Source organism: Paenibacillus sp. FSL H8-0261 (assembly GCF_045040645.1).
In the GTDB taxonomy this organism is placed as follows: Bacteria; Bacillota; Bacilli; order Paenibacillales; family Paenibacillaceae; genus Paenibacillus_AQ.
The window spans coordinates 2,306,854-2,422,196 of sequence record NZ_CP150297.1 but is presented as its reverse complement, the minus strand read 5'-3'; the positions used below and the strand labels follow the sequence as shown (position 1 = coordinate 2,422,196).

Sequence of the window (115,343 nt, the reverse complement as noted above, 5' to 3'; positions counted from 1 at the left end):
GCCGCATTCATCTCATCTTTTTTATTAAAATAAGTACCTAATACTTTAAGGCTAAGCTTTAAATCCTCGAAGGATTCTGTGCGTAGATACGCTTTTTGCAAATCCATGCCTTCCAGTGTCTTATCCAGTGTGCTTCGAAGTGATTCTGCTCCCAGCAGCAAGTCTGGCTCAAGCTTTGTTACTACTTCAAGATCCGGTGCCATTGGCGAACCAATTTTATCTATCGATTCAAAATCAGCAGGGATTGGATTGGTGGAGGTTGGCACCCCAACTGGTGTGATTCCAAGCAAGTAGAGCATTTCTGTTAATGGTACAGATGTAGTTACAATTCGCTGTGGAACTGTGGCTGGAAACTGGCTTAATGCTTCATTGAACAATGCTTCATCTACACCATCATTCTCCAGACTGTATTCCTTTCCAGCATCCGCTGTTTTCGCTGCTTCTGTTGTATTCGCTGCATTTGCTTCTTTCGTTTCATTAGCAGCTGTATTCGTTACGGCTTCATTCTTGGTTTGATTGTCCGCTGTATTGGTGGACGAACATGCAGTCATCGCAGTAAGCGCTGCAACAACCAGAAGTACTAATAATTTCTTCAAATTCTATCCCTCCGAGTATGTATAATTATACGTTCCAAGTAGTGATAATGATTTTCATTTTCATCTACCATTCCTATGATAATGGTTATCATTAGGAAGTGTCAAGAATTTTATTTTAATTTTAAACTAGCCAAAATGCCTTAAACATCACATTAAAAAGGACAACCTTTCTTGTAGAAAAATAGGAATCTGGTGTCGTATGAACCCTTCACTTTCTTAAATCCCAAAAAAACCACATCCAAAGGACGTGGTTAATATGCATAATAAACCTAAATATTTAATTATAGATTGGAATAAATCTATCTCGATTATTAATAATGGAATCTTCTTCTGATTTCGCTTATAAATTTCCGGTCAGAAAAAATTATCATTCCAATAATGGTTAGGAGTGAGTATACGATAGAGAAAACACTGGTCCAAATGACATGAGACAAATTAAATACAAACAGAAGCATAGGACATAAATTAATAAAGAACATCGCTAAAATATAGCCTATATCATGACGCCATAATGATTTTTGAACAATTGCGAGCACAGTCATAATAAATGTAGCTGCCACTCCAAACAGTGGGATTGCATAGTTGGTAGACCATCCCTTAAAACCAACAAATATATCGATCACCAAAAGGAAAATGGACAACATGACATAGTGATATAAAATTTTCCTGCCAATATGTTTATTAGATAAAATGGTATCTTTAACAACGATCCACGCATAGATAAGACCTGTACTTACGATAATTGACCATATTCTCGGATTGATATGATAGGTCAACGCATTAATTGTAATCGAAAGCACGATGGCAGATATAGTCAAAAAGAGGAACAATTTAGCTACCGTAAATGGTTTGGTTTCCTGATAGATCTCTTTATAGGACGGGTATTCTGTCGTGCTCTCTCCCCTGATCTTAAGTGGCTTGGAGCATAGTGGACAACGATAATGTTGATTATCAACCGTCACGTTGCAACGAATACATTTGGTCATTCGCTAATCCCCCAATCGTTTGAGTAGATTTTAACTTCAAGTCCAGCCTCACCCGCTAAGGTCGAAAAGAAATATTGCAATATATCGGATTCCACTATATTTCTGGTAAACGTGATCACCAGCTTATCATTGACTGAGCTGATCCCACAGTTCATAGGGCTTTTATTGGATGGATAGACTAATGCCTCGATTAGCTCTACGTGCTTGTACATTTGCTGTGGCAACATAATATTACCGATATTGGACAAGGTCAGTGTTCTTTTACTTTCCCCAAGCATATGAAACCCTAAATTCACGAACCAGTTCTTCAAAAATAACGGGACAAATAGCGTAGCTTTGTTCCGTTCAAGCGCCACATTATTGTAAATGATATTTTGCAAATTTTCTTTCCCCGTTTTATACTTCAGCATCTCATTCATTCTAAAAATTAATTCATCCAGTGTGGTATCTTCCGTAATTCGTGCGCCAAGATTAACTACGCCAAAGAAGTTACGAAGAGTACGTGAAGGGAATGCTTTGCGCAAATTGACAGGCACTGCGATAACCACGGGAGCGTTACTTTTGCTATATTTGATTCTTGTTTGATAAATAGAATAACTCAGTAATGCGGATAAATAAGCAGTGATCGTACTACCTTTTTGCTTAGCGAGGGCATTCAATTGGGAGGCACTTACGACCCCGTGTACCACGTTATTTCCGAACTGTTCGAAAGCTGTACCTTTAATGTGGTACGCTCGGCTGTTTCTAACCGATTCAACATAACAATCCTTGTAGTATCTGCGAAAAGCATCCTCCATATCATGGATATCCACTCCTGAATCAGCGAGTAAAATCCGGTCCTCAGTGTCAATTTCATGTCCCATATACATTAGATAATAGTACAGCAGTGATTTTAAAAACTCGACAGCCCCATTACCATCCGTAAGCGCATGGAACACTTCAACAGAGACTCTATTTTTGTAGTATAAAACCTTAAATAAATATCCATTGTTTGTAGTTGGATCAATGTTGCGACAAGGATACTGCTGATCCTCAGCGATCACAATTTTATCCGTGCTAGACTCTAAATAATTCCAAAACACACCCCTGCGAAGCTTCACAGTGAACATCGGAAATCTGTCGAATACCGTATCGGCGGCTTGCTGTAACGCATCCACATCTACAGGATTTGTCAGAACAGCTGAGATCCGATAAACGGAAGTGTTTTTTGTGTTTGTAACGGATGGAAATAGTTTTGCTGCGTTATCAAGTTTGTACCACTTTTTCACTTCAAAACTCCTCTATTATTCTGCTGTTGACTAGTTGATACTCCACTTTTGCATTGTCTTCCTCAAACAAACATAGCTTACCACGACACAGATTATCTCTGCCACTACAAAGGAAAGCCAAAGGCCGATGTTACCTAACATTAAAGGAAGGATAAAAAAATTCCCCATCAACAAGACATACCGTAAAATCGCCAAAATCGAATGCCAAAGCAGCACCGGTAATCCCCATATCGAAAACGCAGATAAAAATCAAATCCAAGATGATATTCAAGACTACACTCAGTAAATTACCAACCATATAAAGCTGAGGTTTCCCCATAGACTGCAATGAAATACCAAGTAAAATATTAAAAATTTCAGGCACGACAAATACACCAAAAGTCTGTATGTAATCAACAACCATAGGAAAAAGCACTGAAATTGCTCCAACTTTAGAGCCTAGTGAGAATCCATCTGTCTTTTTTGTAGTTTGTGAGAAGTACCCTGAACAGGCCGGCTGTATTTCAATATTACCTAAAGGAATTTATCTCTATGGTTATTGCTCGGAGGAGTAGAGAATGGAAACGATGCAGAATATCGCTGCATATGCTAAAGCCGAATATAATAAGGAGACTCCATTTGTCATCCAGACAGTCATTTTCACCGGAATGTTTCAGTGGGTTTATGAGATTCAAGTATGGTTAAAATCTGCATGATCTAAAATAAGACAAATAAAACAGCACGCGGCGAAATAGGATCGACACGTGCTGTTTACTACTGAATTAAAGCTGACTTGTCCAAACTAAAATCTAGCGACAAAAAATTCACGGTCTGCTGGGACGTTAAAACTCTTCAAAACTACTCCATTCTCGTCTCTTATTGTCAGCAGGTAAGGTACTGAAGTTAATGTGCTAATCGTAGGGAATCTGGCCACACCAAAATCATCGAAATCAGCGTTCACAGTTGTGGTACCATTTTTTAATGTAGCGGTCCAGCCCGAAGAATCTTTAGGTGTGCTATTCGTACCTAAACTTGTAGCGAGAACCACAAATCTGTCCAATGTCTGTCTGATTCTCCGTTTCTTTCGGGTTGCAGCTGCCTTCACTCTTTTAGCTGCGAGGGCTTTAGCCGCCATAACGGCTTGCTTATTGACTGGCTTCTTAATCATTGCCATTTACTTCACCACTTTCTTTTTAGGATACGATAGTAGATGCGAGATTGGCGCTTCCTGACCTCACTATTACCTACGATTCTAGAAATGTACTTTATTCCTAGATTCATAGATTCGTACCCACTGGATCGGTGGTGCATATAATGCACTTGTGAGGTGATCCATTAATAAATGAGCCGACAATTGTGGCTAGAGCAATATAGTTCAAGAATCCATAGCGCGCTAAGAAAAAGAATTCAACACTCCCAAGTCCGTCGCGATACGTCCGCTAAAATTCCTATCATTATCAAATTCAAACAAAAAATGACCCCAGCACAGCTGAAGTCATTAAAAAAACATTTAGAATCACACGACTTTCCTATCAAACATCATCTCCCCATACTAAATTCTGTATCATCACGAGTTTCGATGAACTGTCTGAAACAGATGTGCAGTTGGCATGGAATCGATAAAATCTATGTTGACGGAATTAAAAAAACATCACTTTATATAGCGACACCATCCATCGGTTCTACATCCGTCCAAAAGAAACAGGGACTTACCGGAAAAGGAATCAACATTGCCATTCTTGACACAGGAGTGTATAGGCACCCTGATCTGATTCAGCCCTGTAACCGTATCGTAGCTTTTAAAGATTTTATCAATCACAGAAAACTTCCCTACGACGATAACGGCCATGGGACTCATATCGCAGGGGACGCGGCAGGCAACGGATGGATGAGTAAAGGAAAGTACAAAAGCCCTGCTCCAAAGGCAGGGATCGTCGGTGTTAAAGTACTCGATAAAAATGGCGACGGATATGACTCCACGATTATTAAAGGAATTGAGTGGTGTATTGCGAATCGAAAGCGACTAAAACTACGTATCCTTTCGATGTCATTAGGGGGTACGGTAAATTCAACTTGTGCTGATGACCCGCTGTGCCAAGCCGTAGAAAAAGCAATAAAGGCTGGACTCACTGTTGTGATTGCAGCTGGAAATAGCGGCCCTGGACGCAGGACGATAGAATCTCCTGGTATTAGTCCTTCTGCAATTACCGTAGGTGCAGTGGATGACCGTCGCACGCTCACACAAAAGGACGACCGGATTACCTCGTATTCAAGCCGCGGACCTGCACCGGGAGGGCGAAAGAAACCAGACCTCGTAGCTCCTGGCGAAACCATTATCTCTCTTCGTGCGCCTCATTCCAAGCTAGATCGCGAGCTTCCTTACTTGCGGATCGCTAAAAATTACTTTGTGCTGTCCGGTACCAGTGTCTCAACACCTATAGTCTCTGGTGTCATTGCTCAATTGCTGCAGAGAAATCCCTCATTAACTCCTAAGCAAGTGAAATCCATACTAAAAAAGAACACATTCTCTCTGAAACTCCCCCCTAACACAGCGGGCTCTGGTGAGATCAATGCAAGATTCTTATTGTGATTTTGCTTCCTTCTTTAAAGCTGTGATAACAGAAACTGATAACACTTCAGTAAATTTACCCGTAGGCTCCATTTCTAATAAAGAAGATTTCAAATCCGCTTCGAATCGTTCTAAGTGATCTCCAAATAAGCGCTTTGAAGCATAGGATGTGGAATACAAATTGCCAAGAATCGAATCCACCGTCCATGTCACTGAATAACTCGGTAAAATCAATCTTTCCACATCCTTAAAACTAGATCGCGCAACAATATCCTCATGCCTTTCTTTAGGATGAGTATAGATGCTGTCTCCTGCTATTCTTTCGTTACCTAACCAGCGTTTCACTACTTCATTTACCTTAAGCTGCCAAGATAATGGCTCTTGCCCTACATTAAAAGTATCAATAATTGCTAGACCGCCATTATTGTCCGAACTGTGGTATAGGATTTCAAGAATAGACGATCTATCCATCCAGTGAAACGCTTTGACTAGAATGGTAAGTCGGAAGGAACCCCAGACGTTCTGCAACTCTTCTGCTCTACCAAGCATCCAACTAACGTTATCAACCCTATGGATTTTTGATAGACGATTAGCCTCTTCCAACATTCCACTTTCCGTATCTACACCTATCATTTCTTCAAACCAATCACTAAATCTTAGTCCCAGCTGACCCGTACCACACCCTAAATCAAGCAGACGGCCTTCTCCGTTAAGCGAAAACTTCTGAATTAAGAACCGAATAAGGGATGAAGGATACTGCGGTCGATATTTTGAATAGTACACTGCCGTGCCTTTAAATAAATCCGGACCATATTCATTCATAGTTTCACCCTTCTCTTGTTTTCTAATAGGACAAAATCATAGCAGACATCCAACTAAAATAAAAGGCAGTTCGGTGTGAATCCGAACTGCCTTTTTCTTTATGCTGATACGCCAATTCGCTGGATTTGGGCTCAAAGGATAAAAAATCCACATAGAAATGATTGACAAATAGGTCTGTTACATATACGGTTAATTACATAACTAACTAACCAATGAACATGGCGGTGAATACATGGGAAGCTTAATGGATGATACTCGACCGATATTTATGCAGATCGCCGAACGCATAGAAAATGACATCATCGAAGAAACACTCTTGGAGGAATCACAGGTTCCTTCAACAAATCAATTTGCTGTTTTTTACCAGATCAATCCGGCGACGGCTGCGAAAGGTGTGAATTTGCTTGTCGACCAAGGAATTTTATACAAAAAGCGAGGTATCGGCATGTTTGTAGCTTCTGGAGCGCGCACAGTATTGATGGAGAAGAGAAAAGAGCAATTTTATGAGCAATATGTTGTAACTATGATCCGTGAAGCAGAGAAATTAGGAATTACGTTGGATCAATTAACGAAGATGATTCAGAGGGGAGATAATCGGTCATGAATGAAGTCGTTGAGATCAAGGGACTGACCAAGTCGTATGGAAAGGTAACTGTCATCCAAGACATTAGTTTTTCTTTAGAAAAGAACAAAATCTATGGTCTGCTTGGCAGAAATGGTGCAGGAAAAACAACGATCATGCACATGATTACAGCACAGTTATTTGCTACAAGCGGTGATTTGAAGGTGTTCGGGGAACATCCCTACGAGAATAACCGCGTACTCAATCAGATTTGCTTTATTAAGGAAAGCCAAAAGTATCCGGATACGTACCGTATTATCGATGTTCTAGAGGTATCCGAGTTATTCTTCCCTAACTTTGATCGGGACTACGCCCACTCCTTAATCAAAGACTTTAATCTTCCCTTAAAAAGAAGAATAAAGAAGCTGTCCAGAGGAATGCTCTCGGCGGTGGGCATTGTAGTAGGTCTGGCGAGCCGCGCTCCGCTGACTATCTTTGACGAACCCTATTTAGGTCTCGATGCTGTGGCAAGAAGCCTGTTTTACGATCGATTAATTGAGGATTATTCAGAATATCCGCGAACAGTTGTCTTGTCTACACATTTAATTGACGAGGTAAGCCAGCTATTAGAGCATGTCATTGTTATCGACAACGGTAAGCTGATTATCAATGAGGATGCTGAAGCTCTTCGCGGGCGAGCTGCTAAAGTTATCGGTGCGGCTGCGAAGGTCGAAGATTTAATCACCGGTAAAGAGATCATCTCTCGTGAATCCTTTGGCGGATTACTTTCTGCCACTGTTATTGGCTTAAACTCAACAGATCTATCACGTGCTGAGATGCTTGGTCTGGAGATCTCCCCGATATCTTTACAACAGTTAGTTGTTCATCTTACAAACAGAAAATCCCAAGGGAAGGGAGTTGCAGTGCAATGAACCAAATGACAGGGATATTAAAAATGCACTACAAGGATAAATGGTTTTGGTTGTTTATGCCTTGGATTATATTATTGTCCAGCTTTTTGGTTAATCTTGTCATAGCTTTTTTCCTGCAAGAACCAATGTATACCGGCGGCCTAGTCTCAATCTTTATTTATATGTTTGTCATAGGTATCATCATTTTAGTACAGACTTTCCCCTTTGCCTTGGGCTTAAGCCTACGGAGGACAGATTATTTCTTCGGCACATCCTTGATGGCCGTTATAACAAGTGCCGGCTTCTCACTTCTTCTGTTCCTGCTATCTATTGTGGAAACCAAATTAACATCTGGATGGGGTGTGCAGCTACATTATTTTCACCTACCATACTTGAATGATGGTACCGTCCTAGAGCAGCTGTGGATCTATTTCATGATCTTGTTGCATATGTTTTATTGGGGATTTGTTATATCCAGCATCTTCCGTAGATTTGGTAGAAGCGGCCTATTCATTTTCGCGGCAGTCATGTTTATTCTGTACAGTGTCGCTGGATTGTTAATGACATATTATCAGTGGTGGGTAGATGTATTTAATTGGTTGGCTAGCCATACCGCATTTGAACTTGCCTTGTGGAGTATGCCCTTGACGGTCTTGTATGCACTCTTATCGTTCTGGATGCTTCGGAAGTCTACAGTATAAGACTCTGCCTGGAATATTGTTAATATTTATAGGGGGTACTGTATGGATTATGTGAGGGATTACGCCATGTATGCTTCTATATTCGGTATGTTTAGTTTTAGTTGGTTTGGTTGGGCACAAGAAAACCCCAGATCCAGCTGGCGAAAATATATTGGCATAGCTTCTGGTGTATCCCTTCTCGTCTGCTTGATTGGTGTCTATTTAAGTGTGACGAACTGGGATGCTCCCTCCGTATTAAATGACAAGACCTCTTTTGATAATTATCTAATTTCTGTCTATATTGAATTATTGTTGGCTGGTGCTGGAGCTTCTATATTGATGAAATGTAAGTATAATGATTATGTTGCTCCTTGGATTGCCTTTATAGTAGGGATTCATTTTATTGGCTTAAAAAGTGTGTTTAACGATTTCAGTTTATACCTTTTAGCAGCACTTCTGGTTGCAATCTCTATCGTATCACTGTTCATATCTAAAAAACTTAAGGTCGCAAACAGTGCAATTACAGGCATTGGTGCTGGAACAGTTTTGCTCGCCTTCGCTCTATTAGGGTTAATTCGATATTTATCGATCTAGATACGAGTATGCTAAAGTTACCTTCGATTAATTATATTCACAAAAAAAACTCCCTTGATTTCTCAAGGGAGTTTCTTGTGATGCGGTCGAGAGGACTCGAACCTCCACGATATTGCTACCACACGGACCTGAACCGTGCGCGTCTGCCAATTCCGCCACGACCGCACATCATAATGACTACATATCAAACTTGCGGTCACAAGATAGATCATACCATGCTGAGATTAAAGCGTCAATATATTTTCCAGCTTTTCTTATCGATCATTATTTTATGGATAATTATTGCTTTTAATTCCGAATATAAGGTATAATGAGAACAAAAGTTCGCATAATATAAATGAGGTGATTTATAATGGCGACTACGAAGTTGAAGACATCCATTGTTGATGAAGATGTTACTAAAGAAGAACTGTCCCTTGTCAGAAGCTATTTGCTGCTAACGTTTATTCATAAAGTTTTCGAGCGTGACTGCCGTGTAATCAGCAAAAGTGGTCTATTTAAGACCCCTCAGCTTTATATGGAGCTCTTGTCTGGTGCCACTAAGAAAACCTCACTAATGCTTCAAGAGGTTACGCGTGAATTGAGCTCACATGATCTGAAGATCACAACCGTTCGCCAAGATCAACGAGGAGTCGAGGCCTTGTACTCCTGTAGAGGATATCAAGGTGAGATGAATATATTATGGCCAGGATTCCGTAGAGAGATGATGCTGCGAATGCGTGCGTATCTCGGACTGTCCACAGAGCTCTCCATACTCTCCAGAGAAGAAAGTGACTCCCAGCTAGCTTTAAGTATTTAATTCGTCAGAGGCTTATATGTAAGCAGAACAGCTCCCCACCCAATTTGGGTAAGGAGCTATTTTTGCTGCGGAAACTATATATTATCAGGTTCTTTCCTTGGTTCACTGAAGGGTTGGAATAAATAATTCCGATCCAGCTTTACTACTCGTCTATTCTGACGACGTATCATCACCTGCGAATCATCCCAAGCCAGAACAATCCCTTTTACATCATTACTTTCTATGCCGTCCCGCACCACACGAATTTTCTCGCCGGAAATTCGGTATGCATCCAATTGTTCATCGCTAATCATCATGAATCCCTCCCTCTGTATAGCTTATCCTATTTTCATCCAGAAAAAAGACCCAAATGAAAAATCATCTGGGTCTCGTATAAGTAATTGACCAATTGTATGTCTACTAAAGCATTCTTATATCAGCGCTTCATTCTTCTCGAACCAGAAATCAAGAACTTTAGCGGACATCACACGTTGCTCCAGATACTCCACTTGGTTTGTTGTGAATTTCTCCCTCCAAGGGAAGGAAAGTTCCTCACATAAACCTTTGATTGTCAGAAGTTCTGACCAAGCTACATAGCGTTTGTACCAAAAAAACTGAGGATGTTCAATCATATAGGGATACAGATCGTCGAATTCCGTGTGTTTGCAATCCAGCGCACGCTCGAAGTGATCCTTGGCCTCGGTTAATTTATCAATAAAAAATTGCTCAGTCACCGGTTCTTTCCCCATTGTGACGCCTCCTCCCTATGTCTGATTTTATTATAAAGGAAAATCTATAGGGTGAAAAGCAGTTGTTTGAAAAATAGGCCTGTTCTTATCTCAAAAACGGGTTATTCCCCAAATTCAATGGTGCCTCCACTAAGAGAAGTAATTCTTACGAGTGACTCCAGTCGGATGCCTTGTTCTTTGATCGTCCGGGCTCCAGCCTGAAAGCTTTTTTCCACTACAACGCCAAGACCTACCAGCTCAGCGCCAGAGCGCTCGATGATCTTAATCAATCCACGTGCTGCATCACCATTAGCAATAATATCATCGATAAAGAGGATTTTATCTTCTGGAGAGATGAATTGGCGAGACAACATAATGTCGGTAACAATACCTTTCGTAAAAGAAGGAACTCTTTCGCAAAGTGCGTCCGGATCTGCTAACAGTGTTTTTTTGCGACGTGCAAAAACTAACGGCACCTTTAACTCATATGCGGTGGCAAATGCCACGGCAATGCCCGAGGATTCCACGGTCACAATACGTGTAATTCCGCAGTCCGCAAACCTCCCGGCAAACTCCCGTCCCATTTCCATCGTAAGCTGCGGATCTACCTGATGATTCAACAGTGCATCCAGCTTCAGCACTTCATCCGAAACGACGACACCTTCCTCCAAAATCCGCTGTTTCAACACTTCCATGACTTTGAACCTCCAATACCCTTTATAATCGCAGACGTTCCGTACAAATGAATCACGGAAGTCATGTCCTACTGATCCTCATCATAACCTGTACTATACAGAGTGCACAAGGCAATCCTGCATAGCACACATTATGATTTTTCTTTTGTTCTTAAAACTATTAGGAGGGGAGCCATGAAATCACATGTCCGAACATTACAGATCGCATTCACTTACATTGGCACCATTGTAGGAGCCGGATTCGCCACCGGACAAGAAATATTAAAATTCTTCACTCGTTACGGACACTGGGCAGTCCTGACCATCCTGCTCTCTACTATACTGTTTATATGGCTGGGTACGAAAATGATGGTCATCGCTCGGCGCATAGAAGCAGAGTCTTATGAAGACTTTAACCGACACCTCTTCGGCGACCAAGTCGGAAGCACCATCAGTTTGTTCACGATGGTCATCTTAATCGGTGTCAACAGTATTATGCTTGCAGGCGCGGGCGCTATTTTTCAAGAGCATCTTGGATTTCATTATCAAACAGGGCTAATACTCACGCTGGTTGGTTCTTATTTTCTGCTTAAACGGGGAATTTCCGGTATTCTGCAAATGAACAGTCTGATCGTCCCATTAATGCTTACGCTGTCACTCATCATTATTTTTAATACCTTTCAAATTCCAGGAGCTCAGCGGTTCTTATTCCTAGAAACGGATCGGACAATCTTTGGCGCTTGGATGTCGCCGCTGCTCTACACCGCCTTTAATCTAGGTATGGCTCAAGCCGTATTAGTTCCCATGGCTCGACATACGGATGAAGAAAAATCTCTTGTCTGGGGCGGTATTATTGGTGGTGCCGGAATTGGCTTTATGTTGATCGCCGCACATTTCGCGATGAGCTCCCAGATGCCTGATATTCTCCAATTTGAAATCCCTATGGGCAACATCGCCATCCGGTTGGGTACTGTAGTACAAACTATATATTTGTTGCTGATCTTCTTGGAGATCTTTAGCACTTTTGTCGCTGACATTTATGGTGTCACCATGCAGCTTAAACAACGAATTCCAGTTAAACCCGCATTGATTACACCGATTCTGATGTTGGTCTGTTATTTACTGAGCCAATTTGGCTTTAGCTCTCTACTCTCCGTGTTCTACCCGATCTTCGGAGCTTTGTCGATGGTCTGGGCTGTCATGCTACTACGTACGCCATGGTCTACTCCACCACGTAGCGATTCCTCATCGGGTTCGAGTGGAAAAGGGAACAGCCTTGTATCCATAAAACCAGTTACACGGAAATAACTGCTGCTGTTGGAATGATTCGTGCTGCCGCTTCCGCCACATGCTTGTGACAGGTCATCATCACAATCTGGCGGGAGACCGACAGTTCACCAAGCAGTGAAAGCGCAGCATGAAGACGAGCCTCGTCAAAATTGACGAATAGATCATCGAATAGTAGTGGTAACGATACTTGCCGAGACATCGTCTCTGCAAGTGCCAAGCGGATGGAAAGGTACAACTGTTCTGCCGTCCCACGGCTGAGCAGACCGCTGTCCAGCAGTCCAGCATCTTTGTGTTCCGCTTTTAGTTCTTTATGACCTAGAGTCATAACTACTCTTTTGTATTCCCCTTCGGTCAGCTTGGAGAAATAGTCAGATGCAAGCAAAAGTACCTGCGGTTGCTTCTCCTGTTCATAAATACGGCGGGTTCTTCCGATTAATTCAGCAGTTAATGCTGCTACCGCATACTTATCAGCCACGATTCGCAGAGCAGCTCTCTGCTCTTCCAATTGCTGAATGACAGAGTCCTCCATACAACGCTCTTTCAAATACTCCCTTTCCTGAAGCAGCTTTCCTCGTTGCTCCAGCAGGGTGTTCCACAGTTCTTCTTCCCGTTCAGCTAGCTCTTCAGCTGCCGTACGTTCCTTCTGGAGTGCTGAAGCATCATGATGATCTAATAATAATTGCAAGGCGTTAACTCGCTCATCCTCCCAGCCTCCAAACATGGCTAGCTCCCACTGGCGAATGGATTTATTCAGCTCACTACGCCGCTGTACAGCAGCCGATCTCCTTAAGAAATCCTCCCCGCCTGTTGCTCCGCCTTCGTCCAACAGGTGGTCACGCTGTTCTCTTAACTCACCTAATACCCTATGGCTCTCCTTAAGCTCTTCCAGAAGCTCTTGTAACCGTGACTGAATGCCTTCCCGGCGAACCAGGTCCTTTTTCAGTTCATCCCAAGCTCTTTTTCGAAGTTCCAGCCAGCTTAGTAAAGTTAGTGCAGATCGTCGCTGTCCATCGTGCGGATCCATATCAAAGCTAGTTGCCGCTACACCAGACTCGTCTAAAGGATCAGTACCTGATTCATGAATGAGAGCAAGCAGCTCCTCCTCGAACACGTTACACTCATCTTCCAGCTCTTTCAGACGTAAAGAGAGCTTATTCTCTTGGCGCAGCAGTTCGTTCCCCTGCTCTACCATAGCGAAGATATCCGGCAACCCTTCCGGAGACAACCCTTCGGGCAATCTGCGCTCACGCAGCCATTCTTCATAGTGCTCAGCAGTTTGCGTAAAAGCCGTCTCTGCCAGGCTCATTTCTTCCGCGAGCAGCTTCTCTTGGCCTGCCAGCGTCTCCAGCTCCGTGCGGCAGGCATCCCGCTCGGCGGCATAGCGTTCAATGCGCTGCCGCCAAGCGGACCAAGCCTCCATGAGCCTGCGAAGCTCCCTCATGGAGGCTTCCAGCCCGCCTGCGTCAGGGCTGGACCCCGGGGCGGCCGATCGCCGCCCCGGCATGGCGCTCTCCGGCTCCGCCCCGGAGAGCAGCTGCCCCCGCAGCCGCAGCATCTCGGCTGCGGCTGTGCCCACGTCCCCGCCATGCCCTGGCGGGGACGCTTCCGGCCGGCGCGCTCCGCTGAGGCCGGCCCAAAGGGCCAGATCGGCCGCGCCAAGCAGGCCGATCGCGAGCACTGCGCTGACCGGCGGAGCACCGGTCAGCCACAGCGCTGTGGGCAGCAGCACGGTTAGTGCTGCCCCAGCCCACAGCAGGCGCCGGTAGAGCGCGGCCATGCGCTGCGCGCTAGGACCGTCACTTCCGGCGCCAGGGCCGCGCTGCGGCCCTTCGCTGAGCTGTGCTTCGCGCCAGCGCTCGGCCGCCTGCTGCAGCTCGTCCCACAGCTGCAGCACTTCTCGGGCGCTGCGCGGAGCCAGCTGCGCAAAAGATTCGGCGCCGGTTGCGTGTTCACGCGCCAGCGCCCGTTCTGCTGCCTGCAGCGAAGCTGAGGCAGCGGCCAAGCGGGAACGCAGCGTCTGCCGTGCTGCGCCCTCCGCTTCCATGCGGCGATCATAACTCGCGAACGCCGCCGCAAACCTCCGTGCAGCTTCACGATCCGCCGCGGCACCCGAAAATGCAGTCAGCTCTGCCGCGCTCCAGCTGACATCAATGCCTCGCAGAATTCGCTGCAAATGCTCATTCAGCGCGGTCAATTCACCTTCTAGCCGCTGTCTTTCCGCTCGCAGGTTTTCATAGCTGCTCCGATGGCGATCCAGCCGCTCCAGGGCAGGCCCTTGCGCTGTTAACAACGCATTCGGCGGATTCTGCTCCAGCTCAGCCGTAAGCTCACTTTGCAGACGTTCATAACGAGTTACTGCTCCCTGAGCATTCCGAATTTCACCTTCAAGTGCCTGATAGCGAATCGCTCCATCTTCAGGAAAGGTTGTAATCCCTGGCAGGTCCTGCAGCTCGAGCTGCGCATCGCTCCATTTTAACCACAATTCACGAACATCCTGAGCTTTGCGAAGCATCACGAGCTTGTCTCCAGTAAGCTTACGTTGTTGTTCCAGTTGATCTAGCTCAGATTCCGTAACCTTTAATGCTGCTATATTACCGTTATAACGTGGAAGATAAGAGCGGCTCTCCGCCATCTGACGCTCTAGTTTCTCAATAGCCTGAACGATTTTAGCAGCTTCCTGTAGCTTGCCCCGAGGTTTATACAGCTTCTCAGCTTCCTGTACCAATCGGCGTTCCGCACGCATGATCGTTCCACCACCGCCCATACCCGCGTGAAAGAGAAAGCTGCCCATCTCTTCTGATTGAAGCGCAGCAAGCTCCTGCAGTTCATCGAGAGAGACCGCGAACAATTGATGGAACATGCTCCGAGAGATACCACCAAGCAAAAGACGCTCCATTTCAGCTTGCCCTAGCTCTTGCGTTGTTCCATTCGGATGGTTAACCGTGATGTTCAGTTTCTCATTTCTTCCTGAGCCCTCACCACCAGCTGTATGGCGACGAATGGTCCACAGGGCACCATTACTATCACGTGCCTTTAGTATTCCCCCATGTAATCCTCCTTGCATAGGTTCATACCTCTCCGTAGGGTTACCACGACTTGGAATTCCAAACAGCATGGAGCGAATAAACTGTAACGTCGTGCTTTTTCCTGCTTCATTACGTCCATAGAGTATAGTAACTCCTTCCGATAGTTCAATCTCTCGGTTATGCAAACGTCCGAAGCCATGGATCTGCAAATGTTCAATTCTCATCTTCTGGAGCACCCTCCATTCCACCGAGCATTGTGATTCCCTGTTCTGCTGCACTACGAAGCCAACTTAGCTTCTCCTCTTGACTTGTCACCGAGAGCAGCTGTCGCAGCTCCTGATTCTCCATGAGCGGCTTAAGCGCACTGTTTATTAATTCTTCAAGCGCTTCTGCTGAATGTTCCGTACGCTCTGTAATTCGCAGCATTTCTCCAAGAAAGCTATCCTCCTCTAATAACCGTTCACGGTCAATAGCTAACCCGGATTCTACAGCGAATCCTTCCACCCAGACAAGTCCCTTATAATCTTTACGCTCAGCCCGTACCGCCTCACGGCGCTGGAGTTCAGACAGCAGATCCTCTACCGCTCCTTTTTCAGCTAATACTTTATGTACGTCCCCGCGTCCAATCAGACGAAATCTGACCACTGACATCAGCTCCGGGAGTTCCTCCCTGATATCGTCAATCACCTGCTCCACCCTTTGTATCCATTCTGCTTCATTACTCAATCCCTCAATGGACAGATCCCGTACCTGCCAGCGAACATAATCAAGCTCATGAAAATGGGGCGTGGCTGTTCCAGCCTCATCAACATCCACAACATAACAACCTTTGGGTCCGGTTTCCTTAATGCTACGTCCTTGTATATTGCCCGGGTATATAATCGCCGGTTTTTCATGCAATACACTACGTTTATGGATATGTCCAAGTGCCCAATAATCAAAACCCCGCTCGATAAGATCCCTACGACTGCAAGGAGAATACGTCTCGTGCAGTAAATCACCGTCTACATTCCCATGCAGCATAGCAATATGAAACAGACGGCTGCCAGGCTTTCGAGAAAAGGTCACTGCAGTGTTGTCCGTAACTTTCGCAGTCGGATAGGAGATTCCACTAACAATAGCCACTTCTTGACCATCTTTGCGACGGTAAGCCGAAGCGAGATCTGGCTTCTCTCCTCCAAACACGGTTACATGGCTGGGCATTTCTGTAGTCAGACGCAATCCGTCAAGTGGATCATGGTTGCCATGGATCAGAAACACGTGTATTCCTTGCTGACCCAGTTCCTTGAGTGCTTCCTGAAATCGCAGTTGACCCTGTAAGGAAGCGTCAGAAACATCGTATACATCTCCACTGATGACGATAAAATCAACATTCTCTTGGATGGCAACGCGGACAAGCCGCCCAAGGGCGGCGAAGGTTGACTCACGTAAATAAGAACGAATGGCTGGCGAAATATGCGCCAGCCCAGCAAAACGGCTATCCAGATGTAAGTCAGCAGCATGTAGAAATCGAAATGGAATCATAGCTGCTCACCCCTTCGTTCCTGAGGGATACTGTAAGTATGTCTTTTTAAGTTCATTAGCGACACGAGTCAGCGAATACAAGCTTTTCGCTTTATCCCAAGCTGAACGAGAAAGCTCATAACGATAAGCCGGATCAGATATCACCTTCTCTAAAGCGTCAGCAAGAGCAATCTCATCATCAGGACTGACGAGCAGGCCATTCACACCATCTTCAATCTGCTCCGGTATCCCGCCTACATTCGTCCCAACTAAAGCCAAGCAGCTAAGCGCTGCTTCTGCAAATACCGATCCGAAGGCCTCCGCCCGAGAAGGCAGCACGAAAATATCAAAGAAAGGCATGAATTCTTCCGGATGGAGCGTATATCCATAAAAAATCGTTTCATTATAAATCCCTAATTGCTTAGCCATGTTTTCCAAATCCGCACGGGAAGGTCCATCTCCAATAATATGCAGTACATATTCATGGCCGCGATTTTTAAGCTCAGCACAGGCCTTGAGTAAAGTATCAATTCCTTTGGCTGGAACTAGACGTGTCACAGTCACTAACTGTGGTACAGCGTTGTCATGCGGGACTGGCTTAAACCTTTTCTCATCAAAACCATTCGGTATTACTCCTATATTAGAAGGATCTAGAATATAAGGCGCCACATACTCTGCAAAAGCTTGCGACACAGTCATTAACCGATCACTAACATGCTCAAGTTCGCGGTATAGCGAAACTAGAAACTGATGTTCCAGCCCACCTTCAGAAATAGCTCCATTCAGAATCAGCTCTCGCTCATAACTGGAATGTAAGGTTTGAATTAACGGAGTATTTGGAAATACTTTTTTCATTGCTAAACCAGCAATTGGATGATGGGAATGGATAAGGTCATATGTCTTGCTCATTCGTAGTTTAGTCCACCATAGATAATCACGGTAGGTCTGAATATATTTCTGAACGATCTGACTTTTGCCAAACCGGGTCCAATCAAAGGTCTCGAATATGACTTCTTCATGTCCCTTGTTACGAATCCGCTTAGGTAACCAAAACAAATCCATCTCCCAGCGGCTTGAACGGAACCTTTCCTGAAGATAAGGGATCATGGACGATACACCACCGGGTTGCTCCGGTGGGAAGAAGAGCGCTTGCAGCAAATTCATATGGTACATCCCCTTTACAATTGCCTTACGTACAGTAAGACTTGGCAATTATGATATAGTTGTGTATATGTAGAATTTCAGGTACGATTACGTTCCCCATACCTTGATTTTATCGATATAAACATGAAACAGCAACTAAGAAAAAGGAGAATGATCTATGAAGGAAGAACAGCTGCCTGCCTCTTACACCGCATATATACAAGAAATGCTGGGGCAAGAGGCAAATGCTTTTCTAGAAAGTTATTCAGCTCCACGAACGCAGGGACTTCGCTTTAATCCATTGAAAAGTATCTCAGATTCAGGTCAAGTCGCAGTAGAACGCACAGTCTCACAGTTTGATCTAAAACCTATCCCATGGTGCCCTGATGGTTATTATTATGAAGAGCCCGCTCGACCAGGCAGGCACCCTTACCATGCTGCTGGACTATATTATATTCAGGAGCCTTCCGCAATGTCCGCAGCTGAACTGCTGGCACCTAAACCCGGTGAAACCGTCCTCGACCTTGCAGCAGCTCCTGGGGGTAAAACTACACATATCGCTGGTTTAATGCAAGGACAAGGCCTCTTAATTTCTAATGAAATCCATCCAGAGCGCGCAAAAATCCTTGCAGAGAACGTAGAACGTTTAGGTATAAAGAATACCCTCGTAACCTGTGCAACGCCAGAGCAGCTGTCTTCGCGCTTTCCACTTGCTTTTGACCGAATTATGCTGGATGCTCCTTGCTCAGGAGAAGGCATGTTTCGAAAAGATCCAAATGCCGTTCACGAGTGGTCTCCTGACCATGTGGTTATGTGTACGGCGAGACAATGGGACATCCTGCAAGACGCCTACCTTATGCTTAAGCCTGGGGGGACTCTAGCCTACTCTACTTGCACCTTTAACCGTCAAGAGAATGAGGAGATCATTACCCGATTGACGGATCGTTACCCCGATATGGAATTAATCACCCACAAGCGCCTTTGGCCACATTTAGAAAAAGGCGAAGGCCACTTTGTTGCACTCCTACGTAAGCAAAGTGTCACCGAAAACGACGTTAACGATGACGCCAAACGCAGCACCAAAAAGCGTCGAAGCAAAAGCAACCCAAAAATTAATTCTTCCGTTCGCGATGCATACCAGTTATTCCAAGACTGGGCTTCGTTAGAGCTTCCTGGTTTCTCATATCAAGGCGTCCCTCTGCTGTTCGGAGAATCCCTTTATTTACTGCCTGAATCCTTTAATGGCAACCTCCATACTGGGCTGCTGGATGGTTTGCGTATTCCTCGTGCCGGGCTACATATTGCCCATTTGAAGAAAAATCGGATTGAACCCGCTCACGCCCTAGCGATGGCTATTCAGCACACACAAGTAACACGTAGTTTTGATCTCAGTAGTGGGGGGCTGGAAATACATGCTTGGCTCCGGGGAGAAAGCTTACCAGTACCGGTGGAATTACATGGATGGACACTAGTAACTTTAGATGGATTGCCGATAAGTTGGGGCAAAGCAAGTGCAGGCCAACTTAAGAATCATCTTCCTAAAGGACTTCGCATCTTAAAAGCCCATATTGACGAGCAATAGGCCATAGACCAGTACATCCAGTCCACTTTGGCATATGATGTCATTATCTCAGAAAGCTGCGACACCCGCCGCAGCACTTGAGAACAAAGACATATGGTAAGGAGGAATTAACATGGGTGAATTTCATGGAGGAGCCTTCACTTCGACTGGAGCGATCTTGGTACTTTTTATCTTGCTCGTAATCATTTCCCGTTCGTTGTTCGTTTAATACCAATCCGGCTAATCAGACGGTGAAATTAAAGCGGCTGTGTCGTCCTTTGTAGGGCGGTGCGGCCGCTTTATTTCTTTCCAGCATAACATCTCCATTTGTTGTTCTCGTGAATATTTACCGTTTGAAAGCCAACTTTCCGAAATAACTGATCTATCTCTTCGTTTTTTGTGTATTGTTTCATGTGATAATTGATTTTATAGACCTCAGAAATAATAACAAACGTTCCGCCTGTCTTCAGCACCCTAAACACTTCACTTATATTTTGTTCAAGATCTGGCCAGAAATAATGCGTCTGAATAGCCGTGATCGTCCCGAAAAATCCATCATTGAACGGTAAAGCCGATACGTCTCCCTGACTAATCTTCACCTTACCTGCGGCAACAGCCTTATTGTTTTTTTGATTGGATGTCTCCACAGCTTGCTGAGAATAATCTATGCCGTAGATTTCCTGATATTTATTATGTTTTGCAAGCATATGTATAGTTTGACCGCCACCACAGCCTATGTCCAAAATAGGTGCGTTGTTCATCATTTCTATTTTTTTAAGCCCCCACGTTGTTATGCTGGAATGTGCCTGGTTCATGATCTTGATCATGATATTCCCCACGAATCCTCTCGGGTTCTTGGCTTGATCGATCAGTGCATTCAATAATCCCATATTTGTACCTCCCAATCAATTGGACAAACCAGCAGCCTGATCACTTGATATATGTTCCGTAAGATTTTCAGCTGTAACTACCCACTTATCTACTTGATATTCTATTTTATGAATACTTGTATATGAAGTCGGGAAATGGGCATTCTTATTGGTCCACGTTAGCCCTTTTAAAATATGATAAATAATATTAATTACGCCACCATGCGTAACCACAATTACATTTTCTTTTGGATCAGTACTCTCCAGTTCATTACATAGTTTTGAGAAACTTGTATTAATTCGCGTAAAAAATCCTGTGGGCTCTCTCCTCCTGGAAATCTCTCATCCATTCTTAATTCTGAGAAATAGAGACCCGGGTATCGTTCATTTGCAATTTCATGGGGCATTCCAGCGATTACACCATTATTCGTTTCTCTCCAAGACTGACTGCTTTCAACAGGCAAGCTTAGCGCTCTGGCGATCTCATTTGCTGTATCTAACGCACGCTGCAAATCACTGCTAAGGATACGAGTGATGTTAAAGCTAGACTGATTTTCCTTAAGATAACAACCAAGTCGTTCGGCTTGTCTATAGCCCTCTACTACAAGTCCACGTTGACTCCAACCCCCACGATAGCCTTCATCATCTATTCCATGCCGTATAAAATATATAGTCATCGATTGTACACCTCCCAAAAAAGATTATTTTGCATTATACTTCGAGATCGCTTGTTTTTGAAGTTGATCCCAATGGGGCGTCGCAATGTTTGCTTGTTGTTTCAACTTATCAAACGAATTAAACAAAGCTGCAATTTCGCTGAAAGAACCATCTACAAATTTCATAAAGGGTAATTTATGAATTATTTTCAGACCATAGTATACACCCTGTTTATGTTTTCGAATAAAGTCAACTTGACCTGCTGGAGTGATCGTATAGTCTAGCTTCTCCATCATTTGAAACCCTTCGTCCATTACTGAAATGGCTTGTTTTAATAGCTTCTTATCTTTAGATACCTTTTTCAAATCCCCGTCATGAAGATAATTAAGGGAGTTCAAAGCCACTATAGGCACGATATGACTTTTGAGCCAAGCATCCATATCCTCATGACAAGTTAGCTTATACTTAGCGTTCTCAAACGCTTTTTCCAGTAAGTGTTTTATTGGGATCTCACCGTCAAGACTGCCAAGTACCATTTGCCCACCTGCATGTATTTTGATAACTCGACCGCTCGCTTCACGAATTCCTGCGCTAAGCTGAAATCCAAAGAGTATATTTTTTCTTACATCGCTCATTTCCTGAAGATCCTTTTGCATTTCGTGAGCATCGCCATTATTACCCACAAAAATTATATTCTGACTCTGATTTTTAGCTAAAATAGGTAATACGGCCGGAAAATCATTGTATTTCATAACAACAAAAATAAGATCATAGTGATCATCCGGTTGAAGCTCTGAGATGACTTTTACAGAATCCATAGTGTTTTTACATTGAAAATAATGGCGAAGTACAAGACCGTCTTTCTTCAATTGCTCTGCACGCTTCCCTCTGGCAAGCACTGTGACATCGTTTCCCCCACGCACCAGGACATGTGCAAGATAGCTGCCTAAAACTCCCGCTCCGAAAACTAATATTCTCATATTTAACTCCTCTATCCCTTTTTAGACATTTGTTGAATTTCGATCATCTGTTCGATAAAATCAGATTATCACATCTCCGGTAGGGTTCAATCGTTAGTTTGATCGGTTTTGTTGATTTTTCAACAAAATACAATACATTGTTTAATAAAAAGGGAGTATTACCATGGATAGAAGAATTAAAAAAAACCAAACAGCCATCATGAATGCATTAATTCAACTAATGGCTGAAAAAGATTTTGAAAAAATAACGATTAACGAAATCGCAGAGCGCGCTGATGTAAATCGCGGAACGATTTATTCCCATTATGCAGATAAATATGATCTGATGGATAAATGCCTGGCGGCTCAGCTCCAGCAACTAATCGAAAGCTGCTCCGCTGTGGAGGATGAAACCGAACCCAATCCCTCTAAGGCGTCATTACTCCGCACGCTGGAACAATTGGAGGAGAATGCTCTCTTTTATAAGACTTTATTAAGAAACAAAGCTTTGCTCTCCTTTAGAAACCAATTACAAGATATGATAAATAATCAAATCAAAACACAATTCTTAGAAAACAATTTAAACCTAGATAAGTTAAGTAAGGATATATCCGTACAATTTTTGAGTTCGGCAACTGTCGGAGTGATTGAATGGTGGTTTACCCATAGTAATCCTTGCTCTGCAAAAGAAATTACTGAAAAGTTATGGTCAATGCTAGATCTGAATCTGCAAATGATCCGTTCCCAAGCTTGACAATGTTATCCCATATCCATCTCATAAATGGAGCTGATGATCTTTTCAATTTGGATCTCCTTAATGGATATATCAAGAATCTCTACCTTTTCGCTAAGAATATGAAGAAACTCACCCATTTTACACTGCTCGGTATCGATCTCTAATTCCACTTCGTAATCCGATATTCTTTCCGATATCAGAGTCCCAGGCAGGTCAATAACTCCAATCGTTGTAGCTGCAGAAAGCCTGACCACTTTTTTAGCGCCTAGATGAAGTCGAAGTTCGGAGAACTTATCGTCATATACTTTTTTACCTTGATGAATAATTAGTACTCTTTGCACCAAACGCTCCACATCTTCCAAGTCATGTGTCGTTAGAATAAATGTGGTGCCTTCCTGATTCATTTGCTTAATGAATTCTCTGATTCTTTGTTTAGCTATAACATCCAGCCCGATCGTCGGCTCATCCAAAAAAACCACTGGCGGAGAATGAAGCATTGCCATAATAAACTCGCATTTCATTCGTTCTCCCAGTGAAAGGGTGCGCGTAGGCTTAGTGATAATATCACCAATCTCAAACATACTTACAAATCGATCTAGTCTTGTACGAAAGTCATTCGTAGGAATATCATAAATTTCCTTATTCATATAAAAGCTATCCAAAGGAGGAATGTCCCATATTAACTGCGATTTCTGTCCGAACAGTACTCCGATTTGTTTTACATATTGATTTTTCTGCTTATGAGGGTTGTATCCTAGAACATTTATTTCTCCTGATGTAGGATAGAGAACGCCTGTCAGCATTTTAATAGTCGTAGATTTACCTGCACCGTTTGGCCCCAGAATGCCAATGATCTCTCCTTTTCCAACACTGAACGAAAGATCTTCTACAGAGGTGATAATCGATTTTTCACGGTGAAACAGACTTTTAAATACGCTTTTTGCATCTTGTCCACGGTGATACGTTTCATATTGCTTAGTTAAATTCTTGACGGTAATAATGTCCAATGTAATTCTCCTTCATACAAATTCATCCTCCGGCACTTTTGTAACTACGAAGCATGTACGTATAGAGCCAAATTCCGAAGGCCGCAAATAACACACAAGGGATAATCGCTATAAAAAAATAAGCTTCCCATCGTCCAAGCAGTGTAGATGCAGGAAAGTAAGCAATCATGGAAACCGGAAAAAGAAAAGAACTCACGGCTACGACTGCTTTAGGGAAAATCGTCCCTGGATAGCGTCCAAAAGACTTAATGCTCTCAAACATCTCCGGCAAGCGGGAATTCGCCACCCATTTGAAGGAAATCGCTGCAACAATGAGCGCCACGCCAAACATGACAAGCAGCCCTGCTCCAAACAATAACAGGAACAATAACCAAGAGCTGAAGGTCATCCCATCGATTCCGCTAAGTGCGTAAACGAACATGACTACTCCTCCACCTAAAAGCCCGATACTTTCGAACTCAAAAGATCTGGCCAACAGCAGAAAAAGGCTCGAGGTTGGTTTAATTAATACCACTTCCAGCGTTCCTTCCACTACATGGGACATCGTATTCCACATGATTCCGTTAAAAAAAATCCCGGCACAAGCCGTAGACAAAATGAAAACGGATTGAATTAATAGTGCCTCTTTAAAGGTCCATCCTTCAAATGAAGCATTCGAATTATAGATGAACACCGTTACTAGGGGAAACAATACATTCCCTATGAGCATGATAAGGCTATTAAGAATAAAATTAACGCGATAGGTGATCGCAGAAGCAATATTCGCCTTCATACAAGTTTTGTATATTAGATACATACGTTTCATGCGCCCACCCCCGTAAAATGCTTAAGCGATACCGCATACAACACCCGGCAGACTATTCCGGCAATAATAACGGCTACAAGCTGTAACAACAAAACTTGGGGAATAGGTAAGGTTATATCAGCTAAAGTATAGCTACCTGTATAGACCATTGCAGGCAGAAAGGTCGTATATTGAAACGGTAAGAAAAAGGAAGCCATCTGTAAGGACTTTGGAAAAAAGACTAATGGAATCAGTGATCCTGAGAATATCCCCTCACAAAGACTAAAAAAGTTACGAATACTGGAGGATTGCACCATCCAAAAGGCCACCATTCCAATACTATAGTGGATGAAAAAATTCATCATGAACGCCATAGCTATCGATAGCATTGCGTATAGTAAATTTGCGGGTAAAACATCAATATGAAAAATAAAGAAGAAGATCATAAAGCAGGGTATAAATTCAAATAGAAGCCCAAGTACCCTATGCCCTGCCTTCTGAGACAATGCATAGAACATATGATTCATTGGTCTTAAAGAGAACGTAATGAATTTCCCGGTGCGAATGAGCATTTGCAAGTTCCAATCGGCAAAATCCATGGTCAAGTAGTTGATCAACATCGTAGCGCAAAAATAAGAGAGCATCTGAGAGAGCGACATCCCGTTAATAGAGGATTCTCCGCTATAAACAGCGCTCCATATATAATACTGCACTAAAAAATATACCGGGCCTACAAAAATAGAAACCATCGAATGCGTTCTGTACGCACTCCATTCCTTATAAGTAACAAAAGCAACCGCTCTCATAACGCGAAAGCGGTGCTTTATCTTCTCAAACATAAGTCACATCCTGCCTATCTTTGATATCTCACAACATATAATCTTATTCTTATTCGAGTCCGGACCAGATCACATTGTTTGTACCGAAAATCCCTCTACCGTCCCATATATTTTTATGAAAAGGGATATACCAAACGGCAATCAGCTTTTCTACCGGATCAACGACCAAAGAACAAGACCCCCATCCTTCGTGAAAAAAAGTGCCTTCAGAATAAGATGTACTTTCATTATATCGAAGGTCTGGCCCAAGACCGTATGGTCTATCCGCTCCTCCATCTCCCCATGCGTAGTTTGGAAGTTTTTCAGAATTGAACCGCTTGGTCATTCTCTGAACAGCCATCCGACTTAAGATATGACCACCTTCGTATTCCCCATGGTTAAGCAGCATGATTCCGAACTTTTGTAGATCATTAACGGTTGAATACAGTCCCCCACCCGTTCCGGGAGTCTTGATTTCTTCCTCAGACCTTTGTTCTTCATCCGTAATTTCCCCGTTTTGCAGCTTCTGAAGATATTCCTTGGCTTCTTCCGAACGAATAGCGATCCTACCAGCTTTCTCAGGCGGTATATCAAAGAAAGTATCTGTCATGCCTAACGGTTTTACAATGTTGTCCATTATGTAATCTTCTGCAAAAACACCTGTTATTTTCTCAATAATTGCACCAAGAACCACGTATCCGAACGATGAATACATCCATTGAGTCCCTACCGGAAAACGAATGCCATAGGAAAGTCCAGCTTTAATCCAGTTTTCTTTTCCAAGCTCTGATTCATAAATATACCACCATGCACTTTTATAGTAGGTATCACTTATAGTGCCATGATCAGGTGCGATGCCGGAGGTATGAGTCAGTAAATGAGCAATTGTAATCGGCTTAAAAGGATCGGCATCAAACTCCGGAAGAATAGAACTAACTGGTTGTCCCATAAAAATTTTGCCATCATCTGCCAGCTGCCAGATCGCTGTTGCCGTAAACAGCTTGGTAATAGAAGCGATTCGAAAAATTGTATCCGTTTTTAATTCTTGGTCGCTATCTTCTTCGTAACTGAAGCGTCCCCCCGCTCCATTAGCAAATATTTTTCCATAACGACTAAGAGAATAAATATAGCCATCTGCTACTTTCTTATTACAGAGATCCTCATAAAAATGATTAAGTGCCTCTAAACGGTCCTCCCTATAATTCGCTTCGTGCAGCTTGCTAAGCTCTGTAGTTGATAACATCATTCACACTCCTCTAGTATTCTATGAAAAGCCATGTCAATTCTCAAAAATGTAATATATTGCTTATTAATAATACCTTTTCAGTACTATTGTTACAACAAAATCTAACGAACTGGAAGGTCAACTTTATATTTAACTATTCTATACTGATCTCACTTCAATATGTATGGTTTGCGTCTTCTATAACCTTAAGAGGAGCCCGGTTTAACCGTCAGCTCCTCAGGAAGGTAAATTTATCTGCGTGGCATGGTAACGCCTACTTTGTTATTATACTTTTCTGTAGCTTCTTTGATGACATCGTTGCCGCCTTTGGAAAGCCACTCTTCTACAACCTTCGGCCAGTCGCTGATAGGCTCCTTCCCATATACCATCTTTACCATATGCGTCAGCAGCACCGGAGGAGCAGTGTCCGAGTTAGGTGCAATGTCTGGATTCTTCACCAAGGCATCAAGCCGCGGGTCGAATTGAATTCCATCACGGCCTTCATTAGCCAGAATAGTATCATATACATTGATCAAGCTTCTGCCTTCTTCTGTCGTATTAAGGGCACCCTTGTTATACGTAGTATCCTGCACCAACCAGAGGAAAGACTGACGGTAACGCTCCTCATCTACAGCAACGGAATCCGTAGGAGAAGTGTATACGATTTTGCCGTTCTCTTCCTTATAGGTTTCATCCTTGATCCCAAAGGTAAAGAAGGTTTCTGCCTCTTCACTCAGCATCCAGTCAAAAAATTTCACAATATCCGCAGCATTCTTCGTCCCCTCTTTGATAAAGTAGGTGCGCGTAGCGGAGCCGTACAAATAGGAACCCCCTTTTCCGTCAGGTCCAACTGGCGAAGCAATAATCTCCAGCTTGGCGGATGGCGTTGAAGCCTTCAATTGCTGCTCCCATTGTAGAAGTTCGTTTGCATTCATCGTCCACATACCGGCTTTGCCTGAGAGGATCGCATTCTTGTAGTTGGTCGGGTTGATAGTAGCGAATTCTTTGTTGATCAAACCCTCTGTATACATGGTGTTGTAGGTTTGTAACGCCTTCATCATATTTTCGCTATCCATAAACTTCGGCTGAATCTGGCCATTTACTTCCTCGAACATAGTCAGGTACGGAAAAACATCATAAGCGCCAAAGAACGCATCAGCATATTTGAAATCTTGACGGCCCATATAAGGGTTCTCTATCCCCAGCTTTTTGAAGGCACGTAACACATTCAAGTACTCATCAACCGTTTTTGGAATCTGCAAGCCGGTTTGATCCAGCAGATCCTTACGAATCCAAGTCGCACGGCGGGATGGATTGGACAGAAACTCCGGTATTGCGTAAATTTTCCCTTGATAGGTGACGTTCTCCCAAGCTTCCTTCGGGATTACTTTCAAAAGGTTCTGGCCGTTTTGCTGCAGCAGGTCATCCAAGGGCATGAACACACCAGCTTCAACGGAACCAGCCATTTCCTTACCATTTACGCCGCCCGAGCCTTGAACGACATCCGGAATATCATTAGTGGCGAACATCTGCACCATTTTCTGCTCGAACTCTTTATGAGGAACCAACACAATATCCAAGTCTGTGTTTGTCATCTCCTCCAGCTTTTTCACCCATTTATCCTTATTCAAGTCGGGTGATTTCTCAACGTAGTTAAAAGCCAGCGTCCGCATCGAGATCGAGAATTCAGTTTTCTGCGGCGTATTTGACGCGCCTCCGGCAGTCTCTTCTTTGTCCTTGTTCGAGCAACCTGCAATAACGGTAGCACCCATTACGGTAGCCAGACAGATGCCGATCCATTTTTTCATAATATAACCCTCTCCTTGTACAATGGGGTGTATACGTAAAATGAAGATATGTTAAGACTAATAAGCTTTTGGGATCTCAACCCGGTGGGTAATTCCCTGATTCGTAAAGTAGACATGAACCCCATGGTCCTGATCGTCCATAAAGTACGATACGTAATCCCGGCTTCCTGATTTTTGTGGAATCAGAAGAGTGATGATCCGATGACTCATAGCCTCTTGAGTAGATGCAGTCAAATGCCAATGCTCGGGCAGCCCTTCCCATTCTTTCGGATCTACATCGGTAAATTGATTGTTTTGACTAAGTGCCATTTCTCCCGAGGAACTATAGACAAATCTGCCTTCCATTTGAGCTTTTTTACCATTTACTTTAAAGGATTGATCCTTCAACTTCATGGGATACAGCGTATGAAATAGCCAATCCAATTTTCCCGGACGTTCCAGCTCGACACTATCTGTGATAACAAAGTAAGCGCTATCAAAGAAGAATATTTCCCGCACATACCGCTTGATATAGGGTACATTCTCGCGGTAGGCTTCGGTGGCATCCATTTGCGTGTAGTTGATTCCGGGCGTACTGTACGCCTTCAACACCTTGCCGTAGGCTGCCATGTTCTTCGACTTGTCCGTGCCAGCATATTGGCCTTTGCCGTCAATAAGAATTGCGTTCTTGGAGTGGGTCTGCCTGCGCCACTGCATATGCATCGTACTGTTGAATGCAACGTAATAACCGCTTTCAATAGCCAAGGGCTCGCCGAAGGCATGCAGCAGGAAGGCGTTTTGATCCCCATGGCTATGGCTCACAGAGCCGTAACGGCTGCTCTTGGTCAACAGCATGATATGTTCCTGCGGATCCTCCATCCGATGATGCATAGCCACCCATCCCACATCCTGAAACCACTTCAGAGGTTCTGCAGCCACCGGTGGCTCTGAAGAAATCTGCGGATAATCCGTGCGATAAACCATCTCATCGAACCGGAAATCCCACCAGCCGTAGTTATAGAAGATCATCTGGGTATCAGGGTTCAGTTCCTTAGTTTGCTCAAAATACCACTGGTACTGCCTATTTCCGGTTAAACCGGCAAATTGGCGGATATTGAAGCCCGTCTTGAGATTGACCGGATCTCCCAGCGACGATTGATCGCCGAAGCTGGCCCTCACGGTATCAGGACTGAAGCAATAGAGCGGAAAATCACCGGTTTTGCGAAAGAAAGGACGGTCATAGAAATTGATTGCCATGTATTTGCGAATTAAATTGAGCGCCTCCGTAACGAACGCCATCTGAGTGGTCCAATACATCGGACCTTCCGCCCACCCGCCGTCTTTGCCACCCCATGGGGTATACATGGCGGAGAAGTACTCCAGCGTATAATCAAGCCATTCCTGCGCCTTCTCCTCCTCACCCAACATGGAAATACAACAGGGGACGAGTACAGAGGATAAAGAGCGGATCGCATGGCTGTCATAAGGAACTTGATGGATTCGGGAACGTTCGATGACATGGAATGCGATCTGCCCGGTTCTTCGCAGTAGCGCCTGCCTTACCTTAAGGCGTTCTTCTTCCGTAAGAGAGCCGTGAAGCCAATCATAGCCCCATGCCAACGCTCCGGCTATGCGAAAGGAGCATTCATCATTGTAATCCCGGCTGGTGGTACCATCCGTGTTCCAGCTAGCAGCATGAAGCAGCCACTCTTTAGCTTTGGCGATAAGCGACTCGTCTTCCAACACAACTCCAGCTATAGCAAGATGCCGGACAGCATAGAAAACTTCCTGGCAGTCCATATACATCTGCCGCCATAGTTTGGCGACACGCTTATTATCTGGATACGGTGCAGGTTCTGGAATAAGATCGCGCTCTGTCCAGGGTAGAACGGAATGCTTCAGGAAGTCATCCCAGCCAGTTGAAATGGAGTCTTGGCGGACAACTTCCCGGTAAGACGGAAGTTGCTCCGCTTGAAGCCAAAGCCGCGGATGGTTGGCGGAAGCAGTTGAATATCGTTCTGTTCGGGAAGGCAGTGGCGTTAGCGGCAATTCATCCTCCACCACAAAAGCTCTTACTTTACTCCACTCGGATCTGATATCATTCTCCCCGATAAGACTGTATCGCCAATAATACGAGCCGGGCGCCAACGGCTTATCCGGGGTAAACAAATTATAGGGAATTCTACTGTAGGTCAACGTACCTTCAGACTCAAATCCAGTGTTTGAGGAGATCTGCAGCTCATACATACTCTCTTCCAGACATGCAGGCATCCAAGTAAACCGTGGAGGATTCTCTCCAACATCTGTATTTTCATCTGGCCCATATGACAGGTCGAGTACGCCGCTGGTAGGTTGAAATAAAGGTTCTAACATCTCTACTCCTCCGTATTCCGGGACTCTTCCAGAATCAGTCCCTCTTTAGGGTCAAGGCAATAGACCACTACTTGCCCAGTTGTTGCTATCTGGATTCGGGGCGGTTCGCCCACCTGACTCACTAGCTTCAGTACAGCAGGTTCGTGACCGTCCCGATAAACCGTAATAAATTCAACCGACGGACCTTTGTGCCGAAGCATAATGCCTCTTAGCAATCTACTCGGATCTTCGGCATTACCCGGTGTGCGGATTTCATACATAGTGGAGCTGGGCGCCAGTAGAGTACTCGTGGATAGTTCATACTCCCGGCCGGTGCTCACTCCATCATAACGGATATTCCACTCCGTATTTAACGTACATTCCGTCTCATTTTTCATTGCGGACAGTACTTCTACTGAGCCATAACCCGCTTCCAGTCCAAGGACTGTCGGAGAATCCTTCTGGACACGGTGAGGGTCGAACGGTAACAGCAAATGTCCCGTCGGATGAAACCATAAGTCTACTTCCTGACTCCGCTCCGTCACCTGCTCAACATGAAACCAATCCAGCAGCCAACCGTCGGCCAAAACAAGATGCCGGTCTAGAACAGCTCCTTCATAGGCGCCGTCTGAGCGAATCCATAAGTACGTAGCGTTGCCTTCCTGGCGGAATTGACAGCAGCTTCCGGTATGTGGAGCTTGGGAGCAGCCTCCGATGGTGACCGTGTTATGGCTCGCGGTTTCGGAATACCATTCCTTGCGCAAAACAGATCCATAAGGAACCATACCCAGCTCGGGAGCAACCTCCCCCCATCGGTGCATAATCGTAATATGAAGCTTGTCGAAATGCCCATGTGATCCGCCATGCTCTCCGAAATCCGCCAGAACGGACAACGGATTGCCCGGGTGGCGGAGCACGGCGAATCCGGAATCCGGCAGTAGGACAGAGTCTCTCACTCTGTAACTGGTCTGAAGTTCCTTACTCTCACCTGCTCCATACAACACTGCCTCCAGACCAGTCCTTAATTCCTGTCCATATAGATACCTATAAGCATTCGCCAGTATTGGCTGGAGACTCGGGTCTTTGTAAACCGCAATACCTATTTCAAATACTTCAGCAATTTCTCGGGCGAAAGGAACGCGCGCATAAGGACCATCATGCACGGCTGGAAGCTCCCCGTTATCGCCGCTAAGCTCTACCAGCAACTGAAACATGCCACGGATGGATTGTCCCTGATCTCCTTTGGCAGCATAGAGGTCAACCCCGAAGCGCCCGTACATCTCGGCTGCTATGAGATAAGCCCGCAATACAAAAATATGGTAGTACGTGCTGCCTTCAAATTCAAAACCATCTGGCTTCACGCCAATGGACAGATGATGATAAAATCCGCCTTCTCCCTCCAGCAAAGAAGCAAGCTTTTCTCTGGTACCTTTGGCGGCATATACACAAGCCAGGCTAGCGTTCAGCCATGCGGTATAATTGTTCTCTGCATTCTTCTTCTCGTAAATGAGGATGTGGCGGTATTGCTCCATACTCTCCTCCAGCATCGAGAAGAACACTTGCAGCTTTACCTCTTCCTCCCCAGTGAACGTTACTCCATGATCCACAAGCAGCAGATAGGCCCGAATAAGCGTGGTGGACCAGATAGCCTCTGTCAGCGCCTGATGAAAGGCACGGCCACTGAGCATCCAGGGTTGAGCATCGGGATGTACCGGATACAAGGGGAACTGCTCTGCATATCCGACAAGAATCTTCTGGGCTAAGCCGCTATAGAAGTCTTCCCCGTCTGCGGCGAATACCGCGGCAGCATGCAGTGCATATCGTGCCATCGCCTGATGCCGGTATACCAACCATGCTCCCCGGTAGGGTTCACCTTCCAGCTTGCAGCCCTTCGGACAAGCAAAGACAACCGCATTGCGCTCCATAGCATCGAAGATTAGCTCAGTATGATGCTGGGGACACACATATTGGTGCCACCAACCACCGGGTTCTGTCGGGAGCAGAATCTCTTCTTTCCAGAAGGGTTCCAGCTCCATTTTCAATTTATCCACCTCGAGACCAACCCAGGAAAAAGTATCTGCTTTCTCCTTAAGGTTCATCATCGCATGAACAAGCCTCCATTAATTTCAATAATTTCGCCTGTCAGATAATCCGACAGCTCTGAAGCGAGGAAGAGTGCCACATTGCCCACATCCTGTGGGACACCTTCCCGGCCCAGCGGAATCTTCGCAATCGTCGCCTGTCTTGCCGCATCCGCGGTAAAGGTGGCATGGAAAGCGGTCTGACCGATAAATCCGGGCGAGATAGCGTTTACATTAATTCCGTGAGGACTCAGCTCTTTGGCAAGGCCCTTGGTATAAGACCATACTGCAGCTTTACCTGCTGCATAAACGGAAGCCCCCGGTCCGCCGCCGTCATGAGCCGCGAGGGAAGATACATTGATGATTTTTCCGCTTTTCTTGGCAATCATTCCCGCTGCTACAGCTTTGCAGGCAAACACGCATGATTTAAAATTGACGTCCATTACCTTATTGTAATGTTCTTCGTTCATTTCAGTATTGGGGACCCGATTGATCATACCGCCCGCATTGTTGACGAGGATATCGATGGTTCCGCCAAAATGCTCCTCTATTTCCTTCACCATATTGTCCAGTTGGGCTGGACTTGTTGCGTCTGCCTGAAAAGCATAAGCTTCTCCTCCGGCCTGACGGATTCCTTCGACCGTCTCCTCCGCAGAACCAAGCAAATAGTTTACAACCACTTTTGCGCCGGAAGCAGCCAAGGTCTGCAAGATTTGCCGGCCTATCCCTGCATTGGACCCTGTAACAAGCGCAATTTTACCCGTTAAGTCAATTTTCATTGCTAATTTCCTCCTAGTAATAGTCTTGTCTGAACACATCTATTTTCTCACTCCGCAGGCATGGATAAGATCAACCGAGTACCTTCATTCTCCACGCTTTCGACGCTTAATCCGTATTGTTCACCGAACACCATTTGAATTCTCCGGTGCACATTCATGAGCCCGATCCCACCGGTATGATAGAGGGAGTCTCCTTCCGTATCCGCCAGCTGATTCAGATTCAGCTTCTCACGAAGTTTAACAAGCCGCTCATGGGACATCCCTGCTCCGTTATCCTCTATGAAAACTAGAAACCGATCTCCCTCAATTCTGGCGTCAATTCGAATATAATGCCTGTCTTCAATTCCCTCAGGAAACGCATGCTGAAAAATATTTTCGATCAAGGGCTGAAGTGTCAACCTGACCATCTTAGCCAGTAGCAGCGTCGGTGGAATCACAACGTCGATTTCGAACTCCCTGCCGATCCGGTGTTTGAGAATCGTCATGTAGCTCAGAACATGATTAAGCTCATTGGCAATCCTGATCTCCTCAAGGTTGGTTTGGATAGAGTAGCGCAGCATAAATGCCATAGCTTCCACTATTTCTGTAATTTCATCCGAATCCTGAACGACCGCGTAGCATTTAATAGTCTCTAAAGTGTTATATAGATAGTGTGGATTAATCTGCAGCTGGAGTGCTTGGAATTCAGCCTGATGACGCTCCAGAGCCTCCTTCTGGGTGGTAAGCTCCGCTTCGTATACCCGCTCAATCATTTCAGACAACCGGGTCACCATGAGATTGTAGCTGCGCATCAATCCCCCCAACTCATCCTGACGGCCGTTCATCTCAAGCCTGCGCCACCTGCCTTTTTCCGTCTCCCTCATCCCTTCCTTAAGAATCAGGATCGGCTTCGTGATGGATCGTCCGAACCAGATGGCAAGCAATAGTGTGCCAACAAGCGTAAGAGCTCCCACCACCAGTGTGGTCGTTCGAATGGTAGAAATAGGCTTGCGCAGCTCGCCAACCGGTATGGATACTACAAGCTGCCAATTGGAATAATCGGATTTTCTCGACACGAACAAATACTCTTTCCCGTCTACCTTTTCCACGATAGAATCATTTGGGTGTTGAAATACGTTCTGAATGTGCTCAGCAGATAACTCAGAATAGTTTTTGTTTCCTTCTGCCCGATATAGGAGCTTGCCGAATTCGTCCATGATAAAATAGGACCCGCCCTGTCCCAGATCAAGAGGCTCCCATATGCGGGCCAGATCCTCTGCCTTAAATTCAATGGCAACTATACCTTTCGGGCGATAGGAAGCGAGTCCTCTGATCCGGCGGACCATCGTAATAATGTTCTTATCCCCTTCATTCATCACATTCGTGTTGAGAATGGTGATGCGGCCGCTCTCCGGCGTATGCTCGCTTAAGAAGCGGTAACGTTCCTGCGGATGAAACTTCAGGCTATGCGCTTGATTTGAGTTATCATCGCTAATGGCCTTGCCATGTTCACCGATAACGTATATCAGATTAATCTGGGGATACAGAATAAACAAAGACCGAAACAAATACTTCTGAATATCATTCGTATATTGATAGTAGGAGTAGCTATTCTCCGGGTCCATATCCAGGAACTCTTTGACTTGATTGTAAGACAGGATGGAGTCGCTAGCCTTTTCATAATTTTGCAAATACAAATCCGTTTGATAGGACGCGCTTCGGATGACTTGGGCAATGGACTTCTCTGAAGATTTATCCAGCTCAGCCGAAGCCTGAAAATAGGAGATAAATCCAACCATGGACAAGGAAAGAAGAATAACGGTCAAAAAGGAGGCAAACAACTTGTTCGACAGACTTTTTCTCATCAATCTATCCCCAGCTGGTTGCGATACTCAGAAGGAGCCAGCCCGGTAAACTTCTTAAATGTCTTCGTAAAATGGGGATGGTCTGCATACCCGACCTCATAGGAAATATCGGTTATCCGAAAGCTTGCATCGGCAAGCAACCTTTTGGCCTTCTCCATCCTACGTTTGATGCGGTAATGTACAAAGGTCTCTCCCGTCGAGTGTTTAAACATCTGGCTGAAGTAAGAGGCATTTAGACCAAGTACTTCCGCCACCTCCTCGAGCGATACTTCCTGAGCGAGATGCTTTTCGATGAATGCTTTAGCTTCCTCTATCGGATCCTTCGCTTTGCCCTTGCGCTTTCTACGGAGTTCTTCCAATATAGTTGCTGACGCTTCTGCGAAGCAGTGGAATAACTGTTCAGGTCCAGCTGCTGCGGACAAGTCTAACACGCTTTTACCGGGTATGACCGAATTGACAAGGAGCTTCTTCACGAGCAAGGCGTAGCCCTCTTCCAAAAGCTCTTTTTGCTGACTTCGGCTCATCTTGCGCTGGAGGAAGTCAGTTTCCCATTCCTGAAGTACAAGGTACAACCTCTCTTTATCCAAGGTCCAGATGGCATCATCCATACGCATGACCCATTCATCAATCTTAGCGACAGAAACAAAACTCTCCAGCTTCTTTCTATACGCTTCCAGTTTGGCGATCACATTTTGAAGGTTCACTTTGCTCACGGGCTTCAGGAGATATTCTTTCACTCCATAAGACACACATTGGCGGGCGTATTCAAAATCACCGTAACCTGAGATAACAACGGTTTGAATATCCGTTTCCATCTCCGACAACCGCCGGCATAACTCCAGTCCGTCGACTTTGGGCATGCGGATATCTGTAAAAAGAAAATCCGGCTGTTCCTCCATAATGAGCTGAATTGCCTCTTCGCCATTCTGAGCAAGTTTGATATTATACGGATGCTCGCTGCATTGCTGGATCATGATAGACAGTCCCTTTCGAATCATGGGCTCGTCGTCTACGATTAATACACATCTCATCCATGGATACCACCTTCCGATTCGTCTCGCTTAACGCGTTCCTATTCTACCACACTATATTAGATCAGGATTTGACGGATCCGACCATCATTCCTTTAACAAAATGGCGTTGAAGAAACGGATAAATCATGATAATCGGAATAGTAGCGACAATGATAACAGCCATTTTAATGCCCTCAGGTGAGGTGTGGGCCAAAGAACTATAAACTGAGGAAGCCGGATCAATGCTGATATCGTCCGTCTCGAAGAGCTTCTTCAACATCACCTGCAGAGGCCATAAAGAAGGCTTGTTGATATAATACAGAGCGCTCATGTACGTATTCCAGTGCCCTACGGCGTAGAAAATCCCCAATGAGGCCATTACCGGTTTGGATAATGGCAGTACCATATTGACAATGATCCGCAGCTCACCACACCCATCGATTCTGGAGGAATCTATCAGCTCCTGAGGTAGCTGCATGAAGAAACTTCTCATCACGAAAAAGTTAAAAGCGCTGATGGCGCCCGGAATCATAAGTGCCCAAAGGGAGTTCATAAGACCCAAATTTTTGATCAGGATAAAGTTTGGAATAAGAGGGGCACTGAATACCATAGTGAACAATACCATCATGACAATATATTTGCGTCCTACGAATTCCGGCCGTGACACCGGATAAGCGAGAGACGCTGTCGCAATCAGATTGATAGCGGTGCCCAGCACCGTAATATAGACGGAGACACCGAACGCCCGCCAAATGGAATGATCGCTGAAAACGTACTGATAATTGATCGCCGTAAAGTCCTTTGGCAGCAAGCCTACCCTGCCATTAATAATTGCTTCAGAGCTGCTAAAGGACTGGGCAATCACATTCAGAAACGGCAGAAACATAGCCAAAGCGAGAGCGGTTAGAAACAATAGATTGAACACATTAAATAGATTCTGGCCGCGAGTATAGCGTACTCTCATCATCCCTACCTCCATAAAGAGCGATTAATACAGCGATTCACCGGTTGTTTTTTTGCTCAAAATGTTGCCGATGAGCACCAGAATGAGTCCAACTACCGACTTGAATAGCCCCACTGCTGTTGTATAACTGTATTGCTGAGACAGCAGCCCCGCCTTATAGATATAAGTGTCCAGAATCTCCCCGTTCCCAGTATTAAGCGCGTTCAGGAATACCCATACCCGCTCGAAGCCAAGATCAAGAAATCTCCCGATATGGAGAAGGAACAAAATCATAATTGTCGGTATCAGAGACGGCAGCGTAATGGCTAAGGTTTGTTTCCAGCGTCCGGCTCCGTCTACTTCAGCAGCCTCATAAAGATCTGGGTTTATTCCTGCCAACGCGGCCAGATAAATAATCGTACCGTACCCGGAATCTCGCCAAATACCGGAACTGATCAAAATCGTGCGGATGTATGAATTTTCACCAAGAAAATAAATCGGTTCAAAGCCGAAGGTTTGTAAAACTTGATTCACAATCCCCGTTCCAGGGGAGAGGATGCCCAAGGCGATGCCGCTCACAATTACCCAGGATAAGAAATGGGGCATATAAACCACTGTTTGCAAAAAACGTTTATAAAACACAAGCCGTAGTTCATTTAACAGGAGCGCAAGCAATATCGGAGCCGGAAAGGCAAATAAGAGATCATACAAGCCTAGCAGGATCGTATTGCTTAAGATTCTTCCAAAATCTTGGTATTGAAACATGGTCTTAAAGTGCTCAAGCCCCACCCATTCACTGCCTGTAAAGCCTTTAAAAATGTTGTAGTTCTGAAACGCAATCACTGACCCGGCCAACGGCAAGTACTTGAAAATGATAAAGTACAAAATCCCGGGGATCGCGATCACATAAAGCGCTCTGAATTTCCACATGTTTGATAGCAGGGACCTTCTAGTGTCGGCTTTGTAGTTAATAAGGTCAATCCCGGTTAACTTAGCCTTCATAACCGTTTCCTATAGGTCCTTTTTTCAGCAGGTTCGCTGGAGCATTCTCATCTAAGGGAATTTCTTGAAATTCGACGGTAATAAACTGTTCCTCCCGTTCAATAATTCGGGATAACTCCCGCGTGAATACAGTAACGATCTCCTCCTTCTGCTCACTCGTTCGGCCTTCGTACATCCTAATCTCAATATGTGGCATCAGCTTTCCTCCATTTCCTCGAATAGTGATTGAATCTAACCTCATTCTACCTGCAATAAAGCGCTTGCAATATGGATTTTCTATGAGTAAGCTTGTGTTTTCTTTAGGGTATATCCAGTAATAGTCGAGCTGGAATTCAAGCGAGCCCCTAAAAAAAGCAGCATCTCTACCGTAATCTATGGTAGAAATGCCGCTTTATCATTTTAGATTTTTAATTACTATTTTAATACCCCATATAACTTTCCAAACCCGCTGGATCTATAATGAGCATTTGCTTGTTTCCAATTAGTTCAATAAGGCCTGAATCTTCAAACCTTGAGAATTTTCTGCTGATGGTTTCGCGGGTGACCCCAACATAACTGGCCAGTTCTTCACGAGACAACGGAAGGTCAATATGAATATGAGCACCACGTTGTTTGCCATATTTGTCACCGAGTTCCATGATCATATAAGCAATTCGTATTTCTGGATCTTTGGTCGCCAAGCTCTGCGCCAAATTTTCTGTATGGGCTAGTCTTTTGGTCACACTCTTCAGTAGCCTGAGCGAAATATCCGGATTTTCCGTCATCAGCTGCTCCATATCTGTTCGAGTCAGCATGCAAATGTTAGTATCTTTTAGAGCATAAGCACTGAAGTTGCTCAGCTCATCGCTGTTAAAAATGCTCAGTTCCCCGAAAAAATCCCCGTTCGTCAAGATGTGCAAAATTTGTTCCTTGCCCTCGGGAGTAATTTTGGATAATTTAACATGGCCTCGCTGAATAATGTACAGCGTATCCGACGGTGCTCCTTCCAGAATTAACGCTTGACCTTTGGTGAACTTTCGATGTTTGATCATGGCACTGATCCGGGAGAGATCGTCATCGCTTAACGCAGCAAAAATCGGCACCTTGCGGGTACAAGGTTCAGCAGCGTATTGGCAAGAATACTCCTTCATAACTGTCCCCCCTGTTGTTCATTTTTTTTATAAACCTTACTTCCCTTTAAGATGCAGAAGTTTTTTTCTCTTCAACCGGCGCAAAATGGCTTGTATCTTCACCACATACAGGACAAACCCAATCTTCAGGCAAGTCTTCAAATGCAGTGCCTGCAACAACATCCTCATCAGGATCGCCTACTGCCGGATCATAGATATAGCCACATGGTAGACAGATATATTTTTTCATCATTGTCATCTCCTATAAAGTTAGTAGTTTAGTTCAATCTGGATTGTACTTCAGCCATAATTTCCACGATGCTACTCCCGTTAACATCAATCCCCGTAAGGGGGATGCCTTGCTCCACAGCGGTTTTATACGCCAGAGAAGCAGCTGCACCTTGCCAGGATATCGCACCGATTATTGTGTTATCTTTCACAAAGATACGCGTATACGCCCCATTTTCTTCTCCGTTCACCACCGTATAGCAATACCGCTCATCAACGTTGCCTATCGAAAATAAAGAGACTCCAAAAGCGTTAAACAATGTAACCGGAACAGCTCTACGATACGCAGTCAGATTGGCGACCATATTACTACCGGCAATCCGGCCCTGCTCCATCGCTCCGCCCCACAGTCCTTCCACATGCCCGTTAATTTCAGCAACATCTCCGGCAGCGTACACATGCGGATCATTTGTTTGCATTTGTTCATTTACGATAATGCCCTGCCGGACTTGAATACTCGAGCCATTTAGCAGTTCCGTATTTGGTACAATACCAATGGAGTAGACTACATGGTCACAGGAAAAATGAGATTGGTCATCCAGCGTAATTCCGGTAACAAACTCTGATCCTGTAATAGACGCCACATCTGCTTGAAGAATAACCTTCACACCTGCTTGTTCAAGGTTCTCTTTAAGGAGCTGTGAGGATTTCTCATCAAGCTGTCTGCCCATCAACCGGTGAGAAGCTTCGATCACTGTCACCTGATACCCGGCTTCATACAGCGCCCAAGCGGTTTCGATTCCCTGCACTCCCCCACCGATTACAGCTACATGACTGCCAGCCTGCAGGTTATCTTTCAATCGATCCGCGTCGTTCATATCCCGGAGGGTATGCACATTGTTCAGGCCGAAGCCCTCAAGGGAGAGTGTACGATTCTTCGCTCCCATGCACAATAGGAGCTTATGATAAGATACACGCTGCCCATCTTCTGTCACAACAATTTGCCGGTCCGGGTGGACAGAACTGATTCGGGTCGAGGTTTTTACGGATATACGATTATCGCGGTACCATTTTTCCTTTTTAATCAGCACCTTCTCACTGTGCAGGTCGGTAAACAGCCCTTTGGTCAGCTTAATCCGGTTATAGGGCAGTTGACTTTCCTCCCCGAGGATCGAAATTTCCGATTCTGCGTCTTGATCACGGATGGCTTTGGCGGCATGGACGGCGGCTACTCCGCCGCCAACTATAACGTAATGTTTTGTCATCCTATGTTCCTCCTCCCTAAAATGAACTCAGCAGCAAATCCGAAACAAATTCAGCCGCGTTTTTAATTTTTTGAACTTTCTCAGGCTCTTTCGGGGAAAATCTGATTCGTACAGGGAACTCTACATGTGTCATCCCCGTGGATTTAATAACCTCAGATGTGCTTTGCACCGTCATATTTGTTCCATTCAGATAATCCTGAATGACTTCAATGGCTTCACCACTCCAGCCGTAGGAGCCAAAGGCTGCAGCAAGTTTACCTTCCAGATTCATATTGTGCAATTCTTTCAGAATGTTCTCCAGGTTCCCAATCATGTCCGCGTATTTAGTGGAGCTGCCAATAAAGACCGCGTCAGCTGACGTTATACTGTTCAGAATATCGGTGGCACTACTTTTATCTGCATCCCAGACCTCTGTCTCTATATTATTTTCCTGCAAGCAATCCTGTAAGATTTTGGCCATCTTCTTAGTACTGTTCTTGATGGTGGTATATACGATCGTTGCCTTTTTTCCTTGCGTCGTTTCACGGCTCAACGTGGCGTACATCCCGATATATTTACGTATGTCCTTCCGAATCACAAACCCATGGGAAGGAGCGATCATCCGGATCTCAAGATCCTTAACAGCCTCTAACAGTGTTCTTACATATCTTCTGTGAGGATGAATAATTGCTGCGTAATAGCCCTGGAAATCTTCCGTAATATCAAACCCGGCTTCATCGCTGAATAGATTCTCCACCGCAACATGCGTGCTGAAAATATCACAAGGAAATAAGATTTGATCTTCGATACAATAGGTGATCATCGTTTCTGCGGTATGGAGATACGGTGTTTCTTTAAACAGCAGCGTTTTCCCACCAATATCCAGCTTGTCTCCATCTTTCACCACCAGGAAGTTCCGGCTATGAAGCTTGTACATTTCCTGCAATTCTGGAACAGCAATCTCGGTGCATACGATCGTGGCGTTTGCAGCCTTGGCAGCGAGAGCTGCCAGTCCACCAGAGTGATCAGGCTCTGTATGGTTAATGACAATGTAATGAATATCTAGAAGATCAATCATTTCACCCAGGCACTCGGCATATTCACGTCCGAATTCCATATCTACGGTATCAATGACAGTCGGCTTACCTGTTTTTAATAAGTAGGAATTATAGGTAGTTCCTTTTTCTAGAATCAGGCGATGAAAAGGAACATGACGGTTATCAATTTTGCCTATCCAGTAAATATCCTCGGCGATTTTCTTGAATTGTGTACTCATTTCTATAACCTCCAATGTTTGATTGATAATGTTTATCAACAACCATATTTTATTATGGCTGCCAAACAAAAAAGAGGATTTGAATCAAATTATGAAAGTTTGAAAAAAATGAATACCTTTAATTTAGACGATCTAAATAAAGTGATTATGCGTTGGGTCACATTTTAAATAAAAAGCCACACAAATGTTTGCACTTCGCCTTAAAGAAAGAATAACCCATAACAACTTTATGCCATATCCTAATGAAAATAATAAAAAGGTGGATATCCATGACTGAAATACAAATAGCTGCTGTGGGAGATCTAATGGTCAAACGTTATATTATTTCGGATGCTAAACAGCCTGATGGAACCTATTCGTTCAGCCCCCTGTTTGCAAAAGTAGCTCCTTATCTGAAACAGGCTGATTTGACGATTGGCAATCTCGAAACCACCTTTGCTGGAAGTGGCCCCGAATGCCGGAAAAGCCCACGATCAGGCGGTCCGATATTCAAATGTCCAGACGAACTGGCCCCTGCACTTAAGGAAGCCGGATTCGACGTATTAGTAACGGCCAACAATCATTGCATGGATTATGGTGCCCCGGGTCTGGTTCGGACGTTACGAGTTCTGGACCGTAATGGAATCGACCACACGGGAACAGCTAAATCATTAGAAGAATCCAAGAGAACGCTTATTAAAAACGTCAAAGGAATTACGATTGGCATCCTCTCCTACACAGCAGGAACTAACCGAATTCCTGTACCAGTGAGTAAGCCATGGCTGGTTAATCGGATATCTACGCCCAAGATCATTCGGGAGATTCGAGATTTAAAAAAGAAAGTCGATCTAGTCTTGCTTTATCTGCATTTCGGAAGCGAATATCGTTACACTCCAAACAAGAGGCAAAAAGAGCTGGTCAATCTCTTCTTTAAAAATGGCGCCGACATCATACTGGGGTCTCACCCACATGTTCTTCAACCGTTAGCGCTTCGGGGAAAAAAACAATTCGTTATTTACTCATTGGGGAATTTTGTTTCTACTAAATTAATGAATATTCCTTATACACAAAGCGGTATCATACTTACGCTTAAAATAAAGAAGGATGAAAAAGGAAACACGAGTATAACTAACGTAGGTTACATCCCGACTTGTGTAGATCGAAGAATAAAAAGCGGCAGGAAAATTACAGAGATCATCCCCATCCGCGACGCATTAAAGAGAAGCGCCACCGACATAAAAACAGAGCGGCGAAATCTCATGAATCGAATGTTGAAACATACGACAACAATCTTAAAGAAGGAATAGAAACGTTATTAAAATAGAGAATACAGCAAAAAGCGCTGTTCTGTAGAACAGCGCTTTTTGCTCAATATGAAATCGACCTTATTATTCTAGTTCGGCCGGTTTTACAATGGTTGTACCTTTGTTATTCTTGGAATATTTAGCTTCGATTTTCGTGTTGTATGTATCTTTTTCTCCGTCACTTGTCAGTACATAACTCAGATCGACTGTCAGCTTTTCCGTTTGCCAGGTCTTAGTATTGACGAATAATTTCCAAGTTACGCTTTTAGGTTGAACAGTCTCTCCATCCCAGAGGTTCTCCTGGTCATAGAGTTTGATTATTCCCTTAGCTGCTGTCGGATCAGTTACCGTGAACTGCAGGACAGTCTGTGCGCCAGCAGTGCTGACTTTCATAGATTTTTTATAATTTTTAACCGAATCAAGCATGGAAACAGGATCGTATTGACCTTTGGAGTAAAAAGAATCCCACTCCATCTTCTCCAGTGCAATCCAATACTGTGCATCGGGATCGATTGGCTCGCCGTCATCGTCGTAACCTTCATCTTCAGATTCATCGATCAGTTCACTTCCGTCTACAAGATAGTAAAACTCCTTGTCATTGGCATATAGACTGTACGATGTTTCTAAAAGACTACTATCAACGGTGCCAGCTGCAGCAAAATTCGGCAGTCGATTAATATCCAGCTTCAGTGTGTTAGTGTTGCTGATACGTACCCCACCGCTCTGAATATCCTGTTTTTTGATCACATCTAAGTGAAAATTCTTTATTGCTTTAGAGGCCGCCGTTACTTTGCTAATCATTTGATCCGCGGTTACTGCTGTTGTGGTAGCTGCAGACACGACTTCAGGATTAGACATCCATCCGATCGTTCCGGACAGCAATAAAGCACCTACTGCCAAACTAGTGCCTATTGTTTTGAAAAAACTTTTCATGTACTTCCCCTTTCAGCCCCTTGCGATAATGTAACGCCGTATAGATCGAAATAATAAAAGAGCTCAAAATAGACTACATATTCTTAGAGCTATCCTTTATGCTTCATAAGACATCCCTATGGCGGCCTGGCGATCATTTCCTTCTGTAGAAAGGCTTTAGACCCATGGCTTTGTGTCATCATCTTTCGATGATTTTACCTTTAACGCGGACATTCAATTAGTTTTAATTAGCTTACGGACGCATGTCCCACCGCTAATTTTATCATGGTTATAATTACCTGTAAACGACTTATCTTCCATTCAAATTCGCTATGATGCTCAGAAGAAATACTTCACTCAAAATGAAAAATGAACGATTACATACGCTTATAAGTCTTATTAATGAGAACAGCAAAGACAGGGGGTGCAGCAAAATGTGTGACCGAGAAATTTTCGAGCTCTATAAAGAACAAGTATATTATTTTTGTTACTACTTAATGAAAAATCAGGCAGATGCAGAGGATATTTGCCAAGAGGTATTTGTAAAGGTTATCTTAGCGGATAAGTCTAAGGTAAGAAACTTGAAATCTTGGATTTTACGAATTGCTTCGAATGAGTGCCACAGTGTGATTAAAAGGCGTAAGACGGGGTGGATGAAAGAAGTACGTAATTATTTACTATCCAGGTCTGAGGAATCAAACCCTGTAGAAAAACGGTTGGATCGACAGGAAACTAAAAAAGAATTACAAGGGTTATACAGTCAGCTTCCCGACAAAATCAGAATGGTAGTAGTCCTTCGTTTTATAAACGAATTGACTGTACCCGAGATCTCTAAAGTTATGAGCATACCCGAAGGAACTGTAAAATCCAGACTGAACAAGGGACTTAAAATACTAAATAGAATGGGTGGAACTCAACTAAAGGAGCTGAGTAGTAATGAATCTGTATATTGAAAAAGATAGACATATTCCCCGACCGGATTATGATTTGATGTGGACTACCATTGAACAAGAAGCATATAAACGTCAAAGAAATCTGAATGCCTCCCAGAATACTCCTAGGCCTAATAAAAAGGTTGTTCCTATCAGCATCGTCTTCTCTTGCCTCTTACTTGTCGCCATTCCTGTATTCGCTAGTATGACGATTAATTGGGATAAAATTGGTGGGCGAAGTGTGAGCAATGCATTAAATAACGGCATCGGTCAACAGTATAATCTTCAAGCTTCCAGTTCAGGAGTAACAATGAATTTGAACGGTGTTGTAACTGACGGAGAAAAAATGAAAATGCTGTTATCACTTGATACTAAATCTGATCTATCCCAATATACTGGATTTGCTACAGAGGAAAACACCATGACTAGTGAATCCGGTGCCAAGGCAAAGGTATACGGTTATTTAGAATACGATCCTGAAAGCCAGAAACTCATTGGAGTATATGAGACACCTGATACATTAAAGGATGATAAAAAGGACTACAAGTTTGAAGCACGGAATCTCATTTTTTACCGTAATCAGAATATTCCCTTACAATCTAATCATCAAGCAGGGGATACAATCGATACTGGAGTTAAGCAATATCCAAGCATTCAAATCGAATCCGTTCGACATGTTTCCAATCAAACCATTATCCGTTACAAAGTCGCTGCATCACCATCTGACTTAGGACGGGGTAATCCACATTTGGTAGTTAGTACTGCAGGTCAAGAGAATGAGGCAATTCCAACCATCATGCCTAACGAAGGATCGGATTTATTTATTGAACAGGTTTTCAATATAACTGAATCAGATTGGAAGGAAGCTAGTCTTCATTTTAGTTACATTGAAGAAGCGAAACGTATTTCAGGTACATGGAAGTTCGATTTTAAAGCAGATGGACAAAAAGCAAGTGAGGCGATTTACACTAAGAAACTGTATAACAGTCCTGAATTTCAAGAAAAGACCGGTATAACCTTAGATCAGCTAGTGGTTACCCCTTTGGATATCCAAATTCTAATAGATGAAAATGATTCGCTTAAAAAAGGAATTGTCCACTATAATACCGCTCAGTTGGTTATAGGTGATAAAACAATCACTGGGGGTTGGAATTTGAAAGGAGATCATTCCGAAAGCTACCAGCATTTATTTCAATTTGAATCTCCGGAATGGTATAACAACTGGTCCGATGTTCCAATGAAACTTATATTAAAGGATGCTGTCATTGAGAAACGTGATACCAGTAAGAATTGGATCACAATAAACAAACCTAAAGAAGAAAAACAGTTCACTTCACTTGATGTCGATGGATTAGACATTGAATTCACGTACTATACTGAAGGCGAAAATTTGATTGTTGAATCATCATCCAAATCTCCTCACTTCAAAAGCGTTAACCAAACTACGTTACGGATTAATGGCAAAGAAGTGGTGCCTGAAATTACACCTAAGGGCATGATATCTACAGGAACTAATATTGATAGCTACAAAGATATTCCTTTCGACGAAAAAATCGAACTGAACCCTGGTATCTATAAATATAGCGCTCCTAGCCGGAACGAGGAAATTAAACTTTAATACAGGAAGTTAATCTATTGTCCCGCCCTTTTTAGTTAATCCTAAGGGCGGGTTATTTTTTGGATAGAATCAATTCTGTTATGTATCTCTTTTATTTCCTTCATAACAAAAAAAGCATAGAACGGACTCAAGTCCGCCTTATGCTTTCCATTATTAGGATAAACAATATTTAACCAGCGCATCACGCACACCATGCTCATTGTTCGAACCCGTAACAGCATTCGCTGCCGCTTTTACCTCTACAGGAGAATTATCCATCGCCACGCCCATCCCCGCATAGGTAAGCATAGAAATATCATTAAAATAATTACCGATTGAGAGGACTTCTTCTTGCGGAATTCCCAACTTCACAGCGAGATTTCTTAATGCGTTTCCCTTAGAAGATTCGGGATGCATCAAATCAACGAAAAATTCACCACTCCGCAAAATATTGTACTCAGGAGCCCAAGTACGCCATTCACGTTCAGCTTCGTCAAGGATTTCTGGCTGTGTAAATACAGTAAACTTAACAACCGGTTCACGGAAATCTTCCCATGCGGGCAGCGTCGCTGGCACAATACGGAAGTGCTCATACATATAATTAGCTTCTTTAGTCAGATTCTCTACATTATCAACATACATATCAAAAGCAGTATTCACATCATAATGAATATTGTGCTTACGGCAATAGTCAATATAGGGGTCAAGACCACGTGCATCCATACCATATTGGTGCAGCACTTCTCGATCTTCCACTCGTACCGTCGCTGCTCCATTGTGACCAAGCACGTAACCAGTCAGCCCCATTTCCTCCATGAAAGGAATCGAGTTCTGTGGACTGCGTCCCGTACACAATACGATTTGACCGCCAAGACGTGTAACCTCAGCAATAGCTTCCTTATTCTCAGAGCTTAAGTGGTGATCATCATTTAATAGCGTACCGTCCACATCTAGTGCAATCAGTTTGTATCTCATACTCCACCATCCTTGTCTTTCTTTTTCTATATATAATTGAACTTGAGGCTTTTTGTGTTAAGTGTCAGTCGCAACTATGGTGAATGTTTGGACTTCCAGCCGCTGTTGTTTCCAGATTTCTTAATTTATACCGTTTAAAAGCGGATGAAATCCGGAAACAAAGGCGGTCGCTATCGCTCTTACAGTTCCAAAATTCCCCTCCGTCTCTCCCTTCTCTTATCCCAAGTTTCCAAATTCAATATATATATATCAATTTATATATCATTTTCTCTACTATCCTTCTGACCCATCTGCGCCTAAGAGTGCCAGTTCCTCTAACGTCAGTTCCCGACAAGCTCCAAGCGGCAGACTTTCATCCAGCTTCAATTCTCCCATAGATACACGTTTCAGAAAAGTGACTTTTTTGCCTACCGCCTGAAACATACGCTTCACCTGATGAAATTTCCCCTCAGTGATGATAAGTGAAATATGGGAAATCACTTTGCTGCCGCGCTCTCTTCCAAGAATGGTTAAGTGTGCAGGTAAAGTAACGTAGCCATCTTCCAGCTCCACCCCTGCTGCAAAAGCCGCGACATCATCCGCGTCTACATCGCCCTCGATGGTTGCCTCGTACGTTTTCGGGACATGCTTACGTGGCGACAGCAATTCATGGGCAAGCTTTCCATCATTAGTGATCAGCAGCAGTCCCACAGTATCCTTATCTAGCCTTCCTACAGGAAACGGTTCAAACTGTGCATATTCGTGCTTTAAAAGATCCAAAACCGTCCGATCCCACTTGTCCTCCGTAGCTGACAGGACACCCGGGGGTTTGTTCATCATAAGATATATGAATTCACGGTAGGTAACACCCTCTCCCCCTACCTCTATTTTATCGGCATAAGGATCCACATGGAACCCACTATCTTTTACCACGGTCCCGTTCACCAATATTAAGCCTTGTTTAGCTTGTTTACGGATATCACTGCGCGACCCCACTCCAATATGGGACAACACTTTATCTAATCGTTGTTTTTTGGCGGGCTTACCTGATTGGCTCATTGCTACATCCACCTCCAGCCTGCGGGATATTCGTTCTTGAGTATGCCATCCTGCCACTTACCCCAGCCTGCGCTGTAGCCATCAATGCAGACCAGAACGTATCCCTTTTGGGCACTTCCTATTCTAATAGAGAGACGTTCTTGAGAAATCGACAACGTCTCTCCTTTAAGATAGGAAATAGCTTCATTATTCGTACTGGAGAGTGAGACACTCCGGCAGCTTTCTTCCGGATGCAAAGCTGTAGCCATTGGATGCCCTGGAATAAATCTTCCGTTACGGATTTGTCCTACATACCATCCCGGGCGGATCGTCTTTAATCCATTTAGTCTTTCCTTAGGAAGTGGAGAAATGTACAGATGGTCACCGAACAGAACCGGATATCCTTGCGGTTCCCAACCAAGCTGATCTCGCACAAAATTTCCATACGCAGTCAAAGCTTGCTCGTCACCTGAAACTTGCCGACCACGGTCAGCGCCACCAGTAGGTTTGTGAGAGGGTTTCCCTTCTTTGCCCCGTCTTCCTTCTGATTTATTGGATGATTTAACGTGTGCTGCACTTTTTGGAGTAGTAGTTCTTGCTCTTGCAGATTCGTTTAACTTGACCTCTAAGTGATCACGTTCCTCCATTGAGCGCTTAGTTCCCCCATGTTGCAATACAGCCATGAAATGTCCTTCGCCTTTCACCTTATGCGGCCACAGTCTTGCTGTACCTGAGAGTTCTCCGAAGCCAGGAGCGAATGAGCCTGTACCTCCTACCGCTACCACTGAGAACTGTGGATGTTCAGAAATAAACTCCGCTATAATTTCCTCATTTTCTTCTGTAGCAAAGGTACAGGTGGAATAGACAAGTGTACCTCCCGGTGCCAATGCTGTTGCAGCAGAACGTAAAATATCCCGCTGCATGGAAGCATATTTGGCAGGTGTACCTGAATCCCACTGCTTCACCATGTCTTCATCTTTACGGAACATCCCTTCACCAGAGCAGGGAGCATCAATCAAGATCTTGTCAAAAAAAAGCGGGAATGCAGCCGCGATATGATCTGGACTTTCGTTCAAAACAATACCATTACGAACCCCATACAGCTCCAGATTTTTAGCTAGAGCTTTAGTCCGTTCTGGATGAAGATCATTACTAACCAGCAATCCTTCACCTAACAGCTTGGCTGAAATCTGCGTAGATTTCCCCCCAGGGGCGGCACATAAATCAAGTACACGATCACCTGGTTCAATATTAAGCAATTCCACAGGTGCCATCGCACTCGGCTCTTGAATGTAATACAAACCTGCGTGGTAGTGAGGATGTTTACCAGGTCTAGCCCCATTCTCTGTATAAAATCCTGTCGGACACCAAGGAATGGGTTCCAGTCCTAAAGTAGAAAGAGCCTTTAAGCTCTCCACGGAAATCTTCAAGGTGTTAACACGGACGCCTCCGTATGGGGTTTCCTTATAAGAATCCGCAAATTGATTATAATCTGTTCCCAGCATGTCCATCATACGCTCGCTGAAAGAACTGGGCAATTGTGCCGCCATGATGCCGTCCTCCTGATAGTATTGCAAAAATTTAGGTGTTTAAAGATTCAAGGAACACCCCTACGGGTGTCCCTTATACAATACTCATATATAGAGGATCTTTTACTTACGATGAAAGGATGTCGGTCTCTGAGGACCACGTCGTTGAGGGTTATTCGGTGTGATAGCTACAGCTGCATTCTCCACTTGGTCCGCTAGACTCGGATCAACAATCTCTATGGTCAGATCGTAATAAGAAAATGGCCGCTCATCATATGATGCTAAGCGCCGAACATAATCTTTCACTTCCTCCACGAGTTTCGCCAGATTAATGCCGAGTGTCGCTGCTGGATATTCCTCCAGTTTGGCAGAAGCACCACTCAGCATAATAGCTGCACCGCGCACATTCTGATTGCGAAAATGGTATAACCCTACCGCTACTTGGAGAAGTGCTTTGTACAAAGGATTTCGTTCCTGGGCAAGCCACAGTTCTTCGAGTACCTCGTGACATTCGAAATAATCCCTGTCACGATTAAAGTACACTAGGTATTCCAAGTACAATGGTTCATAAGCCATCCGGCAAACTATCCTTTTTAGCTGCGGAAAGAAGTCCCCGCACATGATCTAGAAGTTCCTTCATCGCTTCCATATCCTGAACCTGCCATATTTCGTTAAAGCGAGCCTGCGTATCTATAGCCTCATTCACCAAGTGATAGAAATACAATTGATGAATGGCCTTGAGAATCTGAGTGGTCATATTCGAGTTTTCCTCGAATGTCTTCTGTGCTTCCAGAATCTCTTCCCGAATACTGGACATTTCACTGTCGAGGATCGATGCTGCTTCAGCTGCCGTCTTTAGTCGAACACGCATTTCATCGGGTAGACTCTCCCGATATTTATAGTTCAGGGAATGCTCTATGGTAGCCCAGAAATTCATAGCTAGCGTACGAATTTGGATCTCCGCGAGCACAATTTTCTGGCCAAGCGCTGTTTGCACAGGATATTTAATAATCATATGGAAGCTGCGGTAGCCGCTCTCTTTATAATTAGTGATGTAATCCTTCTCATAGAGTACTTCAAGATCCTTACGGGCCCGGATATATTCGGCCACTCTGCGGATATCCTCCACGAATTGGCACATGATCCGAATTCCTGCAATGTCTTCAATCCCCGTCTCCAGATCTTCCATCTTCACATTCAGCCGTTTAGCCTTTTCCAGAATGCTTGACAGCCGCTTTACACGCCCCGTTACGAATTCTATCGGCGTGTATTCCTCTCTTTTCTTCAACTCCGAACGCATTGTTTTGAATTTAACTTTCAATTCTTCCACAGTCTGTTCATATGGAAGCAAAAAAGTTCCCCAGTCCCTGCCGTCCATCGCCTTCGTCCTCCTGTCCTTTCGTCTCCTTCAGTGATGATCAGCGCCCACTGCTTCAGAGATATGACTGAATCCATCCCGCCGTAATAGCTGCCGTAATCCGGCATGCAATTTGCGGTTAACCTCCGGTCCTTCGTAGATGAGAGCTGTATAAATTTCGACCAGACTTGCACCTGCTCTTATCTTGTCATACGCATCCTGACTGGTGAAAATGCCGCCTGATCCTATGATCGGCATCTTTCCTTCCGTCTGGCGATAAATACTGCGAATGATCTCCGTTGAGCGGTCCCGCAGCGGTTTGCCGCTTAAGCCCCCCGTCTCATTAGCCTTTTCATGACTAAGTCCATCACGGTTCAATGTAGTATTCGTAGCAATAATACCATCCATACCAGCTTCTGTCAGTGTCTGAACCATAAACTCCAGCTCTTCATCACTTACGTCTGGTGCTATCTTAACCAACAAGCTTTTGGTAATCCCGGTCGCTTTACGCTGAATCTCCATTTCTTCCTTCACTTGAGCCAGCAGGAACGATAATTCACTGCCATGCTGGAGATTGCGAAGACCAGGTGTATTCGGCGAGCTAATATTGACCACAAAAAAATCACCGTACGGATAAAGCGTACGGATGCACTGACGATAGTCTTCATGAGCCGCTTCATTACTAGTTATCTTATTCCGGCCAATATTAACTGCTATAGGAATTCTCCGATTCTTTATTTTCTTCAGACGCTGTGCCATAGCATCAGCCCCTTCATTATTGAAGCCCATTCGATTAATCAGCGCTTCATCCGAAGGAAGACGGAACAAACGAGGGCTATCATTACCTGGTTGACCCTTAGGGGTAACCGTGCCCACTTCCATAAATCCAAACCCGATCGAAGAGAATCCGACTACCGCATCGGCATTTTTATCTAAACCTGCAGCAAGTCCAACTGGCGTCGGGAAATGCGTGCCAAACAGATCAACCGCTAAATCCGCCGTTTCAGGAACTCCGTACATTAAACGTAGCGCCGCGCTTCCACCTGGCACTGATGACGATTTATCCAATCCACCTATGACGAGATGGTGAGCCTTCTCGGGATCAATCTTGAAAAAAATTGGTTTACCAAAATTACGATACAACACCGTTCTCGCTCCTTAAGGGGTACTTCACTAATCCACGTGTCTACCCGTTTCTGTAGGTTTCTTCTTAATTTTAGCCTTTTCTTGAACAAAAGAAAAGTATTTTACAGTGCGAGTATATTGAGTACATAACGCAGAGTATAGTAATTTTGTTGTAAACGCATTACAATATAGGTGTAATCAGCGATTAAGAGAGAAAGAAGGTATGCCCAGTATGTCTACTAAACGTAAACCACCAACTTTGCAGCAAAAGAAAGAAGAAGTTAACCGTAAAGCGCTAATGTGGATTGGCGTCAGTTTAACTTTACTAATTCTTCTAATCATCGTTCTGTTTATCGTTGCAGGAAACTAATTCAGCCAGTGGTATACTTTGTGGGGGTTGGTCTGATCATGCTTAGCAGTAGAGCTGAAGCGTTTAGCCGGCACAAGCTGCTTTTCAGGCAGAACCCCTTTACTAATCACTACTGTTGTACCTTTAGGAATCAGCGCGAAGAGCTCCTCCACATCTTCTCGGCCCATTCGAATACATCCAAGTGATTCATCCTTACCAACACTGTCAGGCTCATTCGTACCATGAATAGCATAATTACTGTCCGAAAGCTGAAGCCCTCTGCTGCCGAAATCCCCATCATCTCGACCATTTGGATTGACGACTTTATCTGTAATCACGAAATTCCCCTCTGGTGTCTTATCTCCGCCAAGTCCTACCGCATAATTTCGTAGAATAATAGAACCGCTGACTACCGCCAACCGGTGATTTTGTTTATCCACAACGACCCTCAGCGGCTGATCAAAAAAAGGAACGTCACTCGCAACACTTCCACTCACACTTAATGCTGTCGGTATAGTCCTCACACCATCGTTTGATGAGCTTGAAGGCTCCGCTATGTCTTCTGTTCCCGATGCCATCTTGTTCTTAGCCACCGCTTTAAGAGGGCTGAATTCCCGCTTCATGACGGTTGTCGTCCCACCTATCCAGTTCTCAGGAAAAGATCCCGTCAAATCCGCTAATGTATCTGGAAGCTTCCCTTTAGCATCTTGATAAGCCCGAATTGCACTCCATAGTGTGGCAAGCTCCTCTTGGTCACCCTGCCATTCTGCTCCATCCTTGGCGAGTTGCCCTTGCTCTGGCGGCTCACATGCACATTCCTTAGGATCGTAAGACTGATATACCAGCCGTCCCTTTCCATTCTTTTGCAATGTGAAATTTAGCGGAAGCTTTTCTTTCCAGAGCAGCCATTTCCCCTCTCGCTCCATCCCTAACGCAGCAGCTTCAAAAGGTTCTTTACGCATTAGCATTTTCGCCATTAGCTTTCCTTGCGAAGCCTCAGTTGCATTTTCTTGCGCTGTATACATCACTTTTTTCGCCTCAATAACCGGCTCTTGGACGGAGTCTTTTGGATCTGGCAGATCTTTGACTTCTGGAGCTGCCGTGTCTTGAAGGACTTCTTGTTCTTCAGTAACACCAATACCCGGAGCCACTGCTGAAGGTACCATTAACAGTATAAGAAGCATTAGCGCCAGTGATATGTATCTCAATCTTTGTTGGCCGCGCTCACGCTGGCGACTCGCTTGCAGCAATCCATCTTCGTATTCGCGCAGCATTTCAGCAGGTACCTTACTATGCTCGAAAGCCTCATACACTTCACCAGCCTGATTGAAGCAATAATTAGCTTTTCCATGTTGACCGTTCTTATAGTATTCCTTCCCCAGCAAGTACCATGCCATTTTGTTATCAGGGTGCATCTGTACATATGCTTTGAGGTGCTGTGAGTTCTTCATCGGAACCTCCGAGAGTTTATAATTCCTACTTTATTAATATCGGTCAGACACAGCAAAAAAGACATCCCTAGCCGAACAAAATGTTCGCAGAAGATGTCTTTATCTGGTGTCGCACGTTACTCTTTATCGAGTAATTAACCTTCTTTGTTAAAAGGTTCGTCCGCAATTTTAATGGAGTCGGTTGGGCAACCATCACAGGAATCTTGGAGATCATCAAACAAATCGTCCGGAATCGCTGTCACACCGCAGTTTCTGTCATTTTCGTAAATAACTTCTGCCAAACCTTCATCATCGTAATCAAAAATATCAGGAGCCGTTGCGCCACATGCACCACAAGCGATACAAGTGTCTTTTTCGACCCAAGTGTACTTAGCCATTTTTTTCTCTGCCTCCCGTTAAGCAATGCTGCGCTGTTGAACCAGCGTCTTATTTTTCTCATATTAATATAAAAAGAATACAATTTCAATTGATTTTCAATACGTTTGCATTTCTGACGCATTCTATAGTATCAATTTCGACACGTTTTTTCAATCTTTATCTGACTCAACAGACAACAGATTATCCTTTTGCAGTGAGGTACCTCGTTCCTTATGATTACGGAGCCTTGCAGAATGGGTGTCACTTAACATCCCAGCGGTCAAAACTGCATTTTCACCAAACTTATTGCGAAGCATATCCATAGCCTTGGTCAGTGACTCTTTCTTAGGCTGCTGTTCGTAATCGAACAAATCCAGCTGAATTGCAGAATCCTCTTTAGCGATCAATCCTTGCAAGGTCACACCAAGCAGTCGAACGGGCTTCTCACCATTCCAATGTCGAACATAAAGATCACAGACAGACTTGTAGATATCTTCTCCACTCTCTGAAGGCGCCTCAAGCTGCCGCGAACGTGTAATGGTCTTCATATCCGGTGTCCGAATGGTAAGCTGCACACCTGAAGCCACAAGCCCTTGCTTTCGCAAGCGCCGCGCTACCTGATCACTTAGATTCAGCAAAATGGGGCGTACCTCAGCAAGGCCAATAACATCCCGCGGCAGTGTAGTGGTGTGTCCGATCGACTTACTTTGCTCTCGCTCAGGATTTACTATCCCATGATCGATGCCGTTCCCTGCACGCTTTAGCCAGGAGCCCATAACTCCAAAATTCTCAACCAGCATTTTCTCATCAGACGCCGCTAATTGACCAATGCTGTAAATTCCCAGCTTACGGAGCTTCTCTGCCGTTTTTCCACCGATACCGAACATTTCATTACAGGGCTTATCCCATAAAATCTTAGGTACATCCCGCAGCCGCAGCACCGAAATACCATTTGGCTTTTTTAAATCCGAAGCCATCTTCGCCAGGAGCTTATTTGGAGCAATACCAATGGAGCATGGCAAGCCCAATTCTTCCATTATACGGCGCTGAATAGTTTCCGCAATTTCCATAGGCGTACCGAATTGCCTGGAGCCGGTTATATCTAAGTAACATTCATCTATCGACACTGCTTCCAGTAATGGTGTATAGCTATAAGCAATCTGCATAAACGCATTAGAATATTTGCGGTATAAATGGAAGTCCGGCTTAATAACGATAAGCGATGGACAAATACGAAGCGCCTTCTGAACCTGCATACCCGTCGAGATCCCCAATCTGCGGGCGACATACGAACAAGTAACAATAATCCCTTTCCGTAATTCAACGCTACCCGCAACCGCAGTAGCCTTACCTCTGAATTGGTCAGGATCCTCTGCCTCATGTACCGAGCAATAAAAAGCATTCATATCCACATGCAGGATAACCCTGCCACTCGTTGGATAATACTGATCAACATTCTGCACAATATCTACCTTCTTATCCTCAGGGTCTCTATTGTCCAATTTAGAATACCTCTCCGCTGCGGTTAGGTCAACTTAAGAAGCTGTAAAGTTCTTTGTTACATTCCCGCGTAAAAATGCTATAATGTATAAATTCATTTCCCTTGCCAATGCTTCCGATGTGAGTTTTGCACGAAGTGAATCCGGAAGACGAAGCTTACAAAACTTTTAGGAGGACACTCATGTCTAAGTCCATCTCCATCTTCGATACTACATTACGCGACGGCACCCAAGGTGAAGGCATCAGTCTGTCGGCTGACGACAAGCTGAAGATTGCCAAGAAGCTCGATGATCTGGGTGTGCACTATATTGAAGGTGGCATCCCGGGAAGCAACAATAAAGACATTGAATTTTTTAAAAGAGTCAAGGAGCTTCATCTGAACGCCAAAATCACAGCGTTCGGCAGCACACGGCGGAAGAATTCCTTGGCCGAAAACGATGACAATTTAAAACGTATGATTGATGCAGGAGTTCCTGCTGCTACACTCGTCGGAAAGTCTTGGGATTTTCATGTACACACTGCATTACAGACTACGCTTGAGGAGAATCTCGCCATGATTGGCGACTCCATATCCTACTTGAAACGCAAAGGCCTTGAAGTAATTTTTGACGCCGAGCATTTCTTTGATGGATACAAGAACAATCCTGAATATGCAGCAGCCGTTCTGTCCAAAGCCCGGGAAGCCGGAGCAGATTGGCTTGTAATGTGTGATACCAACGGTGGAACATTGCCTTTTGAAATTCATGAGATTGTTACCGCTCTGGCTGGGCAGCTACCTGGAGCAAATCTCGGAATTCACACTCACAATGACTGTGAGCTAGCGGTAGCTAATACACTTAGCGCCATCGGTGCTGGAGCACGGCAAGTTCAAGGTACCATTAATGGTTACGGCGAACGATGCGGCAATGCCAACTTATGTTCCATCATCCCTACCCTTCAGCTCAAAATGGGATACCACTGTATTCCTGGTGATTCTTTACCGCAGCTTACGAACACAGCACGCTATATTAGTGAAGTTGCCAATGTTAATCTGCCGGTAAATCAACCTTATGTCGGAAATGCAGCTTTCGCACACAAAGGTGGAATCCATGTCTCCGCCATCATGCGTGATTCACGGACCTATGAGCACATCGCTCCTGAGCTTGTCGGGAATAAACAACGTGTACTGGTCTCTGAACTGGCTGGACAGAGCAATGTGCTCTCCAAGGCGCAAGATATGGGTTTGAATTTGGATCCAAGCAGCGAGCAAGCTCGCCGGGTGATCGAGAAGATCAAAACGATGGAGCATCAGGGGTATCAATTCGAAGGTGCCGATGCCTCGCTGGAGCTATTACTTCGGGAAGCTACTGGCGAGATGAACGAAACCTTTACCTTTGAATCCTTCAAGATGTTAGTCGAAAAAACCGCAGAGCATCCAGTTGTATCTGAAGCCTTCGTTAAACTGAAGGTTGGCAATGAGAACCTTTATACCGCTGCTGAAGGTAACGGTCCGGTCAATGCACTCGACAACGCTCTTCGTAAAGCGCTGCAGACCTACTTCCCGCAATTGAAGGAAATGCATCTATCCGACTATAAGGTCCGTGTTATAGATGAGCAGGATCAGACTGCTGCGAAAGTACGAGTATTGATTGAATCCAAGAACTTCACAGACACTTGGAGTACGGTAGGCGTCTCCAGTAACGTTATTGAAGCCAGCTGGGAAGCGCTTGTTGACAGTATGCGCTACGCACTTCTGAATCAACTCTCGCTGGAAAATAAACAGTCTGGAAGTACTGAACCTAGAGGCCTAGTAAATCATTAATTCATACCTTTCATAAGCATTCATATGACGAAGAACCCCCTTCAACAGTTTAACTGTAATGAAGGGGGCCTTTTATAATTCTTTGGTGAGATCCTTTATGATTCGGTAAGCTTGATAATTTTTTTCTCCAGCTCTTCCGGACTAAGAATGCCCAGAATAATCTCTGAGATCACTCCATTCTTGTCAATAAGCACGTTGGTAGGAAATACTGCCCCGTTATATTTGCTGTACACCTCATCTTTCACATCAAACATAACCGGGAACACAAGACCGTATTTCTTAATAAAACGTTCTGCATTGGGTTTATAATCCTGACTACTCACATTAATACCATAAATATCTAGAACATCCTTATACTTAGTGGCCATGGTGTTAAGCTCCGGAGCTTCCTCCTTGCAGGGATCACACCATGAAGCCCAGAAATTAACGAGGACTGCCTTCTCTCGCGGCCCGTCAACTACATATGTAGTCCCATCCGTTCCTTGGAGTGAAAATGAGGGAGCGAGCAGTCCAGCCTTAGGTCCTATTTTCATTGGCGGCTCATCTTGTTGTCCAAAAACAGCCGTAGCCTTCGGCTCACGATTATGCCACACCGCAAACACAGCTACACTTACAATAAGAATCACTATCGTGATATTCAATTTATTTACTGCTTTCATAGGGATCTGTTCCTTTTCGAATGGAATAGTTTTCTACTATTGTACCCTCATTAACTTCAATTTCAAACCATCCATTTTTTAGACAAAAAGAAAAATAAAAAGAGGGTATCGTCAGCGACGAAACCCTAATGAAGAGAGAGGGGTGAACAAATGGCAGCATTACAGGGAAATGTCCAGCCTATAAGACTGAAATATTCCGTACAGCAAGCGCTGGGGAAGCACTTGCTGTCCAGTTACCCGCATGAAGCATGCGGAGTCCTGCTGGGTACTGCCGCAGCGGGTGGCATGCTCATCGATACTTACGTACCTATGCGCAACGTAGCGCCAGACCCGCTGCACACATTCACTCCCCATCCTGAAGAGTGGATTCATGTTCTTTACAATGAGCCGACACTCATCGGTTTATTTCATTCCCACCCAAATTCAGAACCTATACCTTCGGTTGCCGATTATAAAGGATTAACAGCACTTGGACCTGAATTTAAGGTCTACCTTATTGGTTCTCCCAGAACTGAAGATGGCTGCTCTCCATTTCTGAATGGATTTTATATTGAGCGGTATTCAAATGAACAAGGAACAGCTTTCCCTGAACTCTCTCATGCCCCGCTTCACGTTCTACTTAAATAAGCATATAAATCGCCTAAGGTATCTACTTGGCCCCGCTCCGAAATTTCGCGAAGATAAGCCACCCACAGCCGGGCTGTCATTTTGGCATCCTCTAATGCATTGTGACGTCCATGAATCGGAATTTCATGGACAAATAACAGTTCATCGAGTGTATAGTTATTTCGCTGCGGCTCGAGCCAACGTGCAAGCATCATCGTGTCCAGCACCCGGTGTGTAAGCTGAACTTTAGAAGTTCTCCATAGCGCGGCATTGAGAAAAGCTTTATCATGCGAGCTTGCATGTGCCACTAGCACATTTTGCCCCACAAAGGACATGAAATTATGAAGGCCATCAATTAAGGATGGGGCGGATTGTGTCATTTCTTCCGTTATCCCTGTTAACCTCGTAATATCTTCTGGAATTGCCGTCTGACAATTCACCAAGGTGTAAAAGCATTCATCTTCCTTAATTTCCTCTCCAACAACCTTAATTGCACCAAACGACATAATTTCATCTCCATGCTGATGAGAAAATCCCGTCGTCTCTAAATCAAATATAACCGTCTCCAGTTCAGACAGCGGAGTACGCAGCACCTCAGGACGACGCTTCTCACGCATGAGAGATCGGATGTAGGCCATTTGCTGCGCAGTCTGATGAGCAGTTTCTCCCCCTCTCATCGAAGCGATTGCCGACGGCATTCCACCTTGTCTCAGGTTGTTCCAGAATCCTCCATTCTTGCTTGACTCCCTCATGTTCGCCACCTTTCCGCTGAGCGGAGCTGACGCTGCAACGCCCGATGAAGGCGTCTAACAAGCAGCAGACTTTCACGCAGCTCAGACAACAGCTGCTTATTCTTCAGTTCACTCTCAGCAATATAATCACTGCTGATTAACAAGCCATTCTGGACACTAAATGGTGTGTTCACTCGCATCCGCATCGCCAATAAGAAAGCTCGCCGAATATCATCCAGATGTTGATATTTGTGAAGTCTTTCAAGCTCTTCAATTCGCTCTAAGGTCGAGCTAGCTCTAATATGATGCAATAACGATAAGCGTCTAACAATGTTCACTACCGGGATATAGACTCCATACTTAATGTCAAATCCACCTGCATAATCCCCAAAGCGCTCTGTTAACACCTGTCCCAGCAGATTTAAAGTCGCTTTATGGCGGACTGTATTGCGAAGAACAGCCACAGACAACTCCTCATTGTCAATAAAACCCTCATAGAAAGCCTCTTGCCACAATGCTGATAACTCCTTACTTCCCGCAACATGGCGCATATCTGAAGAAATGATAAGATACCGAATTGGCTCCCATTCCAGCTGGGTTCTCCATTCCTTCAGCTGCTCCTTCCATTCCGATAACGTCTTCCTCCACATCCCTTGGGAGCACATTACCTTACCTGCACATTTCTCATATCCTACTTTTTCAAGCAGATCGGATAACATCATTCCAAAAAATTCAAAGTATCTATTCTTCTCCCCATCCGGTTCACCCTCAACGATCAAACCATTATCCTGATCGCTCCACAGTGTAGCTTCCTGCCTTCCACTACTGCCAAACACAATAAAAGAATAAGCACAGGGAGGCGGGCCATAGCCCGCCTCTTTCATCTGCGCCTCACATATTAGTACTGCAGTCTCTGCAATAAGATTATGCATTGTATTCACACGAAACATCCATTCCTCAATCGGAATTACATTCAACTGTTCCAGTAGAATACTTTGGCAGGCAATTCGCCTCTCCCTAAGTTCCTGTGGCGAACCGGCTAAAACGATGGTACTAAAGCTTTCTTCATCATACCCGTCTGTTAACTCCATCGAAGCCACACGGTCCGCCTCCCTATCTGAGGATTCATATTATTGTTTAAGGGTTTTGGATTCCGTTTCTGCAATTAATTTCATTTGTTCAGGGTATCCGTAAGTACCATGCTCACTAATATCTAGGCCCATCAATTCTTCTTCTTCCGTAACACGAAGTCCTGTTGTTACCTTCATTACATATAAGATAATGAATGAAAGCACGGCTACGAAAGCAAATGTTCCTACTACCCCAAGCACTTGAACACCCAGCTGGTGGAAACCTCCACCGTAGAACAATCCGGCTTCCCCTACCAAAGCACCTTTAGTAATAAGATCCGGTGCAGCGAATAGACCCGTGGAAACCGCGCCCCACATTCCCGCAATACCATGTACCGAGAAAGCATAGATTGGATCATCAAGTCCTGCACGTTCCAGCCATTGGGAAGTCATGAATGTGAACGCACCCGCTACTAAACCAATAATGATTGCCGCCCATGGTTCAACGTAAGCACATGCACCAGTGATCGCAACCAATGCAGCTAGAACACCATTCAGCATTGCTGGAATATCAGATTTACCAAAATACAACCAAGAAGCAATTAATGCCGCCAAACCGCCTGCTGCTGCTGCGATATTCGTTGTTAATGCTACGTGACCAAAGAAACCTCCCATTGGGGACAAAGCACTACCTGGATTAAATCCGAACCAACCAAACCAGAGGATAATCACACCGAGTACAGTAAATACTTGGTTATGACCTGGAATAATAACAGGTTTACCTTCTTTATTAAACTTACCAAGTCGTGGCTTAAGCAATATGGTTGCTACTACCGCTGCAGTGGCACCTGTAAGATGGACAACCGTGGAACCTGCATAATCTTGCATTCCCAGCTCAGCCAACCAGCCGCCGCCCCATACCCAGTGTGCTACGACAGGATAAATTACGATTGAGAATAAAATTCCGAATATAATGTACACACTGATCTTTGCACGTTCTGCCATGCCTCCAGATACGATAGCTAAGGAAACTGCTGCAAACGCCATTTGGAACAAGAATTTAACATTTAAAGTAACATCAGAAAATGCAAGTGATTCAAATGAAGATGCTGTTGAATCTCCGCCATACAAGAAGCCTGTAGTACCGAAGAAGCCGTTACCGTTACCGAAGCCAAGTCCAAAGCCAACGGCCCAGAAACATACACTCGCAATGGCTAGTGTCAGTACCGTCTTACCGGCTACGTGACCTGCATTCTTCATTCGAACTGAACCTGCTTCAAGCATCGCGAACCCTGCTTGCATAAAGAAAACTAAGATGAATGCCAGGAAGGTAAACGCGGTATCCAATCCGACCTGCAAATCTGCATTTGTTGGACCGTCCGCCGCAAAAGCACTTACCGGATAAACCATCAGCGTAATCATGGCCAGTAACATCATCAACCATTTCTTTTTCATTTTTACCCCACTCCCCAATGTTATATTTTCTAACAAAGCGTGAAACTCTTAATGTCATTATAATCAGAAGTCAGGTAAATTGACAAGACTATTTTTGGTAATGTTTTTATTTTATTTTCACCAAACTCACAAATTCTCCATAGTACACTTGGACTATCTCAGTATTTTAGGCCCATACAGCTATGAATTCATTGAAATAACTACGTGAAGATCCGCTCTAATATTACTTTTTTATCGAATTATCCTTATTGATTCTCCAATAAACATAACATTAAATGTCATGTTTATAGTTAGGATTTATTAATGAGCATAATCGGTTCAAATTTGATATCACATGGAGTTTGAGTGTATTGTATATAAACAACGCATTTCATTTCATGAATTAACCTCTCTTTAATGCATATACTTTATGAAAGTATGACGTTTGACTGTATGGTTTCCAGTTTGTTATCATTACAGATAGCATAATAGAAACCACCAATATAGGAGACGACTATCCTTTATGGACAGTCGAATTCGATTAGTGAGGCGAGGTAGCATGGGGATATGATTCTATATCGAATTGGAGAATTAGCTAAGGCTGCTCACATCAGTGAGCGCACCATTGATTATTACACGAAATTGGGGTTAATCTCCCCAGAGTCAAGAAGCACCAAAAATTACCGACTTTACAGTCATGAAACCTTGGTCGACTTAGAACGTATTAATCAATTAAAGCATGACAAGTATTCATTGGAAGAAATCAAATCCATGATGAGCAAATGGAGCGAGGCTACTCCTGAAACTGACGTATCCGATAAATTAGTCGAGCTTGAGCAGCATATGCAACGACTAGAACGTGAAGTAAAGGCACTTGAACCCATTATAAGCGGTCTGAAGCCGGGACAGGCCAGACGCGCGCTCTCTAACTTACTCCCACAAGGAGTGGCCTGCATGGAGGCGATTCGGCTTCTATTGCTTACGCAAGGACCGCCAATGTAAATACCATATTTACAATACAGTGGAGGAATGCAGCTATGGGAATGTATCTATTAGTAATTATCGCTTTTATTTTTTCATTATGGGCCCAGTTCAGAGTTAAAGGGACATTCAGCAAATGGTCCAAGGTGGCCAACTTAAACGGTCTGACAGGATATGAAGCAGCTAGACGCATGCTCGACGCAAATGGACTTCACGATGTTCCGATTGAGCCTGTAAGAGGTACGCTTTCTGACCACTATGATCCGATTCACAGAGTTGTACGCTTATCAGAGCCTGTTTATTATGAGAGTTCTATCGCAGCAGTCTCAGTCGCTTGTCACGAAGTGGGTCACGCCATTCAGCATAAAGTAAGTTATCCTATGTTAACACTACGTCACCGGATGTTCCCAGTAGTTAATTTTGCATCAGGTATAGCACCATTCATGCTTATGGCAGGATTTATATTCGGTTACTTTAATCTTGTAGGCCTTGGTATCATTTTCTTCTCGGCCGCTGTTGCCTTCCAGCTTGTGACACTCCCAGTTGAGTTCAATGCCAGCAACCGGGCACGTCAAGTCATGGTAGAGCAAGGCTACATTCGTAACGAAGAGGAACGCGGAGTAGCCAAAGTCCTAAACGCAGCTGCATTAACGTACGTTGCCGCCGCGCTAGTCTCCTTACTCGAACTGCTTCGTTTGATTACTGTCTTTTTAGGTAACCGCGACTAATACAAAAATACAGCACAAAAAGAAACCCCGGAAGGCTAAGAGCCAACCGGGGTATTATTTTGCCTCGCTTTAAAATAGGATATCAAAAAAGTCCGAAACGAACGTGCAACCAGCGGCAACTTACTATCTGTTCGGTAGATCAAACCAACCGTCCTCGTCACAGCAGGCTCCACAACCCTTACCTGAGCTGGCTGGAGAGGATTCGTCTGATAGAACGCCATCTCCGGCAGAAGGCTTACACCCATCCCTGCCGCCACTAAACCACGTATGGTATCAGTCTCCCCACCTTCGAATGCAATCTGTGGTTGAAATCCCGCCTGCAAGCACGCTTGCCAAACGATCGGTCTCAAAGAATAACCTTGACTGAATAGAACAAACTTTTCATTTTGAAGCTGTTCCAGTCGGATCTCAGATTCTCCTGCCAGCTGATGATTCTGAGGAAGTATTGCAAATAACTCTTCAGTCATAACAATATCTCCAGAGACATGCTCATCATTTTCCGGAAAAGGTGAAATAAACGTTAAATCCACCTCTCCAGATAATACGTCCTTTATCAGCGAAGGGTAAGAGCCCTGCTTAAAGCGAAACTTAACATGGGGATAGTGCTGGCGGAATTCTGCAACGATAGTCGGGATAAGATGCGTTCCAAGACTGTGAGGAAACCCTATACGAATCTCTCCACGTTCCGGATCTAGAAATTCATGCACTTCATTTACCGAATGTTCCAATTCCTTAAGAATACTATCCACCCGCTTGCAAAAGAGCTGTCCAACCGGCGTAAGCTGCAAATTACGCCCTTTTTGCATGAACAAGTCAACCCCAAGCTCTTGCTCCAATTGATGAATCTGACGGCTTACCGCAGACTGCGCTACATGAAGTTCCTCCGCCGCTCTTGTTACATGTTCTTTTTGGGCTACCTTTAGAAAATATTGCAGCTGTCTTAGCTCCACTCCATCATCGCCCCTGTCTTAGGCTTTTTTTAAATATACGAATAATAAGTCCATATAGGAAAAAGCCAGAAACCAAGCCTCCGATATGCGCAACCCAATTCACATTTGGTGTTGCAAACGACATAATGATCCCGATTACAAGCAAACCGTATAACGTCTTTCGCGAGCCTTCGTCCATCATCGCCCGTTGAATAACAGCAATGTATAAAAATGCGCCATAGACGGCGTAGATTGCTCCAGAAGCACCTACCGAGACCGTACCTACCTCTAATACTGAGCGACTGCTGATTGCAATCGTTAGAAAATTCGCAAGAACTCCACCTACCACATAAAGAAGTGCATATCGCCACCAGCCAAGCAGGCGCTCCAGAGGCGGTGCAAATACCAGTAGAGCGAAGCTATTAAAGAATAGATGGGAAAACCCATTATGTAAAAAAATAGCCGCCACATAACGCCACAGTTCCTCTTTATACGGGCTAACATCAACTATAGCACCAAAATCAACAAGTGTTTGTATATTGGTGGATCCACCATTGAACGCCATGAGCATAAACATAATCACATTAGCTACAATGAGAAGACATGTTACCGGGTAATACCGGAGATAACTTTTCCAATTTTCATACCGAATAAATATCATTACACCCATCCCTTTACATTTATATCTTGCTCTGTTGGACATCTCCCTGTAAATAAGATTATAATTTATTGTGGCAGTAAGAGCCAATATTACAATTCGAGGAGGAAAACAAGGATATGACGCAAGAAAGAACAGGCGTAGCTACTTTTAAAAGCAGCCCCATCACTCTCGCAGGACCCAAGCTTACAGCTGGTGATCCCGCTCCTGATTTTGTTCTTAGTAAGAATCTACTGGAAGAAGTGTCTCTTAGTGATTATGCCGGTAAAATCAAGCTGATCAGTGTTGTACCTTCTCTAGATACTGGTGTATGTGATGCACAGACCCGCCGGTTCAATAGCGAAGCTGCAGAGCTAGGTGACGATGTAGTTATCCTCACGGTAAGTATGGACCTACCATTTGCTCAAGCCCGCTGGTGTGGCGCTGCAGGGATCGATCGCGTGATCACTCTATCCGATCACAAAGCAGCCTCATTCGGACAAGCTTATGGCGTACTAATCAAAGAATTCCGGTTAGATATGCGTTCTATTTTTGTACTAGACAAGAACAACACACTCACCTATGTTGAATATTTGAGTGAAATGACCGAGCACCCTAATTACGAAGATGCTATAGCTGCTGTGAAGAGTTTGCTCTAATTCTCTAGAACAGTAAGTTAGCGGCCATTTTCGACAATACTTACTTATCACTGCAAGCATAAATGCCTTTGTCGTCCTTACAAGGGCGACAAAGTGTTTATGCGAGAAATATAAGACATAAAGTATAGGTGTAGAACTTATACTTTCTTATATTTTGAAAAAAGCGGAAGAAGGTCCATCCTTCTCCCGCTTTTTTTGTAATAGAAAGATTTATCGATAATATCCAGAGCATTCAACATTTGCGTAAACGCATTCATACAATCTCTAAGTAAGAAGGTTTAGTAAGAATCTCTGAAAATTAGTCTGCTTTGTATTTTCCTAATTTTTTGTCCAAGGACGCATATAACCGCTGAATGACACGGTAATTAGCACCCAAATCACCTAGCGAACCTCTAGATGCAGAGTACATATCTACGCCACAACGTACAGGTGTGGTATTGAGCACAGAGACAGTAATGTCCAGTGTACGGCCGAATGCCGTTCTCTTCTCCAGAGTGATCTCACCTACTGACTCCACTTCATGAAGCACCTTGAATCCAGGAATCTTCTTAAGCGTTGATGAAACTTCCTCCCAAGCTTTGTCTTTCGTTAGATTGTAATAACGCGTTTTTAATGTCGGATCTTTTGCGCGGTCGCTTGTTCCATCATGACTACGGAATAAACCGACCAAGGTTCTTTTTAACGACAAAATTCTTCCCCCTCTACAAATCCCAAGTTCATTATTCTAAGTGTAACACTCTTGTCTCAGGAACAAAAGGGTATTACTCACTTTCTCCTTGTTCCAGACACACAAAAAAGCGCCCGTTCCCAACTTTCACGGGATACAGGGCGCTTTGGCCTAAACAATAGAAAACCCGCTTATGCCGTCCGGCTACAGTGTCTTCTGAACCTGCTAGAGCAGGTGGGTGATCGCAGAAAACGTTTTTGAATTCCCCAAGTCATATAGACAGGGCTGTTCAGCTGCGCTTCGTGTAGATCTCCCAAGACATTATCATTGGTTCAAAACAACGAGCAACCGTAACGAACATCGCAGGATTTGTTATTATTATATTGCGTTTTAACGAAAAAGTAAACCTGTATGCGCTTTATTTTACACTGGAATTAAATTACTGACGATTTCCAATGCTTAATACTCGTCTTTTTTAAATACGTTTTACATCTTTATCCTCAACATCGTCTTCAAAATCATCATCGTCATCGTCGTCATCCTCTTGATTATTCAAAGCAGCTTCTCGCTCTTCTTCCTCTTTCAGTTTCTTCTGCTCCACCTGCAGTTGCAGTTTATTATAGGTAGCATAGAAGTTAAAGAAAGCAGCCATCGCAATCAACGTTGGAATACAGATGAAATACAGTGCTGGATATCTAAGACCAATATAAGCTAGCACTGCAGCTGCAATCAAAGTTGAGAACACGCGAATTGGACGTGCTATAGTCAGCAATATTGAGTTAGTCATCACTTGTTTAAAGCTCATTTGATAATGAACGACAATAGAAAAGAAGTTAAACATGGACACCGATAAAATAATCATGAGCACTAACATCAAAATACCAACAATTCTGAAGTTAGGCATTTGTGTCATGTAAACCGTTACATCGACGTACATAATAACGAACATCAATGTGTAGATAATTCCACCGAGCATACTTTTTAAATAATTCTCTTTATACCCCTGAAAAAACGTACGAAAAGTTCCTACATCCGTGTTCCCCATAACCCATTTGCGCACAACGGTAAATAAAGCCGCCGAAGCAGGAAATACTGTAAATGGCGCCAGAATCCCCATAGCCCAGTTCAATGTGAGCTGCTCATTTACTCCACCTGAGCTTGTCCCAAGCATCATCAATTTCATCAATCCAAAAAATAAAAACGGGGCGGAACATAGTGCCCATAAGATATTACTAGCTGCGATACGTGTAATCCATTCTGTGATGCGGTATAAACCACCCATTGCTCCTTTAAACTCCAATTCCCTTCCTCCTCTGTCTCTTGCATACTGCTTATCTTAACTATACCTCATTTGACCTACTCTTTTCCATAGCCCAACTTTCTGAATTCTAGGTCATCGTCTATACATTAAGTCTATAAAGTCCATATATTGGGATTGTGACCATAAGAATTTCCAAAATCACCACATTCTAAAGGAGGTTATTATATGTCCTCACCTGTTGGCTACGGCGGCTGGACTTCCACTGGTACGATCCTCGTATTGTTTATCCTGCTAGTTATCATCACTCGTACTTTCATTTAAATAAGCTGCTAATTCAATAAACACCCTTATATTTCAGCAAAAAGAAGACGAGAACCGCTATTCGGCATCTCGTCTTCTTTGTATTTTGATAAATCATCACCCGCGGGTTCTGATCAAGTATTAATTATCGAAATCTTCGCGTTTTGCTGGACGCGTGCTTGTGCTGCTTGGGCGAGTAGATGGTTTGCGGTCCGCACTGCGGTTCGCTCCACCATCACGGCTAGCTGCGCCATCACGGTTGCCTTTATAGCCACCGCCATAACCGCCACTGCCACTACCATAGTTACTACCACCGCTGCTGTAGCCACCACGACTTCCGCCACCGTTGTTGTCACGGTTTCCACGGTATCCACCAGTGCTGCCACCGGAAGTACCACGGTTACCACCGTAACCACCATTAGGTTTGCGGCCACTGCGAATGTCGTTCTTACCACCACGACGTTTAGCACGGATTGGATCTTCAGGAGTCAATTCAATTGCAGAATCCTTCTTATCACCAGTCAGAAGCTTCATTGCAGCTGACAGCAATTGAACGGAATCATATTGCTCAAGCAATTGAATAGAAATACCTTTGTACTCATTCAATTCACCGTTCTCAACCATTTCAAGCAAACGTTCTGCTGTTACGCGTTGTTTACCTTCAATAGCCTCAGCCATAGTTGGCAATGGTTTACGAGTAATACGGTGACGAGTAACGCGTTCGATCAAATGCAGGTGATCCATTTCGCGTGGAGTAACGAAAGACCAAGCTGTACCTTCTTTACCAGCGCGACCAGTACGACCGATACGGTGTACATAGCTTTCTGGATCTTGCGGCAAGTCAAAGTTAATTACATGAGTAACGCCGGATACGTCCAAACCACGAGCCGCTACGTCAGTAGCTACCAGAACATCAATGCTGCCATCACGGAATTTACGCATTACAGCATCACGTTGGTTCTGAGACAGGTCACCATGTAATCCATCAGCAGAGTATCCACGTTTTTGCAAAGCTTCTGCAAGCTCATCAACCCGGCGCTTCGTGCGTCCGAACACGATTGCAAGCTCAGGTGATTCCATATCAATCAAACGACTAAGCGCTTCGAACTTTTGACGTTCAGGTACTTCAACATATGCTTGATCAATCAGCGGAGCACTGATTTGTTTCGGAATAACGGAGACGTGTTGCGGGTTGTTCAGGAATTGCTGTGCAAGACGTTGAATGTTTGGAGGCATTGTAGCCGAGAACAACATAGTTTGACGTTCTTCAGGAACGAGCTTGAGGATTGTCTGAATATCTTCCATAAAGCCCATATCCAGCATTTCATCTGCTTCATCCAATACAACAGTTTGAACATCATCCAAACGAATGGTTTTACGGTTGATATGGTCAAGCAAACGTCCAGGTGTACCAATAATAATTTGTGGTTTCTTCTTAAGACCACGGATTTGGCGACCAATATCTTGTCCGCCATAAATTGCCAACGAACGAAGACCTTTAAAACGGCTTAGCTTACCGATTTCTTCTGATACTTGAATGGCCAACTCACGTGTTGGTGCCATAATAAGTGCCAGAATTTTTTCGTCTTCGCGATTAATCTTCGAAATGAGGGGGATACCAAAAGCAGCAGTCTTACCTGTACCAGTCTGTGCTTGACCGATCAGATCCGACCCAGTCAATGCCAATGGAATTGACTGCTCCTGTATCGGTGTTGCCTCCTCAAATCCTAACTCTGTGATTGCTTGTAGCACTTTTGGCTCCAAGCCAAATTCTGCGAATGTTTTCAAATTATTCATGCTCCTTCTATACAGTGGACATTCCACATGCTTGTCTGTATTCTTAAGTAGCGGTAAACACATTTATATGCTGTCCAATCATGCTCTTTTTTCTGCATGATATAGCGCTTTTGGGACGAAAAGCCTCCCTTTCATCAGGTACTTCATTGTACCTGAGCAACTGTAGCTTTACATCCGATGCAATGCAAAAATACCATTGTAACGTCCTACTCAAGAATATCCTGTACATTATATCACAACTCTAAGTAGGAATACCAGTGGGTTCCTTTCTTTTCATTGCATACATGGTTTATTTTTAAATTTATTTATAGAGGTGGATTTGCTTGTTAAGACAGATTTGGAATTGTATTGCAGTTATTTTTGGGGCAGCGTTGATCGCCAGTGGATTTAATCTTTTTCTAATCCCTCATCGCTTACTCAGCGGAGGAGTATCCGGGCTTTCGATGTTAGTGGGTTACTTTACACCACTAAACATAAGCCTCTTGTACTTTCTCTTTAATATTCCATTGCTTGTAGCTGGTTGGTTCCAGCTAGGCCGGAGATTTATTATGCTAAGCATGTTATCCGTTGTGGCAACAACCTGGTTCTTGACGATCATTCCCGAATATTTGGTAGCTACTGATATGCTGCTTTCTTCTGTATTTGGTGGAGTGCTGGTCGGTATTGGCTGTGGCTTCAGCTTCCGTGCAGGTGGTTCATCCGGAGGTTTTGATATCCTGGGATCCATCATCACTAAATTCCGCGATTTCCCAGTTGGAAACGTGGTGGTTAGCTTAAACGGACTCGTTATTCTTGCCGCGGCATATTTTGATAACAACTGGAACTTGGCTCTTGCATCGATGGTATCTATATACGTAACTGGTAAGGTACTGGACATGATTCACATCAGCCATTTAAAGGTAACCGTATATATAGTAACAAATCGTACAGATGAGCTCCTTCAGCACTTAATGGGGCTTCAACGCGGTGTCACAAAGATTAAAACAGAAGGCGCTTATTCTCATGTTGAAAAGGACATGCTAATGACAGTAACAACCCGCTACGAACTTGCTGAACTGCAACGTATTATCCGCACGACAGATCCTCAAGCATTTGTAAATATTGTCGAGACAGTTGGTGTTATGGGCTCCTTCCGAAAAAGATAAAAACTGGCAATGAAAAGTATTAATTTGGAAAATGCACCAATCACAGAATTGTGATATATTATAATCACGCAGAACCCTAACAATTTCATAAAGATTGAGATTTACCCCTCTTTTTTCCAAGCACTTCGTTTTCCGATGATTACTGAATTCCATTCAGACCTATCGAAAAAGGAAAGGGTGATTTTTGTGGAAATGGAAACGGTAAAGCTGTCAGCAATCGTCATGAGGTGGTATCCTGATATGATGCCGTTTCTCAAACAGGACGAATTAAATTCCGTAATCGTTCTGCGTGACGGGCTTAGTATTCTGGAACCTGCAGATGCCATGGATATCATCCATTACAGTATCTGTGAACATCAGAATTCTGCGTATCTTCAATGAGTAAGCCGCAAGAGAAGTCTTGATAGTTGCCGCCTTAAGTTCGGCCATGTTGCCGTTTTGAGGCGGCATTTACTTTTTAACAATACGTTTAGAATCTGTGCGTCCCGGTTATATACATCAAGGATGGATTTTCAGACCCGATCTGAGCCAACATTATTACAACACTGTTCTTTTTAGAAGCAACCGTTCCTATATAATTTAGGAAATGTACATAAAGGGAGAGAATACGAATGAACATCACCTGGGCTCTACTGATGATGGCCTTGGGAAGTGTAGGCGTGCAACAGAATCAACATGACGCTGAAGTGGCAATTGCATTGAAGTCCGCCATGAATCCCCCCATCATCGCTACGCAAAATAATAATTCAAATGGTTCAACTCCAGCTCCAAATGCTACAGCAGAAGCAAATGACTCACAAAGCATGCTACACGCAGATCCTCAGCCGGATGCGCCAAAAGTAAAAGGCATCTATGTTACCGCATACAGTGCCGGTGGAGAACGAATGGAAAAGCTTCTTTCTTTACTTGATCAGACGGAACTAAATTCTATGGTCATCGACATTAAGGATGATGCAGGTTACATCACGTATAAAACCGATAATCCTGAACTTCAGAAACTCGGTAATCCGCAGCCATTTATTGGCGACATCAACAAACTGATGGAAAGATTGAATAAACATGATGTATATCCTATCGCTCGAATTGTTGTCTTTAAGGACTCTATACTTGCCAAAAAGAATCCGCAATTATCCTTTGTTAATGCAGACGGCACAGTATGGAAGAATAAAGGCGGCGATAGCTTTGTTAATCCTTATAATGAAGATGTCTGGAAGTACAATGTCGATATCGCCAAAGAAGCTGTCAAACTCGGCTTTAAAGAAATTCAATTCGACTATGTGCGCTTTCCTGAAGGATTCGAAAAACGTGCAGACACACTTAAATACACCAAAACTAGCGATTCTCGCGTAGATATCATTTCTAATTTTGTAAAATACGCAAAAGCAGAGCTTGCTCCACTTGGTGTTCGTGTATCCGTAGATATTTTTGGATATGCCGCATCTGCTCCTGCTGAGGGCATAGGACAAGACTTCGTTAAAATATCCAAGAATGTGGATGTCATCAGCCCGATGATTTATCCGAGTCATTATTCAACAGGATGGTTTGGAGTGAAAGAGCCTGACTTAGATCCGTATGCTACCATTAAAGGCTCCATGGTTGATACCCATAAGAAGCTTGATCCTCTAGGCAGCTACAAACCTGTTATTCGTCCTTGGATTCAAGATTTTACAGCAAGCTGGCTCGGTAAAGGTCATTATATTAAATACGGTAAAAAACAGGTGGAAGATCAAATACGCGCTTTAAAAGATGAAAATGTAGAGGAGTTTCTACTCTGGAACGCCAATAACCGATATACCTCCGATGTCGATTATGAGAAATAATGTATATAGCCCTAATTATGTATAATTGAAATCAGGTATGATATATAAAGATAAAGACCCGGCATTTGCCGGGTCTTTTAATGGAGAAAAAGGGAACTTTTACTGTAATCATTAAAAACCAACAAAGAATGAGGCAAAGAACGATGATACAAACCACCTCTTTAAAACAAAAAGCAATACAATTCTTTCATATTTTATTTCCAATTCTGGTTACACAGATTGCTTTGTCAGCGATAACCTTCTTTGATACAAACATGTCAGGTAAGTTTGGTACAGCCGATCTGGCAGGTGTGGCGATAGGAACCAGTCTCTGGATTCCAATTCAAACGGGCTTAAGTGGAATCCTTATGGGGATTACCCCCATCGTCTCTCAGCTCATCGGAAGCAAAAAAGAAAAGGATGTAGCCTATCAAGTCACACAGGGAATCTGGTTATCACTGATCGTCTCTGTAATTGTCTTACTAATCGGGAGCTTCGCCTTGTCACCTATCCTTAATTTTATGAATCTGGAGCCGACTGTAAGAGATGTTGCATTTCGTTTCCTAAGTGCGATCTCCTTCGGAATTATCCCGCTGTTTGGATATACAGTTCTCCGTAGTTGTATAGACGCTCTGGGACAAACACGAGTGTCCATGTTGATCACACTCATAGCCCTACCCGTGAATGTTGGTTTGAACTACTTACTAATCTTCGGAAAATTCGGGTTTCCTCGACTTGGTGGTGTTGGAGCTGGAGTGGCATCAGCTATCACCTACTGGGTAATTTTTTCGGTTGCCCTGCTGTTCATTTATCGGGTAGAACCCTTTGCAAGCCTTAGAATCTTCCGAAAGTTCTTCTTTATATCGCTAAAAAGCTTCAAAGATCTACTGAAGATCGGTGTACCTATTGGCTTCTCGATTTTTTTTGAAACTGCAGTCTTCTCCGCTGTAACCTTGTTGATGAGTCGGTTCGATACTGTAACGATTGCAGCTCATCAAGCAGCCATTAATTTTGCAACTACGTTATATATGATTCCGCTCAGTATCTGTATGAGCCTTACCATTCTCGTCGGCTTCGAGACTGGATCCGGCAGGCAAAAGGATGCCCGTCAATATGCCATTATGGGAATTGGACTTGCGGCTATCCTCTCCCTGGCAACTGCACTCCTGCTCTTATTTGCCGGCCATCATGTAGCTGGTTTATACACTGATGAACCTGATGTCATTTCATTCATTCAGCATTTCTTAATCTATGCGATCTTTTTCCAGATTTCCGATGCGATTGCAACACCTACACAAGGAGCACTTCGTGGCTATAAGGATGTTAATCCAGCCTTCATTATTTGCTTTATAGCTTATTGGGTTATAGGGCTTCCTACAGGCTATGTACTTGCTACTTATACGGATCTAGGAGCTTATGGTTATTGGATCGGCTTGATCACCGGCCTTGCGATTGGGGCTACATTACTCTTGACTCGGCTTGTTAAAGTTCAACGCCGTTATGCCACACAATATGCAGACGCTCAAGCACATCACTAATAATCAAAAGAATACAAAAAAGGAACAGTGCGAAATTCGCAGCTGTTCCTTTTTTGTGTGTTAATTATTGTGAAAGACGGGATGCAAGCTCGTACAACTCCACGTCAAAGTCTTTCTTCGTATTCACTACAAGATCGATATCTGTAAGGGTTAGTTCTCCCTTGATGATACCGCAACCTTTATCAGACTCACCTTCAATTAGTTTACGAACGGCAAAGTCACCAAGACGGCTAGCAAGGTTCCGGTCTCCAGGTGTTGGTGTTCCTCCCCGCTGAATATGTCCAAGTACAGTAACCCGTGCATCCAGAGAAGCATGACGATCTTTCAACGCTTGGGCCACATCTTCGCCTTTACCCACACCTTCTGCAACGATGACGATACTGTGACGTTTACCTCTGACAAAGTTGTCGCGCATACGATCCGCAACTTCATTCAAGTCATATGGCATTTCTGGCACGAGAATTGTTTCTGCTCCAGAAGCCAGACCTGCATGTAGCGCGATATCTCCACAATGACGTCCCATAACTTCTACAATGGAAGAACGCTCATGGGAGGACATCGTGTCACGCAGCTTGTTAATAGCATCTACAACGACACCAACTGCAGTATCAAACCCAATGGTGTAATCCGTGTAGGAAATATCATTATCAATTGTTCCCGGTAATGCCATCGTCTTGATACCGAGTTTACTTAGTTTATTAGCACCTTTATAAGAACCATCTCCACCTATAACCACTAGGCCATCGATGCCCATTTCATTAAGAATATCTGCACCCTTTTGCTGACCTTCTGGTTTTGTGAACTCCAGACATCTTGCAGATTGCAGAATGGTTCCCCCACGTTGAATAATGTCACCAACACTGCGAAGATCCATAGGGAAGATATCGCGATTCAGAAGACCTTGATATCCACGTTGAACTCCAAAAACTTCAATGCCATAATAAAGTGCGCTTCTTACAACCGCACGAACAGCGGCGTTCATACCTTGTGAATCTCCACCACTAGTCAGTACTGCAATTTTTTTGATTTTTGACATTCTGTTGTTCCTCCTTAAAGTTGTGCAATGCCCCATCTGTTGTATAGATGAAGCTTCGCAGCCTTGTTACAAAAAACGATTGCGTATCCAGCGGCTATTAGCGAAGAAGAACAGCCTTGTAAGCGGACTTCCTCTCATCAGGCTTTTAGACACAGTGCGAACTTCCCGCTGTTCGCTAACTTTCGGATCAGATAAATAAAGTGCCAGCAATCCCTCAATCACCATACGATGCATAGATGATTCCGGAAGTTCACGTACATCCTTACGGGCCCACTCAACCATGGAAGCGATCCGACTTAACATGGTATCCGTGTCGTCATAATAATTGCAGAAATTAAGATCGCCGCCTGCTCGGTCCTCTTCCTGATCAATCAAATAATCCAGCATAATGTGCAATCCACAAACATGTGGAAAATATGCAGCTCGAATCGATTCCGAAGAAGACTTACTTAGCTTCGGATCACATGCAGATAGAAAAAGCATGAATACGCCTAAAGTAGAGCCCGTTGCAGCTGCAAACTCGTTCCAATGCAGATGCGGAGCACGGCTACCCTGCTGCTCCCACCATTCCTTCAGGGCTGTTTCCCTGAGTTCCGGGCGGATATGCTTATATACCTGCAAATCTGTATACAGCACAGCCAAATCACGAATCTCCGCTGCAGCAGCGGAATAACCTGGCAGCAAAGAGATCATCTCCTGGCATTTTCGAACTAGCCTATACAAGTACCCGCCGTCATTCTGTTCATCACGAAGCGCATAATAATTGACAGGTTCAGCGTTTGGATCAATGGCATCCAGCATAGATTGATGCAGCAGCCTGAAATCTGCAGGATCAAGCGAAGTACTGCGATCACATAAGTTATCTAGATAATCACTGATAGTTTGATAAGCAACAATAAGCGGAATTAGTATATGTCTCATCGATAAATTGCCGGCGGCATAAATACCTCCACCTATGCAGTGAAACTCCTTTGTTTCAATGCTGGCAAGTGCTTGCTTCCGGAGCTCGGGATCGGGAATCCCATTCGCATCTTGGCGCCAGAAGTCCAGACTTTCTCTCACTTCTGGCAGCACGTACTTATAGACCCTGTTCATAAGCCCAATAGGGCCACGCGGGCTAAGGTAACGGCCTTGCTCTAATTCACTCAATGATAGTGCCTCCACATTGTTGTCTCCTTATCCAAATCACCACTTATTATAATATGATCAGACGTATTTGTACAAACAACAAAATCACTTTCGTAAAATTATGAAAGATTCAGAAATAACGCAATTCAAGAATAAAACACATAACCCTCCATTGCTTTATGCTATACTAGCCATATTTCAATCTCAGAGGAGTGCACTTTCATGTTTTTAAAACGGACCGGAAGCCCTTACAGTGATCAGAATTGGCTTCGTTCCTTTCTTTTTACGATTTATGGCACTAGCGTTCTTGTAGTATCCTACTTTCCTTTATTCTACACACATTTAGGGTTTAGCAGTTCTCAGGTGGGCTACTTGTATTCTCTCGGTCCCCTCATCTCCATCCTATCCAATCTCTTCTGGAGTATGATGAGCGATAAGCTAGGTACCATTCGAAAAATCATGTTTATTTTACTCGCTGGGCAATTAGTTACCGGACTTCTATTAGCCAGAGCGACCGAATTTTCTTCCGTTATGCTTATTTTGTCCTTTTTCTACTTCTTCTATTACCCAGTTTTTCCGCTTGCTGATACAATGGCCATCAAAATTGCGGAGCGACACGGACGAAACTTCATTACAATTCGTGTATTTGGCTCATTAGGCTATTCTTTCTTTGCTTTAACTGTCGGTTATGCGCTTAGAGCTTTAGGTGCTACTTGGAGTCTTACCTTATGTATTATTATCATTATAATCGCACTTCTAATTACAATTGGCCTAAAGGATGTCAAAAAAACTGTTCCAGAGCTCCCCAATCAGAAGGCTGTTACTACTAAACCAGGCAAGAAAGAGCATGGACTTAAAGATATTCTTTTGCGAAAAGAAGTGCTGTGGTTCTTCGGATGTGTCTTTGTACTCGCACTGGGCCATAGAATGAACGAAGCTTTTCTCACCATCAGTTTAAAGAACCTGGGCGCTGGTGAGGAAGTGATCGGCTGGGCATTACTTGCCTCGGCACTAAGTGAAATCCCTGTATTATTTATACTCGGCAAATACGGCGACAAATTTAAAGAACTGCCCTTATTAATTTTAGCCAGTCTCATGTATGCCCTTCGCTTTCTACTAATGGCGCTCGCCGATCACCCAGGCTCTATAATCGCGATTCAAGCCTTGCATAGCCTGACATTTGGCGTCTTTTTTGTAACATGTGTCCGTTATATCACTCGGATTATTCCTGATCGTCTCCGAGCAACTGGTCTTGCAATCTACACAGTTGTTTGGTCAAGTGCAGCTGGACTTCTAAGTGGTACATTTGGTGGAATGATCTATCAGGAAGCTGGACGCTTCACCTTCTATATGGTAGCGGTTGGCTTCAGCCTTCTTGCTTTTGTAGGCTTTTTAGGACAGCATTTATTGGATACCCATCGAGATTCAATGCGCTATTTCAAGAATAAGAACAAAAAAGCTTCCCTATAATAGAACACTTCTGATACTCAAAAATATTAAAAGGTCTTTGCTATCCCTTCACTTGGGAATGCAAAGACCTTTCATCTAAATTGATGTCTATTAGACGTAAAAAAACACAGTTCCCGAAAGAACTGTGTTCTATAGTTGGTAACCACTCTTGCAAGGGCTTGCCAAGTAAATTATATATTTATAGCAGACAGCTTAACTGTCTTTGCCGTTTCTTATAATTTTACTACGTTTTCAGCTTGCGGTCCACGATTACCATCAGTGATATCGAATTCTACTTCTTGACCTTCGTCCAAAGTTTTGAATCCTTCACCTTGAATTGCTGAGAAGTGTACGAATACATCTTCGCCGCCTTCTACTTGAAGAAAACCATAACCTTTTTCTGCGTTAAACCATTTTACTGTACCTTTCAATTGAACAACCTCCTAAAAATAACCGCCATATATGGCGTATAACTATATTATACTGCAATCTTCTACTCAAATCAATCTATCTGGATCTTTAAATATGTGATTTAATTTGCTTTTCCCTTGACCAGTGCGTTATCATTGAGCCAAAAGCCAAAAATCGCCAGGGTGGTAATGATAATGATCAAAAAACATGAAATATACAAAACAGACAAATGGAATATGATGACGGTAGAAGTTCAAGGACGTTATATCGTACTTCGCGAAATCTCCGATCAATGGGGAGAAGAAACACATACTTTCCTTAGTCGTCCAGCTATGATGCAGTGGGTGAACAACCGATTCAACAAAGAATCTTATAAAGATAATGAAGAAGAGTATAAAAATATCATCGCAGCCTTCAAACAGGTATAACAGAACATGAACACAGAAAATATCGCGATTTATGTTGTCCTAGTCTTATGTCTAGGCGCAGTTCTAATTATGACCAAGGATCGTGTCCCGCCGCAGTTTAAGCGGGGCATGGCCTTAACTGCAGTCATTATGATTCTGTTCGCCTTCATCTTTGTTATTTATAGCTTATTGGCATAACTTATACTTTCATATATTTAAAGAAGACTAAATATTAATAATCAGGACTTAATAGGGCATAATAAGCCGACTCTACTTTCAAGAGGAGGATGTTATGCCTATTTCACCCAAGTCCATCCCTCTTCTACTTGTGCTCAGCTTGCTACCGGGTGATTTATCATCTACAGTATTGCCGAGGGAGATTATGCCTACTACATCTCATCATTCTAGGAGGGTTTCTATGGAAAAATTATTGAAAAGAAGCGAAGTACCTGCTGAGAATCGTTGGAAGCTTGAAGATGTGTTTGCTTCTCAGAAGGATTGGGATGCAGAATTTGCTGAAGCTAAATCCTTAATCAAAAAAGCTGCGGATTTTCAGGGTACACTAGATTCCGCGGATGCTCTAAAAAAATGTTTTGAAATGGATGACAAGCTGTCCATCCTAACTGAACGACTCTTCGTGTATGCACATATGCGTCAAGATGAAGACACAGCTAATCCTGACTCTCAAGCTTTGTCCTCCAAAGCGAAAAAGCTTGGTATTGAAGCAGGTGAAGCTTTATCTTTTGTAACCCCAGAAATTCTGGCGTTGCCAGTTGAGAAGTTGGACCAGTTCATCGCTGATCCGAACCTATCCGCTTATAAATTCACCTTAACTGAAATGAAACGTGAAAAAGCCCATGTGCTTTCTAAGGCTGAAGAAGCACTGCTAGCTCAGGTCGGAAATTTAGCTCAAGCACCTCAGAATATTTTCAGTATGCTGAACAATGCGGATCTGAAATTCCCTAAGATCAAAGATGAGGATGGCAAAGAAGTTGAGCTGACTCATGGCAACTATATCAAGTTTCTCGAAAGTAACGACCGTGAGGTTCGCCGAAATGCTTTTAAGGCAGTCTACGATACCTACCGGAAGCAGAAGAACACTATCGCAGCAACGCTTAGCGCGAATGTGAATAAAAATGTGTTCTACTCACGAATTCGCAAATATCCTTCTGTAATGGAAATGTCACTCTATGGTGATAACATTCCTAAAGAGGTTTACACCAACTTGATTGATACGATTCACGAAAGCCTTCCATTGATGCACCGTTATATGAAACTGCGTCAGAAGCTGCTGGGTGTCGATGAGTTACATATGTATGATCTGTTTGCACCGCTTGTTGATGAATATAAATTAGATATCACCTATGAAGAAGCCAAGAAAATCACTAAAGAGGGTCTCAAACCGCTCGGTGAAGATTATCTGAATGTGCTGCAAAAAGGCTACGACAACGGATGGATCGATGTGTATGAGAACGAGAATAAACGGTCCGGGGCTTACAGCTGGGGGCCATACGGTACGCATCCTTTCGTACTGCTGAACCATAATGATAATTTAAACAGTATGTTTACACTGGCACATGAGATGGGCCATGCATTACACTCGTATTTTTCGGATAACGCTCTGAATTATCGAGATGCGCAATATACGATTTTCCTAGCAGAGGTTGCTTCTACTACTAACGAGGCGCTGCTAATGGATTATTTACTCAAAAAGTCTACAGATCCTAAAGAAAAAATGTATTTGCTCACCTACTATGCTGATCAGTTCCGGACAACGATTTTCCGGCAGACGATGTTCGCTGAGTTCGAGAAAATCATTCATCAGCGTGTTGAAGAAGGTGAATCGCTTACTCCACAAGATCTTTCGAGCATCTACTATGACCTGAATGTTAAGTACTATGGTAAAGAAATGGTTGTAGATCAGGATATCGAGATGGAATGGGCGCGGATTCCGCATTTCTATAACAGCTTCTATGTTTATAAATACGCAACCGGCTTCTCAGCAGCGACTAGCTTTGCCAAACAAATTCTTGAAGAAGGCAAACCTGCGGTGGATCGTTACCTCGGCTTCCTGAAGAGTGGCGGCAGTGACTACTCCATTAATATTCTGTCTAAAGCTGGTGTTGATATGTCTTCTCCTGAGCCGATTCGCGAAGCGATGAGTGTCTTCGAAGATGTTATCGCTCAAATGGAACAGTTGACCAAATAAGGCAGAGAGCTTAGTATTGCATTAATCCCTTGCCCTATTTGGGCAAGGGATTTTATTCTGTTATATCCCCTGAGGAGGAAGAATTCAATGAGAATTCAATGGTCTTTAATTGCAGGTCTAATCTTTGCGCTGCTAACAGCCATATTTGCAGTCATCAACGTGGATCCCGTTCAAGTCAATTTCGGTTTTGATGTAGTTAATATACCGCTGATCCTAGTTATTCTGGGCTGCGCGTTAATTGGTGGAATCATCGTGGGTTCTTACGGTATTTTTCGCCAGTACAAACTACAAAAACAAATTAAAAGCTTAAATGCTGAGCTAACCAAACTTCGTGATGCCGACACTTCTTTAGATTCTTTTAACACAGATAATGATGGCCTAACAGGAGGACTTAACTAATGATTACTATTCAACCAAATGAAGATTACATACTCTCAATCCTAAAAAAATTGCTTGATACACCGAGCCCCAGCGGCTTCACAGCACAAGTAATGAACCTTATTGCCGAAGAAGCGGCAGCATTAAATGTACCGCTAAGCTGGAATGAAAAAGGCGGCGTAATTCTAACCGTCCCAGGCCTAGATCCTTCCCGTACTATCGGCATCAGCGCTCACGTGGATACACTTGGAGGCATGGTTCGCTCTATTAAATCTGATGGTACACTGCGACTGACCTCTATTGGTGGCTTCACTATGCACAGCATCGAGAATGAATACTGTGTGATCCATACCCGCAGCGGCAGAACCTATACTGGAACCATCTTAACCAGCCATCCATCCGTTCACGTATATCCAGATGCTCGTGATTTCAAACGTTCAGAGGAGAACATGGAAGTACGGATTGATGAGCTAGTATCTAACAAAGAAGATGTACTTAAGCTAGGCATCTCCGTTGGTGATTTCATTTCCTTCGATGCACGTGCGGTGATTACACCTAGCGGGTATATTAAATCCCGACATCTGGATGACAAAGCAAGCGTTGCTGCCCTTCTTGGCCTGCTGGAAAGTATGAAACGTGAGGGCTGGAAACCACTCCACAACCTTTCTTTCCTCATCTCCAACTACGAGGAAGTAGGACATGGCACAGCTTGGATTCCTGGCGAGATTAATGAAATGATCGCAATCGATATGGGCGCCATGGGCGACGATCTTAGCTGTAAAGAAACCGATGTGTCCATCTGTGCAAAAGATTCTTCCGGCCCTTATGATTATGTTATGACTGGCCGTTTGATTGAGCTGGCAGAAGCACTTGCTATTCCTTATGCCGTTGATATCTATCCAATGTACGGCTCCGATGCTTCCGCTGCCCTTCGAGGCGGCAACAATATTCGTGCCGCACTGATCGGCCCAGGCGTACACGCCTCCCACTCCATGGAACGTACACATAAGCAAGCTGTAGTAAACACTGCTAAGCTTCTCGCTGCTTATGTGGGCACTAACTGAGGCAAGCACTGGCAAGTTAAAGCAGCTCTGGAGACGTAGACAATGGCTGATAGTCTCACTTCTGCTGCTCATGATAGCAGCATCAGCAATCTCGATGTTCCTGTTTTCCAGAAGCCACAAGGAAAATCCCTTTGATGGTCTTCCACACGCTTACACTTACTTAGAGACCGTGAGTCCAGAAAATGTTCAACTCTATATGATGTCACTTTCACCCGAAGATATTAAACTCAGAGCCGCTGGTGCACCCCTTCAGCAAGTGATTGCTTATGGGATTAATGGAGGCTTCTTCTATGGAGATGCACTTCTATCCATTGCTATCATGAATGATATCCCCACTAACGGTGCTAAAAAGGCGTACGGCTCCGGCTGGTTTAATGCTAAATATGCGCGCGGAACCCTGGTCTGGGATGGTGCCAGTCGTAGCTTTTCCGTACAGGTCGTCTCATCGGGAGAAGAATTGAACGTTACGGATCGCCAGCATTATTTTGCGCAAGGCGGCATTAGTATGAATCTGCAGGATGAGGATCTCTGGGAAGATGTGATAGCGAAAGAACATCTTCCTTATTCGAATGAGAAACGAATGCGCTCAGGCATGCTGTATGACGATAATGGCAAGCTGTGGCTGATTGTTACGCCAACACTCTCGACGGCGGCAGAGTTCCGTTCAGCCATCCTACAGAGCGTGCCTGCTGAAGGTCTCGAAGGTATCTTTCTAGATGGTGACGGCTCCTCACAGATGAATGCTGATGAAATCATCTTACCTGGTGACTCTCGTACCGTGGTGCAAATGATCGCGGTGGACGGAACGAAATAAAGCAAAAAGAAGCGATACTCTACTATTAGAGATCGCTTCTTTTTGTGATTTTATTCAATCCCAGACTTGCTCCAGCTTATCTGAGTAATATGAAATGGCCTTACTATAACTTCTTATTCCTTCATCCGCTGAGGTTTCAGCCAGCAATTTAAGTAACATCCCCATAGCCAGACTATGATCTCCGAGATTGTGCAAGGTCATTGCAAGGAACACCGGAAATTCCTTATTCTCTGGGTACTCTTGAATGGCCTGCTCCAATATTGCTTTGGAATTCTCATATTCTCCGAGTGTTCGGTAGGTGCTGCCCAGTCCCAATAGAGCGCCGACTCTCTGCTCCGTAGATAAGCCTAGTGTTAAGCTTTTCTCATAATAGGGTACTGCCTCGCGTTCCAGACCGAGCACATCATGCGTCCACGCTAATTGATACAGAAGTTCTGCATCATTACTATTCTGCTCATATAGCTCTAACAGCATCACTCTGGCTTCTTCAGCTTTACCTTCGTTTCGCAGGGCTACAGCTTCCACAAGTTGATTCTCCAAACTGAGCCCTCCCTTATTGTCACACATGGACAATCCGTTTTATGCTTTACCAGCGATTTTCTCTGCAAGCTCATTCAGATAGGTCCAGCGCTCCATTAGACGCTCCAGCTCGGCTTCGGCAAGCCGCTGCTCTTCCACTAGCTCCTGCAGTCTCCCAGAGTCAGCAAACGCTGCTTCCATCTCCGCACTAATATCAGTCAAGCGCTGTTCTGCAAGCTCGATCTGCTCATCAATTCCTTCATATTCACGCTGTTCCTTAAAACTGAATTTGAGTTTGGTCTTGGAAGCTGATGATGCCGCTGTGTTACTGACTGTTTCTGTAGTCTCTTTACCCTTTGCATTACCGTCATCTTTGTTCGATTCTGCATTGCGTGATGGAACATTTTTGGCCAGCCATTCTTCATATTCCGTATAATCGCCAACATGAAGCCGAATTTCTCCATTTTCAAAGGCAATCAGCTTGTCTATAGTCCGATCCAGGAAATAACGGTCATGGGATACGGTAAAGACGACGCCCGGGAATTCATCCAGATAGTCTTCTAAAACAGCCAACGTGCCAATATCCAAGTCGTTCGTAGGCTCATCCAACAGCAATACGTTTGGTGCTCCCATCAATACACGAAGCAGATACAGGCGTCGTTTTTCGCCACCAGACAGTTTGGAAATCGGCGTCCATTGCATCGCAGGAGGGAACAAGAAGCGTTCGAGCATTTGGCCTGCCGTAATGACGCTACCATCAGCTGTACGTATGACTTCCGCCTCTTCCTTCACATATTCAATAGCTCGCATGCTGTCATCCATATCCTGATGTTCTTGCGTAAAGTAACCCAACTTAACCGTCGCGCCAAGCTGAACCTCACCCTTATCCGGCTGTAGCTTACCTGCAATCAGATTCAGAAGTGTTGATTTACCGCTACCATTTGGACCTACAATACCTACGCGATCTTGTGGTACAGCAATATAGGTCAGATCTTTAATCAACTGACGACCATCCAGCGATTTCGACAGTTCATTGATTTCAATGATTTTGCGACCCAAACGTGTGGATGCCACCGAAATATCCAGCGAACCGTTCGAACTGCTTCCTGTACTTTCTTTCAGCTTCTCAAAACGGTCGATTCTTGCCTTTTGTTTCGTTGATCGTGCTTTAGCTCCACGACGAATCCAAGCAAGCTCCGTACGAAGCAGGTTCTTACGCTTTTGCTCCGCAGAGGCTTCACGCTCTTCACGGTCGGCTTTTAGCTCTAGAAAACGGGAATAGTTGGCCTCATAACGGTATAACTTTCCTCCGTCCAGCTCTAGCATGACACTTGCGACACGCTCCAGGAAGTAACGATCATGCGTTACCATTAAGAGAGCGCCGCGCCGTTTCTGTAAATATTGCTCTAGCCAAGCCACGGAGTCCGTATCAATATGGTTCGTAGGCTCATCCAGAATAAGAAGCTCAGATGGCGTAATCAGGGCAGCCGCAAGTGCTACACGTTTCCGTTGACCACCAGACAGCGTATCCATCAGCGCATCGAATTTCACTATACCCAGCTTAGTAAGTACGCTCTTAGCTTCACTCTCCAAATGCCAAGTACCTGCTGCATCGATAGCCTGCCCAATCCGCACCAGTTTGCCTTCCAGTTCTGCATTACCTGGCTCTTTTTCAAGGCGAGACATGATCTCCATATACTCACGCATGATGGCAAGATCTGGATCATCTCCGGCGAAGACCTGTTGCAGTACTGTATTTGTCGGCTCATAAGGAGGGTTCTGTGCTAAGTACTGCACTCGAACATTATTTCCGATCGCAATTTGCCCACCATCCGGGGTATCCAGACCGGCAATAATACGTAAAAACGTTGATTTACCCGTTCCATTCACACCGATCAAACCAATTTTATCCCGATCGTCCATACCAAATGAAGCATCACTAAAAAGTACTTTCTCTCCATAACTTTTGGAAAGATGTTCCACGGTCATAATATTCATGCTATTTCCTCGCTTGCCTTATATTTTCATAAAACCGGTCGCAGCATGAAGCTGCTATTCCACCGGTCTACCATCCTGACCTAAATTCAAGTAATCCATAGCCCCTTTAATAAAAAGACCCGCAGCGAAACCAGCTCGTTTATACGCATCTTCTTCCTTAAAAGATGGATCGAACAAAATATCCATCTTCAGTCGATCCAACATCCCTATGTAGGACTGCGCCATAAGCTCAGGCTCAGACACTCCGCCCTCCAGCAATACCTTCACCACTGCCTGCATATATTCTTCCATAAAAAGTGTCATATACGCCACAAGCTCTGGGTTATTGTTCGGTGCGCGGAAAAAGAGCTTCGTGTGTCGCTTACGCTCATAATAATAGTAAAGATGATGTTTGGCGATAATTGACAGTTTACCTGCCAAAGTATCACTAGCCTTCAGCTTTTCCTGTAATTGCTGAAGGAATCCCTCACAATCCCGGCGCGTTACCGCCATGAACAATTCTTCTTTACTCTTGAAGTATAAATAAACGGTGCCCTTAGCAATTCCGGCCTGAACCGCAATTTCCGACATCTTCGTTTCGTAAAATCCACCTGAACCGAAGAGCTCATATGCGGCATCCAGAATGGCAGTATGTTTATGATTGGACGTGCTGCTCATCGGTTCCTCCTTTAAAACATCATCCCACACAATAAGGCAATAGCCCCTCCGACGATAGAGCTAATAGCATTGACTGCATCATTAGTCATCCACTTCCAGCCACGTGCGTATTCAACCTTTTTACCGCAGTGATGTGTACTTTCCACTTCGCGTCCGCAAACGGTGCAACGATTCATCAGCTGAACGGTTGCCCCTAGAATAGAATCCGTGAACGCACCCGCAAGTCCACCTGTGAGTCCTGCCAATGTAAGCAACAAGAAGGATTGATCTGGCATGCCAGATATCATCCGTAGCAGCCATGAAGATGCACCGATAAGTGCACCTCCTGCGGCGGCGGCCAGCGTACCCAGGCTTGATACGCCACCTGAGGCACCGGCAGGAAGTATTTTACCTGTCAGGACAGACCGAGGCAGCTTCTTGCTGAGTGTACCAATCTCCGTAGCCCATGTATCAGAGGTTACCGTTGCCATAACGCCGATAAATAAAAATTCCCAATGTTCCATCGGAACAATCGCATTCAATAGAACGAAAACCATCCCAAGCCCACCATTAGCAAAGACCTGCCCAGCATCTCGGCGACCTGTCTTGGCATAAGTCAGCTCAAGCTCTGCCTTATTATCATGATGAAGCTTAGACAACAGGCTTGAAGAGATGAAAAAAACCAACAATATTCCAAACCAAAAGGCATTTCCAGCACCAAAATAAATGGTCCCCATGGCTACCGCGGCAAGCATGCCGGAAAGGCTTAAGGATTGTTTCCTATAAGCCGCCCCCGCAACTAACAAAGCGCCAAGGGCGCCGATAATCCATAACATAGATTCATCTCCAACAGATGTTTTTAGCCGATCAGGCAAGTCCCCATCAGCTTGTCACCCCAGTACAATTCAAACGAATCTCCTGATACGGTAGAGCCTACACCTTCTGGTGTTCCTGTGAATATCACATCATCTTTACCCAGCCCGTAACGCGCAGCGATAAAATCGACAATTTTTTGAAGCGAAAAAATCATATTTTTAACATTACCTCGCTGAACTTCAACACCATTTTTTAAAACCGTGAAATCCGTTCCTTCCAGCTCTTCCTTGTCAGGAAACGCAATGTAAGGTGTGAGTGGAGCAGCGTTCTTAAAGCCTTTAGCAGGAGTCCAAGGCAGACCTTTCTTCTGCAGATCATTATGCACATCACGCAGTGTGAAATCCAGTCCCAGAGCCATAACATCCACCAAATCCTCCACGCTCATACCCGGTACATAATCACGCGCGATCCGTAGCACAAGTTCTCCTTCATAATGAACCTGACCTGAATCCTTTGGAAGCTGAATGACTGCTTTATCGAGGGAAACCGCCGCATGTGAGGGCTTCAAAAAAATGAGTGGCTCTACGGGGACATTATTTCCTAATTCCTCCGCATGTAGCTTGTAGTTCCGTCCAACACAATACAAATTATTAACAGCAGCGCACACAGACAATCAGCTCTCTTTCCCATCGAATTGGATTATTTATACTTTTAGAAATGTATCGCCCCAGATATCCGGACGGTTTGTACAAATCATTATATCAGAATGCATATCTGCTAAGCGACGCATCTCTTTCCCTTTGTTCACGGTCCAAGCCATAATCTTCACACCTTGCTCCGCCAAAACCTTAGCCAATCTAGGATTTAAACGCGAGAAGCTAATCGACAAAAGAGAACACTCCAGTTCATGCAGCCTTCGAGCAGGATTACCAAACCTTGAATCAAAAATTAAGCCTGTACGAAAGCGGGGGTCTATTTCCTTGATTTTTTTCAACACATCTGTGTCAAAAGAGGTCAAAATCACGTCGTCCCGCATGCCTTTAGAGGAAATAAGATCCGTCACCTTCTGTTCGATGCCAGGATACATATTGCCCACTGTTTTCAGTTCAATATTGAGACGAAGTCTACCGGAGGCTAATGAGAGCACTTCTTCCAAGGAAGGCACCCGCTCTCCCCGAAAAGAACGCCCTTTCCAGCTACCCGCATCGAGACGCCGGATATGTTCCCAATCCATATTTTTCACCTTACCATGACCATTGGTTGTACGGTCCAGTGTAAAGTCATGAATGACAACAGGAACACCGTCCTTCGAGAGCTGGACATCCAATTCCATCCAGTGTACAAAAGGCATGGCAATGGCCATCCGGATCGCTGCTAATGTATTCTCCGGAGCTTTACCGGAAAATCCCCGATGGGCAACACATAAATTGTTCATCATAAGGACCTCCCAGGAACCCTATTTTGTAACTTGAGTCACTTTGCCGTCACTGTTGATCTTAACTCGACCAGCAGATAAAGACTCTATTTTTTTCAGCAAAAGCTGTCCGTTCACCTGATTCATGGGCACGGGCTGAGCTAGCTCAGCAGTCATAGGCTTCAGCTGTAATGAACATTGACCTTTTTTACTACATTCCGCCTGAAATACAGCAGTTTCCCAAGTGGCAGGTACCGTTGATCTCGTAAAAATAAAATTACCAGTGCTGTAGGCGATCCACTTGCCTTTGTACGGCTCCACACCTTGCAATACATGTGGGTGACCACCAATGACAAGATCAGCTCCCGCATCGACAAAGCTACGTCCAAGGGTCTGCTGAGTATTATCGAACTGCTCTACCCGTTCTTTACCCCAATGGACAACTACGACAACCAAATCAGCTTTTTGTTTAGCTGCAGCAATCGCTTTAAGTCCTTCTCTACTATCATATACTGAAGCAAGCCCGGGTTTATTTTTTCCCGCCATCCAATCAGATGCAGGAATCACCCGTGTGAACCCCAGCAAGGCGATCTTAATCCCTTTACGCTCAAAATATTGCGCTGAGAACGCTTCTTTGCTGTTAAGCCCAGCACCAACATAAGGAATGCCTCTTTCCGAGAGATGACTCAGCGTGTCTCGCAGGCCTTCCTCCCCTTGATCAAGCGTGTGATTGTTCGCCATATTTACTGCATCCACTCCGGCTGCTTTAAGAGCATCTAGTGCTTTGGGCGAGCCTTTGAATACGTATTGCTTATTAGCGGCGCCAACCCCACCCGTGGTCACAGGAGTCTCCAGATTCACAATCGTAAGATCATCCTTCTTGAACATTCCATCGAGCGCGGCATACGAATAGTCGTAACCTTTCTTTTCGAGCAATTCCCCGGCTTTCCCCGAAAAAATAACATCTCCACCAAAATTCAAGGTCACTGTATTGCCAGAAGCCTGGTCATCTGATGGAAGTCCAGACACAGAACCACCATCTGCGACTTGGGAGCTACCTTCATCTGGCGAAGGGGTCTCAGTTGGTACAGGCGCCTGTGTTTCAACATTTTCTTCTCTCTTTGGCTCTGGTGTAGGTGTAGCTTCCGGGGTTACCGTTGGAGAAGGGATGGGAGACTCCGTGGCTTCAGGCGTTGCAGTCACTATAGGTGCTGTCTCCTGAGCAGTACTATCCGGCGTAGGCGAAGCCGTCATTTGCGCCACTGGAGGTGGCTCAGAACTTCCCTTGAATCTGTCATCCATAAAACTATAGCTGAGCGCCACAATAATCAACAGAAGTAGACCTGCATTGACCCACATCCAGGCCGTTCTGCGCTTACGTTTGCTCTTATGTTTGTTCTTCTGTCTAGAACGCGATCGCGGCGGATACATTGTTTCTATGATCTCCTCTACTCTCAAATTGGTTCTATTATAGCATACCTAGCACCTGTCCCTCCAAATACGAGAGTCCATTAAAATAGTATAATCTAATTTTCAAACAAAAACGGTGAAGCAAAAAAATCTTCGCTTCACCGTTCATTATATAATTCTAACTCTCCCGTAAATGAACAATTAATTCGATATACGCTTTGCAGCGCTTTGTGCTGTAAGCTTAGCCTGCTTAACACAATCGGGCATTGCCACTCCATCATATCCAGTTCCAAAGACATATATCCCAGGAAGTGTGGTCTCAAGCTCCCTATGGAATTTAGAAAGATTGTCAAGATGTCCAACAGGATACTGTGGCATCGAATGTTCCGAACGAGTAATTTCCGTGAATATAGGTTTCGCTGTAATGCCCATGATCTCTCGTAAATCCTTACTCACTAGCTCCGTAAGAGCCTCATCTGGAAGTTGAACATTCTGTTCATCTCCGGAACGGCCTACATGACAGCGCATAAGTACTTTATCATCTGGACTCGTATGCGGCCACTTCGTTGACGTCCATGTACAGGCAGTAATATTGCGCCCTTCCTTACGTGGCACAAGAAAACCTGCTCCAGCATCATCAATTTCGATATCCTTCTTGTCGAAGGCCATGACTAAGTTCGCAACCGATACATAATTTACCGCATCGAGTGCTGAAACATCCACATGTGGACGCAAAAGTTCGGCAGCAAAAGAATTTGGTGTGGTGATATATATTTCATCCGCAAGCAGCCGTTCGCCACTTTCCAGTTCTAGCTCATAACGAGAAGCATTAGTTCCTGTAGCATGTATAGAGACCACCGCAGCTTCAGTTCGCTGTTCTACATCATGCAGTTCATGAATCAAGCCATGCACGAGACTTTGTAGTCCTTTTCGAAATGTCAGAAAAGTGCTGTTCTTTGTGCTCGTATTTGTCTTGGAGGAATTCTGTTCTTTAATGATTCCACGAATAAGACCACCATACTGCCGCTCTACTTCTCCAAATTGCGGAAAGGTAGCCTGTAGGCTGACTTTGCGTAAATCCCCAGCATACATACCGGCTAATAGCGGTTCGGTCAAATTCTCCATCACTTCAGTACCTAAACGTCGCTCAATCAGCTGTCCGAGGGATTCATCGTCATTACTCCGCTTAGGAGGAAGGATCAAGTCCATCAGCGCGCGTATTTTGCCACCGAATGAAACCAGAGCACTTGATAGAAATGGCTTTAGTTCAGTAGGAATTCCAAGCACAAGACCGGAAGGCATAGGATGAAGCTTGTCACGCTGTAGTATATAGGTCTTCTCTGCCTTTGGATTTGTGTTCACCAGCTCGTGATCTAGCTCTAATTCCTTAGCCAATTCAATCATCTCTGTTTTGCTAGCTAAAAAAGAATCCGGACCTTTCTCAATCACAAATCCATCCCGGTGCAATGTTTCGATCTTCCCACCAAGAGTCTTGTCTTTCTCTAGCAGTACAATATCAGGTTTCATACCAGCTTCTTTGTAAAACTTACGAATGTAAAAGGCGGCGCTGAGTCCACTCAGCCCACCGCCTATGATAACAATTCGCCTAGAGGGACCAGTCATGACTGACCGGCCGACATTTGATTCAGTCTTGTACGAACAACATCGCTCAATACGGACATGTACGCAGGATCGCTGTTTAATGATTCAATCCGCATAAGACGCATATCCAGCTCTGAAGCTACGGCTGTTGCCTCGATATCAAGGTCATACAGCACTTCTAAATGATCGGATACGAACCCGATCGGTGCCACTAGAACATACTCTACCTGTTCCTTGCTAAGCTGCTGAAGTGTATCCAGAATATCTGGTCCAAGCCATGGTTCAGCAGTCCGTCCTGCACTTTGCCACGTAAACTGCCAATTGGTTATCCCCGCTTGATCTGCAATAGCCTTTGAGGTCTCCAATAGTTGATCTTTATAAGGATCCCCCATAGCTAGAATACGCTCTGGAAGACTATGCGCGCTAAATAATACCCTTATCTCATCGCGAGTAGCGCCTGCTTCGATATATTGATCTATTTTCGCAGTTACTCTCCGGCTTAGAACATCGATCAATACTGGGTGCATATGGTAACTCTCCACAAAACCCATGTTGATTTTACATGCATCAGCCTTTTCCTGAGCACGTTTGATGTAGCCACCCACGCTCATGCTTGAATAGTGAGGGGCAAGCACAACACCAACCGCTTGGGTAATGCCGTCCTTCGCCATAGCCTCGACGCCGTCCTCAATAAACGGATAGGCATGCTTCAAACCCTGATAGCAGACAAATTCAACATCCGCCCCAGCTTTATCCGCGTTTAATGCTGCCTGTAATGCAGCTACTTGACGGTCTGTGTTCTGCCGCAGCGGGAATACACCCCCGACGATCGCTTCATAGCGATCTGTTAATTCTTTAAGCTGCTCCGCTGTCGGCGGATTACCTCGCCGAATATGAGTGTAATATGCTTCAACGTCTTCTAAGCTTTTAGGAGTGCCATACGACATGACGAGAACACCTATTTTTGCTGTCACGGATTCCATCCCCTTATAGATTTAATAGGCTATTTTTAAGAACGCAGTTTGGCTGATTCTTTCAATACTTCCTGTGAATATTCGTGAATATATTCCGTTAATTCTCTAAGCTTCTCTAAAGAAGCCTCCGGGAATAAGCCATGACCCAGATTGAAGATATATCCCGGCTCTTGTACCCCTTCATCAATTAACGCTTTCGCGTGCTCCTTCAAGACGTCCATCGGCGCTGTAAGTAAATACGGATCCAGGTTGCCTTGAATCGCAAATTTCCCACCGGTTCTGCGTCGACCTTCGGACAAGCTCACACGCCAGTCCACCCCAATTACATCCGCTTGAAGCTTCGTAAGACTCGGCAGCAATTCGCCAGAGCTTACGCCAGGAAAGTATATTTTCGGTACATCAAGATCGGATAATTCGGAAAAAATACGAGAAACCGTCGGTAACACATACTTTTCAAAATCGCGAGGCGCAAGGGCACCGACCCAGCTGTCGAACAATTGAAACGCTTTTCCACCACTACGCACGTGACTGCGGAGGTAAGCGATAATCATATCGCCGAGCTTGTCCATCAGCATTTCCCAGACACGGGGTTCACTGTACATTAGCTCTTTAGTCCGAATATATCCTTTGGAAGGTCTGCCTTCGATCAGATAGCTGGCAATTGTAAACGGTGCGCCTGCGAAAGTAATCAAGGGCACGTCCAGCTCCTTATCCAGAATTGCAATCGTCTCCAAAATATGTCCGAGATCACCTTCAACATCAATGGGCTTCAGTCTCTCGACATCTGCTGCAGAGCGAATCGGATTCTCGATCACAGGGCCAATATCTTTGACGATATCAAATTTCACACCGATAGAAGCGACCGGATTCATAATGTCTGAATACAAAATGGCCGCGTCCACACCTAGCTTGCGCACAGGCATCAAGGTTACTTCAGCCGCTAACTCAGGCTGTTTGCAGATTTCAAGCAATGAGTACTTTTCCTTGATTTTACGGTACTCGGGATCATAACGGCCGGCCTGCCGCATGTACCATACGGGAACGTGCTCCGTATCCTGCTTTCTGCAGGCGCGGATAAAAGTGTCGTTGTAGGTCATGATAAGATCTCCATTATATTTTATAAGATTTTTTAAAATAAACGCTTACCGTCCTAATAAGGACGCCGATGGCGTTTATGCTTGATCGGCATACTTACTATTATGCCCTTTTTAAAAGGTTGTAACAAGCAAAACGAAGATCGCGGAATGACAATCCTATGACATTACTATGACATGTATTGCACTTTTGAAGCTAAAAAAATGATATACTGATAAAATGTCTATTTTTCTGTGAATCATGTATTTTCTGAAATTTTTTGAAAGGAAGTGAAAGCACTTTGAAGAAATGGGAGACATGGAAGGTCAACCTCTTAGTGCTTTGGTTCGGACAATTCTTGGTAAATGCCGGAATGACGATGATTACACCGTTCCTGACCTTGTATCTTGCTAAGGATCTTGGAGTTCAGGGTGAGCATGAAATTGGAATTTGGGCGGGCCTTATTTTTGCCGCAAACTTTTTAACTTCTTTCATTTTCCAGCCACTATGGGGAAAACTTGCTGACAAATATGGACGTAAAATCATGCTCCTGCGCTCCAGCTTTGGCATGGCTATCGTTATGGTGTTGATGGGCTTCGCACAATCCCCTATGCAGCTGCTCTTACTGCGACTGCTAAACGGTACAATCTCCGGCTTCAATCCCGCTTCCATCGCACTCGTTTCGGGTACTACTCCGAAAGCACGTATGGGATTTTCGATGGGGCTGATGCAGTCGGGTTCTGTTGCAGGTACCATCCTTGGACCACTTATTGGTGGTTTTCTTGCTGATTTAATCGGATTTCGTCCGATCTTTTATGTCGTTGGCGCCTTGCTCTTCATCGCCTCTCTGCTGGCACTGTTTCTCGTTAAAGAGAAATTCGATCGTGCAGAAGCGGCACAAGAGCCACAGGTGTCAGTAATGGAGGGCTTGAAGGAATTGATCAAGATCCCTCAGCTCCCGGCGCTGTTTGGTGTAACCTTTTTGCTGCAATTTGCAATGATCAGCCCCATGGCCTTGCTGCCACTTTATGTTGAAAAGTTAAATGGGCCTGCTGAGAATATAGCCTTTTTAGCCGGAATGGTCAGCGCAGTTACAGGGATCTCCAACATGCTGGCTTCCCCCTTGCTCGGCAAGCTGAGTGATAAAGTCGGCGCACACCGCATTCTGACCTACGCGTTAATCGGGGCTTCGCTATTCCTGATTCCGCAAGCATTCGTTACTAGCGTGTGGCAGCTAATCATTGTCCGTTTTCTCATGGGGATTTTTATGGGCGGCCTATTGCCCAGCGTTAATGCGCTTATCCGGTCTTATACCCCTGACGGGAAAGAAAGCCGCGCATTCGGCTTCAACGGCAGCACATTGTCACTGGGCAATATGCTGGGAGCTATCATAGGCGGCTTTCTATCTGGTTATATTGGTATTGAGGGACTGTTTATCATCTCCGGAAGCTTGTTGCTGTTAAACACCGTATGGGTCCGGGTTAAGCTATACAAAGCTACTCCGCCACGGCTATTTCGCTAATCTTCTGCTATTTCACCATTGCCAACGCCAGTCCATCATAGGCTGGCAGACAAGTGCTGATCAGACGGTCATCGGTGGCGATCATTTCATTGAAATGCCGTACAGCCAGAATGGCAGGTCCATTTCGATCCGTATTTAGCGTCCGTCCGCGGAGGAAGATATTATCACCAGCAATAATCGCTCCTGGATTAGCCATCTTGATGGCATATTCCAAGTAATTGGTATAGTTAATCTTGTCTGCGTCGATAAAGAAGAAATCGAACTTAGCGCCCTCTGCTTCAAGTGCCTTCAGGCTGTCCATTGCAGGACCGATTCTATATTCCGTAGAATCACCGAATCCGGCCAGTTCTACATTACGGCGAGCAAGCTCGGCATAATCGGCCCTCAGCTCTAGTGAAGTCAGCGTGCCACCTTCAGTAAAGCCGCGAGATAAGCAAATCCCGCTGTAGCCGCCAAGTGCGCCAATCTCCAAAATACGCGTGGAGCGAGACAGTCTAACAAGCATAGTGAGCAGTCTTCCGTACCCCGGCTCGACAGACACCTCCGGCATACCCGCATGGACGATAGCTTCTTTTACCTGAAGCAGGATTTCGTCCTCGGTATAAAGTTGTTCACTGTATTCTTCTTGGGTAAGCATAAAGATTCTCCTTTGATGATCCCCCGTTTTCTCGAATGAAGGGATGACGGGGAAGATTTTATGATTTATGGAATGCCGGGCATTGTGAAGTGTCCCGCATTCCCCTATACTTGTATGGATGCTTTTCTTATGGTGTTGGCTTTCTTATTGTACTGGCTTTTTGTATTTATCTACAAGTTAAACGGAGTTGAGAGTATTTGAGCAAATTACAATTAATCGCTACTGCCCCTATGGGATTAGAAGCTGTAGTAGCGCGCGAATTAAACGAACTGGGTTATGAGACCACGGTCGAGAACGGTCGTGTATTGTTCAGTGGTGATTATATCGACATCTGTCGCTGTAATTTATGGCTGCGTACATCCGACCGCGTATTAGTAAAAATGGGTCAATTCCCCGCTAAAACCTTCGATGAGTTATTTGAGGGTGTTAAAGCGCTGCCTTGGGAAGACTGGATTCCCGAGAATGGAGAATTTCCGGTTGAAGGACGATCCCATAAATCACAACTAACGAGTGTACCCGCTTCCCAAGGGATTGTCAAAAAAGCTATCGTCGAGAAGCTGAAGCTCTCCTATCATACGGACTGGTTCCCAGAGAACGGACCTCGATATGTGATCGAAGTGATTCTGTTAAACGATATCGCGCTTATTACGCTAGACACCACCGGACCTGCTCTTCACAAACGCGGATACCGCAGACAGGCTACAGAAGCGCCACTGAAGGAAACGATGGCAGCCGCTTTAATCCAGCTTAGCCGCTGGAATGGCCACCGTCCGCTATATGATCCATGTTGTGGTTCGGGAACATTGTTGATCGAAGCCGCGATGATCGCTTGGAATATCGCACCGGGACTACGGCGTTCCTTCCCTTCAGAACATTGGCCAGTCATCCCTAAGTATCTGTGGGAGGAAGCTCGCGAAGAAGCTTTCGATGCCGTGCGAGATGATTATCCATTGCAGCTAACCGGCACGGATATCGATCCTGCTGCTATAGAAATTGCTGAAGCCGCTGCTAAAAGCGCCGGCCTGTCCGGAGAAATAACCTTCACCGTGATGGCTGCCGCCAAAGCAAGACCCCAAGGCGAATACGGCTGTATCATTACCAACCCGCCATATGGTGAACGGATCAGTAATGATAAAGAGGTGGAGAAGCTGACTCGCCAGTTTGGTGAAATGATGCTGTACCTACCGACTTGGTCATTCTTCGCGATTAGTCCTTATAAGGAATTCGAACAATATTACGGCCGTAAAGCGGACAAGCGTCGCAAGTTGTATAACGGACGTATTGAGTGTCAATATTATCAATACTTGGGTCCACTTCCACCTAGAAATCCGAAATAATTCGGAAGACAATTACGCCAAGCATGAACGGCTTCGGCGTCCTTAAAAGGACGGTAAGCGTTTATGCGAGAAATATAAGAACGGACATCTACCTCGATTGAGGACGGTGTCCGTTTCTTCTTACATACTCAACTTCTGTGCTAGGAGGCTTTAACGTGTCACGAGATCCATTTAGTAGGATCAGCTCATCCATAACGGATAGAATGATCACTATTGTCCGCTCCCGTTATATTGGTTACATCCTTTTTCTTGTCCTTATGCTCGCTAAGCTAATGTTTCTTCACAGCGGCCTGCATGCCCCTAATATTGATATGAACCGTCTCGACAAGCTCATTGCTCTCGGTTCAGTTATGCTGTTATCATTTTGGGTGTTATGGCTCCCCCGACGTGGACAAACCATAGCCCTGATAATCATAAACGTGCTCCTGACATTACTTATTTATTCTGATATTGTCTACTATCGCTACTTTCAGGATTTCATCACCGTCCCCGTTCTTTTTCAAGCCGGACAGATGGATGCACTTGGCGGAAGTATCTTTGCACTACTCCGTCCCTCTGATCTCTACTTGTTCGCGGATTGGCTGATATTTCTGGTTTACACCATTTGCGTAGTGTTATTCCGTCGGAACACGCCTACCTATAATAATGGACAGCCTTCCTATTATGCTCGCACAAGTCATTTTCGTCCCTCTTCACGCTTAATGAGAGGACTAAGACGGAGCGTTAACGGGGTCGTTGCATTGGTATTAGGCTTCATTCTGACCTTTGGCCCTATCCACTCTTACGCCACTACGTGGGCCAAGGGTTTATTCACTGGTAACTGGTGGAGCTTGGCGATGTATAACGTTACTGGACTCATTGGATTTCACGGTTATGATATTTACTTGTATGCCAAAGATCATTTAGGCCCGCAGCCTGAGCTTTCACAAAAGGAAGCCAACTCCATGAAGCTCTGGTTCAATGAACACAATGCTGAGCAAAGTGCTCTTAACGACAGCTTTGGAAAATACAGCGGAAGCAACATCGTTGTTATTCAGGCCGAAGCTTTTATGAATTTTGTAGTGGGACGTTCGATCAATGGACAAGAGGTCACACCTAATTTGAACGCTCTAATCAAAGAGAATACCTACTTCAGTAATTACTATCATCAGACCTCACAAGGGCGAACCTCCGATGCGGATTTCGCCTCGAATGGTTCACTGTATCCGCTGGTCTCCGGCTCAGTATTTGTCCGTTACCCGGATCATCAATTTGACACGTTACCTGCCATTTTGAAGTCCAAGGGCTATAGCACCAATGCCTTCCATGCGTATGAAGGAAGCTTCTGGAATCGGCAGATTATGTATAAGGCGATGGGGTACGACCATTTTTATAGCAAAAAAGACTTTAAGATCGACGAGCCCCTAGGCTGGTCATTGGGAGATAAATCATTCCTGCGGCAGTCCCTAAATATTATGGATTCTGTAGAATCGATCCAGAAGCCCTTTTACTCTTTTTTGACTACACTATCTAGTCATCACCCATATTCTCTCCCTGCGGCTAAGCAAGGGCTTGATACCGGGGAGTTTAAAGGTACCATCTTCGGAGAATATTTACAGGCTGTTCATTATACAGATGAAGCTCTAGGTGAATTGGTGAGTGATATGAAGCAGCGTGGGTTGTGGGATAACACGATCCTTGCCTTTTATGGTGATCATGATAACTCGATCCAAGAAACCTCTTATTACGAACAATTTCTTGGTAAAAGCTTAAATAAGCTCGACATGCATCAAATCATGCATCAAGTTCCATTACTCATTCATCTGCCGGGTAATAACACCTCGGTGATTGATTCTAATCCGGCTGGTCAATTGGATCTCACACCTTCCTTACTCCATCTGCTTGGGATCTCACAAGATCCTTATTATCTCATGGGTAATAATCTGTTCAGTGGCAAAGAGCGACTTGTGACACTGCGAACCGGTGCCTTTGCCGATGCGAAGCGCTCCTATCTTCCAAGTGAAAATGGACAATTCAACAGCGGCACCTGTTATAGCCTCGACAGCCGCGAAGCCATTGACGTTGCGGGGTGCAGCACCGGGTTCGAGACAAGTAAGCAACGACTGCAAATCTCAGACGATATCATGAAATACGATGGCATCAAGATGCTCCGAAAGGAAGAATCTGCACCATAAAAATTTCATTTATAAAACAAAAAGCCCTAAACTCCGTCATCAACACGGGTTTAGGGCTTTTTAAGTTGATGGATAAGACCTCTGCATTATTTCTGAACGGCCGGTTGCTTGATAAAAGCTTCTACCTTCTTCAACACTTCTTCCTCTGTTGGAGCACTCACATAACGACCATTAACATATACAAAGGCCCGTTTGCCACATGGACCACAGTACGACTTACAGCCGACCTTGATCTCTGCATCAGGCGCCATCTTTTGCAGTTTGGGTATGATACTCTTCAATTTCATAAAATTACATTCATCGCACACTTGTATATCGTTAGCCATGGAGCAACCCTTCTTTATGTCCCAAATTTAAGGCGAAACGTTTAGTGATCGCCGTGATTACCTTTAGACGGATTAGTAATAACAAAACCTTCTTCAGGAAGATATAAATAATCAACGACCACACCATCAAGGAGCGGTTGATTCGGATCAAGAATAACATCGATTTCTTTATCTGTCGAGACTACAACATCATTCTCATTAGGCGTGTCCAAATCCAGTCCGTAGTGAGCATGATCACCGTGAGCATGCGTAATCGCTACGCGAAGCTTCAACTCGCTGTTTCCTTCAAGTTCCATTTGTTTCTTTATCACTTTAGCCGCATTGCGGGTAATTTTGACCTTCATCTATCATCCATCTCCTAGTACTTAAATTAAATACTCAATTACCTATTTTAAAGGTAAATGATATCTAAAAGCAACTATATTAACAAATTAGATACACAATCCGAGGTAGATCTCACTTCACTGCCTCATTTTCCGGCCTGAAGTGCCGGGTATTTTCGTCCCATCCGTGACACGAACCAGCCCATAAGAAGCATCGTCACACCAATATCATCGATCGGTAAAAAAGGCATAAAATCCGGCAACACCCAATAGAGCAGTACTGGGATTGTGAATAAAAGCTTGTCCCCTATTGCGACTTTAGGGGAGATCACATATCGCCAGGAACTACTGAAGATAGTAGACCATTGTTTCAGTGACAGCAGTTTTTTCAGTTTCATAGTGACCCTCCTCCCAAGTAAAAAGGATACAGCCGCGGATAACGTGTAGTGACGACAGCGGCCATACCCTATGGTTTATGTTACGCAAGTTTACTGTAATTGTTTCATAATTATTTCACATTGGATAGTATCGTTCCCAAAATTAGACCCGTTTCTAGCGCCATATCCTCAAAATCTGCCAATGGCAACGGATTTTTACCGATCCCCAGCTCTACTGTAAATCCTGGTTTACGAAAGGTCTGGATGAACCAATCCTTATACCCGGCATCGCTGCCAGTTAATTCGACTGCACGATAGCTGCTCGCAGCGGCCAACCGTGTTGCTAATTCGCGGCTTTCGGGAGGTTCATATCCCCGGTAATTCCAGTAGATCTCTCCCCCTTGGCTATGCAAAGACACTGCAGCTTCTCCGGGCGCGTTCTCAGCAAGTACCGCTAGAGCGGCTGCCTCAGGTTCACTTAGCGCCTCAGGACCACTGTAATCACGCGGAGAGGGCAGGATTACACCACGGCGTTCCCGTTCCTCTTCCCAATGAGCAGGGAACTGATCCCCGAGATCCACACCGCGTATATTGGCCTTCCAATGGCGAAAACTCCGCCGTCCCCCGTTCCATTTCATAAGGTCCTCATAATAAGGGTGGCCTGGTAAAACGCCCTCCTGCACTAACTCCACGCCGTCAGGGTTAGCCATGGGTACAGCCCATAGGGTCCAATTATTGTACCATTCCTCTGGACGATGACCATTCCATGCCAAACCTTTAGCATAAGCTGCTGCATACTCTTCTATGAACGACATCAGGCAAGGCGAGGTCAGCCATTCATTAGCATGTAGAGAAGCATTAACATGCAAATGGCGGGTTCCATTGCCTATTTTAAGCACAGGAATTGGCTTGCCGAGCACACTGTTGCCAATTGGATGTGCTTGTATAAAAGGATATTGTGCAATCAGGCTGCTGATGTCGTTCTCAACATCAACCGGACCGTACTCTCCACGTAAGAATACCACTCGCTCTGGAATCGGAGGCGGAATGACGAGGACTTTTCCCGGTGTACAGAAGCGCCCTGAGGACACACCTGGATTAAGCTTCTCCAAATCATCTAAACTCACATTGAATAATGAGGTTATGCGTTCAAGATCGTCCCCTTCCTGCACCGCATACCTTTTACGCGGCGAAGACGGCAGGAATAAAACCTGACCCGGATATAAATAAGACTGTCTCCCAACCCATGGATTGCCTTGAATGACATGCTCAGGGGTTAATCCATGCAGGGCGGCAATTCGGCTTACGGTATCTCCCCTGCTTGCAATATATTGTCGCATTAGGTCTCATCCTCTCGGCCTTAAATTGCTGATACGGTGGATACAAAAATAGCAGCAAATAGCACTTAATTCTATTGTATGCAAGAGCCACTACCCTGCATGAAGGAGAAATGAATCACAAGAAAATAGGCTGGGAATTATGCTTCCCAGCCTATTTTATCTTACACTCCGTAGAGTTTGTCCCTATTCAATTCAACATTGCTCTGCTTATAACGTGGATACTTGCCATACTACTGGGGTACGTTTAATTTGTTCTCCAAGCCAGTCTCGGGCAATTCGCTGAAACATTTCAGCATCACCACTGCAGAAGAACTGATGAATTGGACTTTCATCCCCGATGGACAGCTTGCCTTTATCGTATAAAATCGTGCTGATCTCACGAGCTGTCTCATCTGCGGAACTGATCAGTTTGACTCCCGGTCCCATGGTCTCTCCAATAGGCTCAACAAGAAATGGATAATGAGTGCATCCTAAAATTAAAGTATCGATGTTATTATCTTTAATGCCTTCCAATGCCTGCTCTACAATTTCATAACTTATCTCAGAGCGGAACATGCCTTGCTCAACGAGTGGGACAAGTGCTGGGCAGGCTTGACTTACAACCTCAACAAAAGGAGACAGCTGCTTTAGTGCGTTAGTATAAGCCCCGCTGCCGATGGTTCCTATTGTACCGATCACGCCGACATGTCCGCTTTTGGTCGCGCTAATTGCAGCACGGGCTCCGGGATGAATCACCCCAATGACAGGGATAGAGACCTTGGCTGAGATATAATCGAGTGCCGCTGCTGTTGCGGTATTACAAGCGATAACAATCATTTTAGGATTAAACTGGATCAAATAATCTACAATTTGTTCTGTAAACAGTGTTACTTCCTCGGTCGAACGGGGTCCGTACGGAGCTCGGGCCGTATCTCCGAAATAAATGATTTTCTCCCGCGGGAGCTGCCTCATCACTTCTTTGACAACTGTTAGCCCTCCCACACCTGAGTCTAATATTGCAATAGCTTGCTGCACGAACACACCGCTTCCTTCTACTTGTTTTGTGTAGCTTATGTAAGCCGAAAACAAAATGTACCTGACTTTCAGCCCCAATTGCAGATATTACTCCTTTTGGACTCTTAGTTCAAGCCAAGACTTTTGCCATCATTTAACAGGTCTATAAGAATGAAATAAAAAAGCCACCTTCCGCCCAATGCGAAAAAGCGGCTCTATTAAAAGAGAATAAGTACTTTTTGACCGTAAAACCAAACACTCCATCCACTGTTTCATTATGCGATTTCGTTATTGTCCTTGTCATCTAGCTGTGCTTCTTCAAGACTAGCTTCTTCACTGCTTACTTCTTCATTTACAGGCGATACCTCTAACTCCGTTACCTCTTCCAAAGTTGCCGCTGCCTCTTGAATCGTTTCTTCCGTAGCAATTCCACTTACTGCTACAGTAGCAGTATCTTCTTCTACAGCATTCGAACATGACTTGCTCCATTCGCGAACCTCATGGACTACATGACCTATAGAATCCTTTGCTTTGTCATACAGCTCAACGCTCTTGTCTCCAGCCTGAACGGCAATTCCCTGTACCTTTTCAATGCCAGCAGCTGTTCCTTCCGCAATATCCTTGCGCAGCTCTTTACCTGGCTTAGGCGCGAACAGAAGTGCTGTCACTGATCCAACCACACTTCCGACTAAAGCTCCCCATAACAAACCTTTTGTGTCCTTTTTCATCGTTTCATCTCTCCTTTAAATTCATTGCTCCCCGCTCTACCGGGCTAATGCCTATATCTGCTATATCATAAGCAGCAGGAGTTTGTCTTGTGACTAATTATTACGACTTTTCAGAAGTTTTGTCTGTTACATTTTTGGGTGCAATTGCGTATCGGCAGCATTGTCCGCCTTCTGCCATACATTCACTTCGTGTAACCTTAGCATCCAGCAATTCCTCAAATAGGCTATGCTCGCATTGACAAGCTTTACGATACTGAGTAGCCACCTGGCGAATCGGGCAGTTGTATTCTTTTATGACATACGAACCATCCTCTTCTCGGTTCCACTCCGCCATATATCCACCAGCGTTTTGGATCGACGATAACTCAGCTACTCGCTCTTCCAAATTCCGGCGTTCCATCATCGGTGCATACTGGGTGAGCATCCGGCGACGGCGTCCCTCAAACAATGTATTAACAGCTTCCAATCCACTGCCATAATCCAATTCACGCAAAAGCTCCAAAGCCAGATTGTGATAGCTTTTTGGAAAATACTCTTCGGACTTCTCCGTTAAAGAATACATATGTAAAGGCCGCCCCATCGCTTGCCGAACCACTTTTGTCTTAGCAAGTCCCTCCTGCTCCAGCTGAAGCACATGACGACGGACACCCATCTCTGTAATTCCCAATTCTTCTGCCAGCGCGCCGATGGTCAGTGGTCCTTTCGTCTTCAGGAGCGTCATAATCAAGTGTCTTGTCGATCCATTTTCCTGCCCCATCTTCATCATAAAGGAACCCCCTCTCTTTCACGGCTACCGCCTATTTTATATGATTCTATCTTATGCTATTATAGCGTTACACCGGACCCAAGTTCCTGATCCAAATAATTCCCTACTTCAACAGCAAACTTCTCTAGCACCTCTGAAAGGATTGGTGTGAGCGGGTGTAGTGCTTCTCTTTCCCAGGCAAAATAATCCTGCACGAGCGGCTTACGAAGTGCGACAAGCTCTATTAATCGCTCGTAGATCTCACTTTTACCTAGTACTTTTTCTTCATGTATAATTGAAATGATATCCTCATAACTTCCGGCATCACGCATAATAAAACCGTCAATCAGACAACTACCAACGTCCGTAACCACCTCTATCGCCAGATGAAGGCAGCGTTCTTGTATTAGTCCGGTTAAAGTATTGCCATCCCATGAAGCTGTTACAGTCCGAAGACCTGTAGTTATATCTGGGATTTGAGCAAGAATGGTTTCGATTTGTTTGCGGTTGACATAATACACAGCAATACCCCCATGTCAAAAATAGTTAGAGAAATCTGCATTATCCCTACTTACCGCGTTTGCCGCGGCGTTTCAGCCAAAAGAACATAATGAAACATGCCGCAAGAAAAACGACCAAATAAGTTAACGCTTCCATCGGATACTCGAGCTCACGCATTCCTGTCACCGCTTCCAGTATAAAATGATGATGCTTGTTAATCAGCAGATCGCTTAGATTACGTAATCCACAGCAATTGAAAGTTCTTTAACTTCATTAATATGAGCTATAACTTCCTTATGCGCCGGATGAACCTGATAAGCCTGTAAATCATCCAGTGAAGCTACCACCGTAACTAGAGCAATATCAAAGGATCGATCAGAATGAATGATATCAGCACCCACTTCAATCGAAAGGAGCTGCGGGATTTTACCTTCCATATTTCGCAGTACGGCTACCGTTGCCGCAACGCTTTCTTCGGACCGGTCCTTCAATTTAAAAAATACAATATGCTTGATCATTCTATCTCGCTCCCTGTTGTAATATTGTAATTAGATATTAAAAATATATCATAAGCGTACGCGTTCTGGAAGAAACTTAAAAAGTGATGTCAGAAATAGCAGCATTAACCATTGCCGATGTATATGAAAGTGTTGTAGTATATTTTTAAAAAATCGGAGGAATTATGCCTAGTAACCAACAAGAAACTCATAATATCCAGGCGTGGTCTCTGATCAACCGCAAATATCTTGGACAAGGCGTTCGTGTAAAAAGATTCCGCCGTCCAAAGCGCAGCCAGATTAGAAACCGTGTGTTACTTGCTGTATTGATGGCTAAGGATATCAAACTTTCACGACTCGCAGAAGATCTTGGTATATCCTCTCGCAGCGTAAGCGCCTGGGTATACGAAGGTCGTATCCCTTCCAACAATAACATTGACAAGACCTGCCGCCTACTCGGGTACCCGCCCCACATTTTGTTCAATGAAGCACTGATTCGTCAGAGTCCAATTGTATGTCAACCAACTCCTTCACGATTTATGAAAAGAAGTATTACCAGTTCGCCTCGCAGCAATGTGATTCTAACCGGCCTCTGTATGGTTTACGATTTTTCCGTAACCGATGTAAGTATTTGGATAGGTGTTCATCCCGGGACGTTTCGAAAATGGCTGCACAGCAGCCATCTGCCTACCCCTGCTCTGCAGGAAAAAGCCGAAACCTTCTTCCGAATTCCACGACATATTCTATTTGCAGACTGCGGAACGCTCTAATGTGATCCTATCGCTTAATAAGTTCAAGGCCAGCCCTTCTTCCTTAATTAGGAGAAGGGTTTTTTGCCATATTTTTTTCTTAAAAAAGGGTCATACTACTGTTTAGGTACATTGTTCAGTACTAAAGAACGGAACAGGAGGCGTAAGATGAGACTTGACGGAATACTATCTGAAGGCTACACCGATACTTGGGACGTGGCCCCCGGTGTCATCGGACTACGAACCATGTTCGTAAATTGCGCATTCATCGGCCAGCCCAATTCGGACTGGATCATTGTAGATACGGGACTTAGCTCTTACACAAACAGAATTATAGATTATGCTAAGGAGAAGTATGAGAAGCCACCGGTGGCAATTATCCTGACTCATGGGCATTTTGACCATATCGGAGGTATGAAAAAGCTTATTGAGGAATGGAATGTACCCGTGTATGCTCACCCACTAGAGCTTCCTTATCTAACAGGTAAAGCGGATTATCCTCCAGCCGATCCGGCCGTAGGCGGCGGGCTGATGAGTATGGTGTCCTCATTATTTTCACATCATGGCATCGACCTTGGATCAGCCATACATCCATTACCCGAAGACAGAACCGTCCCCGGAGCAAAGGGCTGGAAATGGATCCATACACCTGGACATAGTCCTGGACATATTTCACTATTCAGACCAGAAGATAAGGTACTGATTGCTGGTGACACCTTTCTTACAGTCAAACAAGAGTCCGTATTCGCAGTAGCTACCCAGCATCAGGTGGTGCACGGCCCACCCTCTTATTTCACGACGGACTGGGAAGACGCGGAAAAGTCGGTCCGCACACTTGCGTTGCTAGATCCTCATATCGTTCTCTCTGGACATGGGGTGCCTATGGAGGGTGAGAAATTATCTACTCAGCTTGCTCATTTATGCAAGAATTTCAAGGAAATGGCGTTGCCGGGTCAAGGGAAGTTCGTATGATTTCCTTGCGGGGTCCCATTTTGCTAAAATAGCCAATGCGCCCCCGCATCATTCAAGACTACACTCTATACCAATATTGATATATCTCCTTAAATCCGAGCTTGTCGTACAAAGCCGAAGCTCCAGTATTAGCTTGTACAACCTGCAAAAAAGCAGTTGTTGCACCCTGCGTCTTGCCCCAGTGTAGTAATGCAAGCAGCAGTTGTTCCGCCATACCTTGTCTACGCTGATCGGAAGCAGTGATAATATCAAAGAGACCTATGTAGCCGTTCTGAATAACACCCAGACCACAAGCGGTAGGAACGCCATTGTTAATCAACAGAATATTGCCCTGCTGCAAATGACAAGCGGATAACATTCTAGTTAAGGTGCTCCGATTGTCTTTTGAGAGCGCAGAGAGCTTTGTAAATGCATTTAACCACTCTTCAGTTAAGCTCTCCTGAACTTGTATCTCATATCGAAGATCAGGAGTAGCTAATCCCTCCAGTTCTAATAGCCTAACAGATGATGGCTCGACAACTGTGTAACCACGCTCCGCTAGCGCCTCATCCAGGTTCGCAGGCTGGATATACGGCGTTATTTTAAATACTGGCTTTAATCCAGCATCCTTATAGTACTGCTCAGCAAGCTTAATTTGGTTTGTAAGATCCGCAAGAGAGCTTTTTTCTCCGTATAACGGATTGACCGAATTAGCTCTTTTCGTATATCCAGCTGCTGTGCGCAGAACCCAGCCATTCAGGAGAACACTCTGCTCCGCTGGCCAAGTATTAAGTGTGATTTCTTCAATTGCTTTATACAAGTTATCTCCTCCTTATTAGCCATGTTCCCGCTTATTACGCATCGCTGGCAGCAGCTTCACTGCTTCATCAGCATACGAAATATAATAGTCATATTCGGGAGACTCCTTACCATAAATGGCTATTTTCCCCTCATGGTTGTAATGTACACCCCAGCCGAATCGCTTCGGAAGTAGAGAGGCTCGCAGGCATGGATGGTTTCTAGAGAATAGCTCCTTCCATATTTCTTCCCTACGGGTCACACGATCTTCTAGCGGAATTTGTTTATGGCGTACATGAACCTCAAACAGAAGCTCTTCATGATTGTATTTGTAAGGCTCATTAATAAGCAGCTCATATTGAATCACATGCGCAGGCGGGAGTGTACGGCAAGACATCGGCGGGATTCCCGTTTCCTCAGGACAATCCTCTGCTACACGTATGAAAGTGTTTGTATAACTCATGGGCATCACCTCTATTTTTAATTGAAATATATTCCTTCTATGATAATTCATAGTCACTATAATTGCACAGCAAAAATCCGGAACCTCAACCTCCTGGATTCCGGATTTTCATCTGAATTTCTATTCCTCAGCCACTGCCGCAAGGAGTTCTTCAACAGGCCACGGAAGTGGATTATTAAACGTTGTCCAATCCTGCTTCAACTCATCTTTCGTCAACAAACATCGATCCAATCTCGCTTCGATTTGTGCTGAGTCCATACTAACACCGATAAACACGATTTCATTCATTCGATCGCCCCACCGCTCGTCCCACTTGGCTTTCATTTCAGGTTCGCTTTCCAATACCTCCTGCTGCTGATCCTCAGGCATTGTAGCTAGCCAGTAGCCGGCAGGTCCGAACTGAATCGAGGGTCCAGCCTGGCTGATACTCGCTGCAAGATCACCCTCTGCGGCAACCCATACAATCCCTTTCGCTCTGACAACTTCCTCCGGCCAATGACTAAAGAAAAAGCTTAACCTTTCCGGATGAAAGGGTGTTCTCCTGCGATAGACAAAAGAAGATATTCCGTATTCCTCCGTCTCAGGCGTATGTGTCTCCTTGTTAAGCTCCGTAATCCAACCGGAGGACAAGCTTGTTTTTTCAAAATCAAACAATCCAGTATTAAGAATCTCCTTCGGATCTACCACTCCGTTAACCGTACGGATCAGCTTGGCTGTCGGCTGAAGTTTGCGAAGCACAGCTTCAAGCTTGTTAAGCTCTTCTTCTTCTAGCAGATCACACTTATTAAGCAATAACACATCACAAGTCTCGATCTGATCAATGAGCAAATCCACAATATCGCGATAATCGTCTTCACCAGCCGTTTGATTACGATCGATCAGACTATCACCAGAAGAGAAGTCATGCCAGAATCGGCCAGCATCCACAACGGTCACCATCGTGTCCAATTGAGCGAGTGAAGTCAAATCAATATCCAGTTCTGGGTTCGCATAAGTAAAAGTCTGTGCCACCGGAACAGGCTCGCTAATGCCAGATGATTCAATGAGGATATAATCAAAACGGCCTTCAGCTGCCAGCTTTTGTACTTCGACAATCAAATCGTCGCGGAGTGTACAGCAGATACATCCGTTAGACATTTCCACTAATTTCTCTTCCGTTCTAGAAAGCACATTACCTGACTTCACCAGGTTGGCGTCCACATTCACTTCACTCATATCGTTAACGATAACAGCAACCTTCAAGCCTTCACGGTTGTGCAAGACATGATTTAGCAGTGTTGTTTTTCCAGAGCCCAAGTAGCCACTTAGCACCGTAACGGGGATTTTTTTCATTCCGATCACTCCTATCATTGATTAGCATTTATGTTTGGCATTTATAGCTCTTACCGGGTTTCGCGGTGTAATGTAACTCTTTTCAGACGTGGACAATATTTCTTCATTTCCATACGTTCTGGGTGATTTCGCTTATTCTTGATAGTTGTATAGTTACGATCTCCTGTCTCCGTGCATGCCAAAGTAATGATTACTCTCATTGTTCCATCTCCTTTTTTAAATCGTAATAATTACGATTAACATATCGTACACGTTTTATTCACAATCTGTCAACTATGATCTTGTAAAAATTCCAACTCTCTTAATTTTGTGGTCTTTCTTGCGAACAAATCACGTATAGATGGAAATATAAAAATATGATTCTTGTATTTCCAAGAGAATCAGGCAGGAGTGGAGATCATGAAGATACCAGTAATTATTTTGAGCGGGTTTCTGGGGAGCGGGAAGACAACTCTGCTGTTGTCCCTGCTGAAAGAGAGCAAGGTAAGGGGTCTGAACCCTGGCGTAGTTATGAATGAGCTGGGAAAGAGAGATGTAGATGGGTATATTCTGCAGGAGCATACGGGTGCAACCGTGACTAAGCTACTGGACGGATGTGTATGCTGTAGCCGTAAAGAGGATTTGGCAGACAGCCTACTGGTACTGCTAAGAGGACGCCCCGATGCTATTTATATCGAGCTTACTGGCGTCGCGAATCCGGAAGAAATCGCCAAAACATTACAAGAAGCCGCTCTTCAAGAAAGGGTCGAATTGCATTTTACGATCACCTTATTGGATGCAGAAAACGCCTTGGAATATAACAGCAGACTCTCCTCTGACAAACAGCTGGTTCGTACGCTTCGCAAGCAGCTGTCCACCGCTGATCTCATTGTCGTTAATAAGAGCGATCTTGTAGAGCCTGAAACCTTATGGCGAATTGAAAAAGGTGTCCGAAAACAAAATACAGAGGCTGAAATCGTATATACCCATTACAGCGAAATCAACCTTTCACCGATATTATCAGGAATCACCCCACGTAAAATCATCGCTCCCGCGCCACAACGAGCACCTCAAACCTTTAAAGGCGCAACTCTTAAACAAATGAATTCAGAACAGGGAGCTACAGCAGTAAAAGAACGGCAAGAAGAGCCCCACGCTTCTTTTTCCCAAGTGACCGCCATCACGTTAACCATTCCGCAAGCAGGGACTATAATGCCTTCCAAAGAACGGCTAGAGGCTTTCTTTCAAGAATGGGGTGACAACCTGCTCCGTGCCAAAGGCCATATCCTTTTGTCCGAACAGGAACCGGTTCAACTTGTCCAATATGCGGGAATGCGTACAAGCTGGGAGGCATCACGTTACCCTGGAATGCCTTATGTGGTATTCATCGGGATAAATTTAGATGAGGAACTGCTGGCAGATCGGTGGTCCACCTTATTCGAACCTTGACTACCCTTTCCCCTTTAAAACTACTGCCGCTGCTTCTGCCGATCTCATTCCTGATTATCATTGGTTTTATATGGGTGCCAAATCACCTGGAGCTACTAGACAACGCGTACATCGACACGTTCAAAACCGGCTTTATCGGGATTTTGCTAGAAGCCTTGCCGTTTGTGTTAGCAGGAGCTTTATTATCCTCGCTGCTTCGGGTCTTTATCCCAGATGAAATGATCTCCCGCTGGATTCCACGGCAGGCGCTTCCGGCCATTTTATTCGCTTGCCTGCTCGGAATTATTTTTCCAGTATGCGAATGTGGAATGATCCCTCTCGTCCGCCGACTAATCCATAAGGGGATGCCTGTTTACGTGGCGATCGTGTTTATTTTATCCGGGCCCATCCTAAATCCAGTCGTCTATGGAGCAACACTGACGGCATTTCGCAACCACTCAGAACTGGCCTATGCCCGGATGGGTCTAGCTTTTGTAGTCGCCTGTATTATAGGTTTGATTATCTATGCAACGGTGAAAAAGTCCCCGATACGCCTTAGCGTTCAGCGCGAAACCGATAACACACATCATAATAATTCTCGTGGAGGAAAGTTAGCCGCCGTCTTCGTGCATACCTCGGATGAGTTTTTTGAGATGGGAAAATACTTAATCATTGGCTGCCTATTGACCGCTGGCATTCAGACGTTTATGGTTCAGGACAGTTTGGCTGCGATCGGAGATAAGCCGCTCGGGTCTTATTTTTTCATGATGGGACTGGCATTTGTGCTTTCACTCTGTTCCACCTCAGATGCCTTTGTAGCTTCCACCTTCGTACATTCTTTTCCAGCAGGAGCACTGCTCGCTTTTATGGTATTTGGGCCGATGTTAGATTTCAAAAATTCATTGATGCTACTCTCGCTGTTTAAGACCAAATTCGCTCTTTATTTATTCTTTCTTATCTTTTCGAGCGTATTTATCGGAGCCGTACTCATGTCCTTATGGCTGTAATCATAGAGGTGGCAAGCAGATGCTTACCCCATTGTTAGGAGGAAGCGCATGAATGACTCTCGAAGCATCCGATTTCACTATTTGTTAAGGGCGGTTATTCTGCTCGCCTTTGCTCTCTATATTGGGCATTTAGTGCAGCAGGACGCTTTGCATTATTATGTAGCGCCTAAGCTAGCACGCTGGGTTCAGTTATGTCCGATTCCTCTGACACTAATGGCGCTCAGCTTGGCCATTCAAGCCTTATTTGGTAAGGGAAATGTGCTATGTGACTGCGAGCATCGCCTCCCTCATTCCATATTTAAAAGTACAGCGCTTTATGGATTATTCCTGTTTCCATTGCTGCTTGGATTTGCACTTCCTGATCGTGCCTTGGGAAGTATGGCCGCTAGTAAAAAGGGGATTTCGTTCTCCTCTTTACCATCAGAGACTACCAATGCTGTTAGATTCGAATCGATTGATCCTTATCATGAGGAGCTCACCGAGCTAGCTAAGATCTTATATGCACAGCCTACTATCCCTGTGTATTCTGATATTTTTTCTGAAATACTAGGCGCTATTGACATGTATAAACAACAATTTGAAGGCAAAGAAATTTCCGTTTCCGGTTTTCTATACCGCGACGACAGTGAAACGCCAGAGAATGCTTTTGCCATTGGCAGATTTCTGGTTCAGTGCTGTACCGCCGATGCTACTCCGTTTGGGATGTTGGTTGATTCCGGCAAATTAAAAAGCTTGCCCACCGATACCTGGATAGAGGTTCGGGGCAAGCTTCAAATTGTGCAATACAAAGGCCAAGAAATGATGCAAATACGCGCAGAAGCAATTACACCTATCGCGCAACCAACAACACCCTACATTTACACGAGTGCTGACTCCATAACCGCATGGAAAGCTTTGACGAATACGGCCAAATCTACTAAATAATTGCGTCCAGCTCATCCTCATCATTCACAGATCGGTTAGGGTTAAATACTTCAACCATAATACGGGCGGGTATACAGATGATTTGCTGCTTTGGCCTAGAGATAAACCCCATTTCCAAAGCGATTCGCAAAGGCGCGTCAGAATATGTCATTTGGATCCCGTAATCAAATACCTTTAAGGTATTGTGACCAAACTTCGATTGAATATCTATAATTTGCTCTTCTTTAGTCAAAGAAACGGTCTTGTATTCCTTACCATCAACCGTAATTATAGCTTTCAAATCGCCTTGTTGATACTGTTCATTATGGGTGTCCCACCACTTGATTCCGTAAATCAAACCCGCTGCGAATAGAGCTAAAAAAATGATTACAAAATCGCCACGCTTCATCTTTAACAAGGTATGGATCCTTTCATTGACAATATATTCGTAATAATTACGATTACAAATATATTAATCTTACGCTCTTTTGTCAATGACACTCCTCATCCTTAACGAATCCGAGTAGACCAATCTTTTAATACCCTGTCAAGCTCCTTTATGGAGATAGGCTTGGAGATAAAATCCTGCATCCCTGCACTCAGACACATGTCTTTATCTTCATTTCTGGCAAAAGCTGTGGCCGCAATAATAATGGGAGACAGCCCGAGCTTCTCACGTATGATTCCTGTTGCTTCTATCCCATCCATAATAGGCATCTGAATATCCATAAAGACGAGATCATAATCCTTGGACAGCACAGCTCGAACTGCTTCCTCGCCATTTGATGCAATGTCAGGGAAGTATCCCCTCTTCTTCAAATAAGCCAGCATCAGTTGCTGATTCACAGGATGATCTTCAGCGATGAGAATAGACATCGGTCCATATTCTCCCGTATCAGATGCTCTGGCGTTAGGTTTATTGCTTTTGTCTGTATCCACTGAAGGGTGGAGCGTAACCTTCTGAATCCATTCCTCTTTTGGCAAAGAGACCTCCACGGTGAAAAAGAACTCTGAGCCATGTTCCTCACAGCTCCTCACACCAATCGCTCCTCCGAGCAGCTCCACCAGCTTTTTGCTAATCGCCAGTCCAAGTCCTGTTCCGCCATATTTTCGATTAATGGAAGGATGCAATTGCGAGAACGATTGAAACAATAACCCTTGACTGGCAACCGGGATCCCCAAGCCCGTATCTTTAACCATGAATTTAACGATAATATTTCCTGACTTTTGAGAAGCTTCCAGGCTGGCAGAAATACTAATTTCACCTGTCTCCGTAAATTTCACCGCATTTCCCACTAGGTTTACGAGAATTTGGCGCAATCTTGCCTCATCCGTCACAATGACAAATGGAAGATCAGGTGCAATATTGATAGTTAATAACAACC

Annotated in this window: 121 protein-coding genes, 1 tRNA gene, 1 other RNA gene and 1 riboswitch (2 of these 124 only partly in view); of the genes, 40 read left to right on the top strand and 83 right to left on the bottom strand. The window is 44.4% G+C overall.

All coding sequences use genetic code 11. From position 1 onward, the window contains the following. The 4 genes from MHI27_RS10445 to MHI27_RS10430 all read right to left on the bottom strand — a co-directional run. A protein-coding gene (locus MHI27_RS10445; protein ID WP_081382743.1) for an ABC transporter substrate-binding protein crosses the window boundary here: on the bottom strand, positions 1-596 show its 5' portion. 442 nt of this gene lie to the left of the window's left edge; 596 of the gene's 1,038 nt are visible here — the first part of the coding sequence; its start codon is at positions 594-596; its stop codon lies off the left edge, out of view. Positions 597-907: 311 nt separating this feature from the next. Next, positions 908-1,582 (bottom strand): DUF6320 domain-containing protein, encoded by a 675-nt coding sequence (locus MHI27_RS10440; protein WP_341127696.1) that lies wholly within the window; start codon positions 1,580-1,582, stop codon positions 908-910. Then, positions 1,579-2,850 carry a hypothetical protein gene (locus tag MHI27_RS10435; RefSeq protein WP_042186921.1) on the bottom strand — a complete coding sequence of 424 codons (1,272 nt, stop codon included), beginning with the start codon at positions 2,848-2,850 and terminating at the stop codon, positions 1,579-1,581. Before MHI27_RS10435 ends, MHI27_RS10440 begins: the two co-directional genes overlap by 4 nt. A gap of 130 nt (positions 2,851-2,980) precedes the next feature. Further along, positions 2,981-3,265 (bottom strand): polysaccharide biosynthesis C-terminal domain-containing protein, encoded by a 285-nt coding sequence (locus MHI27_RS10430; RefSeq protein WP_340968750.1) that lies wholly within the window; start codon positions 3,263-3,265, stop codon positions 2,981-2,983. A gap of 142 nt (positions 3,266-3,407) precedes the next feature. On the opposite strand from MHI27_RS10430, the gene MHI27_RS10425 reads away from it, so the two are divergent. Further along, positions 3,408-3,545, top strand: coding sequence for a hypothetical protein (locus tag MHI27_RS10425; RefSeq protein ID WP_405176188.1), 138 nt, complete (start codon positions 3,408-3,410; stop codon positions 3,543-3,545). Positions 3,546-3,631: 86 nt separating this feature from the next. Here the strand turns inward: MHI27_RS10425 and MHI27_RS10420 are convergent, their stop codons facing one another. Continuing rightward, the gene (locus tag MHI27_RS10420) at positions 3,632-4,003 is read right to left on the bottom strand and encodes a hypothetical protein (RefSeq protein ID WP_076283128.1); all 372 of its coding nucleotides are present in this window, start codon (positions 4,001-4,003) and stop codon (positions 3,632-3,634) included. A 405-nt stretch (positions 4,004-4,408) separates the two neighbouring features. Between MHI27_RS10420 and MHI27_RS10415 the strand changes: the two genes are divergently transcribed. Continuing rightward, positions 4,409-5,419 carry a S8 family peptidase gene (locus MHI27_RS10415; protein ID WP_339246975.1) on the top strand — a complete coding sequence of 337 codons (1,011 nt, stop codon included), beginning with the start codon at positions 4,409-4,411 and terminating at the stop codon, positions 5,417-5,419. Here MHI27_RS10415 and MHI27_RS10410 read toward each other — a convergent pair. Beyond that, on the bottom strand, positions 5,411-6,220 hold the full coding sequence (locus tag MHI27_RS10410; RefSeq protein ID WP_405176187.1) for a methyltransferase domain-containing protein: 810 nt from the start codon (positions 6,218-6,220) through the stop codon (positions 5,411-5,413). The genes MHI27_RS10415 and MHI27_RS10410 overlap by 9 nt on opposite strands. A 232-nt stretch (positions 6,221-6,452) precedes the next feature. Here MHI27_RS10410 and MHI27_RS10405 point away from each other — a divergent pair, with 232 nt between their 5' ends. From MHI27_RS10405 to MHI27_RS10390, 4 genes are read left to right on the top strand one after another with little or no spacing between them, the layout of a single operon-like run. Further along, the gene (locus MHI27_RS10405; protein WP_042186911.1) at positions 6,453-6,824 is read left to right on the top strand and encodes a GntR family transcriptional regulator; all 372 of its coding nucleotides are present in this window, start codon (positions 6,453-6,455) and stop codon (positions 6,822-6,824) included. Next, positions 6,821-7,714, top strand: coding sequence for an ABC transporter ATP-binding protein (locus tag MHI27_RS10400; protein ID WP_340968744.1), 894 nt, complete (start codon positions 6,821-6,823; stop codon positions 7,712-7,714). The genes MHI27_RS10405 and MHI27_RS10400 overlap by 4 nt, the downstream gene beginning before the upstream one ends. After that, the gene (locus tag MHI27_RS10395; RefSeq protein ID WP_149643985.1) at positions 7,711-8,394 is read left to right on the top strand and encodes a hypothetical protein; all 684 of its coding nucleotides are present in this window, start codon (positions 7,711-7,713) and stop codon (positions 8,392-8,394) included. Before MHI27_RS10400 ends, MHI27_RS10395 begins: the two co-directional genes overlap by 4 nt. A 42-nt stretch (positions 8,395-8,436) precedes the next feature. Next, a complete protein-coding gene (locus tag MHI27_RS10390; protein WP_149643984.1) occupies positions 8,437-8,967 on the top strand; it encodes a hypothetical protein in 531 nt (176 codons plus the stop codon). A gap of 81 nt (positions 8,968-9,048) precedes the next feature. On the opposite strand, the gene MHI27_RS10385 is transcribed toward MHI27_RS10390, so the two are convergent. Beyond that, positions 9,049-9,132: transfer RNA gene (locus MHI27_RS10385), tRNA-Leu, on the bottom strand. Between the two features lie 187 nt (positions 9,133-9,319). On the opposite strand from MHI27_RS10385, the gene MHI27_RS10380 reads away from it, so the two are divergent. Then, positions 9,320-9,766 (top strand): hypothetical protein, encoded by a 447-nt coding sequence (locus tag MHI27_RS10380; protein WP_042186902.1) that lies wholly within the window; start codon positions 9,320-9,322, stop codon positions 9,764-9,766. Positions 9,767-9,840: 74 nt separating this feature from the next. Here the strand turns inward: MHI27_RS10380 and MHI27_RS10375 are convergent, their stop codons facing one another. From MHI27_RS10375 to MHI27_RS10365, 3 genes are all read right to left on the bottom strand, one after another. Next, complete coding sequence (locus tag MHI27_RS10375; protein ID WP_042186900.1) at positions 9,841-10,059, bottom strand: hypothetical protein; 219 nt, start codon at positions 10,057-10,059, stop codon at positions 9,841-9,843. 117 nt (positions 10,060-10,176) lie between these two features. Beyond that, on the bottom strand, positions 10,177-10,494 hold the full coding sequence (locus MHI27_RS10370; RefSeq protein ID WP_036689410.1) for a hypothetical protein: 318 nt from the start codon (positions 10,492-10,494) through the stop codon (positions 10,177-10,179). 101 nt (positions 10,495-10,595) lie between these two features. After that, a complete protein-coding gene (locus MHI27_RS10365; protein WP_076283133.1) occupies positions 10,596-11,168 on the bottom strand; it encodes a xanthine phosphoribosyltransferase in 573 nt (190 codons plus the stop codon). Positions 11,169-11,342: 174 nt separating this feature from the next. Between MHI27_RS10365 and MHI27_RS10360 the strand changes: the two genes are divergently transcribed. Next, positions 11,343-12,455 (top strand): membrane protein, encoded by a 1,113-nt coding sequence (locus tag MHI27_RS10360; RefSeq protein WP_042186895.1) that lies wholly within the window; start codon positions 11,343-11,345, stop codon positions 12,453-12,455. Here the strand turns inward: MHI27_RS10360 and MHI27_RS10355 are convergent. From MHI27_RS10355 to MHI27_RS10345, 3 genes are read right to left on the bottom strand one after another with little or no spacing between them, the layout of a single operon-like run. Next, complete coding sequence (locus MHI27_RS10355) at positions 12,442-15,687, bottom strand: AAA family ATPase (RefSeq protein WP_405176186.1); 3,246 nt, start codon at positions 15,685-15,687, stop codon at positions 12,442-12,444. The two genes, MHI27_RS10360 and MHI27_RS10355, sit on opposite strands and share 14 nt — an antisense overlap. Beyond that, complete coding sequence (locus MHI27_RS10350; protein WP_405176185.1) at positions 15,677-16,987, bottom strand: exonuclease SbcCD subunit D; 1,311 nt, start codon at positions 16,985-16,987, stop codon at positions 15,677-15,679. The genes MHI27_RS10355 and MHI27_RS10350 overlap by 11 nt, the downstream gene beginning before the upstream one ends. A 6-nt stretch (positions 16,988-16,993) precedes the next feature. Continuing rightward, entirely contained in the window at positions 16,994-18,130 is a 1,137-nt protein-coding gene (locus tag MHI27_RS10345) for a glycosyltransferase family 4 protein (RefSeq protein ID WP_405176184.1), read from the bottom strand. A 157-nt stretch (positions 18,131-18,287) separates the two neighbouring features. Here MHI27_RS10345 and MHI27_RS10340 point away from each other — a divergent pair, with 157 nt between their 5' ends. Both MHI27_RS10340 and MHI27_RS10335 read left to right on the top strand, forming a co-directional pair. After that, a complete protein-coding gene (locus tag MHI27_RS10340; RefSeq protein WP_405176183.1) occupies positions 18,288-19,691 on the top strand; it encodes an RsmB/NOP family class I SAM-dependent RNA methyltransferase in 1,404 nt (467 codons plus the stop codon). A gap of 112 nt (positions 19,692-19,803) precedes the next feature. After that, positions 19,804-19,899, top strand: a complete 96-nt coding sequence (locus MHI27_RS10335; protein WP_197069771.1) for a sporulation protein YjcZ — start codon at positions 19,804-19,806, stop codon at positions 19,897-19,899. 70 nt (positions 19,900-19,969) lie between these two features. On the opposite strand, the gene MHI27_RS10330 is transcribed toward MHI27_RS10335, so the two are convergent. From MHI27_RS10330 to MHI27_RS10315, 4 genes are read right to left on the bottom strand one after another with little or no spacing between them, the layout of a single operon-like run. Further along, positions 19,970-20,560 carry a class I SAM-dependent methyltransferase gene (locus MHI27_RS10330; RefSeq protein WP_341144825.1) on the bottom strand — a complete coding sequence of 197 codons (591 nt, stop codon included), beginning with the start codon at positions 20,558-20,560 and terminating at the stop codon, positions 19,970-19,972. A gap of 15 nt (positions 20,561-20,575) precedes the next feature. Beyond that, on the bottom strand, positions 20,576-20,773 hold the full coding sequence (locus MHI27_RS10325; RefSeq protein WP_405176182.1) for a histidine phosphatase family protein: 198 nt from the start codon (positions 20,771-20,773) through the stop codon (positions 20,576-20,578). A 2-nt stretch (positions 20,774-20,775) separates the two neighbouring features. Beyond that, positions 20,776-21,216: a histidine phosphatase family protein gene (locus MHI27_RS10320; RefSeq protein ID WP_405176181.1), complete on the bottom strand. Its 441-nt coding sequence runs from the start codon at positions 21,214-21,216 to the stop codon at positions 20,776-20,778. A gap of 24 nt (positions 21,217-21,240) precedes the next feature. Continuing rightward, positions 21,241-22,176, bottom strand: coding sequence for a ketopantoate reductase family protein (locus MHI27_RS10315; protein ID WP_405176180.1), 936 nt, complete (start codon positions 22,174-22,176; stop codon positions 21,241-21,243). A gap of 163 nt (positions 22,177-22,339) precedes the next feature. On the opposite strand from MHI27_RS10315, the gene MHI27_RS10310 reads away from it, so the two are divergent. Continuing rightward, a complete protein-coding gene (locus MHI27_RS10310; protein ID WP_042186879.1) occupies positions 22,340-22,909 on the top strand; it encodes a TetR/AcrR family transcriptional regulator in 570 nt (189 codons plus the stop codon). 5 nt (positions 22,910-22,914) lie between these two features. On the opposite strand, the gene MHI27_RS10305 is transcribed toward MHI27_RS10310, so the two are convergent. The 17 genes from MHI27_RS10305 to MHI27_RS10225 form a co-directional block, all read right to left on the bottom strand. Beyond that, positions 22,915-23,898 carry an ATP-binding cassette domain-containing protein gene (locus MHI27_RS10305; protein ID WP_405176179.1) on the bottom strand — a complete coding sequence of 328 codons (984 nt, stop codon included), beginning with the start codon at positions 23,896-23,898 and terminating at the stop codon, positions 22,915-22,917. A 22-nt stretch (positions 23,899-23,920) separates the two neighbouring features. Further along, on the bottom strand, positions 23,921-24,703 hold the full coding sequence (locus MHI27_RS10300; RefSeq protein WP_339270278.1) for an ABC-2 family transporter protein: 783 nt from the start codon (positions 24,701-24,703) through the stop codon (positions 23,921-23,923). Beyond that, entirely contained in the window at positions 24,700-25,521 is an 822-nt protein-coding gene (locus tag MHI27_RS10295; protein ID WP_149643976.1) for an ABC-2 family transporter protein, read from the bottom strand. The genes MHI27_RS10300 and MHI27_RS10295 overlap by 4 nt, the downstream gene beginning before the upstream one ends. Positions 25,522-25,570: 49 nt before the next feature. After that, entirely contained in the window at positions 25,571-26,746 is a 1,176-nt protein-coding gene (locus MHI27_RS10290) for a serine hydrolase domain-containing protein (protein WP_405176178.1), read from the bottom strand. A 230-nt stretch (positions 26,747-26,976) separates the two neighbouring features. Next, the gene (locus MHI27_RS10285; protein ID WP_405176177.1) at positions 26,977-28,533 is read right to left on the bottom strand and encodes an extracellular solute-binding protein; all 1,557 of its coding nucleotides are present in this window, start codon (positions 28,531-28,533) and stop codon (positions 26,977-26,979) included. 57 nt (positions 28,534-28,590) lie between these two features. Continuing rightward, entirely contained in the window at positions 28,591-30,885 is a 2,295-nt protein-coding gene (locus MHI27_RS10280; protein WP_405176176.1) for a DUF4962 domain-containing protein, read from the bottom strand. A 2-nt stretch (positions 30,886-30,887) separates the two neighbouring features. After that, positions 30,888-32,966, bottom strand: a complete 2,079-nt coding sequence (locus MHI27_RS10275; RefSeq protein WP_405176175.1) for a heparinase II/III family protein — start codon at positions 32,964-32,966, stop codon at positions 30,888-30,890. Continuing rightward, the gene (locus tag MHI27_RS10270) at positions 32,963-33,724 is read right to left on the bottom strand and encodes an SDR family NAD(P)-dependent oxidoreductase (RefSeq protein WP_076283149.1); all 762 of its coding nucleotides are present in this window, start codon (positions 33,722-33,724) and stop codon (positions 32,963-32,965) included. Before MHI27_RS10270 ends, MHI27_RS10275 begins: the two co-directional genes overlap by 4 nt. A gap of 47 nt (positions 33,725-33,771) precedes the next feature. Then, on the bottom strand, positions 33,772-35,568 hold the full coding sequence (locus tag MHI27_RS10265; RefSeq protein ID WP_076298529.1) for a histidine kinase: 1,797 nt from the start codon (positions 35,566-35,568) through the stop codon (positions 33,772-33,774). Further along, entirely contained in the window at positions 35,568-36,599 is a 1,032-nt protein-coding gene (locus MHI27_RS10260; protein WP_076283151.1) for a response regulator, read from the bottom strand. Before MHI27_RS10260 ends, MHI27_RS10265 begins: the two co-directional genes overlap by 1 nt. A 64-nt stretch (positions 36,600-36,663) precedes the next feature. After that, complete coding sequence (locus tag MHI27_RS10255) at positions 36,664-37,548, bottom strand: carbohydrate ABC transporter permease (protein ID WP_143759319.1); 885 nt, start codon at positions 37,546-37,548, stop codon at positions 36,664-36,666. A 21-nt stretch (positions 37,549-37,569) separates the two neighbouring features. Further along, on the bottom strand, positions 37,570-38,526 hold the full coding sequence (locus MHI27_RS10250; protein ID WP_405176174.1) for an ABC transporter permease: 957 nt from the start codon (positions 38,524-38,526) through the stop codon (positions 37,570-37,572). After that, a complete protein-coding gene (locus MHI27_RS10245) occupies positions 38,516-38,722 on the bottom strand; it encodes a 4-oxalocrotonate tautomerase family protein (RefSeq protein ID WP_405176173.1) in 207 nt (68 codons plus the stop codon). The genes MHI27_RS10250 and MHI27_RS10245 overlap by 11 nt, the downstream gene beginning before the upstream one ends. Positions 38,723-38,945: 223 nt before the next feature. After that, entirely contained in the window at positions 38,946-39,656 is a 711-nt protein-coding gene (locus MHI27_RS10240; RefSeq protein ID WP_405176172.1) for a Crp/Fnr family transcriptional regulator, read from the bottom strand. A 46-nt stretch (positions 39,657-39,702) separates the two neighbouring features. Continuing rightward, positions 39,703-39,885 carry a rubredoxin gene (rd, locus tag MHI27_RS10235; protein WP_060624357.1) on the bottom strand — a complete coding sequence of 61 codons (183 nt, stop codon included), beginning with the start codon at positions 39,883-39,885 and terminating at the stop codon, positions 39,703-39,705. 28 nt (positions 39,886-39,913) lie between these two features. Continuing rightward, positions 39,914-41,128 (bottom strand): NAD(P)/FAD-dependent oxidoreductase, encoded by a 1,215-nt coding sequence (locus MHI27_RS10230; protein WP_405176171.1) that lies wholly within the window; start codon positions 41,126-41,128, stop codon positions 39,914-39,916. 16 nt (positions 41,129-41,144) lie between these two features. Next, complete coding sequence (locus MHI27_RS10225) at positions 41,145-42,383, bottom strand: FprA family A-type flavoprotein (protein WP_076298532.1); 1,239 nt, start codon at positions 42,381-42,383, stop codon at positions 41,145-41,147. Positions 42,384-42,652: 269 nt separating this feature from the next. Between MHI27_RS10225 and MHI27_RS10220 the strand changes: the two genes are divergently transcribed. Next, the gene (locus MHI27_RS10220) at positions 42,653-43,669 is read left to right on the top strand and encodes a CapA family protein (protein ID WP_405176170.1); all 1,017 of its coding nucleotides are present in this window, start codon (positions 42,653-42,655) and stop codon (positions 43,667-43,669) included. A gap of 81 nt (positions 43,670-43,750) precedes the next feature. Here the strand turns inward: MHI27_RS10220 and MHI27_RS10215 are convergent, their stop codons facing one another. Beyond that, on the bottom strand, positions 43,751-44,599 hold the full coding sequence (locus MHI27_RS10215) for a DUF6612 family protein (RefSeq protein WP_405176169.1): 849 nt from the start codon (positions 44,597-44,599) through the stop codon (positions 43,751-43,753). Positions 44,600-44,716: 117 nt separating this feature from the next. After that, a riboswitch (cyclic di-GMP riboswitch) is annotated at positions 44,717-44,808 on the bottom strand. Positions 44,809-45,012: 204 nt separating this feature from the next. Between MHI27_RS10215 and MHI27_RS10210 the strand changes: the two genes are divergently transcribed. Together MHI27_RS10210 and MHI27_RS10205 are read left to right on the top strand one after the other, a co-directional pair. Further along, positions 45,013-45,531 (top strand): RNA polymerase sigma factor, encoded by a 519-nt coding sequence (locus tag MHI27_RS10210; protein ID WP_076298534.1) that lies wholly within the window; start codon positions 45,013-45,015, stop codon positions 45,529-45,531. Next, positions 45,515-47,128 carry a DUF4179 domain-containing protein gene (locus MHI27_RS10205; protein WP_341061994.1) on the top strand — a complete coding sequence of 538 codons (1,614 nt, stop codon included), beginning with the start codon at positions 45,515-45,517 and terminating at the stop codon, positions 47,126-47,128. The genes MHI27_RS10210 and MHI27_RS10205 overlap by 17 nt, the downstream gene beginning before the upstream one ends. A gap of 153 nt (positions 47,129-47,281) precedes the next feature. Here MHI27_RS10205 and MHI27_RS10200 read toward each other — a convergent pair whose 3' ends face one another. The 6 genes from MHI27_RS10200 to MHI27_RS10175 all read right to left on the bottom strand — a co-directional run bounded on the left by MHI27_RS10200 (position 47,282) and on the right by MHI27_RS10175 (position 53,131). Further along, positions 47,282-48,082, bottom strand: a complete 801-nt coding sequence (locus MHI27_RS10200) for a Cof-type HAD-IIB family hydrolase (RefSeq protein ID WP_042186870.1) — start codon at positions 48,080-48,082, stop codon at positions 47,282-47,284. Positions 48,083-48,355: 273 nt separating this feature from the next. After that, a complete protein-coding gene (locus MHI27_RS10195; protein WP_341127679.1) occupies positions 48,356-49,120 on the bottom strand; it encodes a pseudouridine synthase in 765 nt (254 codons plus the stop codon). A 2-nt stretch (positions 49,121-49,122) separates the two neighbouring features. Next, positions 49,123-50,649, bottom strand: coding sequence for an RsmB/NOP family class I SAM-dependent RNA methyltransferase (locus MHI27_RS10190; protein WP_341127678.1), 1,527 nt, complete (start codon positions 50,647-50,649; stop codon positions 49,123-49,125). 102 nt (positions 50,650-50,751) lie between these two features. Continuing rightward, on the bottom strand, positions 50,752-51,204 hold the full coding sequence (locus MHI27_RS10185) for a DUF309 domain-containing protein (protein ID WP_076283163.1): 453 nt from the start codon (positions 51,202-51,204) through the stop codon (positions 50,752-50,754). Continuing rightward, complete coding sequence (locus MHI27_RS10180) at positions 51,194-52,006, bottom strand: GTP pyrophosphokinase family protein (RefSeq protein WP_042126350.1); 813 nt, start codon at positions 52,004-52,006, stop codon at positions 51,194-51,196. Before MHI27_RS10180 ends, MHI27_RS10185 begins: the two co-directional genes overlap by 11 nt. 30 nt (positions 52,007-52,036) lie before the next feature. Further along, positions 52,037-53,131: a quinone-dependent dihydroorotate dehydrogenase gene (locus MHI27_RS10175; protein WP_076298537.1), complete on the bottom strand. Its 1,095-nt coding sequence runs from the start codon at positions 53,129-53,131 to the stop codon at positions 52,037-52,039. Between the two features lie 211 nt (positions 53,132-53,342). Between MHI27_RS10175 and MHI27_RS10170 the strand changes: the two genes are divergently transcribed. Continuing rightward, positions 53,343-53,480, top strand: coding sequence for a hypothetical protein (locus MHI27_RS10170; RefSeq protein ID WP_167348489.1), 138 nt, complete (start codon positions 53,343-53,345; stop codon positions 53,478-53,480). Here the strand turns inward: MHI27_RS10170 and MHI27_RS10165 are convergent. The 3 genes from MHI27_RS10165 to MHI27_RS10155 form a co-directional block, all read right to left on the bottom strand. Next, the gene (locus MHI27_RS10165; protein ID WP_405176168.1) at positions 53,477-54,910 is read right to left on the bottom strand and encodes a L,D-transpeptidase family protein; all 1,434 of its coding nucleotides are present in this window, start codon (positions 54,908-54,910) and stop codon (positions 53,477-53,479) included. The two genes, MHI27_RS10170 and MHI27_RS10165, sit on opposite strands and share 4 nt — an antisense overlap. Positions 54,911-55,044: 134 nt before the next feature. Continuing rightward, positions 55,045-55,287: a ferredoxin gene (locus MHI27_RS10160; protein ID WP_042186857.1), complete on the bottom strand. Its 243-nt coding sequence runs from the start codon at positions 55,285-55,287 to the stop codon at positions 55,045-55,047. A gap of 150 nt (positions 55,288-55,437) precedes the next feature. Then, complete coding sequence (locus MHI27_RS10155) at positions 55,438-56,769, bottom strand: DNA polymerase IV (RefSeq protein ID WP_371915713.1); 1,332 nt, start codon at positions 56,767-56,769, stop codon at positions 55,438-55,440. 179 nt (positions 56,770-56,948) lie between these two features. Between MHI27_RS10155 and cimA the strand changes: the two genes are divergently transcribed. After that, on the top strand, positions 56,949-58,568 hold the full coding sequence (cimA, locus tag MHI27_RS10150; RefSeq protein ID WP_149643956.1) for a citramalate synthase: 1,620 nt from the start codon (positions 56,949-56,951) through the stop codon (positions 58,566-58,568). A 95-nt stretch (positions 58,569-58,663) separates the two neighbouring features. Here the strand turns inward: cimA and MHI27_RS10145 are convergent, their stop codons facing one another. Next, positions 58,664-59,227, bottom strand: a complete 564-nt coding sequence (locus MHI27_RS10145; RefSeq protein ID WP_340968699.1) for a TlpA disulfide reductase family protein — start codon at positions 59,225-59,227, stop codon at positions 58,664-58,666. Positions 59,228-59,377: 150 nt separating this feature from the next. Between MHI27_RS10145 and MHI27_RS10140 the strand changes: the two genes are divergently transcribed. Next, positions 59,378-59,854: a Mov34/MPN/PAD-1 family protein gene (locus MHI27_RS10140; protein WP_405176167.1), complete on the top strand. Its 477-nt coding sequence runs from the start codon at positions 59,378-59,380 to the stop codon at positions 59,852-59,854. On the opposite strand, the gene MHI27_RS10135 is transcribed toward MHI27_RS10140, so the two are convergent. The 3 genes from MHI27_RS10135 to MHI27_RS10125 are packed head-to-tail and all read right to left on the bottom strand — an operon-like array spanning position 59,836 to position 63,089. Beyond that, positions 59,836-60,585: an exonuclease domain-containing protein gene (locus tag MHI27_RS10135; RefSeq protein ID WP_405176166.1), complete on the bottom strand. Its 750-nt coding sequence runs from the start codon at positions 60,583-60,585 to the stop codon at positions 59,836-59,838. The two genes, MHI27_RS10140 and MHI27_RS10135, sit on opposite strands and share 19 nt — an antisense overlap. After that, positions 60,582-61,655: a DUF294 nucleotidyltransferase-like domain-containing protein gene (locus tag MHI27_RS10130; RefSeq protein ID WP_405176716.1), complete on the bottom strand. Its 1,074-nt coding sequence runs from the start codon at positions 61,653-61,655 to the stop codon at positions 60,582-60,584. The genes MHI27_RS10135 and MHI27_RS10130 overlap by 4 nt, the downstream gene beginning before the upstream one ends. A gap of 39 nt (positions 61,656-61,694) precedes the next feature. Further along, positions 61,695-63,089 carry an ammonium transporter gene (locus MHI27_RS10125; protein WP_341125638.1) on the bottom strand — a complete coding sequence of 465 codons (1,395 nt, stop codon included), beginning with the start codon at positions 63,087-63,089 and terminating at the stop codon, positions 61,695-61,697. Between the two features lie 546 nt (positions 63,090-63,635). On the opposite strand from MHI27_RS10125, the gene MHI27_RS10120 reads away from it, so the two are divergent. Next, positions 63,636-64,070 (top strand): MerR family transcriptional regulator, encoded by a 435-nt coding sequence (locus tag MHI27_RS10120; RefSeq protein WP_042186848.1) that lies wholly within the window; start codon positions 63,636-63,638, stop codon positions 64,068-64,070. Positions 64,071-64,105: 35 nt separating this feature from the next. Beyond that, positions 64,106-64,777 (top strand): zinc metallopeptidase, encoded by a 672-nt coding sequence (locus MHI27_RS10115; protein ID WP_042186846.1) that lies wholly within the window; start codon positions 64,106-64,108, stop codon positions 64,775-64,777. A gap of 35 nt (positions 64,778-64,812) precedes the next feature. On the opposite strand, the gene MHI27_RS10110 is transcribed toward MHI27_RS10115, so the two are convergent. Further along, a complete protein-coding gene (locus MHI27_RS10110) occupies positions 64,813-65,727 on the bottom strand; it encodes a LysR family transcriptional regulator (RefSeq protein ID WP_042186843.1) in 915 nt (304 codons plus the stop codon). Between the two features lie 4 nt (positions 65,728-65,731). Then, entirely contained in the window at positions 65,732-66,367 is a 636-nt protein-coding gene (locus tag MHI27_RS10105) for a rhomboid family intramembrane serine protease (RefSeq protein ID WP_076283402.1), read from the bottom strand. 116 nt (positions 66,368-66,483) lie between these two features. On the opposite strand from MHI27_RS10105, the gene tpx reads away from it, so the two are divergent. After that, complete coding sequence (gene tpx / locus MHI27_RS10100) at positions 66,484-67,002, top strand: thiol peroxidase (protein ID WP_405176165.1); 519 nt, start codon at positions 66,484-66,486, stop codon at positions 67,000-67,002. A gap of 298 nt (positions 67,003-67,300) precedes the next feature. On the opposite strand, the gene MHI27_RS10095 is transcribed toward tpx, so the two are convergent. The 3 genes from MHI27_RS10095 to MHI27_RS10085 form a co-directional block, all read right to left on the bottom strand. After that, the gene (locus MHI27_RS10095; protein WP_042186839.1) at positions 67,301-67,690 is read right to left on the bottom strand and encodes a DUF1499 domain-containing protein; all 390 of its coding nucleotides are present in this window, start codon (positions 67,688-67,690) and stop codon (positions 67,301-67,303) included. Between the two features lie 159 nt (positions 67,691-67,849). Next, positions 67,850-68,041: non-coding RNA, 6S RNA (gene ssrS, locus MHI27_RS10090), on the bottom strand. Between the two features lie 103 nt (positions 68,042-68,144). Then, positions 68,145-68,969, bottom strand: coding sequence for a YesL family protein (locus MHI27_RS10085; RefSeq protein ID WP_076283170.1), 825 nt, complete (start codon positions 68,967-68,969; stop codon positions 68,145-68,147). Positions 68,970-69,155: 186 nt separating this feature from the next. Here MHI27_RS10085 and MHI27_RS10080 point away from each other — a divergent pair, with 186 nt between their 5' ends. Beyond that, on the top strand, positions 69,156-69,251 hold the full coding sequence (locus MHI27_RS10080; protein WP_042186834.1) for a hypothetical protein: 96 nt from the start codon (positions 69,156-69,158) through the stop codon (positions 69,249-69,251). Positions 69,252-69,371: 120 nt separating this feature from the next. Here the strand turns inward: MHI27_RS10080 and MHI27_RS10075 are convergent, their stop codons facing one another. Continuing rightward, positions 69,372-71,018: a DEAD/DEAH box helicase gene (locus MHI27_RS10075; protein WP_076283171.1), complete on the bottom strand. Its 1,647-nt coding sequence runs from the start codon at positions 71,016-71,018 to the stop codon at positions 69,372-69,374. A gap of 332 nt (positions 71,019-71,350) precedes the next feature. Here MHI27_RS10075 and MHI27_RS10070 point away from each other — a divergent pair, with 332 nt between their 5' ends. The 4 genes from MHI27_RS10070 (at position 71,351) to MHI27_RS10055 (ending at position 75,509) form a co-directional block, all read left to right on the top strand. Then, entirely contained in the window at positions 71,351-72,172 is an 822-nt protein-coding gene (locus MHI27_RS10070) for a YitT family protein (RefSeq protein WP_076283172.1), read from the top strand. Between the two features lie 192 nt (positions 72,173-72,364). Then, positions 72,365-72,553, top strand: a complete 189-nt coding sequence (locus tag MHI27_RS10065; RefSeq protein WP_036689649.1) for a hypothetical protein — start codon at positions 72,365-72,367, stop codon at positions 72,551-72,553. Between the two features lie 230 nt (positions 72,554-72,783). Then, on the top strand, positions 72,784-73,992 hold the full coding sequence (locus MHI27_RS10060; protein WP_076283173.1) for a putative glycoside hydrolase: 1,209 nt from the start codon (positions 72,784-72,786) through the stop codon (positions 73,990-73,992). A gap of 143 nt (positions 73,993-74,135) precedes the next feature. Further along, the gene (locus MHI27_RS10055; RefSeq protein ID WP_405176164.1) at positions 74,136-75,509 is read left to right on the top strand and encodes an MATE family efflux transporter; all 1,374 of its coding nucleotides are present in this window, start codon (positions 74,136-74,138) and stop codon (positions 75,507-75,509) included. A gap of 64 nt (positions 75,510-75,573) precedes the next feature. On the opposite strand, the gene pfkA is transcribed toward MHI27_RS10055, so the two are convergent. Both pfkA and MHI27_RS10045 read right to left on the bottom strand, forming a co-directional pair. After that, on the bottom strand, positions 75,574-76,545 hold the full coding sequence (gene pfkA, locus MHI27_RS10050) for a 6-phosphofructokinase (RefSeq protein ID WP_042126307.1): 972 nt from the start codon (positions 76,543-76,545) through the stop codon (positions 75,574-75,576). Positions 76,546-76,611: 66 nt separating this feature from the next. Then, a complete protein-coding gene (locus tag MHI27_RS10045) occupies positions 76,612-77,694 on the bottom strand; it encodes a tetraprenyl-beta-curcumene synthase family protein (RefSeq protein ID WP_042193615.1) in 1,083 nt (360 codons plus the stop codon). A gap of 201 nt (positions 77,695-77,895) precedes the next feature. On the opposite strand from MHI27_RS10045, the gene MHI27_RS10040 reads away from it, so the two are divergent. Next, positions 77,896-79,143, top strand: coding sequence for an MFS transporter (locus tag MHI27_RS10040; RefSeq protein ID WP_341144809.1), 1,248 nt, complete (start codon positions 77,896-77,898; stop codon positions 79,141-79,143). A gap of 212 nt (positions 79,144-79,355) precedes the next feature. Here MHI27_RS10040 and MHI27_RS10035 read toward each other — a convergent pair whose 3' ends face one another. After that, positions 79,356-79,553 carry a cold shock domain-containing protein gene (locus MHI27_RS10035; protein WP_042126303.1) on the bottom strand — a complete coding sequence of 66 codons (198 nt, stop codon included), beginning with the start codon at positions 79,551-79,553 and terminating at the stop codon, positions 79,356-79,358. 174 nt (positions 79,554-79,727) lie between these two features. Here MHI27_RS10035 and MHI27_RS10030 point away from each other — a divergent pair, with 174 nt between their 5' ends. The 6 genes from MHI27_RS10030 (at position 79,728) to MHI27_RS10005 (ending at position 84,405) form a co-directional block, all read left to right on the top strand. Further along, positions 79,728-79,961 carry a hypothetical protein gene (locus MHI27_RS10030; protein ID WP_036689271.1) on the top strand — a complete coding sequence of 78 codons (234 nt, stop codon included), beginning with the start codon at positions 79,728-79,730 and terminating at the stop codon, positions 79,959-79,961. A 6-nt stretch (positions 79,962-79,967) separates the two neighbouring features. Further along, on the top strand, positions 79,968-80,138 hold the full coding sequence (locus tag MHI27_RS10025) for a hypothetical protein (RefSeq protein WP_167348490.1): 171 nt from the start codon (positions 79,968-79,970) through the stop codon (positions 80,136-80,138). A 220-nt stretch (positions 80,139-80,358) separates the two neighbouring features. Next, positions 80,359-82,149, top strand: a complete 1,791-nt coding sequence (gene pepF / locus MHI27_RS10020) for an oligoendopeptidase F (RefSeq protein WP_042186822.1) — start codon at positions 80,359-80,361, stop codon at positions 82,147-82,149. A gap of 87 nt (positions 82,150-82,236) precedes the next feature. Then, the gene (locus MHI27_RS10015) at positions 82,237-82,548 is read left to right on the top strand and encodes a lipopolysaccharide assembly LapA domain-containing protein (RefSeq protein ID WP_042186819.1); all 312 of its coding nucleotides are present in this window, start codon (positions 82,237-82,239) and stop codon (positions 82,546-82,548) included. 2 nt (positions 82,549-82,550) lie between these two features. Further along, the gene (locus MHI27_RS10010) at positions 82,551-83,591 is read left to right on the top strand and encodes a M42 family metallopeptidase (protein WP_405176715.1); all 1,041 of its coding nucleotides are present in this window, start codon (positions 82,551-82,553) and stop codon (positions 83,589-83,591) included. Continuing rightward, the gene (locus tag MHI27_RS10005; RefSeq protein WP_405176163.1) at positions 83,575-84,405 is read left to right on the top strand and encodes a hypothetical protein; all 831 of its coding nucleotides are present in this window, start codon (positions 83,575-83,577) and stop codon (positions 84,403-84,405) included. Before MHI27_RS10010 ends, MHI27_RS10005 begins: the two co-directional genes overlap by 17 nt. Before the next feature lie 54 nt (positions 84,406-84,459). Here MHI27_RS10005 and MHI27_RS10000 read toward each other — a convergent pair whose 3' ends face one another. The 10 genes from MHI27_RS10000 to hemE form a co-directional block, all read right to left on the bottom strand. Then, positions 84,460-84,972: a tetratricopeptide repeat protein gene (locus MHI27_RS10000; RefSeq protein ID WP_076283177.1), complete on the bottom strand. Its 513-nt coding sequence runs from the start codon at positions 84,970-84,972 to the stop codon at positions 84,460-84,462. A 12-nt stretch (positions 84,973-84,984) separates the two neighbouring features. Continuing rightward, a complete protein-coding gene (locus tag MHI27_RS09995) occupies positions 84,985-86,922 on the bottom strand; it encodes an ABC-F family ATP-binding cassette domain-containing protein (RefSeq protein WP_076298544.1) in 1,938 nt (645 codons plus the stop codon). Between the two features lie 54 nt (positions 86,923-86,976). Beyond that, positions 86,977-87,579, bottom strand: a complete 603-nt coding sequence (locus MHI27_RS09990) for a TetR/AcrR family transcriptional regulator (RefSeq protein ID WP_405176162.1) — start codon at positions 87,577-87,579, stop codon at positions 86,977-86,979. 11 nt (positions 87,580-87,590) lie between these two features. Continuing rightward, positions 87,591-88,394 (bottom strand): DUF92 domain-containing protein, encoded by an 804-nt coding sequence (locus MHI27_RS09985; protein WP_076298545.1) that lies wholly within the window; start codon positions 88,392-88,394, stop codon positions 87,591-87,593. 23 nt (positions 88,395-88,417) lie between these two features. After that, on the bottom strand, positions 88,418-89,041 hold the full coding sequence (locus tag MHI27_RS09980) for a fumarylacetoacetate hydrolase family protein (protein ID WP_042186808.1): 624 nt from the start codon (positions 89,039-89,041) through the stop codon (positions 88,418-88,420). A gap of 36 nt (positions 89,042-89,077) precedes the next feature. Then, on the bottom strand, positions 89,078-89,809 hold the full coding sequence (locus MHI27_RS09975; protein ID WP_405176714.1) for a glycerophosphodiester phosphodiesterase: 732 nt from the start codon (positions 89,807-89,809) through the stop codon (positions 89,078-89,080). A gap of 21 nt (positions 89,810-89,830) precedes the next feature. Continuing rightward, entirely contained in the window at positions 89,831-91,219 is a 1,389-nt protein-coding gene (locus MHI27_RS09970; protein WP_076283182.1) for a CapA family protein, read from the bottom strand. A 180-nt stretch (positions 91,220-91,399) separates the two neighbouring features. Next, on the bottom strand, positions 91,400-92,821 hold the full coding sequence (gene hemG / locus MHI27_RS09965) for a protoporphyrinogen oxidase (protein ID WP_341127671.1): 1,422 nt from the start codon (positions 92,819-92,821) through the stop codon (positions 91,400-91,402). Next, on the bottom strand, positions 92,818-93,774 hold the full coding sequence (gene hemH / locus MHI27_RS09960) for a ferrochelatase (protein WP_405176161.1): 957 nt from the start codon (positions 93,772-93,774) through the stop codon (positions 92,818-92,820). Before hemH ends, hemG begins: the two co-directional genes overlap by 4 nt. A 35-nt stretch (positions 93,775-93,809) precedes the next feature. Continuing rightward, complete coding sequence (gene hemE, locus MHI27_RS09955; RefSeq protein WP_042186799.1) at positions 93,810-94,871, bottom strand: uroporphyrinogen decarboxylase; 1,062 nt, start codon at positions 94,869-94,871, stop codon at positions 93,810-93,812. 278 nt (positions 94,872-95,149) lie between these two features. Between hemE and MHI27_RS09950 the strand changes: the two genes are divergently transcribed. After that, positions 95,150-96,370, top strand: coding sequence for an MFS transporter (locus MHI27_RS09950; protein WP_042126273.1), 1,221 nt, complete (start codon positions 95,150-95,152; stop codon positions 96,368-96,370). Positions 96,371-96,377: 7 nt separating this feature from the next. Here the strand turns inward: MHI27_RS09950 and MHI27_RS09945 are convergent, their stop codons facing one another. Then, on the bottom strand, positions 96,378-97,007 hold the full coding sequence (locus tag MHI27_RS09945; RefSeq protein WP_405176160.1) for an O-methyltransferase: 630 nt from the start codon (positions 97,005-97,007) through the stop codon (positions 96,378-96,380). 197 nt (positions 97,008-97,204) lie between these two features. Here MHI27_RS09945 and MHI27_RS09940 point away from each other — a divergent pair, with 197 nt between their 5' ends. Both MHI27_RS09940 and MHI27_RS09935 read left to right on the top strand, forming a co-directional pair. Continuing rightward, positions 97,205-98,344, top strand: a complete 1,140-nt coding sequence (locus tag MHI27_RS09940; RefSeq protein WP_076283187.1) for a class I SAM-dependent RNA methyltransferase — start codon at positions 97,205-97,207, stop codon at positions 98,342-98,344. Positions 98,345-98,547: 203 nt separating this feature from the next. After that, the gene (locus tag MHI27_RS09935; RefSeq protein ID WP_405176713.1) at positions 98,548-100,518 is read left to right on the top strand and encodes an LTA synthase family protein; all 1,971 of its coding nucleotides are present in this window, start codon (positions 98,548-98,550) and stop codon (positions 100,516-100,518) included. An 86-nt stretch (positions 100,519-100,604) separates the two neighbouring features. On the opposite strand, the gene MHI27_RS09930 is transcribed toward MHI27_RS09935, so the two are convergent. From MHI27_RS09930 to MHI27_RS09890, 9 genes are all read right to left on the bottom strand, one after another. Continuing rightward, on the bottom strand, positions 100,605-100,844 hold the full coding sequence (locus tag MHI27_RS09930; protein ID WP_042126265.1) for a DUF1450 domain-containing protein: 240 nt from the start codon (positions 100,842-100,844) through the stop codon (positions 100,605-100,607). 41 nt (positions 100,845-100,885) lie between these two features. Next, positions 100,886-101,188: an iron-sulfur cluster assembly accessory protein gene (locus tag MHI27_RS09925; protein ID WP_042126263.1), complete on the bottom strand. Its 303-nt coding sequence runs from the start codon at positions 101,186-101,188 to the stop codon at positions 100,886-100,888. Between the two features lie 125 nt (positions 101,189-101,313). Next, positions 101,314-101,565: a hypothetical protein gene (locus MHI27_RS09920; protein ID WP_076283188.1), complete on the bottom strand. Its 252-nt coding sequence runs from the start codon at positions 101,563-101,565 to the stop codon at positions 101,314-101,316. Between the two features lie 110 nt (positions 101,566-101,675). Next, positions 101,676-102,884 carry a M14 family zinc carboxypeptidase gene (locus MHI27_RS09915; protein ID WP_405176159.1) on the bottom strand — a complete coding sequence of 403 codons (1,209 nt, stop codon included), beginning with the start codon at positions 102,882-102,884 and terminating at the stop codon, positions 101,676-101,678. Positions 102,885-103,091: 207 nt separating this feature from the next. Further along, on the bottom strand, positions 103,092-103,898 hold the full coding sequence (gene racE / locus MHI27_RS09910; RefSeq protein ID WP_076283405.1) for a glutamate racemase: 807 nt from the start codon (positions 103,896-103,898) through the stop codon (positions 103,092-103,094). Positions 103,899-104,152: 254 nt separating this feature from the next. Then, positions 104,153-104,605, bottom strand: a complete 453-nt coding sequence (locus MHI27_RS09905; protein ID WP_052404235.1) for a YtxH domain-containing protein — start codon at positions 104,603-104,605, stop codon at positions 104,153-104,155. Between the two features lie 100 nt (positions 104,606-104,705). Next, the gene (locus MHI27_RS09900) at positions 104,706-105,371 is read right to left on the bottom strand and encodes a metalloregulator ArsR/SmtB family transcription factor (RefSeq protein ID WP_042186789.1); all 666 of its coding nucleotides are present in this window, start codon (positions 105,369-105,371) and stop codon (positions 104,706-104,708) included. A gap of 59 nt (positions 105,372-105,430) precedes the next feature. Further along, the gene (locus tag MHI27_RS09895; protein WP_042186787.1) at positions 105,431-105,871 is read right to left on the bottom strand and encodes a DUF86 domain-containing protein; all 441 of its coding nucleotides are present in this window, start codon (positions 105,869-105,871) and stop codon (positions 105,431-105,433) included. A gap of 210 nt (positions 105,872-106,081) precedes the next feature. Then, positions 106,082-106,369: a Dabb family protein gene (locus tag MHI27_RS09890; RefSeq protein ID WP_042126253.1), complete on the bottom strand. Its 288-nt coding sequence runs from the start codon at positions 106,367-106,369 to the stop codon at positions 106,082-106,084. Between the two features lie 164 nt (positions 106,370-106,533). On the opposite strand from MHI27_RS09890, the gene MHI27_RS09885 reads away from it, so the two are divergent. Together MHI27_RS09885 and MHI27_RS09880 are read left to right on the top strand one after the other, a co-directional pair. Next, positions 106,534-107,118 carry a helix-turn-helix transcriptional regulator gene (locus tag MHI27_RS09885; RefSeq protein ID WP_076283191.1) on the top strand — a complete coding sequence of 195 codons (585 nt, stop codon included), beginning with the start codon at positions 106,534-106,536 and terminating at the stop codon, positions 107,116-107,118. A gap of 147 nt (positions 107,119-107,265) precedes the next feature. Continuing rightward, entirely contained in the window at positions 107,266-108,069 is an 804-nt protein-coding gene (locus MHI27_RS09880; protein ID WP_405176158.1) for an MBL fold metallo-hydrolase, read from the top strand. 58 nt (positions 108,070-108,127) lie between these two features. Here MHI27_RS09880 and MHI27_RS09875 read toward each other — a convergent pair whose 3' ends face one another. The 4 genes from MHI27_RS09875 to rpmG form a co-directional block, all read right to left on the bottom strand. Continuing rightward, positions 108,128-108,868, bottom strand: coding sequence for a GNAT family N-acetyltransferase (locus tag MHI27_RS09875; protein WP_405176157.1), 741 nt, complete (start codon positions 108,866-108,868; stop codon positions 108,128-108,130). A 15-nt stretch (positions 108,869-108,883) separates the two neighbouring features. Beyond that, positions 108,884-109,309, bottom strand: coding sequence for a DUF6157 family protein (locus tag MHI27_RS09870; RefSeq protein WP_081382746.1), 426 nt, complete (start codon positions 109,307-109,309; stop codon positions 108,884-108,886). Between the two features lie 120 nt (positions 109,310-109,429). Next, positions 109,430-110,641: a GTP-binding protein gene (locus tag MHI27_RS09865; RefSeq protein ID WP_339246858.1), complete on the bottom strand. Its 1,212-nt coding sequence runs from the start codon at positions 110,639-110,641 to the stop codon at positions 109,430-109,432. A gap of 50 nt (positions 110,642-110,691) precedes the next feature. Continuing rightward, positions 110,692-110,841 carry a 50S ribosomal protein L33 gene (gene rpmG, locus MHI27_RS09860; protein WP_405176156.1) on the bottom strand — a complete coding sequence of 50 codons (150 nt, stop codon included), beginning with the start codon at positions 110,839-110,841 and terminating at the stop codon, positions 110,692-110,694. Positions 110,842-111,040: 199 nt separating this feature from the next. On the opposite strand from rpmG, the gene MHI27_RS09855 reads away from it, so the two are divergent. The 3 genes from MHI27_RS09855 (at position 111,041) to MHI27_RS09845 (ending at position 113,979) form a co-directional block, all read left to right on the top strand. Further along, positions 111,041-112,069, top strand: coding sequence for a GTP-binding protein (locus MHI27_RS09855; protein WP_339246855.1), 1,029 nt, complete (start codon positions 111,041-111,043; stop codon positions 112,067-112,069). Between the two features lie 68 nt (positions 112,070-112,137). Next, complete coding sequence (locus MHI27_RS09850) at positions 112,138-113,055, top strand: permease (protein WP_405176712.1); 918 nt, start codon at positions 112,138-112,140, stop codon at positions 113,053-113,055. Positions 113,056-113,103: 48 nt separating this feature from the next. After that, positions 113,104-113,979 (top strand): TIGR03943 family putative permease subunit, encoded by an 876-nt coding sequence (locus tag MHI27_RS09845; protein ID WP_405176155.1) that lies wholly within the window; start codon positions 113,104-113,106, stop codon positions 113,977-113,979. On the opposite strand, the gene MHI27_RS09840 is transcribed toward MHI27_RS09845, so the two are convergent. Together MHI27_RS09840 and MHI27_RS09835 are read right to left on the bottom strand one after the other, a co-directional pair. After that, positions 113,972-114,367, bottom strand: coding sequence for a NusG domain II-containing protein (locus MHI27_RS09840; protein WP_076283407.1), 396 nt, complete (start codon positions 114,365-114,367; stop codon positions 113,972-113,974). The genes MHI27_RS09845 and MHI27_RS09840 overlap by 8 nt on opposite strands. A 101-nt stretch (positions 114,368-114,468) precedes the next feature. After that, positions 114,469-115,343 carry the final stretch of a PAS domain S-box protein gene (locus tag MHI27_RS09835; protein WP_405176154.1) on the bottom strand. The gene runs 2,215 nt beyond the window's last position, so only the last 875 of its 3,090 coding nucleotides appear in the window; its start codon lies off the right edge, out of view — the gene reads right to left on this strand; the stop codon is at positions 114,469-114,471.

Excerpts from the sequence above, each read along its gene's own strand:
- pfkA (WP_042126307.1), bottom strand. The coding sequence starts at position 76,545 with ATGTCAAAAATCAAAAAAATTGCAGTACTGACTAGTGGTGGAGATTCA.
- MHI27_RS10375 (WP_042186900.1), bottom strand. The coding sequence starts at position 10,059 with ATGATTAGCGATGAACAATTGGATGCATACCGAATTTCCGGCGAGAAA.
- MHI27_RS10400 (WP_340968744.1), top strand. The coding sequence starts at position 6,821 with ATGAATGAAGTCGTTGAGATCAAGGGACTGACCAAGTCGTATGGAAAG.
- MHI27_RS10440 (WP_341127696.1), bottom strand. The coding sequence starts at position 1,582 with ATGACCAAATGTATTCGTTGCAACGTGACGGTTGATAATCAACATTAT.
- MHI27_RS10180 (WP_042126350.1), bottom strand. The coding sequence starts at position 52,006 with ATGGACGGCAGGGACTGGGGAACTTTTTTGCTTCCATATGAACAGACT.
- MHI27_RS09915 (WP_405176159.1), bottom strand. The coding sequence starts at position 102,884 with ATGCGACAATATATTGCAAGCAGGGGAGATACCGTAAGCCGAATTGCC.
- MHI27_RS09840 (WP_076283407.1), bottom strand. The coding sequence starts at position 114,367 with ATGAAGCGTGGCGATTTTGTAATCATTTTTTTAGCTCTATTCGCAGCG.
- MHI27_RS10360 (WP_042186895.1), top strand. The coding sequence starts at position 11,343 with ATGAAATCACATGTCCGAACATTACAGATCGCATTCACTTACATTGGC.
- cimA (WP_149643956.1), top strand. The coding sequence starts at position 56,949 with ATGTCTAAGTCCATCTCCATCTTCGATACTACATTACGCGACGGCACC.
- MHI27_RS10265 (WP_076298529.1), bottom strand. The coding sequence starts at position 35,568 with ATGAGAAAAAGTCTGTCGAACAAGTTGTTTGCCTCCTTTTTGACCGTT.
- MHI27_RS10220 (WP_405176170.1), top strand. The coding sequence starts at position 42,653 with ATGACTGAAATACAAATAGCTGCTGTGGGAGATCTAATGGTCAAACGT.
- pepF (WP_042186822.1), top strand. The coding sequence starts at position 80,359 with ATGGAAAAATTATTGAAAAGAAGCGAAGTACCTGCTGAGAATCGTTGG.
- MHI27_RS10425 (WP_405176188.1), top strand. The coding sequence starts at position 3,408 with ATGGAAACGATGCAGAATATCGCTGCATATGCTAAAGCCGAATATAAT.
- MHI27_RS10415 (WP_339246975.1), top strand. The coding sequence starts at position 4,409 with ATGAACTGTCTGAAACAGATGTGCAGTTGGCATGGAATCGATAAAATC.
- MHI27_RS10260 (WP_076283151.1), bottom strand. The coding sequence starts at position 36,599 with ATGAGATGTGTATTAATCGTAGACGACGAGCCCATGATTCGAAAGGGA.
- MHI27_RS10190 (WP_341127678.1), bottom strand. The coding sequence starts at position 50,649 with ATGGCGGCACAATTGCCCAGTTCTTTCAGCGAGCGTATGATGGACATG.
- MHI27_RS10350 (WP_405176185.1), bottom strand. The coding sequence starts at position 16,987 with ATGATTCCATTTCGATTTCTACATGCTGCTGACTTACATCTGGATAGC.
- MHI27_RS10405 (WP_042186911.1), top strand. The coding sequence starts at position 6,453 with ATGGGAAGCTTAATGGATGATACTCGACCGATATTTATGCAGATCGCC.
- MHI27_RS10240 (WP_405176172.1), bottom strand. The coding sequence starts at position 39,656 with ATGAAGGAGTATTCTTGCCAATACGCTGCTGAACCTTGTACCCGCAAG.
- MHI27_RS10200 (WP_042186870.1), bottom strand. The coding sequence starts at position 48,082 with ATGAGATACAAACTGATTGCACTAGATGTGGACGGTACGCTATTAAAT.
- MHI27_RS10245 (WP_405176173.1), bottom strand. The coding sequence starts at position 38,722 with ATGCCACATATTGAGATTAGGATGTACGAAGGCCGAACGAGTGAGCAG.
- MHI27_RS10285 (WP_405176177.1), bottom strand. The coding sequence starts at position 28,533 with ATGAAAAAATGGATCGGCATCTGTCTGGCTACCGTAATGGGTGCTACC.
- MHI27_RS09975 (WP_405176714.1), bottom strand. The coding sequence starts at position 89,809 with ATGAACAATTTATGTGTTGCCCATCGGGGATTTTCCGGTAAAGCTCCG.
- MHI27_RS10355 (WP_405176186.1), bottom strand. The coding sequence starts at position 15,687 with ATGAGAATTGAACATTTGCAGATCCATGGCTTCGGACGTTTGCATAAC.
- MHI27_RS10140 (WP_405176167.1), top strand. The coding sequence starts at position 59,378 with ATGGCAGCATTACAGGGAAATGTCCAGCCTATAAGACTGAAATATTCC.
- MHI27_RS10420 (WP_076283128.1), bottom strand. The coding sequence starts at position 4,003 with ATGGCAATGATTAAGAAGCCAGTCAATAAGCAAGCCGTTATGGCGGCT.
- MHI27_RS10215 (WP_405176169.1), bottom strand. The coding sequence starts at position 44,599 with ATGAAAAGTTTTTTCAAAACAATAGGCACTAGTTTGGCAGTAGGTGCT.
- MHI27_RS10250 (WP_405176174.1), bottom strand. The coding sequence starts at position 38,526 with ATGAAGGCTAAGTTAACCGGGATTGACCTTATTAACTACAAAGCCGAC.
- MHI27_RS10255 (WP_143759319.1), bottom strand. The coding sequence starts at position 37,548 with ATGATGAGAGTACGCTATACTCGCGGCCAGAATCTATTTAATGTGTTC.
- MHI27_RS10320 (WP_405176181.1), bottom strand. The coding sequence starts at position 21,216 with ATGACTATATATTTTATACGGCATGGAATAGATGATGAAGGCTATCGT.
- MHI27_RS10290 (WP_405176178.1), bottom strand. The coding sequence starts at position 26,746 with ATGATGTTATCAACTACAGAGCTTAGCAAGCTGCACGAAGCGAATTAT.
- MHI27_RS10185 (WP_076283163.1), bottom strand. The coding sequence starts at position 51,204 with ATGGCTTATGAACCATTGTACTTGGAATACCTAGTGTACTTTAATCGT.
- MHI27_RS10295 (WP_149643976.1), bottom strand. The coding sequence starts at position 25,521 with ATGTTTGAGAAGATAAAGCACCGCTTTCGCGTTATGAGAGCGGTTGCT.
- MHI27_RS09865 (WP_339246858.1), bottom strand. The coding sequence starts at position 110,641 with ATGAAAAAAATCCCCGTTACGGTGCTAAGTGGCTACTTGGGCTCTGGA.
- MHI27_RS10410 (WP_405176187.1), bottom strand. The coding sequence starts at position 6,220 with ATGAATGAATATGGTCCGGATTTATTTAAAGGCACGGCAGTGTACTAT.
- MHI27_RS10125 (WP_341125638.1), bottom strand. The coding sequence starts at position 63,089 with ATGAAAAAGAAATGGTTGATGATGTTACTGGCCATGATTACGCTGATG.
- MHI27_RS10395 (WP_149643985.1), top strand. The coding sequence starts at position 7,711 with ATGAACCAAATGACAGGGATATTAAAAATGCACTACAAGGATAAATGG.
- MHI27_RS10025 (WP_167348490.1), top strand. The coding sequence starts at position 79,968 with ATGAACACAGAAAATATCGCGATTTATGTTGTCCTAGTCTTATGTCTA.
- MHI27_RS10055 (WP_405176164.1), top strand. The coding sequence starts at position 74,136 with ATGATACAAACCACCTCTTTAAAACAAAAAGCAATACAATTCTTTCAT.
- MHI27_RS09855 (WP_339246855.1), top strand. The coding sequence starts at position 111,041 with ATGAAGATACCAGTAATTATTTTGAGCGGGTTTCTGGGGAGCGGGAAG.
- MHI27_RS10275 (WP_405176175.1), bottom strand. The coding sequence starts at position 32,966 with ATGATGAACCTTAAGGAGAAAGCAGATACTTTTTCCTGGGTTGGTCTC.
- MHI27_RS10130 (WP_405176716.1), bottom strand. The coding sequence starts at position 61,655 with ATGGAGTTAACAGACGGGTATGATGAAGAAAGCTTTAGTACCATCGTT.
- MHI27_RS10225 (WP_076298532.1), bottom strand. The coding sequence starts at position 42,383 with ATGAGTACACAATTCAAGAAAATCGCCGAGGATATTTACTGGATAGGC.
- MHI27_RS09870 (WP_081382746.1), bottom strand. The coding sequence starts at position 109,309 with ATGAGTTATACAAACACTTTCATACGTGTAGCAGAGGATTGTCCTGAG.
- MHI27_RS10210 (WP_076298534.1), top strand. The coding sequence starts at position 45,013 with ATGTGTGACCGAGAAATTTTCGAGCTCTATAAAGAACAAGTATATTAT.
- MHI27_RS10135 (WP_405176166.1), bottom strand. The coding sequence starts at position 60,585 with ATGAGGGAGTCAAGCAAGAATGGAGGATTCTGGAACAACCTGAGACAA.
- hemG (WP_341127671.1), bottom strand. The coding sequence starts at position 92,821 with ATGACTGGTCCCTCTAGGCGAATTGTTATCATAGGCGGTGGGCTGAGT.
- MHI27_RS10160 (WP_042186857.1), bottom strand. The coding sequence starts at position 55,287 with ATGGCTAAGTACACTTGGGTCGAAAAAGACACTTGTATCGCTTGTGGT.
- MHI27_RS10030 (WP_036689271.1), top strand. The coding sequence starts at position 79,728 with ATGATCAAAAAACATGAAATATACAAAACAGACAAATGGAATATGATG.
- MHI27_RS10365 (WP_076283133.1), bottom strand. The coding sequence starts at position 11,168 with ATGGAAGTGTTGAAACAGCGGATTTTGGAGGAAGGTGTCGTCGTTTCG.
- MHI27_RS10300 (WP_339270278.1), bottom strand. The coding sequence starts at position 24,703 with ATGAAACGTATGTATCTAATATACAAAACTTGTATGAAGGCGAATATT.
- MHI27_RS09970 (WP_076283182.1), bottom strand. The coding sequence starts at position 91,219 with ATGTATCCGCCGCGATCGCGTTCTAGACAGAAGAACAAACATAAGAGC.
- MHI27_RS09845 (WP_405176155.1), top strand. The coding sequence starts at position 113,104 with ATGAATGACTCTCGAAGCATCCGATTTCACTATTTGTTAAGGGCGGTT.
- MHI27_RS10390 (WP_149643984.1), top strand. The coding sequence starts at position 8,437 with ATGGATTATGTGAGGGATTACGCCATGTATGCTTCTATATTCGGTATG.
- MHI27_RS10280 (WP_405176176.1), bottom strand. The coding sequence starts at position 30,885 with ATGTTAGAACCTTTATTTCAACCTACCAGCGGCGTACTCGACCTGTCA.
- MHI27_RS09905 (WP_052404235.1), bottom strand. The coding sequence starts at position 104,605 with ATGAAAAAGGACACAAAAGGTTTGTTATGGGGAGCTTTAGTCGGAAGT.
- MHI27_RS10330 (WP_341144825.1), bottom strand. The coding sequence starts at position 20,560 with ATGGGATTATTGAATGCACTGATCGATCAAGCCAAGAACCCGAGAGGA.
- MHI27_RS10115 (WP_042186846.1), top strand. The coding sequence starts at position 64,106 with ATGGGAATGTATCTATTAGTAATTATCGCTTTTATTTTTTCATTATGG.
- MHI27_RS09885 (WP_076283191.1), top strand. The coding sequence starts at position 106,534 with ATGCCTAGTAACCAACAAGAAACTCATAATATCCAGGCGTGGTCTCTG.
- MHI27_RS10340 (WP_405176183.1), top strand. The coding sequence starts at position 18,288 with ATGAAGGAAGAACAGCTGCCTGCCTCTTACACCGCATATATACAAGAA.
- hemE (WP_042186799.1), bottom strand. The coding sequence starts at position 94,871 with ATGACCTACAACGACACTTTTATCCGCGCCTGCAGAAAGCAGGATACG.
- MHI27_RS09945 (WP_405176160.1), bottom strand. The coding sequence starts at position 97,007 with ATGCTTACCCAAGAAGAATACAGTGAACAACTTTATACCGAGGACGAA.
- MHI27_RS10040 (WP_341144809.1), top strand. The coding sequence starts at position 77,896 with ATGTTTTTAAAACGGACCGGAAGCCCTTACAGTGATCAGAATTGGCTT.
- MHI27_RS10005 (WP_405176163.1), top strand. The coding sequence starts at position 83,575 with ATGTGGGCACTAACTGAGGCAAGCACTGGCAAGTTAAAGCAGCTCTGG.
- MHI27_RS09935 (WP_405176713.1), top strand. The coding sequence starts at position 98,548 with ATGATCACTATTGTCCGCTCCCGTTATATTGGTTACATCCTTTTTCTT.
- MHI27_RS09900 (WP_042186789.1), bottom strand. The coding sequence starts at position 105,371 with ATGATGAAGATGGGGCAGGAAAATGGATCGACAAGACACTTGATTATG.
- rpmG (WP_405176156.1), bottom strand. The coding sequence starts at position 110,841 with ATGAGAGTAATCATTACTTTGGCATGCACGGAGACAGGAGATCGTAAC.
- MHI27_RS10370 (WP_036689410.1), bottom strand. The coding sequence starts at position 10,494 with ATGGGGAAAGAACCGGTGACTGAGCAATTTTTTATTGATAAATTAACC.
- MHI27_RS09880 (WP_405176158.1), top strand. The coding sequence starts at position 107,266 with ATGAGACTTGACGGAATACTATCTGAAGGCTACACCGATACTTGGGAC.
- MHI27_RS10345 (WP_405176184.1), bottom strand. The coding sequence starts at position 18,130 with ATGAATTTGCTGCAAGCGCTCTTCTTCCCACCGGAGCAACCCGGTGGT.
- MHI27_RS10105 (WP_076283402.1), bottom strand. The coding sequence starts at position 66,367 with ATGATATTTATTCGGTATGAAAATTGGAAAAGTTATCTCCGGTATTAC.
- MHI27_RS10145 (WP_340968699.1), bottom strand. The coding sequence starts at position 59,227 with ATGAAAGCAGTAAATAAATTGAATATCACGATAGTGATTCTTATTGTA.
- MHI27_RS10170 (WP_167348489.1), top strand. The coding sequence starts at position 53,343 with ATGTCTACTAAACGTAAACCACCAACTTTGCAGCAAAAGAAAGAAGAA.
- MHI27_RS09920 (WP_076283188.1), bottom strand. The coding sequence starts at position 101,565 with ATGAAACTGAAAAAACTGCTGTCACTGAAACAATGGTCTACTATCTTC.
- MHI27_RS10205 (WP_341061994.1), top strand. The coding sequence starts at position 45,515 with ATGAATCTGTATATTGAAAAAGATAGACATATTCCCCGACCGGATTAT.
- rd (WP_060624357.1), bottom strand. The coding sequence starts at position 39,885 with ATGAAAAAATATATCTGTCTACCATGTGGCTATATCTATGATCCGGCA.
- MHI27_RS09925 (WP_042126263.1), bottom strand. The coding sequence starts at position 101,188 with ATGAAGGTCAAAATTACCCGCAATGCGGCTAAAGTGATAAAGAAACAA.
- MHI27_RS10120 (WP_042186848.1), top strand. The coding sequence starts at position 63,636 with ATGATTCTATATCGAATTGGAGAATTAGCTAAGGCTGCTCACATCAGT.
- MHI27_RS10080 (WP_042186834.1), top strand. The coding sequence starts at position 69,156 with ATGTCCTCACCTGTTGGCTACGGCGGCTGGACTTCCACTGGTACGATC.
- MHI27_RS10015 (WP_042186819.1), top strand. The coding sequence starts at position 82,237 with ATGAGAATTCAATGGTCTTTAATTGCAGGTCTAATCTTTGCGCTGCTA.
- MHI27_RS09990 (WP_405176162.1), bottom strand. The coding sequence starts at position 87,579 with ATGAGCAGCACGTCCAATCATAAACATACTGCCATTCTGGATGCCGCA.
- MHI27_RS10315 (WP_405176180.1), bottom strand. The coding sequence starts at position 22,176 with ATGAGAATATTAGTTTTCGGAGCGGGAGTTTTAGGCAGCTATCTTGCA.
- MHI27_RS10310 (WP_042186879.1), top strand. The coding sequence starts at position 22,340 with ATGGATAGAAGAATTAAAAAAAACCAAACAGCCATCATGAATGCATTA.
- MHI27_RS10000 (WP_076283177.1), bottom strand. The coding sequence starts at position 84,972 with ATGTGTGACAATAAGGGAGGGCTCAGTTTGGAGAATCAACTTGTGGAA.
- MHI27_RS10270 (WP_076283149.1), bottom strand. The coding sequence starts at position 33,724 with ATGAAAATTGACTTAACGGGTAAAATTGCGCTTGTTACAGGGTCCAAT.
- MHI27_RS09930 (WP_042126265.1), bottom strand. The coding sequence starts at position 100,844 with ATGGCTAACGATATACAAGTGTGCGATGAATGTAATTTTATGAAATTG.
- MHI27_RS10230 (WP_405176171.1), bottom strand. The coding sequence starts at position 41,128 with ATGACAAAACATTACGTTATAGTTGGCGGCGGAGTAGCCGCCGTCCAT.
- MHI27_RS09985 (WP_076298545.1), bottom strand. The coding sequence starts at position 88,394 with ATGTTATGGATTATCGGCGCCCTTGGCGCTTTGTTAGTTGCGGGGGCG.
- MHI27_RS10165 (WP_405176168.1), bottom strand. The coding sequence starts at position 54,910 with ATGAAGAACTCACAGCACCTCAAAGCATATGTACAGATGCACCCTGAT.
- tpx (WP_405176165.1), top strand. The coding sequence starts at position 66,484 with ATGACGCAAGAAAGAACAGGCGTAGCTACTTTTAAAAGCAGCCCCATC.
- MHI27_RS10060 (WP_076283173.1), top strand. The coding sequence starts at position 72,784 with ATGAACATCACCTGGGCTCTACTGATGATGGCCTTGGGAAGTGTAGGC.
- MHI27_RS09995 (WP_076298544.1), bottom strand. The coding sequence starts at position 86,922 with ATGAATATTATGACCGTGGAACATCTTTCCAAAAGTTATGGAGAGAAA.
- MHI27_RS09890 (WP_042126253.1), bottom strand. The coding sequence starts at position 106,369 with ATGATCAAGCATATTGTATTTTTTAAATTGAAGGACCGGTCCGAAGAA.
- MHI27_RS10065 (WP_036689649.1), top strand. The coding sequence starts at position 72,365 with ATGGAAACGGTAAAGCTGTCAGCAATCGTCATGAGGTGGTATCCTGAT.
- MHI27_RS10380 (WP_042186902.1), top strand. The coding sequence starts at position 9,320 with ATGGCGACTACGAAGTTGAAGACATCCATTGTTGATGAAGATGTTACT.
- MHI27_RS10195 (WP_341127679.1), bottom strand. The coding sequence starts at position 49,120 with ATGAGCCAATCAGGTAAGCCCGCCAAAAAACAACGATTAGATAAAGTG.
- MHI27_RS10335 (WP_197069771.1), top strand. The coding sequence starts at position 19,804 with ATGGGTGAATTTCATGGAGGAGCCTTCACTTCGACTGGAGCGATCTTG.